The organism is Thalassospira permensis NBRC 106175 (assembly GCF_000714555.1).
Classification (GTDB): Bacteria; Pseudomonadota; Alphaproteobacteria; order Rhodospirillales; family Thalassospiraceae; genus Thalassospira; species Thalassospira xiamenensis.
In genome coordinates this window covers 1-93,601 of record NZ_AUNC01000009.1, presented here as the reverse complement: position 1 = coordinate 93,601, position 93,601 = coordinate 1, and the positions used below count along the sequence as shown (strand labels likewise).

Here is a 93,601-nt window from a genome sequence, read left to right as displayed (position 1 = left end):
CCCCCGCCAGAAGGCGGGGGTTTTTGTTTGCTGGTTGTCGCAGTCGGGCTTAGAGCCAATCGGGGCTTGGCAGACCTTTTTCCTTGAGGAAGGCCGGGTTCCACAGTTTGCTTTGATAGCGGGTGCCAAGGTCACACAGGATGGTGACGATGGTTTTGCCCGGGCCGAGTTCACGGGCCAGACGTACCGCACCGGCGATGTTGATCCCGGTCGAGCCGCCCATGCAAAGCCCTTCTTCCTTGAGCAGATCAAAGACAATCGGCAGCATTTCATCATCTGAAATCTGGAACGGGTGATCGATATCGATGCCTTCGAGGTTGGCGGTGATCCGGCCCTGACCGATCCCTTCGGAGATCGAGCTTCCTTCGGATTTCAGTTCGCCAAACTTGTAGTGGCTGTAAAGGGCAGCCCCCATCGGATCGGCAAGACCGATCTGAATGTCCTTGTTGCGATCTTTTAGCGCCATCGACACACCGGCAAGCGTCCCGCCGGTACCGACCGCACAGATAAAACCATCGATCTTGCCATCGGTCTGTTCCCAGATTTCGGGGCCGGTGGTGTCGATATGGCCCTGACGGTTGGCGACGTTATCGAACTGGTTGGCCCAGATGGCACCGTTCGGTTCGGTCTTTGCCAGTTCTTCGGCCAGACGGCGCGAAACGTGAACATAGTTGTTCTGATCGCGATAGGGGACGGCGGGGACTTCACGAAGGTCGGCCCCCAGCAAACGCAGCAGGTCTTTCTTTTCCTGGCTTTGCGTTTCGGGGATGACGATCACGGTGCGATAGCCAAGCGCGTTGCCGACCACGGCAAGACCAATGCCGGTATTGCCAGCCGTGCCTTCGACAATCACGCCGCCGGGCTTCAGAAGGCCGCGTTTTTCCGCGTCACGAATGATGGCAAGGGCAGCGCGGTCTTTGACCGATCCGCCCGGATTGGCATATTCCGCCTTGCCCAGAATGGTGCAGCCCGTAAGCTCGGAAACCTTTTTAAGTTTCACAAGCGGGGTGCGGCCAATGGCTTCAATAGTGCCATTGCGAATGTCCATGACAGACTCCAAGCGTGGTTAGAATGTGTTTTGTTAACTGTTGATTGGGTCTTTTATACACAAAAGTCAAGATTGATTAAAAATTACCACTAAATTTGTGTGTTAATTAACTCGCATCCGGCAAACAGGTTCACACGCCTGAAACCCCGGCTTCCCTGCGAATACGGTCGCGATTGAGCATCAGCCACTGAACGGCAATCGTCGCCGTTGCATTGCAGAGTTGTCCGTCACGCAACATGGCAAAGCATTCCTCGGACGATACCGTATAAACGCGGATGTCTTCGCCTTCTTCTTCCAAGCCATGCAGGCCGCCCGCTTTGGACGCATCAACCCGGCCATAATACATTGTCACCGTCTCGCTCGAACAGCCGGGGGTGACATAATAGCGTGAAATCAGTTCAAGGTCGCCGATGACCGAACAACCGGATTCTTCCATGGTTTCGCGGTGCGCCACATCTTCCATTTCCTCGCCATCCTCGACGATGCCAGCGACAATTTCCGTCAGCCAAAGCGGCATTTCAGGGAAACGCTGATGCACCGAAATGGCGCCGGGGCGGAATTGTTCGATCAAAACGACTTCATCGCGCACCGGGTCATAGGGCAGGACCGCAACCGCATGGCCGCGTTCAAGAACCTCGCGCTGCAGAACCGCACTTTGACCGCCGTCAAAAAGGTGATGGCGCAATTCATATACATCAAGTTTGAAATGGCCGTCCCAACCGCGTGTGCGGCGAATGATTTCGTAATTATTGTTGTGTTTCATAAATTCTGTCCGGTGGTGGTTCTGGAATTATCATTCTGGAGACAACATATATCTCATGGTTTCACATCAGATTTGTGAAGAGAAGAGGGCAGAGCCACTTTGCGGTTGATGCGCGCCTCCCGTGAGGGGGTGATTAGCCGAAACCGTTCAGGTTGCAATGCAACTATTCGCAAGGGTGTGAGGCCAAGTGCCGTATTTTAATAATTTTTAATGTAGTGTAAAATCTGATCAATTAGCGCGCGGAATGAACGCTGCCAAACCGGACAGGTAGCGCGTTAGATCGCATTGGCGGGGAAGGTGGGGCTTTGATGCGATTCGAACCGACTGAAATCGCGCGTCTTTACGGGCGGTCGCGGGTGGGAGTTGTCGTGCACAGGGATTTGAACGCTGTGTATGTCAATGACGCCTATGCGAAAATGCTTGGCCGAAAAGACGTGAAGGATTTCATGGCGGAGCCCGATCTGCGCCAGTATATCCCGCCCAGTTTCCATTACGAAGCCAGCAAGCTTGTTGCGAAGTTTCAGGATTCGACCGGTTTTCACGGTTGGAAAAAGGTCTATAACATCCGCACCGATGGAACCCCGGTCTGGATGGAGATCAGCGACGAAACCGTCGAATGGGGCGATGACAACGCGGTTCTAACCACTGCACAGCTGATTGATAACGGCACGACGGCCATGCAGGTCGATCACATGCTGGGACGGTCCTTTATTGGCGTGATGGTCCATCGCGACATGACGGCACTTTATGTCAATGATGCCTTTGCCCGCCTGATGGGGGCGGACAATGCCAGTGCCTTCATGGAAAAACCCGATATCTTGCGGTTTATTCCCGAAGCGGATCGGGATCGGGCGATAAAACATGTCGCTGATATTTTACACGGCGCGCGTGAAGGCGAGCGTCATCGTGTGCGCGATATTCTTGATGATGGCAGCACGGTCTGGCGCGATCTGACCGACGAGCGGATTTTGTGGCACGACGGACGCCCGGCAATCCTGACCACGGCACATGATGTGCGCGAAGAAGTCGAAATGAACGAAGCCCTGATGCGAACCAAGGCCGGGCTTGAAGAAGCCGTGACCGAGGTCATCCGCATGGTGCCATCGGCTGTTGCCATGCTTGATGTCTATCAGAATGTTACGAACTTCAATCGTGAATTTGCCCGCCTGTTTGGCGAAGAACAACAAAACAAAGATGACGATCCGGTCTTTGATATTTCGATTTTGTGCAATTTGTATGCATCAATGATCAAAGGTGGCCACGGGCACGCCAATGTCGATAGTGTTGAAACCCCGTCCGGTTCTCACGCTGATATTCGCATGAACCTGATGGAAGATGGCAGGGTAATGGTCTCGGCATTGGATATTTCCAGCCACAAGCGCAAGGAGCAGCATCTTGACGCGCTTGCTTCGACCGATCCGCTGACCGGGGCACTGAACCGGCGCGGATTTGAATCCGCTGTCAGCCGTCTTCGCGAAATTCGCCTGCTTAAAGGCAAGGTCTGGCAATTCGGGCTGGTGGTGCTGGATCTGGATTATTTCAAATACGTCAATGATACCTATGGCCATTCCGTTGGTGACAGGGTTCTTGAGAAAATTGCCATCACCTTGCGACAGGCGCTTCGTGATGATGACCTTGTCGTGCGTCTGGGCGGAGAGGAGTTTGCTGTCCTGCTGCCATCTGCAACCACGGCGGTTACGAAGCGTATTGCGGAACGGCTTGCCAATATGATCCGTGCCATCGAAATCCCGGTCGGTGCTTCAGGCAACGAGATGGTGACCATCACGGCCAGTTTCGGTGTAACTGTCGGCGGGGAACTGCGTGGGCAGTTTGTGGAACTGGAGCAGGCGTTACTGGTGGCGGACCGCGCGATGTATGACGCCAAGGAAGCCGGTCGCGACACGATCAGGTTCCTGACCTTCGATGATGATATCGACAACTGAATTTCCGTGAATTATCTTCGCGCTTTGCGCAATCGGACAGGCGAAAGATGACAATTCGTGAAATGCTGTCTTCGGACGGTGATGCTGTTGTCGATATCTATGACCGGGCACTGAAATCCGGCCATGCATCCTTTCAACAAAACGGCGGAAGCTGGGACGACTGGGATCACGGGCATTTGACGAAATGCCGGTATGTTGCCGTCGATGAGGCCGGTCAGGTGACGGGCTGGGCGGGATTGTCTGCTGTTTCGGGGCGCTGTGCCTTTGCCGGTGTTGCGGAGGTATCGGTTTATGTCGATCCGCAATGCCAAGGGCGGGGCATCGGAAGTGCGTTGATGAACGCATTGATCCGCGGTTCGGAACAGAACGGTTTCTGGTCGCTTGAGGCCGGAATATTCCCGGAAAATACTGGTAGTGTTGCCCTTCATCGAAAACACGGGTTCGAGATTCTTTGCCAGCGTAGCGGATTTGGCCGGATGGGATATGGCCCGATGCAGGGGCAGTGGCGCGATGTGCTGCTGCTTGAACGGCGCAGCAATGTTGTCGGGATCGACTAGATATCAATCCAATCATTTGTCACTGGGTTGCGTAAAAACCCGTAGACGATCTGGAAATTGCGGTGTCGATGCGCTAAGCAGCAGGGGCACCCGCGATAAATGCCGCGAATAAACGATACAGGAGAGCGCCACCGTGAATGAGATCAGCAAAATTGCCCCGGTCGCAATCTGGGAAAACTTCCAGAAGCTTTGCGATACCCCACGCCCGTCGACCAAGGAAGAAGCCGTTTTGCAGCTTCTGGAAAAGATGGCCGATGCCAAGGGTTTCGCCCATTTCCGCGACAGCGGCAGCAACCTTGTCATTTCCATTCCGGCCAAACCGGGGTTCGAGAATCGCAAGATGGTCATCCTTCAGGCCCATGTCGATATGGTGACCCAGGCCAATAGCGGATCGACCCACAATTTCGACACCGACCCGATCCGTATGATCATGGATGGTGAATGGATCACGGCCGACAATACCACTCTTGGTGCGGATAATGGCATCGGGGCGGCGGCCATGATGGGGTTCATGACCGAAGATAATCTGGAACATGGTCCGCTGGAACTGTTGTTCACGGTTGATGAGGAACGCGGCCTGACGGGTGCGATGAACCTTGAGCCGGGGCGGCTTAAGGGCGAAATCCTTCTGAACCTTGATACCGAAGACGAGTACGAGCTTTGTGTGGGGTGTGCCGGCGGTGGTGATCTGGTCGCGAGTTTTGCCTATACCCCCGAAGCGGTTGAAGGCGGGCAGGTCGCGCGTGAAATTGCCCTGACCGGGCTTAAGGGCGGCCATTCGGGCATTGATATCATTCTGGGCCTTGGCAATGCCAACAAGCTGATGGCGCGTTTCCTGCGCACCGCCATTCGTGATCTTGGTGCGCGGATTGTGACCATCAATGCCGGTACGGCGCGCAATGCGATCCCGCGGGAATCCTTTGCAACGGTTGTTTTGCCGTCCGACAAGGCATCGGCCTTTGATGGCGCGCTGAGCGCCTTTGCCGCCGAGGTCAAAGACGAGATCGGCGCGATTGAGCCGAATTTTGCCATCGCAGCCAAAGATGTCGCATTGCCAGCAAAAGCGATGAGTGCAGCGGATTCCAAACGTTTCAATAACGCGGTTGTCGGGGCACCGAACGGTGTTCACGCCATGAGCACCAGTGTTGAAGGTGTGGTTGAAACGTCGATCAATCTGGCGATTGTCAAACTGGCCGATGGGAAGGCGGATGTGACCCTTTCGGCACGCAGTTCGATCAATTCGGCGCGGGATGCCCTGCGCGAGGTTGCGACATCGGTGTTTGAAAATATCGGTGCGACGGTGAAGTGGGGCGATGCCTATCCCGGTTGGAAACCGAACGCGGATAGCGAAGTCGTCAATATGATGAAAGCGGTTCATCGCGACATGTTTGGCAAAGACCCTGAAATCCGGGTCATTCATGCCGGGCTTGAATGTGGTGTATTGGGCTCTAAATATCCGCATTGGGATATGGTTTCATTTGGCCCGACCATCAAACGCGCACATAGCCCGGACGAATGCGTCCATGTGCCAAGTGTCCTGCGTTTCTGGGATTATCTTCTGGCTGCACTGAAGGCGGTTCCGGTCAAGAACTGACCGGTTCCATCAGGCCATATCAAATGAGTTTCTTTTGCGACTGATCGTATCCGCGGTCAGTCGCAACTGTTTGTAGCGCACCATTCATCGCGGGCCTTGGCACCGCTTCCGGGAACCAGCGCATCCAGATTGACGAACCCTGTTTCGCCAAGGGCTGTTTCAATTTCAATCCAGAAATCCTCGCTTGGTCCGTCGACATAGACAGTTTCGAAGCGTGCCAGACGCCGCATGACCGGATATTCGATGCCGGGGCCTTCGCGCATGTTCAGAAGATCACGGTCGATATAATAGGGATCGCGATCTTCGCCGATCAGCTTTTCGACGGATCGCGTCAGTTCGCTGGTCTTGTCGGCAACAAGTTGCGGGATGTCGTGACTGACAAAGCCTTGCCCCGGTCCAAACGCCACCAGCAAACAGAAAATGGCAACAAATAGGGGGCTTAGATGCAAAAGGGCATCGAGCATCCCGGCCTGTTTCCATTCGCTACGGACCCGGCGAAGGGGTTTTCCGTCATCCAGACGCCGCAGATTGGCGCGGATCTGTTCGGCCAGTACCGACCGGTTGGTGCCGATGAAATCACTGGCTTGTAACAACACGGCCCGGGCAAGGGGTTTATTTCCGCTGCGTTCGAACGCGGTGGCCTGCGTGAACAGAAGTTTTGCATTGCCCTCTGCGGGCAGGGTGCCGCCGCGCATATTACCGATGATCGCGCGCCATGCCGGGATGAAGCTGCGCCAGCCCCAGAAACCGCGCAACCATGTTTTGAAACTGGCCTTAAGCGCCATGCGTTTTGCCCCTTTGGGAGCAAGGTTGGCGGTGATTTTTTCGATTTTCAGGGAATTGAGAAAACCGCGCACAATGGTGAATTCAACCATGCGGGGTTGGGCGGATACGACTTCTGTCACGGCACAGCGGACAAAACCGGCCTGATCGGGCTTGGCGCGTGCTTTTGCGTGGCGCTTGGCGCCTGGATGGATGTTTGATTTGCGTGCCGCGTTGCGTTCCTGCTGCTGGCGATATGCTTCGTTGGCGCGGGCAAAGCGTTCCTCTTCGCTTTCGCGGTTGGTTTCGGCCTTGCGCCCTGTACCGGCAAAACCCTGACGGGTGCGTTGTTGCGAATTGGCGTTTTGGGCACCGGCGGCCTGTGGGCCATAGGGGCCGTTTTGCTGTTTGCCGGCTGTGCCATCATTTGTGCCGGTACCGTTTTTACCGTTACGTGATGGGTTTGGCGGTGCCTTGCGCGCACCGGTCAGGATTTCATAGGCTTCGGTGATGTCCTTGAATTTTTCCTCGGCATCGATATCTGTATTGCGATCGGGATGAAATTCAAAGGCAAGCTTGCGGTAGGCAAGCTTGATTTCCTTTGCGCTGGCGCCCGGCGCAATTTTCAGCAGGCGATAATAGATCCCGAGGTGATCCTGGCTCATTCGTGAAAAGGCATCCCGCACATAAACATTGTCCCGAAGCCGGGCAGGTTAAATCACATTCACTTTATATTCGTATCGATGCTGGGATCATATGATTGAAATCTTAACACGTTGTCACTTTTGCGTATTTGCCATATTTTGCAAGAATTGATCCGCTTATCTGCGAACCGCTTAGCGAGTATCCGCCTTGAAACTTAAATTCTGGCAACGCAATGCCGACCATGACGGCGATGTCCTTGATCACAATGGTGGTCATGGTGGTGATATGGCGGAATTCGTGATGCCCGAAGGTCACAGTCTGAGCCTTGCAACAAAGCTTCGTGCGCGTTGGCAGGGGTATGACAACCCGGTCGAATATTATCTTCTGCAAAAAGAAATCGATGATTACCGGGCGTGGCTTCATAAAATGCGCCTGTTTCTTGCCCGGCCGATTGAGCCGGAACTGGGCGAGCTTGACCTTGATGATGAAATCGGTCGCTGGCCACCGGAACGAATCAAGCTTTATGCCAAGCTGTTTGATCGTGGCATCATGATCCCGGGTGGTCATGATTATGCGTTGGAACTGGCAAAGCCGCTTGCACTTGACGAGACGCTGAGCTGCCTTGAAATCGGGGCGAAGCTTGGCGGGGTTGCGCGTTTGCTTGCCGATAAGCTTGGTGTCTGGGTAACTGCCTACGAGCGGGATGGCGAACTGGCGTTGCTGGGGATGGAGCGGTCCGTGCAGGCCGGAGTTCAGAAAAAAGTCCCGGTGCAGGTCTTTGATCCGGCCAACCCCGATTTGCGCAAAGCCTATTTCAACGTGGTTTATTCGTTTGGCGATCTTTTCCACATCGAAAAAAAGGATGTCTTGCTGGTCTCGGTGGCGGAAACGCTGCGTGATCACGGCCAGATATTGTTGACCGACTATGTCCTGACGTCCGAGGGCCACGAAGATGAGGTGGCCAATTGGGCAAAGTACGAAGACTTCAAACCGTTTCCATGGACGGCTGACCAATACAAAAAGGTGTTGGGCAAGCTGAAATTCGATATCCGTATCGCCAAGGACGAGACGGATGTGCATGTCAGTCATATCAAAGCAGCCTGGATGGCGATGCTGGCAGATATCCAGAACAGCGGTTTGGACCCGGATGTGCTGACATATCTGGTGCCAGAGATGGAAATGTGGATGAATCGCGTAAAAATGCTTGAAAACGGAACGCTAGCCTTTTATCGGTTCTACGCAACGATCAGGTGATTGCCCTGTTTCATGTCTACGGCGGGCGACGAAGGAATGGACTTTGTCCGGAATTCTGTCGCTGCAACCTGTTTTAGGTGTTGACAGGGGCTGGGTGTACTTCTATTTTCCGGCTTCCTCGAAGGGGCCAAGTTTCTAAGGTTTACTATTATGAAGATCCGGAACTCATTGAAATCCGCGAAGCTGCGGGAAAAAGGCTGCCGTATCGTGCGCCGCCGTGGCCGCGTATACGTGATCAATAAAAAGAACCCGCGTTTCAAGGCGCGCCAGGGTTAATTCCCGGTACCTTGTTCTCTCAGGTTTTACAAAACGCCGCATCGGTTTATCCAATGCGGCGTTTTGTGTTTTGCGGCTTGCCAACCCTTTTCTTAATCAATGCCATCTATCGGAATGGTATAGACAGCGGTTGTTTCGCTGCGTCCGCGCAGCAGAATTTCATCGGCAAGACGGGCCTGTGACGGGTCTGAAAGCTGATCGAATGTGGTGCTTGCGATCAGGATGCGCGTGCCGAGTTCCTTGTTCTTGGCTTCCAGTCTGGCTGCACTGTTGACCGCATCGCCGTGTACGGTGAATGTCAGACGGTCCGGCGCCCCGACATTTCCCGCGACCAGCAGGCCGGTATTGATCCCGCAACGACAGCGCAGTTCTTCGCCGTCAAACAGATCATTGTGAACCAGCTTTTGCAGGGCGACAGCCACGCTGACTGCCGCATCGGCGTGACCGGGCACTTCGTCAAAGGCATTGAACACGGCAAGGATGGCATCGCCCTGAAACTGGGTAATGATGCCACCATTTTGTTCGATGATTGCCGTTGCCTTGGCAAAATAGGCATTCAGAATGGTGACGATCCGCTGCGGGGCAATCTTTTCGCTTAGGGTCGTAAAGCCGACCAGATCGACAAACAGGATGGATGCCTCGCACTGGCGGGATTGGATATTGCCGGTGTCATCGTCAGAGGCCAGCAATTGCTGGGCGATGGCCGTTGGCAGGAATTTGCCAAACAGCCGTCCGATGCGTTCGCGGTCACGCAGGGTGATGGCCATATTGTTGAATGATCGTGATGCATCGTTAAATTCGATGATATGGCTGCCGGGCAGGATCGGCAGATCGTCAAGCATGCCGGTTTCAAGTTGCCTTGTTGCGGCTGAGAACCGTTTCAGCGGGCGCGTGAAATAATGTGCGATCATGACGGCCAGTATGATCGCAAGAACCATGATTGCCGTTCCGATCAGTGTCGCGAGCTTCAGGCGTTCCCATTCGCGGATAAAAACGGTCGGATCAAAATGCATGCCCATTACAATTGGAAGACCTGCCGATTCTTCAAATTTCCGGGTGATGATAACGTGGTATCCGCCCGCGGTTTCGAGTGCAGAGGCCGTCGAACCATTGGTTCCATCAGGTGTTCGGCCGTCGTTGAAATCAAATGTCTGCCACTGGTCCATCTGTGCAAGAACCGGATCGGCAAGGTCGTCGATACGGGGCAGGACGCCAAGAACATCATCGGTTCCAATATTTGCGGGCGGGTGCAACTGGTGCCAGTCGGGCAAGGCGGGATGGGCAATGACATGATCATTGACGATGACAAATGGCGTGCGTCCGGCCTCTGTCGGATCCGTTTTCAGATCGCGTGAAAAATCGCCAAGTGATACAAGCTGCACAAGCGATCCGATATATTCCCCCCTTTGAAACAGCGGGATCATTTCGGTGATCACGACCTGATTGACCAGGCTGTTCCAGCGTGGAAACTGTGTGATGCTTTGGCCCGGGCCAAAGGCGATCAGGGATCGGGCGATGATGTCTTCCTGGGGATCGGCCTGGCGCGAGACAGTCTTGTCCGTCTTTGGGTCGTACCACCGGAAACGACCATCGGGCATCAGAAGCCCGATGGCGGTCACATCGCGTTCATTGGTCACAAGAGCCGCCAGGGTATTGTCCCAGATGGCAGTGTCATCGGGTGAAAGATCGCCATTTGCCACTTCGCGGGCGACCCAGATATTGCGGCGTTGCATCCGTTCGATCCGGTTGCGCATGGCATTTTGCGCGTCTTTCAGGTCGGCATGGGTCATCGCAATCCATAGATTGCGGGTGTTGTCATAAGCCGTATCAAGGCCAAGGCGAAGTGCAAGCCCCACACCGAGTACGCTGGTCATAAAAAACGCGCCCAGCAATACGCCAAGTATCGAAAAACGCCCCCTGCGTTTGGTCATCATATTCCCCGTATGCCCCCAATGGCCCGGTTTGTCTTTCCGGGTTATCGGCAAAGCTTACTGATGATTGAACGCAATGAAAAGAATATCGCGTGGGTCAATTCCGGCAGGTATAGATTAGGGTTTCGGTATGACGGCCACGCAACTGGATTTGTCCGGCTTTTACCACCCGCTCGGGATCGGAAAGGAGATCGCGGGTGCTGTCTGATAGAAGGATGCGGGTTCCCAGTTCCTTGTTTTCCCGTTCAAGCCGCGATGCGGTGTTAACGGCATCGCCGTGCACGGTAAAGGACAGGCGGGCACTTGCACCGACATTCCCGGCGATCATGCGCCCGGTATTCACCCCGCAGCGGCAATGAATGGAAAGTCCGTCAAACTGGCGGGTTTCGACGGCATGCTGAATGGCGATGGCCGAATCAAGGGCCGCATCGGCATGGTCATGCAATTCATCAAAGGCGTTAAATACCGCAAGAATTGCGTCACCCTGGAACTGGGTAATGATGCCACCATGTTCTTCGATAATGCCGGTCGCGCAATCAAAATAGGCATTGAGCATCGAGATGATCTGTTGCGGTTCAAGTTCTTCACATAATGTCGTGAAGCCTTCGATATCGACAAACAGGACAGTTGCCTCGCACTGCTGCGGCGGAAGAACCCCGGAATCGGTTCCCGATGCCAGAAGTTTGCGGGCAATGGAGGCCGGCAGGAATTTACCAAACAGGCTGCTGATCCGTTCGCGGTCATGGACGGCCTTGATCATGTGATTGAATGATCGTGCGGCATCATCATATTCGCGAATACGGCTGCCTTTAAGGTCGGGGAAATCGTGGTTTTCGATGCCATCTTCCTCAAATGCCCGGGCGGCAGCGGCAAAACGGCGTATCGGTTTGGTAAAGTGACGGGCAATGATCACGGCAACGATGATCGATAGCAGCAAAACAGTCCCACCCATCACCGATGCCAGAACCAGCCTGTTCCATTCGTCATCAAACAGTTCTTCTTCGAAATGGATCCCGATGATGATCGGCGAGAAGGGGGTATTCATCATCTGTTTGGTGACGATCATCGAATAGCGGCCATCAAGATCAAGGCCGGACAGGCGAAGGTTTTTGGCTTCGGGGCGTTTTTTGCTTTCATCGCCAATATCAATGGACTCGGACTTGCCGATATTGGCCAGAACCGGATCACCGATATCATTGATCGTCGGAAGGGGAATAGGGCTGCGTGCGATATCCGCGCCATTTACCAGTGCAGATGCAGCACTATCGCCCCATTCACGAAGACGGGGATGGGCCATGACACGGTTTCCGGCGATCAGGATAAACGGAACACCAGGCAAGTCCTCGCGCCCACGGATAAGGCTGTTGGACAGGTTTGACAGTGACAGATACTGGATGAATGTTCCGACGTAGCGGCCGTCCGCAAACAATGGAATCCAATCAGCAATCACTGTCTGCTTGAAATAGGGGTCCCATCGTGGAAAACCGGTGTGATTAACCGTTGGTCCGCGCAAATGCGCCAGTTCTGAAAAAATAACATCATCGCTGGGCAATGTACGGCGGATTTCGCTCATATTTTCGGGATTATAGCCGATAAACTGGCGGTCGCCGGTAATCAGACCATAGGCCATCACATCGATTTGCGACGCCGAAAGTGCGCGCATCGCATTGTTCCAGCCATACTGAAAGCTTGGATCCAGAGCGCCACTTGCCACCTGATCGGCGACCCAGACCGCACGTTTACCCACATTGTCCATCCGTTCATGCATGGTTCGCTGGACCGATGTCAGGTCCAGATCGCTAAGCATGACCCAAAGGTTGCGGGTGTTTTGATAGGCGGCCCCAAGTCCGACATAAAGGGCAATACCGACACCAAGAATGCTGGTGACAGAAAACCCGGCAAGCAGAACAGTCAGGACGGAATATCTGCGTTTTTCAGCCAATTTTTTGAAAATTCCCGAACAGAGGCTCCCCAACCCGGGGCCAGTTTATCGTCTATCAAATTTCGTGGAAAGGATGATTGAGCTTGCCGTGCGTTTAATTCCGGGCAAGGCCCCGATTTGATCAAGAACGGTATCAAGTTCTTCGGATGTGTCGGCGGCAATTTCGGCGATCAGGTCATATTCACCGGAAATCGCAAGGCACCGAATGCAGTGGGTTATTTTCTGAAGCGCGCCGACCACCCCGGCAGACTGTTTCTGTTCGACCTGTATCATGACTTCGGCAAGCAAAAGCGCCCGTGCTTGTTCGCCAAGCTGTATTGTGTATCCGGTTATGACCTTTGCCTTTTCAAGGCGTTCAAGGCGTTCCTGAACAGCACTTCGTGACAGATCGACATCACGCGCAAGGGCCGCAATCGGGGTGCGGGCATTTTGTTGCAGCCGGGCGATCAGGCGGCGATCAATGTCATCAATGTTACGTTTCATCGGTGTAGCCCGTGATTTTAACGGTTAAATCATGAGAAATGACAGTATCGCCGGGTTGTAACCGGCAGTCCAGCGGAAGACCATCAAGACAGCATAACAATAACGTTATCAGGGCCGTAATCAGGCGGGGCCACGCATCATATGCGGTCAAAGGCGTCAAAATGGGAGTTTGCTGAAATGAAAAAAGTTCTGATCCTTGGGGCAGGTAAAATCGGTCGTATTGCTGCTGTCATGCTGCGTGAAAGTGGCGAATATGCGGTGACGCTGGCGGATTCCAACGGGCATATGCTTGAAATTTGTGCCAAGGATGATGCGGCAACGCTGGTCAAGGTTGATGTCACCGACGAGGCGGCATTGACGGAAGTGGCCAAAGGCCATGATGCAATCCTGTCAACCTGTCCGTTTTACCTTAATGTCGCGATTGCGCGTGTGGCGCGCAGTGTTGGGGCATCTTATTTTGATGTCACCGAAGATGTTGAAACCACCCGTGCCATTCGTAATATTGCCAAGGATGCCGATGGGGCGTTTGTGCCGCAATGTGGTTTGGCACCGGGCTTTATTTCGATTGCGGCACATGATCTGTTCAAGCGGTTTGATAGCGTTCAGAACCTGCGCCTGCGCGTCGGTGCCCTGCCGCAAAACCCGACCAACCGGTTGAAATACAACCTGACATGGTCGACGGATGGTCTGATCAACGAATATCTGAACCCGTGCGAAGCCATCCACAAGGGCAAGCGGATCGAGGTTCTGCCGCTTGAAGGATATGAGCGTTTCACCATCGATGGCACCGAATACGAGGCATTCAATACATCGGGCGGGGTCGGTGCGCTTTGTGACATGCTGGAAGGCAAGGTCGAAAACCTTGACTACAAGACCGTGCGTTACCCCGGGCATCAGGAAATCCTGAAAATCCTGATCGAAGACCTTGGGCTTGGCAAGCGCCCCGATCTGATGAAGGAGATCTTTGAAAAGTCGCTGCCGATCACAAGTCAGGACGTGATCGTGATTTTTGCCGATGCAATTGGTACCCGCGATGGCGAGCTTTGCGAGGAAAACTTTATCCGCAAGGTTCATGGCACGGCAATCGGTGGCAAGAACTGGTCGGCGATCCAGATCACGACGTCGGCCGGGCTTTGTGCGGTGATGGATATGGTCCTGACCGGCAAACTGGCGGGCAAGGGATATATCCGGCAGGAACAGGTTTCGCTTGATGATTTCCTTGCCAACCGTTTCGGTCGCTACTTCAGCCTCGAGGACTGATGAATAACCCCCGCATCATGCTTTTTGGCATGATGACAAACTTTGCCATCCGGTCTTGTCAGGCCGGGTGGTTTTTTGTGTGTGCTTGCCATAGTCAGAGCCCATATTTTGTGGCAAAGACGTGGTTTGTTAACGCTTGGCGCCTATGGTGGCGGATTAAACAAACTCTCGGGTGGCGATACGATCCTTGTCTGATCTTGGCGAGATGTTCCGGTTTGCAATCGACCTGTTTGAAACGGGTCAACTGGCGGAGGCAGAAAGCGCCTGCCGCAAGATGACGCTTGCCTATCCGCAGGCGGCAGAAGCCATGCATCTGGCCGGCCTGGTGGCGATGAAACAGGGCAATGGTGATATTGCTGCCGAACGCATGGGCCGGGCTGCAATCGCGGATGCCAATAACGCCGAAATCCAGCACGACCATGCGCAGGCGTTAAAGGCAGTCGGAAAATTGCGCGAAGCCGTTGGTGCGTTCAAGCGCGCGATTCGCCTATGCCCCGATTCCCCCGCACTTTATTGCAATATCGCCAATACCTATCGCCAGCTTGATGAACTTGAACTGGCGCATGAAAACTACATGCTGGCCCTTCGACTGGCACCCGATGTTGCCGAAATTCATGCCAATCTTGGGGCATGCCAGTATGCCATGGGGGATATCACCGGGGCAGAGGCATCCTGCACAACCGCGCTCAGGCTGCGTGATGATATCGTCAATGCACTTGTGCTTATGGGGCAGATCCGGCTTGATCAGGGGCGAACGGTTTCGGCATCCGAACCCCTTTTGCGTGCCCTTGAATTGCAACCGGGACATCAGCGCGCCCTGACGGCTTATGGCGATGCGCTTTTCCGACTGGGACAGTTTGCCGGGGCGCTGCATTGCCTGCGTCAGGTTCTGGCACTTGATCCGCAGGATGCCGGGGCGCGGCGGACGCTTGCACTGTTGTATTTGCGAACCGGGCAGGGGACCGAGGCGGTTGGTGCGCTTGAAGCACTTTTGCATGCAAATCCCAACGATCCCGAACTTCTTTTGATGATGGGCGAGGCATTAAGCCTTGCCGGACGTCACAGCGAAGCCGTCGAGCGATTTGGGGCGTCGATTGGTGCGGGTGGTGGCGATGACGCCGTGTTCCGTCTTGCGGTCGAACTGGCGGAAGAAGGCGACGCGGCATCGGCCCAATCGGTTTTGCAGAACGCCATTGATCGCAAGATTGCGATTGGGGAAAATACGGCGTTGTTCCGAACGGCCCGCCGATTGCTGTTTGCGCCGGTCCCGGCCGATCTGGCGGCACAGAATGACGAAGTTGTTCGTGATCTTCTCGACGATACGCTTGATGACGATGATCTTGACCTTGATCTTGGCCAAAGTGACCTGATCGATCCGATTACCCTGACACGGTTCCCGCCAGTGTGGCGTGCGGCCCTTCGTCCCGAAGGCGATGCACAATTGCGTGCAGTTGGTCATTATTGGGAACGGCTGGTTTCAGGTTATGACGTGCCTCATGTTGCGGCGCGAACCCGGCCAAAGGGTGGCAAGGTCCGGCTTGGCGTTGTATCGGCCAATATGCGCGATAATGGTATCGGCCGATGGATTGCGGGGCTGGTCCGGGCGATTGACCGGGACCGTTTTGATATTACGGTTATCCGCCCGCCACTGGGCGAGGATGACATTACCGCCCGCATCGACGCCGAGGCCGATCTGGTGGTGCCATTGCCGCTTGATCCGTTGCATTCGGCGCGCGTGATTGCGGGCCTTGACCTTGATGTTTTGCATTATGCCGATCCACAGGCCGATGCTTATACGATGTTGCTGGCAAGCTGGCGTCTGGCACCGTTGCAAATTGCCGGTGGCGGGATTGCCGCGACGACCGGGCTTGCAAATATTGACTGCCACCTGATTGCCGAGGATTGGGAAACCGCGGGCGGTGAAACCCGCTTTAGCGAGGAATTGATCCGTCTGCCCGGATTGTTTGTCAATGCAACACGGCCTGATGAGATCACCTTGTCGCCGGGCGATTTGCAGCGCCGCTGGCGGATTGATCAGGATCGGAATACCTATCTTTGCCCGCAGCCGCTTGATGTTCTGACGGCTGATTTTGATCCGCTGATTGCCGAAATCCTTCGTCTTGATGAAACCGCCGAACTTTTGCTGATCGCACCGGAACGCGATAGCTGGGACGCGGCATGGGGGCGGCGGTTTGCTCTTAACTATGCCGATGTCGCCGGACGCATGCGGTTTGTTTCGGTGCATAGTCGTGCAGATCTTCATTCCCTGCTGTGTGCGGTGGATGTGGTTCTTGAAAGTCCGGCATGGAACGATGCGATGCTGGCGTTTGACTGCCTTGGTCTTGGTGTGCCGCTGGTGACCTTGCCGGGCAAGGGCGCACGCTCACGGCGTAGCCATACCTGCTATCGCCAGATTTCGGTTTTTGATTGCGTTGCCTATCATTCGGCGGATTACGTTGAAACCGCCCTGACACTGGCAACAGATAAAAGGCGACGTTCGGTGGTTTCACAGGCCATTCGCAATCGTGCCCATGTCCTGTTTGGGCAACGGTCATCGTTTGAAACCTATATGAACTTCCTTGAAGATCGCGCCGTTTGATAAGCCTGTTGATCAATACGCAAAAAGCCGGGCTATTGCGTTGTCTGGCGTGCGATCAGCTAAGCGCGTCGATATCGGCTTCTGACAGGGCTGCGGGCACAATGGTCAATGGCAGGCGTAATTGACCGACCACATCCCGGTTGGTCAATGCGGTGATCAGTGGGCCGGGGCCATCACTGTTGGTGCCAGCGGCCAGAACCAGAATGGAAATCTGTTCTTCTTCGTCGAGCAAATTCAGAAGTTCGTCTTTCAGGCGTCCTTCGCGAATGAACAGAAGTGGCATGGAGCCGGTCTGTTCATGGACATAGGCGGCCAGTTCGTTGACGCGTGTTTCTGCATTTTCGCGCGCTTCTTCCTGCATCAGATCGCCAACAGCCATCCAGTGCTGGAATTCAGCAGGTTGAATGACGCTTAGCAGTGCGACACGCCCCCCGGTATGCTGTGCACGGCGACAGGCATAGCGAAGCGCTTTGGTCATTTCGTCACTATCGTCGACCACAACAAGGAACGTGCGATCCGTGGTGGCAGCGCGCAGTTCGCGGTCGGCATCAAATGAATTCATGTCGTCCTGTCCTGAATAAAATGGGTTCCGGAGTGAATGGTCGCCAACGTGCGGGGCGGGGCGCAACCATACCGGACAGACAAAGTTTGCCGTAATTCAAGGCCGGTTTCCAAGCTATTTTTCAAGCATTCCGACAAAGAAAATATCTTTACGCAACTGCAAAACGCGATGGTGCATGTGCGAAAATCATCAAAGGAAGATGTAAGGTGTGCAATCGTTCAATTGGAGATTGGGGCCCGAATCAGCGTTTCCGGAAGGCGACGCTTGCGATCCAGCCGGCACCGATCGCAATGATGACAGCGATGATGCCATAAAGTGCCGAATAACGATGTGCGAAGTCATAAACTTCTGCGCTTACACCGGTTTTTGATACGACCAGCGGCGTTGTTTTAACGCTGGCAATGCGTCCGTCACGGATCAGATAGACATTTATGGTGTAGGTGCCGGTCGGGGTATTGGCCGGAAAATGGATATCGGTCCGGAAAAGCTGATTGGACAGGAAGCTGATTTTGGCCGGGCGCTGGTTGAAAAGGCCGGCCGCGCGCATGTTGCGCAGCAGGGCATCTCGATAATCGCTGCTGTTGCGATCCTTGTCGTCTATTTCAGTGACAAAGCGTTGATGTTCAAGCCCGATACGGTAATCGTTGTAAAGCTGGGAATTGGCGATGATTTCCATCGGCCGGTTCGACGCGCTGGCATAATAGGCGGGCACATTGCGGAATGTGGCGCTTTCGCTGTTGACCCAGATGCCGACTTTCCGTTCCTTGCGCCGCACGACCATATCCTGATCAGGACCCTTGACCGTCACGATCACATCGCCTTCGCTTTGCACGGCACCAAACAACAGAACATTGGTGCCGGTAAAGCCGGTGGTAATGGCGACCAGGTGGTTGGAAAGATCGACTACCAGTGCTTCGGCGCGCGCGCGTTCAGGCAGGGCCACGGCCAGCACCGCAGCAACGGCAAGCAGTGTGTGGATGATCGCGCCCGATTTGTGCATTACAAATTCTCCGGCGCGACGGAATACAGTTCGGTCGGCGTGATCACCAGATCGAACAGAAGTTTCAGGCAAACCGAAAGTACCAGAAGCCCCAGCATTGCGCGCAAATGCTCTGCCTTAAGCCGCGATCCGAATTGCGCGCCAAATTGCGCCCCGATGACCCCGCCAATCAAAAGAAGGATGGCAAGGGCGACATCGACGGTCTGTGTCTGGATTGATTGCAGGAAGGTGACGTTTGCCGTCACGAAAATGATCTGGAACAGCGACGTCCCGATAACGACACTGGTCGGCATGCCGAGGATATAGATCATGGCCGGAACCATGACAAACCCGCCACCAACCCCCATCAGAGCCGTCAACAATCCGACAAAGAGCCCGACAAGAAGCGGCAGTAATGCGCTGATATAAAGGCCCGAGCGATAAAACCGCATTTTAAATGGAAGACCATGCACGAAGCTGTGCTGGTGCTTTTTGGTGCGGCGGAGCTGCCCGCCGCGGCGTCGGGTACGGAAAATGGCGCGCGATGCTTCGATCAGCATCATACCGCCAATGATCCCCAAAAAGATCACATAGCAAAGCGAAATGACCAGATCGATCTGGCCCAGGGAACGCAACCATGCAAAGACCCAAACCCCGGCGGTCGATCCGGCAATACCACCCGCAAGCAGCACGAGGCCCATTTTAAGATCGACATTGCCGCGTCGCCAATGGGCAAAAACCCCGGAAACAGAGGATGCTACGATCTGGTTTGCCGCGGTGGCAACCGATACTGCGGGGGGGATTCCGTAAAAAATCAAAAGCGGCGTGATCAGAAATCCGCCGCCAACGCCGAACAATCCGGACAAAAATCCGACGCCGCCGCCAAGCCCCAATATCAGAAAAATGTTTACCGACATCTCGGCAATAGGCAGATAGATTTGCATTGCGGGCGGGCATCAGCGTTTGATTGATTCTGGAAAATCAGTCTAACATATTGTGCAAATGCAACAATCGCCAATTCACGGATTGGCGATGATTATCCCGATTTTTATAAGGTTTTTCATGTCGTTTACTCCAGAAGACCCTTTCGACCTTGTTCTTGATGCCCGTGGACTGATTTGTCCGATGCCAGTACTGAAGGCAAAGAAGGCGTTGCGCGATGTGCCGGTAGGCGGCGTTCTAAAGGTTTTGGCGACTGATCCGGGATCGGTTGCAGATATGAAATCCTTTTGCGATATGACAGGAAACCGCCTGTTGTCATCGACACAAGAGGATGATGTGTTTATCTATCATATCGAGAATCTGGCCGCGAAATAACCACAAGAACCGCGCCCGCCACGTCCGGAAATGAAAGTTGCCGCCATGTCCGTCTCATCATCACCCCTGCAATGGGTTCATTGTGCCTTTGACGATATGACGCCGCGTCTGGTCCATGACCTTTTTCAATTACGGCAACAGATTTTCATCATCGAACAGGAATGTCTTTTTCCTGATATCGATGGATTGGACCCGATTTGTCAGCATGTTCTGGGATTGCTTGATGGCAGGGTGGTGGCAGCCGCGCGCATTGTGGCACCGGGTATTGACCCCGATCATTCCGCACAGGGGCAACATCCTGCAATCGGGCGTGTCGTTGCCAGCCCGGATTTGCGCGGGCAGGGGATCGGCCGTAAACTGATGTTGCAGGCCATTGCATCCTGCGAAGACAGCTTTGCGGGTAAGGGCATTTTTCTGAATGCCCAACTGTATCTTAAAAACTTCTACGAGGGGCTTGGCTTCATCCAGTTCGGTGAGGCGTTCTATGAAGATGGCATCGCCCACATATCAATGCTGCGTGCTTCCTGATCGCGGGCGGCGGGTATGGCTGATACGGCCGGTACGGTTTAGCGTAGGCCGACCGTTGCCATACCGGTAAAGAATTCAAGCTGCCACTTCATGTCTTCTTCGCTCAAGGGATATGCCTCGCCACGGGGATTAAGCGTCTGACCGGGCGGAACATGACCGAGTTTGACCTGAATTTTAACGGCCAGTTCGGCCGAAAGGCCGGCCTTCCATGCCAACGACACAACCCCCTTGGCCGAATGGGTATTCAGGACCTTGCTTACCGCTTCTGGCGGAATTCCGGCAAGTACGGCCAAGGCGGCACGTGCCAGTTTGACATCATTGGCGGCCAATGCCTTGGCAACTTCCTTATCGGTGAGTTTGCCTTTGCTATGCAGGGACAAGGCCTTTTCGTAGGAGGATTCTTCTTCCTCTTCGCCTGCTGCGCCGTCTTTACCGTCTGCCTTGGCGGCGACTTTCTTTTCGGCCTCTTTTTGCTTGGCCTTGCGGGTTTCAACCGGGACTTCGTCGCGTTTGTCAAATTCGCCTGACGAAATGCGGCGATTGACCACTTCACGCACGGCTTCCAGCTGTTCCTTTTTCAGGTCTTTACGACGTTCAAGCACGCTGATGAGGCTTTCGGCCACAAATCGCGCCAGTTTCCCGGCCGCTGTTGGTGGCAGTTGCGGGCGTTCAACCAATGGCTTGTGCCATTCGGGATAATCCGGGGCACGATCAATCAGCTGATCAAGCGTCTCTTCGCGGATTTGCGCCGATTTATTGCCCAGAAGGTGCGAAATCGCGTCCTTATCGCTACTTGCCGCAATCGCATCAGCCAGTTTTTCGCCGACATTGCGTCTGCGCGAAATAAAGCTTAGCGATCCGCGCCCGGTGCTGCCTTCGATGATTTCAAGCAGGTCCGTTTCGGTCAGAACCGGCGAATATTGCAGGACTGGCCCGCACACGACACTTTCTGTATCGCGTGCTAATTGCTGAATGATCGGCTGCGGCGCGTTGGCGATATCCTTGAGCGTTTCGGAAATCACCTGACGGACATGGACGGCCTGATCACGGGCAAGCTTGTCCAGCGCCTCGTAGGTCATGCGGCGCAGCTTGTCCGACTCGTTGGGTGTCAGTCCGGCTGACAGATTGGCAATCTTTTCGGCCAGACTGCCACGAACGCTGTCATCCTTGTCGTCGGTCAGCAGGACGTCGGCTTGTACCGGGGTTGCCTGGTTTGCTGCAATATGACGCCGCACCTGGGAATCCGCATCACTTGCAAGATAGTACAGGATTTCGGGTTTGGTATCGTGACGCTGGGCCAGTACCCCGCGCACATTTGCATCCGGGCTGGCTGCCATATCCTTGGCTTCATCATACGTGATCGGGGTTTCCCGACGTTTGGTGAAGACCCTCTGCAAAAAGCCCTTCATAGGGGTGTCTCCTGGTTTTCTATTTTTGCCGGTTCATCCGATCCGGGAGGGGCGGCAATACCGAAACTGCCTTTGCCGTGTTTTTTCACCTGATACATGGTCTGATCGGCGCGAAGCACAAGTTGTTCAAGCGGTTCTTTGGATGCGGCATCGCGTACCGCAATACCGACCGAAATACCAAGCGGGCGATCTTTGGCACCGGAAAACGACGATAAGGCTGCGCTTTTTTCCAGAAGGATGCGTGCGCGCTTCGCCGCGGTTTCCATATCGGCCCCATCCAGCCAGACGACAAATTCATCGCCGCCAAGACGCGCGACCAAGTCAACCGGGCGGGTGTTGTCCAGAAGAATACGGGTTAGTGCCAGAATGGCCTCGTCGCCGGTCTGATGCCCGTGCACATCGTTGACCAGCTTGAAATTATCCATATCAACATACATCAGTGCCGCGGGCATGTTGTCATGCAGCAGTCGGGCATGGCGACGACCGAGTTCGTCGAAAAAGGCACGCCGGTTCAATAGCCCGGTCAGACCATCGGTCCGCGACAGGGTGACGATCCGGTCATGCTGTGCGGCCTGTTCGATTGCAATGCCGATCTGATCGGAAACCTCGGACATGATGGCGCGTTCGCCTTCATTCGGGACGGGGTGATCGGCATTGAAGATAAATATCACTGCACCATTCACCCGCTGATGATAGTGGGAGTGATGAGCAAGAACGCGATAGTTTTCGATTTCTGCTTCGAAAACGTCTTCGTTTTCGTCAAGCTGTTTCAAGGCCTGATTGGCAATCGGGTCAATGTCTTCGGGGCCGTGACACGCGACCATTTCGATCTCGTTGGTGTCTTCGTTGCGGCGAAAAATCGCGCATCCCGCACAGGCCAGCGCGCGCGCGCTGGCATCGGCCGCCCCTTTCAGGACAAGGGTCGGATCGATTTCATCGCGCATGGTCCGCACGATATAGGTCATCAGCCGGTCACGGTTTCGCGCGGTGGCGACTTCGCTTTCTCGGCGGCGCTGTTCGGTAATGTCATGGGCAAGCCCGCGCGTGCCGGTCCAACGGCCATCACGCGTGTAAACCGGGGTCGAGGAAACGGCCAGACAGGCGGCATTACCATTGGCCCGTTTAAGCCAGATCGGCACATCCCGAACGGCCTTTTGGCTGCGAAATACGATTTCGCTGTCCTGATCGGCGGTATCAAGAAGGAAATCAAGAGGTGACCGTCCGACAAGCTGTTCGGCCTTGTAGCCAAGTGCGCCGCGCGGCGAGACGAAAATGAATTTGCCGGTATCGTCGGTTTCCCATGCGAAGGCAGAGGATACTTCGACAATGTCACGGTAACGCTGGCGCGAATCAATCAAGGCCTCGCGCAGGTTACGATCCATACTGACATCACGTGGCAGCAGCAGAACACGGTCATCCGTCATTGGCAGGGCCGTCAGTTCAAGCGTTGCTGTGCCCTCTTGAACTTCGAAAGTCAGCAGTTCTAAAACCCCGCCGGGTGTTGTGATTGCGCGCAAGACCAGTTTGTTGATTTCGGGGAATAGGCCGTCACGAATACCTTCGGCAAAGCTTCGAGCATTTTTGTTGGCAAACAGGGGCGTTCCGTTCTTGTCCATGACCAGAACGGGGGCCTCTGCATCGGCCATGGTTTGTGGATCAAGGATGAAAACCTGTTCGGACGTCACATCGGTATGGTCAGACATTGCCTTCTCAGCATCCTTGTGGTGCCGGTTCATTTTCCGCCTCCGGTCGCATCGGCGGTTTGCGTGGTATTTGATGATCCGGTATTTACACTGGCAAGCGTTACGGGTGCGCCAAGATGATATCCTTGACCGTAATCAATGCCCAGATCGCGAACCAGTTCGAAGCTGGCCTGATCATAGATCATTTCTGCAATTGTATGGATGCCAAGATCCCGGCAAAGCAGGGCCGTTGCCTTGATAAAAGCGCGGCCTTTGGGTTTGGCCAGAGCCGTTCGCATGGCACCGCCATCAAATTTGATGATGTCGACGTCAAGCGCGCTCAGATATTCGAAATTGGCGGCCCCGGCCCCGAAATCGTCAAGGCAGACAAGGTGCCCGCGTGCGCGCAGGCGCTGCAGACCATCATTCACGTCGCGCAATCCGCGAATGCGCGACGTTTCTGTCACCTCGAACATGATTTTTGCCGGATCGATATCATAGCGATCCAGAATTTGTTCAAGTGCTGGCAGAAAATCCTGCTGTTCAAGCGAGTGGCCGGATAAATTAACTGCAACAGAATGAGTTACGCGTTCAGGTTCAAGCGTGACGTGATCCAGCACCTTCTGACACATTGCCAGATCGAATTCGGTAATCAATCCGGTGCCTTCGGCAAAATGAATGATCTGATCAACCGCAAGGGCGCTGCCGCCGTGATGGAACCGCGCCAATGCTTCGTAATGGTGCATCTCAAGGCTTTCGAGATGCACGATCGGTTGCAGCGCGACGGCAAAGGATCCGTTCTGCACAATTTCGCGAAATGCCCGAACCGATTTCAGGGTTTCCTGAATAAGATGCGGCAAGCTTGCTGAAAGGCGTTCGGCCGATACATCCGAATCACCGCGATGCTGCAGACGATTAAGCGCATATGCAACAGCACGCGTCAGATTGGTTTCTCTTTCACCATTTTCTATCGGTTGGCGGACATTCTGTGTGAGGCGGTGAAACCCGCTGGCAAGGTCATAGTCACGGCCAAACAGATCATTGTTGGTCAGTGTCGAAGCACCCGACGTGCCAGAACTGCCCGTGGCAAGGTTCAGATTTTTGAAAGGATCGGGGGCGTTTGCCGCATCGCTGCAATCCGGATCGTCAAGATCGGCGCGTAATGCACTGGCATAGGCGACAATTCGGCGTTCCAGTTCGATCATCGGCTCGTCAACCAGATAACCGCCGTCTGGCTCAAGGTTTTCGGGGCTTCGGCGGTTGCCGATGCCAATCCCGATCAGGCGCGCAAGCTCGTTGGTCGCATCGGTTTCTGCCTGGCTGCGAAGGGCGGCGAGGTTTTCAAGAACCACAAGGGCTTCGCTATGGCTTGAGGCCATGCGTGCGGCGGTTTCTGCTTGCTGGTCGTTCTTGCCTGTTTTTGAGCTTACCGCAGACAACGTGTTTTGCAGGATCAGGCGATCAATGCCCGATCGTGCGCGCGGACGTATCGCGCGATGGCGGGCCGCAATAAAATAACGACCGATCGGTTCGGAAATCATATAGCCGCTAAGTGACAGGGGAACCGGATTGCCAAGGGCAATTCCATCATCCTCGATCAACTGAAAATCAAGATCGAGTTCTTCAAGCCGTTTGATCCCGGAACTGGCATGAAGATAGGCCCGTAACAGCGGCCGTTCCGACTTTATGACCAGCTTATCAAGTGCCTCGCCGATCAATCGTTCCGGCAGGCAGCCCAAAAGACTTTCGGTCGCACCGGCCACAAACAGGATGTATCCGTTCTCGTCGACTTCAAGCAGCATGTCCGCCCAGCAGAACGCCATGGCAGCCAGTAGGTCCCTGTCGTTTGTTTCTGCTGAATAGCTCATATTGTCCGTCATACGAGAACCATCACAAGCCTGACCCCCAAAAGCTTCGGATGAATTCCGAAGTCGTTTTCCCTGTTCTTCTTAAATAGCGATCTTAAGGGGTAATATGAAGGAAAAGGACTTAATAAACAAAAAAAAGCCGGTGGATACCGGGCATTGTGATTACACAGGGCTGGTTTGTGTCACGTGACGCAGACGGGAACCGTATTTCAAACGACAATACTGACATCGCAGTCACTGTCAGGCGGCGTTGTGGCTGCTTTCGGAATGGGGGCGTTTTGCGTGTTTGTTGGCATACATTGCGTCATCTGCCTGCTGCAAAAGCTGTGTGATATCGCTTTTGCCATTATAGACGGTAAAGCCGAAGCTGGCTCGGATCGGAAGGGCTGCTCCCTGCCAAATTAGCGGGAAGCGCGATGTTGCTTTTTCAAGGTCACTTATCCGACGTTCTGCGACTTCGGGAATGCTGCCGACCAGCAGTATGGCAAATTCGTCACCACCAAAGCGGGCGACAAAATCATCAGCGCGTGTATGTGTGCGAAGGTTTTGGCCGAAATGGCGCAGGATGGCATCGCCAGCGGCATGGCCATGGTGATCATTGATCAATTTGAAGCCGTCAAGATCGGCAATGACCAGAATGCCGTTTTCCGGGTGACGGGCGGCACGTGCCATGGTTTCGCGAACACGACGCAGGAAACCGCGACGGTTATAGAGACCTGTCAACTCGTCGGTTTCGACCATTTGTTCAAGCTGTCGGATGCGGTTCTGCTGCTGGTCGAGACGGTTTTGCATGTCGCGTGCAAGATCAACAAGTGTCGCAAATGCATCCGTGCTTTCGGCTTCAACTGTGGCACGGGTGTTAACATCCGTTCGCGGTTGAAACTCGTCAGCCAGTTTTTTCAGAAGCTCTAGATGCGAGTTGTTCATCTTTGATCTTGTTATCAATGACAATGCAAACTGAAACGCGTAAAACGTTTGACAGTATCCTTTTTAAAGTCCAGTGCGTTACAACATCATTAACGAAGAAAGTAAGGTTTTGTGACGGCAGGAAACCGCACGAGCACAGGAGAACGATAATGAAAACCGGAATTGGCGCCGTGTCTGGCAAGTTTGCTGCGATTCTGGCTGCGGGAATGTTGATGTCGGCATGTTCGGCATTTCAGAAAGAAAACATGACCCTGACCGGGGAAATTACCGATAATGGCCGGGAATGCGTCACGTTTCGTGCGGATGACGGAACCCTTTATGCGCTGGCAAACAAGGCAAGCAATTTCCGTCCTGGTGACAAGGTTCGGGTGACCGGCCATGGTGCGTTGATGACGACCTGCACCGAGGCCGAAACCCTGATCGTTGACAAGATTGTATTGCTGGGCGGTGATGCCAAATAGGACGGTTTCCGGTCGCATTCACGCAACGTGAATGCGACTTTATTGATTATGCGTTGCAAAGCAATCCGTGCCGTCAGCCAAAAGCTGGCGGCATTGTTTTTCAGCGCTGGCAATATCCGCAAACCCACCAAGGCGCAGCCGATGAAACGTTCCCTTGGTTCCGATGTCTATGGTTGAAAGGTTGCGGGGGTGGGATTGTGCCAGATCGGGATACCGGATCATGAAACTTGCCCAATAGGTTTGGGCACTGATCGTATCGCGAAACGCACCAAGCTGGATCGCAAATGCGCCGTCAGTTCCGGCGGGGGAGAGACTTGTCGCTGTCAATGTTGACGCCTGTGACGCACCGGTTTCGGGGATTAAAGGCGATATTGTCATATGCTGTGTGTTCGCGGATGCAGATGCAGATGCAGATTTTGGCTGGGCGATGAGTGCTGGCGCAGGTTTTTCCATGATTGTGCGTTTTGCGCCTGCTGCTCGCGATGGCACGCGTTTGATACCCTGTTTTTCCATTCGATATTGCTCGGCAAGGCTTGGCCGATCTGTGTCTTCAAGTAAAACGGGGTCGGTTCGGATGGTGCCGGGCAGAAGGCTGAAAGGTTGACTGACCGGCGACGGGCTGCTGGTGTGAACGGGTAGATCGGTCGGTATGGCGTCCAGACCGGATTTCATTTCTTTGCTTGCGGGATGTGCTGTCTCGATATTTTGCGCCGCGACCTGACCCGGGCCCATGGTCAGAAAAAGACCGGCGGCAATGCATCCTGTCACGATACTGGCCAGTTTTGATCCGTATCGAACGCGAACAGGGGATATCGCCGCCGGTATCATTTATTGTTCCGACCATGCCGGGAAGGCGTGGCGTTCGCGCAGGATGCGGTCATTCTGGCGCAGCCGTTCCATTGCCTTGCCATAAACGCTGTCGGCGGTGTACTGGCCTTCGGGATGATCGCCACATGGCTTGCCGCTGAGCAATTCGATGGCGTCATTGATGTGTTCCACCGTCCAGATGTTGAACTTGCCCTGACGAATTGCCTGAACAACTTCCTCGCGCAGAACAACATTTTCCGCATTGGCCAGTGGGATGATCACACCCTGATCGCCGGTAAAGCCCTGATCGGCACAAATGCGATAAAATCCTTCGATCTTGTGCGAAATGCCCCCGACTGGCTGTGCCTGCCCGAACTGGTTCATTGATCCTGTTACACCGATATTCTGGCGCATCGGGATGTTGGAAATTGACGAAATGATCGCGCAAAGTTCGGCCATGGATGCCGAATCACCTTCTATCCCGCCATAGTTCTGTTCGAACGTCACGTTACAGGCAAAGGATAGGGGGAATTCCTGTGCAAAGCGGGATTTAAGGAACCCTTCGATTGTCATGACCGATTTCTGCTGCAATGGGCCAGACATATCGACCATGCGTTCGATGTTCAAAACGCCGAGGCTGCCGACATAGGAGCGTGCCGATACGCGTGCAGGCAAACCAAATGCGTGATCGCCATAATCGAGAACGGTCAGCGCGTTAACTTGCCCGACAACCGCACCATAGCTGTCGATCAGGATTTCGCGACGCTGAACCCGTTCATGGGACCGGTCTTCAAGTCGGCTGTTGCGATGACGGCGTTCTTCGATGGCGCGCCTGACGTCGGCGGCCCGGATGCTGCTGCGTTTGTCGGTCTTGGCCAGTGCGCCGGCTTCGATGGCTACATCCTCGACCCGCTCGATCTGTGCGGTCAGTTTGTCACGTTCCCCGGCCCAGCGGGCCGCCTGACCCAGCAATTGGCGGATGGCCCCGTTATCAAGCGGGATGCCGGTACGTGACAATGCAGAATCACGCAGTAATCCGGTATAGATCGAAATGTTACGACCTGCGGCGGGCATGTCGGCATCGATGTCGGCCTTCACCCGGAAATGGTTGCGAAAATCAACATCCAGCGAGAAGAATGTATAGTAATATTTCGGTGCGCCGACGATCACGACCTTGACGTCAAGCGGGATGGGGCGCGGCTCCGGTGCACCGGCAGTTGGCGGGCCGGATTTATGGGTTTCCTCGATCCGGATTTCGCCATCACGAAGGGCTGCTTTCAGGAACGCCCAGCTGTCTTCGTGTTCGACCAGCGATTCCGCGCGTAAAACCAGAACGCCGCCATTGGCGCGATGCAGGGCACCTGGCTTGATCAGGCTGAAATGCGGGTGCATGCCACCTGCTACCGGGCGGTACTGGATTTGGCCAAACAGGTTATCATAGCTTGGGCTTGGTTCCAGAACGACATCAGGATGCTTGTCGCGCGAATGGTCGATCAGAAGATTGACCGCATAACGGTCATCGACGGTTTCGGGCATTTTGCCATCGCCGCTGTCGATGGCGGGCTGGTCGCTGGCTTCTTCGAACGCGTCGATATTATCCAGAATGTCTTTTTCAAGTGCTTCGAACCACGCCTTCATTCCCGGTGCGGTGAATTTGTCGCGGATTTTGCGAATGCGCGGCTTCAGAACGACCTTTGCGGCCCCGCGGCGAAGCGCATCAAGCGTATCGGAAATCTGTTCTTCGAGATCGCGGGTCGAAAGCAGCGTCTTGCGGGCTTCTTCGGCGACTTCTTCAAATGCATCTTCGGCTTCGGCGCGGCGCTCTTTGGGGATTTCGTCAAGCGAAACGGGCTCGCCTTCCTCGTTCAGGGCGACGATCATCACGCCTTTTTCGTTTTCCTGAACATCCAGGCCGCGTTCGCGGGCATATTCGCGCAAGGCGTCGAATTTTTCGCGGAGCTGTGCGCGCGCTTCTTCCGTCTGGGTCTGGGTTTCGGTCAGGTGGGCTGGCGCGTTGAATGCGGATGCAAATGCCTCGCGCAGGTGCGATACCAGCGTTTCCATCGCATCGGCCAGTTTGCGGCCTTCACCGGCGGGAAGGGCATAAGGGCGCGGGCGATTGGTGCGGGAAAAGTTGTTCAGATATACCCAGTCCTGTGGTGCTGGGCGCTCTTCCATCGACTTTTTTAGATATTCGAGGGTTGCGGTCATACGACCAGCGCGATCAAGGCCCAGAACAAAGATGTTGAAGCCCGGCTCGGACATTGAAAGACCGAACTTCAATGCCTCTGCTGCTCGGTAATGCGATGAAAAAGCAAAAATTTCAGGAGACTGGTCTTTGTGTGGGCTGCGAATCCGGAAGTGGGGGAAGCCACAATCATCAGCGTCGAGGCGGGAAACTGGCATTTGCTGTCTTTCTGCTGCCCAAAAAGGATGTGATCAGGCAAGGACGCCGATCACGAAATCTTATCTTGGAAGCAACGCGATAGGACGGTCAAGAGCAGCTTGTCGATTTTGCGATATGGGCGTCCCGGGTATTGATGATGCGATGGTGTAATGCCTCGTGCAGCTATTATCAAACCGCAACCAAAAGGCGTTTCAGTCATGGACAAAAAACGGTTTACATCACGACCGTATTGCCAAACTCGCTGGTTTGCAGCAGGCGTTCGACAATCTGAACGCCGTGACGCAGACGTTCGGTCGATTTTTCGGCCCCGAAACAAAGCCTTAGCCCGCGTTGTGGATGCCCGACCGAAAACTGCTGTGCCGCGGTCAGAAGCACACCGTTATTGGCCGCATTCATGACCAGTTCACCCGGATCGATATGGTCGGGCAGATCAAGCCAGATATGATAGTTGGTCGGATGAAACCGGACATTGTAGCCCTTTAGCGTGCCCAGAATGATCGAAAGCCGTCTTGCGGCTTCTTCACGGTGCCAGGCTTCATATCGTTTGAGGCTGCCATCTTCGATCAGGCGTGAAACAAGTTCCAGATTGATGGCCGATACCATCCAGCAGGTTGATCGAATGGCGCTTGCGAGTTTGGCGATCATTTCGCTTGGGGCGTGGATATAACCGACGCGAAGACCGCCGCCGATGCTTTTTGAGACCCCGTCCAGATAGATGCTGCGTTCCGGCGCAAAGCATGAGAGCGGCGGTGGCGCATCGGGATTGAGGAAGTGATAGATGCCATCCTCGATCAAAAGCAGATCATATTTGCGCAGAATTTCAGCGATTTCCATGCGTCGCTGTTGGCTCATGGTGCAGCACAGCGGATTGTGCAGGGTTGGCATCAAATAAATGGCGCGCGGGCTTTGTGTTCGGCAAAGGGTTTCAAGAACATCCGGAATGATGCCTTCGTCGTCCATGGCAACACCACGCAGACGGAATTGCAGCAGATTTGCAAGGCTGCGCAGGTTCGGATAGGTCAGTTCCTCGCACAGGACCAGATCGCCTGGTCGTACGGTTGCCAGCAATGAAACCGTCATTCCGTGCTGAACGCCTGCGGTTGGCAGAACACGTTCCGGATTGTCATCCAGTCCGAGTGCACCGGCCATTGAGGCAAGGGCGCGCCGGTGGCCCGGCATGCCATATTCCGACTTGTAGGTGATCATGTCATCCAGAGGGGTACATTTGGCGACATCAATCAGGACATTGCGAATATGGTCTTCGCGCGGGGGGAGGGGGCAATTCATGCGGAAATTGACCGGCCCGATATCCTCGTCATCATCATTTGCCGTTTCGCGGGCCATTTTCCCGATATTGTTACTGAAGTGTCCCGGTGCGGGAACCGTCGCCGCCATATCCAGTTCGCTTTGCAAACTGCCCAGCACATATGTGCCGCGTCCGACTTCGCCAGCAACAAGCCCCAGTCTTTCCGCCTCGCGGTAGGACCGCGTAATCGTACCGACTGTAACGCCAAGGTGATAGGCAAGGTCGCGATGGGTGGGAAGACGGTCGCCGGGTTTGAGTGACCCGTCATCAACCGCGCTGCGGATGGCGTGTGCGATCCGTCGATAAACAGGGCCGCTGCCGCCTTCGATGTTTGGAAGCCATATTGTCATGGTGACAATGTTTAAATTGACACAATGTCAATGTCAATGACAAAACAAAATCGGTACAATTAGTCGACAGGAGGAAGTGATGGTAAATTGTAACGATACAATCCGGGTTTCCGAACTCAATATCAAAGGAAACGTACAGATGAACACCAAAGGCGCTGTCAAGGCGACTGACTGGCGTTCTGCTGTTGCCGGCATCGCTGTCTTCGTCGTCGAATATCTTCGCGTCTGGCAGGAACACGCACGCGACCGCAGAATGTTGGAAAAGCTTGATGATCACCTTCTGAAGGATATCGGAATGACGCGATCCGATCTGGATCACGAATTGTCAAAGCCGTTTTGGACAGGGTTCCCCCCGCGCAACTAGATTATGTTGCGCCGAACGGAGGTTCACGCTCCCTCGTGCCTCCGTTCGAACCCTGTCTGAAATTGTCCCGATGAATATCATTCGATTGTACTGATGAACTATCCGAAAGGGTGACAATGTCGCTGTTTACCGAAAAGGAGCTTCGCGAAGCTGCGTCTTATGTCCACCAATATGTGGCTTCGACGCCGACAATACGCTGGCCGTTGCTGGATCGGGCGACTGGATTGTCCCTGTATGTGAAGCATGAAAACCATACCCGCCTTGGTGCGTTCAAAATTCGTGGCGGGCTGACATTTTGTCGTTATCTGAAAAATTCCATCGGAGTGTCGCGGGGCATCATAAGTGCCACGCGTGGCAATCACGGCCAAAGTCTGGCACATGCCGCCAGTCAGTCGGGCCTTTCGGCAACCATTATTGTTCCGCGCGGCAACTCGGTTGAAAAGAACGCAGCGATGCGGGCTTGGGGTGCCGAGGTCATCGAGCATGGCGACGATTTTCAGGATGCTGCGGAATATGCAGGCCAATATGCCGCTGCCGAAGATTTGGTGATGGTGCCGCCCTTTCACCCGGAACTGGTGCGCGGCGTTGCATCATACGGGCTGGAATTGTTTGATGCGGTCAGAAAGCTTGACCGGATTTACGTGCCGATTGGCATGGGGTCAGGGATTTGTTCGTTGATTACAGTGCGCGATGCTCTGGGCCTTGATACCGACATTATCGGTGTTGTCGCGACGGGGGCAGATGCCGTGCTGCAATCCTTCCGGGCGGGCAAGGTGATTACAACACCAACCGCGAATACGTTTGCAGATGGCGTTGCCTGTCGCAGTCCTGATCCGGCAGCGTTCGCAATCATCAAAGACGGCGCGTCAGATATTGTTGCGGTAAGTGATGATCAAATCCGCGATGCCATGCGCCTTTATTTCAGTTCCTGCCACACCCTTGCCGAGGGTGCGGGGGCGGTATCACTTGCCGCGGCGATTGCAGATCACGAACGCAATATCGGCAAGAAGACAGCTGTCATTCTGAGTGGTTCCAATATCGACCGGACCGACTATGCCCGTATCCTGAACGGAGATACCCAATGAGCCGCCCGTTAAATCGTGCCGGCAGCAGCCCCACTGCGACGACGGCGCGTCATCTGATGTTTGATGATCTTGAACAGCTTGACCAGATACTGGCCGCAACCAGCGATATGGCACGCGACTTTGTTCAGGGTGCTGACGACATGGATGTGACCTGCCGCGACTTTTCTACCTTTGATCCCTCGCGCCCGATGCCGGGGAAGGGTCGCGGTACGCTTGATGCGCTGCGGGCAGCGAAGGAAGAAATTCTGCCGCTGCTCGCCGCATCAATCGGTCCCCGTTATCTTGGTTTTGTGACCGGCGGCACGACACCGGCCGCCCTTGCCGGTGATTGGTTGACAGGCGCAATCGATCAGAACGCAACCGGCCCGGAGGGCAGCGTTACGGCAGCAGTCGAAGAACAGGTGATCAACTGGATTTGCGAGATGGCCGGGCTACCCCGCAGGCGTTTTGATGGTGTACTGACAACGGGTGCGACGGTATCGAACCTTTTGGGGCTTGTTGCCGGGCGCCAATGGTGCGGTCAGCAGATCGGCGTTGATGTTGACGCCGACGGGGCGGGTGTGCTGCCAGGTTTTGAAATATTTGCCGCAAGCCCGCATGCCAGCATGATCAAGGATTTGTCGGTTACCGGGATTGGTCGCAATAGCTTTACCAAGGTTGCAACCCGACCGGGGACCGAGGAAACCGATATCACCGATCTTAAAAACCGCCTTGCGGCAAGTACGGCCAAGGCCAAGCTGGTTATCGCGTCTGCGGGCACGGTGAATGCGACGGATTTCGATGATCTGATCGCGATTGCCGATTTGTGTGCGGCTTATGGGGCGTGGCTGCATGTTGATGCAGCGTTTGGCATGTTTGCTGCCCTTGATGATCGGCGCGCCCATTTGCTAGCAGGACTTGACCGGGCAGACTCGATCACCTCAGATGGTCATAAATGGCTGAATGTTCCCTATGATTGCGGAATTTTCCTGACCCGGCATATCAGTGTGCTTGAAACCTGCTGCCGGGCGTTTGCGCCGTATTTGCAGACGGATGCGGTTGGAAATATGTACATCAATCGTGGGGTGGAAAATTCCCGCCGGTTCCGGGCTTTGCCGCTTTGGCTGGCGATGGTCGCCTATGGACGTGACGGTTTTGCCGGGATTGTTCGGGCGAACTGCGATCAGGCAGTTGATCTGGCGCAATGGGTGCGTGGTCATGACCGGCTTGAATTGCTGGCCGATCCCAAACTTAACGTGACCATGTTTACCGGCCCGGGCAGCGATGATGATAATCGTGCCTTGCTGGCGCGTATCAATGCGACCGGGAAACTGTTTATGACGCCGACGATGTATGGTGGACGGTTCGGGTTCCGTGCGGCGTTCAGCAACTGGCGCATGCGCGATCACGATCTGCAAATCGTCAAGGATGCGATTGACAGTGTGCTGTAAAGGCGCTGTTTTCCAAGTATCAAAGACCATTCAGGATAAAAGACGAATGAAAACGCTTCCGATTTATCAGATTGATGCTTTTACCAACCGGATGTTTGCCGGTAATCCGGCGGCAGTCGTGCCGCTTGATGGCTGGTTGCCCGAGGTGGTCATGCAAAATATTGCGATGGAAAACAATCTGTCGGAAACGGCTTTCGTGGTGAAGCTTGATCCGGCAAAGAATGACGGGGCTGATTTTCATATCCGATGGTTCACACCAACGGTCGAAGTGCCGCTTTGTGGTCACGCGACGCTGGCGAGTGCGTTTGTCATTTTCAATATGCTGGGTTTTGACGGTGATTTAATACGATTGCAAAGTGCCAGCGGCATTCTGACCGCGCGGCGCGATGGTGATGCGATTGTACTTAATTTCCCCAAGCAATCGATTGCTCCTGATGATGTTCCGGCGCATGTTCTTGCCTCCATATCCGACGCAGCCCCGCGGGGGACTTTCCGTGTTACCAGCCGGGATACCGATTTTGTCGTGGTTTATGACGATGCATCGGTGGTGCGGAACATGAAACCGGATATGTCGGCATTAGGGAAACTTGCCGAACGCGGCGTAATCGTTACCGCACCAGGTGATCAGCCGGGCATTGATATGGTATCGCGGTATTTCCTGCCCGCCCTTGGTATCGATGAAGACCCTGTAACCGGCTACATGCATTGTGTTGTTGCGCCATATTGGGCGGAACATAGCGGTAAATCCAATGTTGTCGGGTATCAGGCGTCCAAGCGTGGCGGGATCGTTGATTGTACGATTGATGGGGAACGCGTCCATCTGAAGGGCAATGCGCTTTTGTATCTTAAGGGTGAGATTTATCTGCCTGATTGACGTCGGACAGACTGTCGAAAAGCGATCGTTGCAATGGCGGGCAGGGCACAACACTGTCCGCCATTTTTATGGCAAAATACCGGGTTTTGGTGATCTGGCAGGGTTGCGCGGTCTACCCACTATCGCGCAAGGCCGTGATCCGACGTTTGATTTTTATTGACCTCTTGCGGGGGCTTTCGTCTAAGTAAGGGCAAAATACGACTTTCGGGGAATGGACGGGCGTTTTGAATGGCCTGCCACAACCCCGTATAAAAGCGCTGTTGCAGGGGAAGATAGATCGTGATCGATAGTGTTGTCGCCAGTTCTGCGACGCCATTGCAGATGTGGGTGGTTCTGGCGCTGGTCGCCGGATCGCTGGTCCTGTATGGGCTGGAGCGCATATCGCTTGAGCTGACCAGCATGGCGCTGATTGCCACTTTGCTGCTGTTCTTCAATTTCTTCCCGTTGCCCGATGCCGATGGCAACAACCTGCTTGATGCGGGCGCGCTGATGTCTGGGTTTGCCAACCCGGCCTTGCTGACTGTGCTTTCATTGTTGGTCGTCGGGCAGGGCATGGTGCTGACCGGCGGGGTCAGTTATATCGCTGGTCTGATTACCGAACATGGCGGCAAGAATGCCTCGATGGCGATTTTTGTCGGCTTGTTTGTCGTGATGCTGATGTCGGCATTCCTGAACAACACCCCGGTCGTTGTTATCTTCATACCAATCATTCAGGCGCTGTCGGAGCGTATTCAGCGTTCGCCCAGTGCATTGATGATCCCGTTGTCTTACGTCGCCATTCTGGGCGGCATGACGACCCTGATCGGGTCTTCGACCAACCTTCTGGTATCAAGCTCGTTGATCGAACTTGGCATGCCTGCACTCGAGTTTTTTGAATTCACGGTGATTGGCAGTGTGCTGGCGCTGGTGGGCTTTGTCTATGTGCTGTTCGTCGCGCCCCGCCTTTTGCCCGCGCTGGCATCGATGCGCAGCAAGCTTGCCAACCCCGATAGCAGTGGTAAACAATTCATCGCCCAGATCACCGTCGGCCCGGCGTCTCAGATGATCGGTACCCGTCCTGTGGCCGGGTTCTTTAAAGACCTGCCCAATATTACGATCCAGATGATTGTTCGGCGTGAACATGCCGATCTGCCGCCGTTTGACGAAGATATGGAAATTCAGGCAGGTGACGTTCTTGTCGTTGCAGCCACGCGCAAGGCCCTGACCGAGGCGCTGCAAAAAGACCCGGGCCTTCTGCATGCGGAAGCCGCGGCCGTCCATGAAGGCGGTGAAGAAATCCCACAAAAATCGACCCAGCTTCTGGCCGAGGTCATGCTGCCGCCAGGATCGCGTCTGATCGGTTTTAACCTTGAACAGATCGGTTTCCGCTATCAGTACAAATGCCTTGTCCTTGGCATTCAGCGCCGTTCGCGCATGATCCGCACGCAGATGACCGAAATCCGCCTTGAAGCCGGTGACGTTCTTCTGGTGCAGGGGCGGTCCGAGGATGTTGAAGCCCTGCGTACCATTCGTGATGTGGTTTTGCTGGAATGGTCGACCCGTACCTTGCCGCGCCCGTTCCATGCCCGTCGTGCCGCGGCCATTTTCCTTGGTGTGATTGCGGTGGCGGCGACCGGTCTGGTGCCGATCATGGTTTCAAGCTTTATCGGTGCGGCGCTTATGATTGCATCTGGTGCGCTTAACCTGCGTCAGGCAGCACGCGCGATTGACCGGAAGATCGTGCTGCTGGTGGCGGCTGCCCTTGCCCTTGGTAATGCCTTGCAATTGACCGGCGGGGCGGAATTCGTGGCCGATCAGTTGCTAGCGGCAACGCGCGGGGCACCGGCACCGGTGATTTTGTCGCTGTTCTTCCTGATTGTTGCGGTGTTTACCAATGTTCTGTCGAACAATGCCTGTGCTGTTCTGTTCACGCCAATCGGGATCGGCATGGCCCAGAATCTCGGGGTTGAGCCGCATATCTTTGCCATTGCGGTGGTGATGGCGGCCAACTGTTCATTTGCATCGCCGGTGGGGTATCAGACCAACCTTCTGGTGATGGGGCCGGGGCATTACCGATTTGTCGATTTCCTGCGCGCCGGGACGCCGTTGATCATCATTTTGTGGCTGGCGTTCAGTCTGTTCGCGCCTTGGTATTACGACATTCCGTTCTGATCTGAAATGCCTGTGCGCGATTGGCTGATCTGTCATGCAAATGCGTGCAGTTATAATGCGCCAAAGGCGTTTGACTTTTGGGCGTGCCGCAATAGGATCGGGCTCCGATTTTGACGCAGAATAGTGCGCCTGCACCGTTCGATTATCTCAGGAATATGCCGATGGCCCAGAATGCCAATGTAACCGCCAATTCCACTGATGCCTTTGCCAAACCAAACCAGCGCCCCGCAAGCCCGAATTTTTCGTCGGGCCCGTGCAAAAAACGTCCGGGCTGGTCGGCAGATGCGCTTGATACCCGTGTTCTTGGCCGGTCACATCGTTCCAAATTCGGCAAGGAACGCATGGAAGAGGTCATTGATCGTTCGCGTGCGATCCTGAATCTGCCTGATGATTATCTGCTTGGGGTTGTTCCGGCGTCCGATACCGGTGCGGTGGAAATGGCGTTGTGGTCACTTTTGGGGCCACGCGGCGTTGATATGCTGGCATGGGAAAGCTTCGGGTCGCTTTGGGTAACCGATGTTTTAAAACAGCTAAACCTGCCTGATGTTCGCGTCATGGAAGCCGGTTATGGCAAGTTGCCCGATCTTGGTGCGGTTGATTTTGACCGGGACGTTGTCTTTACCTGGAACGGCACGACAGCCGGTGTGCGGGTGCCAAATGGCGACTGGATCGCATCGGACCGCAAGGGCCTTACGATTTGCGATGCCACTTCGGCGATTTTTGCCATGGAACTGCCTTGGGACAAGCTCGACGTTGTGACCTATAGCTGGCAGAAAGTTCTGGGCGGCGAGGGTGGTCATGGCATCATTATTCTGAGCCCGCGTGCCGTTGAACGCCTTGAAAGCCATAATCCGGCTTGGCCGATGCCGAAAATATTCCGCATGACCAAGGGCGGTAAACTGATTGACGGCATTTTCCGTGGGGAAACGATCAATACCCCATCGATGCTGGTGGTTGAGGATGCCATTGACGCCCTGAAATGGGCCGAAGATATCGGCGGTCTTGACGGTTTGCTGAAACGCACCCGTCAGAATCGCGCCTATCTTGATGAATGGCTTGCCAAAAGTGACTGGGCGGCTGATTTGTCGGAAAAGCCGGAAACGGCGTCCAATACATCAATGTGCATCAAGATTGTCGACCCTTGGGCCCTGTCATTGCCGGCGGAAAAGCAGGCCGCATTGCCAAAACGCATTTCGCAGATTCTTGAAGCCGAAGAAATCGCAATGGACATCAATGGCTATCGCGATGCGCCTCCGGGCTTGCGGATTTGGGGTGGTGCGACTGTGGAACCAAGTGATGTCAAAGCGTTGCTGCCATGGCTTGATTGGGCATATGCGACGGTCAAAGCTGAAATTCAGGCTGGATGATCGGTAATTCGTAAGTATTATTTGCGTCTTCGGGGGTTTTCCCGTTGCCCTGTCCGGAACAAAGCGTTAGTAACCGCTACCGGATATATAGATCAGGCACGACCTGAACCGATTTTGCGCGCCTTGTCCGGAAAGCACATATAATGACCGAACTTGCCAGGAAAGCTCTTTTGCCCGCCGGCCTTCAGGATGTTCTGCCTGGAATCGCTGCACGGGAAGCTGACATCCGTGAAAAGCTGATGAGCAGTTTCGCACATGCGGGCTACGACCGGGTCAAGACGCCGCTGGTCGAATTCGAAGAGAGCCTTCTGGAGGGTGCAGCGCCGGAACTAGCCACCCAGACTTTCCGCCTGATGGACCCGGTGTCGCACCGGATGATGGGTGTTCGTTCCGACATGACCCCGCAGGTCGGTCGTATCGCGGCAACCCGCCTTGGCGATGCGCCGCGTCCGTTGCGTCTTTCCTATTCCGGCGATGTATTGCGGATCAAGGGCACACAGTTGCGCCCGGAACGCCAGTTTGCCCAGGTCGGGGCGGAGTTGATTGGTGTATCCAGCGCCGCAGCAGATACCGAGATCGTGCTGCTTGCGCTTGAGGCGTTGGAACATGTCGGTTTGCCGGATGTTTCCGTTGATCTGAATTTGCCGACCCTGCCGGTCCGTTTGTTTGATGCCTTTGGTGTTGCAGCCGATGATCGCGAAACGCTGATCGGGGCCCTTGAACATCGCGACGTCGCGGCGGTCAAAGCTGTTAGTGGCAATGTGACCGATGTGCTGGTGGCCCTGCTTGAAGCCGCCGGTCCGGCGCAGGCAGCATTGCCGAAGCTTAAAAAGCTTGAACTGCCGTTGGGCGCGTCCGAAGAATTGCACCGTCTGATCGAGGTTGCCGAACGTATTCTGGCATCTGATCTTGATGCGGCCTTGACCATTGATCCGGTTGAAATGGCCGGTTTCCGGTATCAGACCGGTGTCAGCTTTACCCTGTTTGCCAAGCATGTTCGCGGTGAATTGGGGCGTGGCGGTCGTTACCGTGCGGGTGGTTCGGGCGGCGAGGCCGCAACCGGCATGTCGCTTTTCATGGATACGATTTTGCGCGGCCTTGCCGATGTAAAGCCGGTTGAACGGGTTTATTTGCCGTTAGGCACGCCGCAGCGCGAAGCGCGCCAATTGCGCAAAGACGGCCATTATACTGTGGCGGCACTTGAAGGTGCGGCCGAAGCCAAAACAGAAGTTGCGGCGCGCAAGGAAGCACGCCGCATGGGATGCAGTTTCATTTATCTTGGCGGCCAGATCGTGCCGCTGGGTGCGTAACCCAGAACCATTTCTTATCGCGCAAGGAGTTTTGCGATGACCAATGTTGCCGTGATCGGTTCCCAATGGGGGGACGAGGGGAAAGGCAAGATCGTCGACTGGCTGTCCGAACGGGCAGACGTCGTTGTGCGTTTCCAGGGCGGTCATAACGCCGGTCATACTTTGGTGATCGACGGAACGACCTATAAGCTTAGCCTTCTGCCGTCGGGTATTGTTCGCAAGAACAAGCTGTCGGTTATCGGTAACGGCGTTGTCGTTGATCCGTGGGCGCTTCTGACCGAGATTGACCGCCTTAAAGGGCAGGGCGTTGAAATCACGCCGGAAAACCTGCGCGTTGCAGAAAATGCCTGTCTTATTCTGCCGTTGCACGGCAATCTGGACAAGGCACGCGAAGCTGCGGCAACCGGCAACAACAAGATCGGTACCACCGGTCGCGGGATCGGCCCGGCATATGAAGACCGCGTTGGTCGCCGTGCGATCCGCGTTGGCGATCTGGCCGATGTCGAACTTCTTGAAGCCAAGGTCGAAAACCTTCTGACCCATCATAATGCGCTTTTGCGCGGTCTGGGTCAGCCGGAAGTCGACGGTGCGGAACTGCTTGCGCAGCTTAAGGAAATCGCACCGAAAATCCTGCCGTTCTCGGACACAGTCTGGAAATCGCTTAACCAGTTCAAGGAAGCCGGTCAGCGTATCCTGTTTGAAGGCGCGCAGGGCACGATGCTTGATATCGATCATGGCACGTATCCGTTTGTGACCTCGTCCAATACGGTCTCGGGACAGGCTGCTGCCGGTTCTGGCATGGGCCCGTCGGGGGTCGGTTATGTTCTGGGGATTACCAAGGCATACACCACACGTGTCGGCGAAGGCCCGTTTCCGTCCGAACTGTTTGACGCGGACGGCGAACGTCTTGGCGAACGCGGTCATGAATTCGGTGTTGTCACCGGGCGTAAACGTCGTTGTGGCTGGTTTGATGCGGCCCTTGTCCGTCAGTCGGTCAAGGTTAACGGCATCACTGGTATCGCATTGACCAAGCTGGATGTTCTTGACGGGTTCAAGGAAATCAAGATCTGCACCGGCTATGACATTGATGGCAAAATCTATGACCATCTTCCCGCCAACCAGCGTCTTCAGGCCAAAGCCAAACCGGTTTATGAAACCATTGAAGGCTGGTCTGAAACCACGATGGGCGCGCGCAGCTGGGCCGATCTTCCGGCTTCGGCGATCAAATATGTTCGCCGTATCGAAGAGCTGATCGAGGCACCGGTTGCGTTGCTGTCGACCAGTCCGGAACGCGATGACACCATTCTGGTTCATGACCCGTTCAGTGCGTGATCCCGTGCATGAATGAAAATGCAAAAAGCCACCGGTTTTTCCGGTGGCTTTTTCCGTTTAAGACTAATGATTTGGCAGATCATACCCTTATGCCCCGCTTGGATAACGGCTTGCTCCGTTTTGCTATCGGCAGTATCGTTTCGGCAGATCAGAGGACGGGCTGAAACTGCTTTCCAGGTAGGGAAGGGCAGGGCACGGATCCTCCAACAAAGAAAAACCGGGGCTCATGGCACAAGAAGCGGAAATGCAGAAACAGGATGTTTCCGACGGCGCTGACGAACAGGCTGCCGCAGCGGATAATAAAGATACCATGCCTTCCCCTGCAGGTTTGGGCGGCGAGGACCCAACTGCGTTGGGTAGTGGTGGACGGAGTATCGAGGTTGGTAATTTCCGGGTGTTTTCAGATCTGCGGCTTCCGGAATACGATATGGGAAATTGCAAGGCCTATGCTGCAGATAACCTGCGCCGTGAAGAAGGTGGCGCCTTTGCTCTTGTAACTGATCCAGCAATACCGACGCGCTACGATCTAATGCGCTTTTTAACCGGTGTCCATATCGGCGGGCAGATTGATCTTCTTGATCACGAAATTGCGCCTTGGCCACCGTTTGACCAAAAAACCATGATGCTTTTCTATGAAAAGCCTGCAGGCGGACGTGTGCTTGTACCGGGTGAAAAACAAAAAAAGATAGATGAGCATGATTTCTCAAAGATTGTAATTGAGCCCCTGCTGAATGTGCTGCAGGCGGTAGCCGAAAAGGGGCTAACCCATCGTAATATTCGCGCGGACAATCTGTTCTTTGAAGACCCAATGGCAGAGAAAGTCGTTGTTGGGGATTGTTGCTCTGCTCCTGGAGGGTTCAACCAGCCTTTAGTCTACGAAACCATATCACGTATGACCGCTGATCCAGCGGGACGTGGTTTGGGGTCGGTATTGGATGACTTGTATGCGCTGGGTATGACAATTGCGGCTCTTGGTATCGGGCACACACCGCTCGAAAAGCTGCGTGAGCAGGACATTATTGATGTCAAACTGTCCAAAGGTTCTTTCCAAGCTATTGTAATGAATGAAAAACTGCCTCTGGTGTTGATTGAACCCGTGCGCGGTCTTTTGTGTGATGATCCCGAAGAGCGTTGGGGGTTTTCCGAATTGCATGCTTGGCTTGATGGCAGGCGGGCCAAGCCAGTTCAATCCAACACCGAACGTCGGGCTGCACGCTCCCAAAATATTTCGGGAAAAGATTATTATACTGCGCGGTCGTTGGCGCAGGGGATTGCAAAAAACTGGATTAATGCACTCGCCCCACTAAAAGATGGAGCCGTTGAAACTTGGTTGCGACGTGGGCTGTCAGATAACGACAGGGCCAAGCATATGGCTGAGGCTGCCCGGCAATTGCAATGGGCGGGAGCAGACAAGAGGGCTGCCGAAGATATCCTAGTCGCTAAATCCATCATTATTCTTGATCCGACCGGAGCTATTCGTTTCAAGGGGTTCTCTGCGATGGTTGACGGGTTGGGGACTATGTTGTCTTACGACGTACAGCACGGGCGCGGGCCTCAACGGTTTGCTGATGTGGTAACGCGTGATATCCCTGCTTTCTGGTTCGGGCGACAAGTCGGATATAACCCGGAAGTCCAAAAATTGCAGCAGGCATATAAGAACCTTAGATACTATGTGCAGCAGCAAAGTGCGGGATATGGCTATGAGCGCTGCCTTTATGCGATGGTTCGTAACCAGCATTGCCTTAGCCCGATGATAGAAAAGAGTTATGTCGTTAACATAGAGCAGCTTTTACCCGCACTGGAAAAAGCTTCGGAATCGTTACCTGATGATGCATGGCCAATTGATCGGCATATTGCAGCTTTTATTGCAACCCGCCTTGATGACGATGTTGAACCCCAACTTCTGGCGTTGCAAAATCCGTCAGATGAAGTCGAATACAGTCGCGCAATCATTAGCATGCTGGCACTTGTGCAATGGCGGCATGGGCCTGATAATCTGCAAAATCTGTCGCACTGGGTGGCCCGTTTGATGGAACCCGCAGTCAAGGTGTTTCACAGCAAGGCACGTCGGGAACGTGTTGAACACGAAATTCCGAAACTGGCCAAGCGCGGCAATCTTGTCGAACTTTACAATCTGATCAATGACGAACAGGAACGCCGGAAGGATCAGACCGAATTCATCACCGCGGTCGAGGAATATTCCGAAGCAGAAAGCGAGGTTTTTGACCTTGAATCATCAGGCCCCGCACGACTTGAACTGGCAGAAAAAGTTGGCCAGCAGGCAGCAGCCTTTGCGTCGACCATGATTGCGCTACTGACGGTTTCGGCGCTATTTCTGATGCATATGTGGTAGGGGACAGGAATGGCGAGACAATCAGGCGGCCGTAAAAAGAAAAGCGCATTTTCCGGTTTGTCGGTGGTGGCTTCTGCCGTGCTTTTGTTCATGGTTGCGCTACCGACATTCATTACCCTGGCGGTTGGGCTGTTACCATCAATGGTGGCGTTCATGTTTGACCGCAGTCAGGGGCGCACCATGTCGCGCTGCATTTTTGGTCTGAATTTTTCAGGGGTTGCGCCCTATATCATGGAAATCTGGCAGCAGGGCGGGCAGACGGCCAGTGTGGCAACTCAGGAAATTTTCCAACCCGTTGCCCTGTCGATCATGTATGGCTCGGCCGGTCTTGGATGGCTTTTGTATCTGGCGATGCCACCGATTGTCGCCAATGTGCTTAATCTTTCGGCCCAGCGCCGTGTTTCTGAATTGCGTAAAAGGCAGCGTGGTTTGATCAAAACCTGGGGCGACAGCCTGATCAAGGAAATCGACCGTTCAGGCAGTTAATCCGCAACCTAATCTCAAACCATCGACCAATAAAAAAAGCGGCGGACAATTTGTCCGCCGCAGTCATGTTGGTTGGTTAACGAGGGTAAGCAAGGCACTCACATCGGCAGATCGGTGTGGATCGATTTGCGTACTTTTTCAAAGGCCCGAACTTCAATCTGACGAATGCGTTCGCGCGATATTCCGTATGCAACGCTGAGATTTTCAAGCGTTACAGGTGAATCGAGCAGGCGGCGCTGGGTCAGGATGTCACGTTCACGTGCATTCAGGTGTGACATCGCACTTTTCAGCAGATTCATGCGCTGGACAAATTCCTCGCGCTTGCCATACAGGGTTTCCTGATCTTCATCTTCGCTTTCGATCCAGTCGACCCATTCACCGTCACCATCAATACGCACTGGCGCATTCAATGAGTGATCCGGCCCAGCGAGACGACGGTTCATCATGATCACGTCATCTTCGGTGACGTTAAGTTTTGTGGCGATGAATTCGACCTGTTCCGGTCGCAGATCGCCTTCGTCAATCGCCTGCATCTGGCTTTTGAGTTTCCGAAGATTGAAGAAAAGTTTTTTCTGGGCGGCAGTGGTACCCATTTTCACCAGCGACCAGGAATGCAGGATATATTCCTGAATTGCGGCGCGGATCCACCACATCGCATAAGTCGCAAGGCGGAAACCTTTGTCCGGGTCAAAGCGCTTGACCGATTGAAGCAGGCCTACATTACCTTCGGAGATCAGTTCGTTTATCGGAAGTCCATAACCGCGATAGCTCATGGCTATCTTGGCAACCAGCCGCAAATGACTTGTAATCAGCTTTTCTGCGGCAGTTGCATCATCATTGTCACGGAATTCACATGCAAACGTCGTTTCCTGTTCAGGTGTAAGCATGGGGTAACGGCGGATGCGCTGCAAATAGACTGTCAGACCATCTTGGGAGATGATTGGAAGTGCATTTCCCTGTTTCATTGAAGCCTCCCGTTGCGCTTCGTATAAAGTGCGGTTTATCCCCTAGCACTTATTGAAAGGTATACGGGAGTATTAGGTGTCGTCAATAAAAATTAGACCAAAAAGGTTAGGTCAAACTATCCCAATGGGTAGGTCTAGGCAGGTGATGAGTTCCTGTAGGTCTTCCGGGAGGGGGGCTTTGGTGAGGACGTAATTCCCTGTTTTTGGGTGTAAAAATCCCAGTGTTCTGGCATGTAGCGCCTGTTTTTCAAAGCCCGTCAGGACCTCGTGCACATGCTTGCTGAACTTCTGGGTAAGTTTGCTTCTACCGTAAACTGGATCACATATAAGTGAGTGACCAAGATGGGTCATGTGAACGCGAATTTGATGTGTTCTGCCAGTCAAAAGCCTGCATTCAACAAGAGATGCCAACGAGTCGTCGCGTTTTGCCAAAACCTTGTAACGCGTAAGGGCCGGTTTTCCCCCATTTCGAAGTACCGCCATCTTCTTTCTATTGCGCGGGCTTCGGCCGATATTTCCCTCTATGACGCCTTCGATTTGGCGCGGGACACCCCAAACAACGGCGATATAAGCGCGTTCGATATTTTCCTTATCCTCGGAAAACAGGGTCGAAAGTGCCCGATGGGTTGCATCGTTCTTCGCGACCACCATTGCCCCACTGGTGTCTTTGTCGAGCCGGTGCACGATACCCGGGCGCTTCACGCCGCCGATCCCCGACAGGCTGTCACCACAATGGGCCAGCAAAGCATTGACCAATGTACCGCTTTCATTGCCCGCAGCAGGATGAACAACCATCCCGGCGGGTTTATTGATCACCAGCAGATCGTCGTCTTCATAAAGGATATCGAGCGCGATTTTTTCGGCGATTGGGTCGGCCGCCACTGCGGGTGGGATTTCAAGCGCAAAGCGGTCGCCACTTTTTACCTTGTATGACATCTTGGCGATCGGCGTGTCATTCAGCAGCAGATGTCCGTTCTCAATCAGGCTTTTGATGCGCGAACGGGATTGCTCGGGCCATGCGGTTGCCAGAACCTTGTCGAGCCGCGCTCCCTCGTCAGCGGGAGAGGCAATATATTCAAGATGTTCGGTGTTCAAGCCGCTTTCCATATTCATATCTGCTGCTATTCTGGCCTGCTATGACCGTCACTGTCCGTTAAAGGGCGGTTTTAATCGCTTACTGATGAAATGCAATCCCGCTTTGCAAACTTGCAATTGGCTTCTCTTGTCGCTATGGCCTTCAATATCGTCCTGTCAGGCCTGTTGTGATCTTAGCGTGACGCAAGACAGGGGCATTCTATCAACTTATCAATCGGAAATGTGATGCGCGTTATCAAGATTCTGGTCGCTTTTATGGGAGTGCTGATCGTTGCGGGCGTCGCACTTGTGGTTTATGGCCTGTCGCGTCAGGAAGATGGCAGCGTTGCATCCGATGGGCCTGAGCTATCCGCGCCGATTGCGGGGCAGTTTGAGACGCCAACAGATACAGGCCCACGATCCGCAACACAGATCGCACCGTTCGGAACGATCAATGTTGATTTGGCACCGGGGGAGACCTTGGTTGATTTTTCCCGTCAGGGAACAGAGGCAACTCTTCGTCTTGAGGGACGCCAAGGAAGCCGTCTGGTGATTGTTTCTTTGCGTGACGGCGCTATTCTTGGGCAGATTTTACTGGTGGAGCCGCAATAAGCACCGCTTGAACTGATGGTGGTTTGATGATCGACGCGGGTAAAATCATAAAACTGCGGACAGGTTTGCTGGCAGAGATTTCAGATATCGCAGCTGCGGCATGGCCGGAGGAATGCTGTGGTCTATTGATTGCCGACGCGGAAAGTCCCGAAGTTATTCTGCGTTTTGTTGCAGCACGCAATGCCGCCATCGATCGCCAAAAAACATTCGAAATTGATCCGCACGTTCTGATTGCGACGCATCGATCGGTTCGGCAACGCGGAGAGGCGATTATCGGATGCTATCATTCACATCCGAATGGCGATTGCCAGCCATCGAAAACCGATTTGTCCCGCGCCGAAGAAGCCGGTTTTCTGTGGCTGATTTTCGCCACCGGCAAAAACGGCGTTGATGAATGGAAGCTATATCGCCGGATGCCGGAACGTGCCGATGACACAGCACCGCGTTATTTCAAAACTTGTGAGATCGTCGAGCCCTGATCATTGCTTTGCCATGCGTTCGATCAGGCCTGTCTGCTTTTCAAGTGATTGCTGAAGCGCGAAGTTTTGCGTGATTGTCCGACGCGCCAGCTGGCGTATTTCGCGAAGGCGGTCAGGATTGGCCAATGCTTCGGCCATTGTGCTGGCAAGCTGGTCTTCATTCCAGAAGCCACACATTAATCCATTCCTGCCATGACGAATGATATCGCGGCAGGGGCCTGTGTCCGATGCGATCACCGGCGTTCCGCATGCCATGGCTTCAAGTACCGACCATGACAAAACAAACGGATATGTCAGATAGACATGGGCCGAACTGATCTGGAACAGACGGATCAGCTGATCGTGGGGAATTTGCCCCAGAAAGACGATGCGAGAGGGATCCATACCGGTTTCAGCCATCATCGCATCACGCCATTTCTGGCCGTCGGCGCGCGGCGTTCCATAACTGACGCCATCCCCCCCGGCGATGACAAAGGTTACATCGGTGTTGCGCCGGGCCAACTTAGCTGCAGCACGCATGAATTGTGGAAAGCCGCGATAGGGTTCGAGATCGCGTGCAACATAGGTCACTATCTGATCGCCATGTCGCAGCACACGACCGTCGGGCAGGCGCAGCAGTGCCTTGTCGTCCGGACGGCAACGATGGATATCGATGCCATCGTGGCAAATACCGATCTTGTTATGGAAGCTTTGCGGAAAGGCGGCTTTCTGCCATGCCGTGGGGCTGATCCCGGTGTCTATTGCTTCCAGACTTGAAAGCTGTGCGCTGTTGCGCAGCCGAAGTTGTGTGCGTTTGGCCAAGGTCACCGTTTCTGTCGGGTCAAAGCCGACATCGCGACCTTCGGCGTGGTAAAAATGTTCGCAATAGCCAACCAGTGGTGTTTTGCGCAGGACATCGCGCGCAAACATCATGCTGCCCCAGCCGATATGCCCGTAAACGATGTCGGGTGGGCCTTCCTGTGCGACGAGTGAATCAAGTGTTGTCGCCGCATGCATGCCGATCTGCTGGTGATATTGTGGAAATGGGGTCGCAGGCGGTGGCGGAGTTGCCCGCTGACGCAGGACGCGAATGCCGGGAAGCTGTACGTTCATTGCTTCGCAAAGGAAGGAAACCTGCCATCCGGCATTTGCCAGATGACAGGCCAGGTGAACAAATTGTCCCGGTCCATGGCGGTGGACAAAGACAATTTTCATCGGCGACTGCGAAGCTCGTGTGTCATAACGCCACTTGTGACGGGGACACCGCCATACCGAAGGGTCTGTGTCCAGAATTCCTCCAGGCGACGCAAAGTTCGAAGTGCCGTTTCCATTTCCTGCTGGTCCTGCAGGTCATTGGTCAGTGCGTTGTGATATTCTTCGTGAAATTCATGCAGGGATTCACAAAGTTCGTGCCCCTTGCGCGTCAGTTTTATTCTGGCAGACCGTCGGTCACGGGCCATGACATGTCGTTCGACATAGCCCGATTCAGCCAGCTGTTTCAGATTATAGGATGCATTCGATCCCATATAGTGGCCGCGATCCAATAGATCACGTACCGACAGTTCATCGTCGCCGATGGTAAACAGCAACGCGACTTGTGCGGGGCTGATGTCATCTTTGCCGAGTCGAATAAGATCTACACGAAGCAGATCAGCAAAACGCCGATAAATACGCTCGACGGTATTTGCAAGTTCAAGATGAGTGACGGTCATGTTGTTTGATCCGTTATCTGGTCCCAAGCGAGAGTTGATGCCATGGCCTTTCGACCAAGGCAGGCCTTTCGTGTGGGGAAGATAACAGGACGTTGCTCTTGAACGATTTTTCCGCACGCCCAATTCTTCCCTCAGTTTGCTCGTAATTTCGAAGTAATTTCAAAGTATTTTTATTTTAAAATTACTTCGTATTCTTCTGTTTTTACATTGTCAGATCATGAACATGAGATCGACATATTTGATTTTATTGTAGATCATCATGACATCGCAACTATGTGATTAGATTGCGGAAAAACTATGACTTTTGGCTGATTGGATGAAAATCAATGCATTTTGGTCGTAAAAACACGCCAAAAACCGCAGAAAGCAAAGCTGTCAGACCATCTCTGGATGCAAAATCGGTTATCCGCGAGGCGAGATTCACTTTTGTACGCGGTCTTGGATGGGCCGGGGTCTTGAGTGGCTTTATCAATGTTCTGCAACTGACCGTGCCGCTTTTCATGCTTCAGGTGCATGATCGCGTGATTAACAGTCAAAGTACCGATACGCTTAAATTGCTGCTGGCAATTGCGGTCGGCGCTATCATTCTATACGGCATCCTTGATTTCATTCGGGCCCTTATCTTTCAGGAAATGGCCAAATCATTGTTGCGTCGCCTGAACTTGCCGGCCATTTCGGCGGCAATGAGCGTGGCGCTTGAAAAAGGATCGATACAGGGCACGCAGGTTCTGCGCGATTTGTCGGATTTGCGCAATTTTATCAATGGCAATACCATCAGTGCGCCACTCGAAGCGATCTGGTCGCCGATTTTCCTTGGTGTGATGTTTGCCCTTCATCCGTTTTACGGTATTGCGGGGCTTGTGGCGGTGCTGGTCCTGATCGGGCTTAGTCTGTTGGGTGATTTGCTTGTGCGACAGATCACCAAGGAAGGCACCGATGCCAATCTGCGTAATATCGGCGATATCGGGTCAACCGTATCAAATGCCGAGGCGATTGAGGCAATGGGCATGTTACCCGCACTTGCCATGCGCTGGCGCCAATCGCAGGTCCATGCCAGTGAGTTGCTTGATATCGGGAATGTCCGAAGTAAAGGCATGTATTCCGTCACGCGCTCGGCCCGTTTCGGCATGCAGATTTGCGTGCTGGCGATGGGGGCGTATCTGGTTATTCTGGGGGAAACAACACCTGGGGCGATGATTGGCGGTACGATTATCATGGGCCGTCTTCTGTTGCCGTTTGATAATGTTACGCGCGACTGGCGGGCTTGGGTTTCTGCACTTTCGTCCTGGAAACGCATCCGGAATATCCTTGAAGAGCGTCAGTCCGAGCGCGAAATCGAACCGACACCGCGTTCCGAAGGGCCGCTTGTTGTCGATAATCTTGTATATGCGGTGCCCGGCTCGAACGTGCCGGTTCTTCGCGGGGTGAGCTTCGATCTTAACCCGGGCGAAATTCTGGGCGTGGTCGGGCCGTCGGCTGCTGGTAAATCGACCCTGTCGCGTCTGCTGGTCGGATCGGCGAAACCGACTGCTGGCGGCGTATTTCTTGACGGGCATAGCACCTATCTTTGGGAGCGCGGTTCGTTTGGCAACATGGTCGGTTATCTGCCGCAATCCGTGTCGCTGCTGAATGGCACCATCCGCGAAAATATTGGTCGCATGCGTGAAGCCAATCCCCGCAAGGTGATTGATGCGGCCCGCGCAGCAGGGGTGCATGAAATGATCGGCCGACTGCCACTTGGTTACGATACGCCGATCGGGGCGGGGCGACATACCCTGTCTGGCGGACAGCAGCAACGCATTGCACTTGCCCGTGCTCTTTATGGCTGGCCACGTCTTCTGGTGCTTGATGAACCCAACGCCAACCTTGATGCTGAAGGTGAAGCATCACTGATCCGGGCTGTCCGTCAGGCAGCAGAAGGTGGGGCAATGGTTGTTCTGATCGCACACCGGCAAAGCATCATGCAATACGCCCACAAGCTGCTTGTCATGCAGGAAGGGCGGGTCAAACAGTTTGGTGAACGCACCAATGTGATCCGGGCGATGACGCAGGATGATAACGACATCAAAAACCTGCCCCCGGTTAAGCGCAATCAGCAAAACGGGGGTGCAGCATGAACCGAGTGATCAATGTCGACAACCGTGGTGAGGTCATGATTCCCGAAGACCCGCAACCGGCATGGTATCAGGTCCTTGACGAAGAGCGCACCGCGTCGCGTCAAAGCCTGCGAAAGCCGATCATGGCGGGGATCATCGTTATTGCCGTCGGGTTTGGCGGCTTCTTTTCCTGGGCTTTTACGGCCGAACTCGACAGTGCTGCGGTGGCATCGGGATCTGTCATTGTGGATTCCCGCAAAAAGGTTGTGAACCATTTCGAAGGCGGCATTTTGAAGAAGCTGCTGGTTGAAGAAGGTGATCGCGTCAAGGCGGGGCAAACATTGATGTTGCTGGATGGAACACGCAGTGAGTCCGAGTTGGGCCAGCTGCGCGGTGAACGATATGGGCTTATCGCCAAGCTTGCCCGACTGCGTGCCGAGCAAAGTGGCCGTGGTGAAATCGATTTTCCCCAGCAAATACTGAATGCGGAGCAGGATTATGTGGCCGATATCTTGCTGGATGAAAAGCGATTGTTCGGCAAGCGCAATGAGGTTTACGATGCCAAGCGAAATGCCCAAGCCAAGCAAATAGAACAATTTGATGCCGAGGCGCGCGCACTGGAATCCCAGATAAATGCCCGCACCCGTCAGGAAAAGCTTGTTGCCGAGCAGCTCAAGGGCATCCGGCAGCTTGCGGAAAAGGGCTTCGCGACGCGCACCCAGTTGGTCGAGATAGAAAACAACTGGTCTGATCTTGTCGGGGATATGGGCGAGTTCAAGGCCCAAAAAGCCGCCGCCGAACAGCAAAAGGCTGAGGCCGAAATCAATCTTGCCTCGATTGAAATGGAATGGCAAAGCGATATCGCGACAGAAATCCAGGAAGCGCAACTGGCACTGAATGATGTGACCCAGCGTATCCGCGCCAGCGAGGATGTTCTGAACCGGCGCGAAGTCAAGGCACCGCAGGACGGTATTGTTGCTAATATTCAGATCCGCACGCCGGGTGGCGTGATCAGTCCGGCGGAACCCATCATGGATATCATCCCGGAAAACGAGCCGCTTCTGATCGAAGCCATGATCAACCGTCAGGACATTGATTCGGTTCATGTCGGATCAAAAGCCCAAATCAAGCTTACGGCATATAGTCAGCGCCGGTTGGCACCGCTTGACGGTGAAGTCCGCTATGTTGCCGCCGACCAGACGGTCGATGAGAAACGCGACTCTTCCTATTACATCGTTCGGGCCGCAATTAACCCCGATGCATTGGCAAAACGCGATGATATCGAAATTCGACCTGGTATGCCGGCCGACATTCTGATCCTGAAATCCCCCAGAAGGGCGATCGACTATCTGATTGATCCGATCACTGAAAGCATGAGCAGGGCCTTCCGCGAGGACTGATTTTTGCTGATGCTGTGGGTGCGAAGGCCGCGGGCTGAAAGGTCTGCGGCCTTTTTATTTGAATTATTGTTCAAAAATAAAACTAAATAAAAATCAAACAAACAACAAACACTTATTAAATAAACCTAGAAATATAATGTGATTATTGCCTTAATCCATAATATTGACACAATAAAAACACGAGAATATCTTCCTAAGATAAAAGAAAAGAATATAGGGTTGCTGTGTGGCCGATCTCAGGGTGGCCTCTAGCTGCCTTGAGGGAACGGCCAACCTCTCGTGAGGGGATAACCCCCGCGATGTCAATAATGTTGGGACACGAAGGAGGATACCATGGCAACTCTCGAAGGCGGCGCCTTTGATGATGCGCTTCTAGGGTCTCGTTTCAGCGACGTGATTTTCGGACGTGGCGGTGACGATACAATCTTCGGACAAGGTGATGACGATGTTCTGTTCGGTGAAGAGGGCGATGACGTTCTGTTCGGCGGCGCAGGAAACGATGTCGCGATTGGTGGCGAAGGTGACGATATCCTGTTCGGTGGATCGGGTGACGATGTGCTGATGGGGGATTCCGGCAGCGACCTGTTGATAGGTGGCTCTGGCGAAGACGTACTGTCAGGTGGTGCCGGTGACGACATCCTGCTTGGCGGTTCGGACAATGATGTCCTTGATGGTGGCGCAGGCGATGATCTTATGGTCGGCGGTGGCGGCGATGACATCATGCTGGGCGGTGCAGGCGACGATCAGTTGCTGGGCGGTTCTGGGGACGATGTTCTCCAGGGTGGCGATGGCAATGACGTCCTGCTTGGCGGCTCCGGGGACGATGTCCTTGACGGTGGTGCCGGGGACGACCTGCTGGTCGGTGGCTCGGGTAGCGATACCTTTGTCTTCACCGGTGGCGGCGGCAACGACGTCGTGCTCGACTTCACGGTTGGTGAAGACATGCTTTCCATTAGCAGCAACATCAATGATACCGGCATTGAAAGTGCCGATGATATTGCTGCGCGTGCATCGCAGGTTGGCGCCAACACTGTTATCGACCTTGGCAATGGGGATTCCATCACCCTCAACAATGTCGATGCAGAAGACGTCCAGGACAATCCGGACAGCTTCTTCAGCGTCCAGTAATCCGAATGTTGGCGTCCGCAACTTATGTTGCGGGCGTCACCCCGTTCTTCTTGTGAAGTGAAAATCGCCATGCTTGAATTTGCCTCGTCCGATGCTGTGCGGACGACCGGTGACGCGCCGGACGTTTGCCTGCTTAACCCGGAAACATTGCTTCTGATCTGGGATATGCCGACCCGCTTGTGGGCGGTTCCCAAACTTGAAACTACCGAAGGCAAGGCAATCTCGCCGCAAGCCACACTGCGTTTGCCGCTTAATGGTGGCGGCACGCGACTTCTGCGCCTGATCCGTCGGCCCAAGGACGAACCGGTTTCGTTCCTGGCAGAAGCAGGGACTCTTGGCCGCAAAGATGAAATCACCATTGATCCGGAAGGTGATTTTGAATTTGCCAATGCGAGCATGCTGCTTGAAGACGTGACGCCATCGGGACGCTTGTCTCTTATGTCTGCGCTGCTTGGTGCGTGGGCAAGCATGTTTCGTACCCGCCGAAGCAAAAGTTACACCGCATTTCTCAATAAACTGGTTTCCGAAATTGTCGATACGCCACAGCGCGCCAAAGCGGTCGCAAAACTCTCAGATCAGCAGATACTGATCTCGGCTGGGCTGCCGGTGGCGTTTGGTGACATCGAAGCTGTTTATATCGTGTCCTCGTTCGGATTCCGCCGTCTGGCTGTTCCGCCACATGAAAGCAGCGAGGGGCCCCAAGGCAAAAAACAGACCTACATGATCGCTGATCGCGACGGCACCGAGAACGGTGCCTATCTCGTCGTGACCGGCGGACGCGCGCTGGCCATTCGCCATCTGGCGGCGACGCCAGTTTTGCCCTCGTTGTCGCGATGGTGGCTGGCGCGCGGCAAATCTGATGCCGATCTGCGCGAATATATCATTGGCGCAATGGCGCGTGGCGATACCAAGGCCAGAAAGGCCGCGCTTGAATTCCAGCTACGCTGTCCGCTTTCAAGCCAGCGGGTTACGGGTGGCGGTGGCTTGCCCAGTGGTGAGGTCGACCTTGCCGTAACCACTGCGCGTGGCACCCTGATTGGCGGCTGGTATCGTGATCCGGCTGAAATGATCGCCAGCATTGATATTCTTGACAGCAAGGGCACAGCCCATCCATTCGGCGATGGTTTTTATCGCTATGCCGGGAATGTCATGGATGACGACCGAACGGTTTCGGCCACCGGGTTTGTCGGGTTTTATCGTGACATTCAAAGCCAAGTACCGATCCTTCAACCACGCAGTTTGATGCGACTGACCTCGGGCAGTCGTCACCTGATGGTGCCAACCGCCCAGCCGATTGACCCGGCAGAGGCGCGGGCACGTATCCTGCGTGCGGTCCCACCGCAGCACCTGACTGACGAGATCATTGAAAACTGTCTGGCTCCGGTCATTGGTGATTTGCAGCAGAAATTGCTTGCTGCTGCCAAAGCGGATCGAACCATCGAGTTTGGTGAGCAGCTTAAAGAGCCCGCTGTTTCGATTGTTGTGCCGCTGTATCGGGTGCTCGATTTCCTGCGTGCCCAGGTTGGTGCCTTTGCCTGTGACCCTTGGATTTCACGGTATTGCGAAGTGATTTACGTTCTGGATTCTCCGGAACAGGCAGAAGAGTGCGAACATCTGCTGCGTGGGTTGCATCTGCTTTATGACATGCCGATGCGTCTGGTGGTCATGACCCGAAATGGGGGATATGCACGGGCCTGCAATTCAGGTGCCGAACAGGCTCGGTCAGACCTGATCGCTATGCTGAATTCGGATGTCATTCCCTATCAGATTGGCTGGCTGGAATTGATGGCCTCAAAAATGGGCGGTCCGCAGGATGTCGCCGCGGTCGGGCCAAAGCTTTTGTTTGAAGATGGCTCGTTGCAGCATGCCGGAATGTATTTTGCCCGCAATGAACGCGGACAATGGCTGAACCATCATTTCTATAAAGGGCTGCCCGATCAGTTCCGTGACGCCAATGTTGAACGATCCGTTCCCGGGATCACCGGGGCCTGCATGCTGTTGCATCGTGGCACGTTCAATGATGTCGGTGGCTTTACCGAAGATTACGTGATCGGCGATTACGAGGACAGCGACCTTTGCCTCAAAATCCGCAAGGCCGATTTCGATATCAAATACGTACCTGACGCCAGCCTTTATCATTTCGAGCGCAAGTCGATCTCGACCCACACCGATTACGTGCTTGGTGTGGCGACACAATATAACGCCTGGCTTCATGCCTCGCGCTGGTCAGACATGCTCGAAGATTTCCACAAAAACGATGTTCCACAGAACCGGCCGCAAAACCGTGTTTCAGATAAAGATGATCAAGGAGAAGCGGCATGAGCCAGGTTCTGGCATTTTCCAACCATAATGAACCGGTGCTCGACGCCAAAAGCGAACAGCATCTGGTCTGGCTTTGCGAGCAGATCATCGCCAATCGTTTTCTGCCGGTACCGCCCGAAGAAGCCGTTTTTGTCGGCGATGGCGACTATCGTGCCATCGGTGCCGAATTTCTGGGGCATTTTGTCCGTCGGGCGGGCCTTATGCCTGATCATGATGTGCTTGATATCGGGTGCGGCATCGGGCGGATGGCGGTGCCACTGACCCAGTATCTTGATGCGTCCAATGCGATCTACGAAGGCATTGACCCGGTTGCAAACGGGATTGAATGGTGCAAGCGCACGATTTCACCCGCTTATCCAAATTTTGGTTTCCAGACGCAGGACGTCAAAAACGCGCTGTATAATCCCGAAGGATCCATCGGCGGGCGTGGCATGCGGTTGCCTTTTCAGGATGGTGCATTCGATTTCACCGCAATGATCTCGGTGGCAACCCACTTGCCGCCTGAAGAAATCGAAACCTATTGCGCCGAGGTGTTCCGCGTGCTGCGCCCGGGCGGGAAGCTGTTTCTTACGGCCTTTATCATTCGTGATCCTCAGGAACTTTCATATCCCGGCTGCGACCCGCGTTTAACCAGTCTTGAGAGACTTGAAAACCAGCCGTGCTGGCATCTTAAGGGTGAAAACCCGATGGCGGCTGTTGGCTTTGATGATGGTTTCATCGACGGCGCGATGAGTGCCGCCGGATTTACCCTGAAATCCAAAAGTTTCGGAACCTGGCACGGTGATCAGGCCGATCATTACCAGGACTTCCTGATTGCAGAAAAACCGCGGAGGAACGCATGAACCCACGCATCATGGTTCTGGCTCATAATCATCCCGATTTGCATCCTGGCGGCACCGAGATTTTCGCCCACGATCTGTTTAATGCCTATAAGCGGGCAGGGTGCGAAGCCATTTTCATTGGCGCGACCAACGATATCCATCGTGAACGTCGCCCGGGCACCAGCTTTCAGGCGATCAATGATGCCGGTGATGAAATGCTGTTCTGGGCCGGGCATTTTGACCGGTTCAACATGTCGCAGACAGATCTGTATGCCGTCGCGCCGAATTTTACCGAGCTACTGAAAACCTGGGATCCGGATGTGGTGCATATCCATCATCTGGTTCTTTGGGGGATCGAGTTGCCGATGCTGATCCGCCGTGTTCTGCCGCATTGCCAGATAGTGATGACCTTGCATGACTACTATGCGATTTGCCCGAATGACGGGTTGATGATCCATCGAGGCACCCGTCAGCGTTATCTGGAAGCGGACCGGATTGGCAAACGTTGCGGTCTTGATGGCATTGCGCCGGAACGGTTTTCAATGCGGACGGTCAATCTGCGCAATCATCTTCGCGTTGTTGATCGCTTTCTGTCTCCAAGCGCGTTCCTGCGTGATCGCTATGTCGATTGGGGAATTGACCCGGCAAAGATAGAGGTCATGCACAATGGTCGCCCGTCCGTACCGGCCGCACCCAAACGCGATATGGGGGCCGGGATGCCAAATGTGTTTGGTTATTTCGGCAATCTGAACCCATGGAAGGGGGCGGATGTTCTGCTTGAAGCCAGTCAGAAACTGGCAGCCGATGATGTCGATTTTGAATTGCGTATTCACGGCGGGGCACCGTTCCAGACGGTTGCCTTTAATGAAAAGATTGATGGTCTTTTTGATGCAACCGGTTCGAAAGTTCACCGTATGGGGGCCTATGAACGGGCCGATATTCCCGAACTTATGGCACGTGTCGACTGGATCGTTGTGCCATCAATCTGGTGGGAAAATGCTCCGCTGGTCATTCAGGAAGCGTTCCAGCATGGCCGCCCCGTCATCACAAGCGGCATCGGCGGCATGGCTGAAATGGTCCGCGATGGTCATGACGGCATTCACGTGCGCGCCGATGATCCGGCCGATCTTGCCCGTGTGATGAAGGACTGTGCCACCAATCCGAAACTCTGGAAGAAGCTGTCGGGGCATGTGCGTCCGCCAGCCGGTATCGATGATGTCGCGCAAAAGCACCTTGTGCTGTTTCGCAAGATGATCCGTCCCGATTTCGTCGCGGCCTGACACAGATAAAAGGAGGCATTCATGGCGATTGCCCAGAAAGACCTATCAGAGACATCTGCAAAGCCCGTTGCCAATGATGCGGCAAAAAACGATGCCGAGCAGGCGATCCCGACAATCGAGGGACGCGTTGATGCGATTGACCGTCAACGGTTGTTTGGCTGGGTCTGGTGCCCGGAACGCCCGGATGCGCGCATCGAAGTTATCGTTCGTCTGAACGGGCATACCTTGTTGCGTATGAAGGCCGAAAACGAGCGTGTCGACCTGCGCCGTAATGGCATAGGCGACGGTGCCCACGCATTCGAGGTGGAGCTCCCCGAAGCCGCCTTGGCAAGTGTTGAAAATGTTAGCGTTTTCGCGATTGCGCCTGAAACCGGCGATCAGATCGAGTTGCGCATTCCGTCGCAAAGCGAACAGCAGGCGCAATCGGCCGTCAACGCGCCGCTTTCGAAAATTCTGGACCGGCTTGATCGTTTGCTGGCGGCTCAGCACATTTTGCAAAATGGTCAGCGTGAAGCCGCCAAGCGCCTTGTTGATGCATCCAAGCGCATGGATGAACTGGCGTCCGCCGATGACGGGATCGAGGCCGGTGTGAAGCTTGTTCGTACCGGGCAGGACGAACTGACCCGTCGTGTTGAGGAACTGGAAGTTTTCCTGGTTCGCTTCGACAAGTCACTTGGCGGATTTGACGAACGTCTTTCCGTATTGACCGAGCGGCATCGCAACGATCTGAAAACGCCGCTTTTGGTGCTGTCCTGCCTGATTGGTGTGACGGTCGGACTTTCCATCGGCGCAATGGTTTGGTGAGGCAGGGCGTCATGACAAAGGCCACCAATCATAGCGAATTGCTCGAAAGTAGCGGCAGCGCGGATTTTTCGGCGCCGTCATTTGTAATGACGGTGCCGTTCGGTCTGGCTGAACTGTTTTTCAATTCACAATCACAAGAAATGACAAGGAGGGCAGGGCATGACTGAACCGTCTGGAATGCCGCTGGACGGCAGGACCGTTGTGGCCGCTTTGGTCGATGACGGGCTTGCGCTTATGGCGGGTGTCGGTGCTGCGATGCCCGCGACAATCGATGTATTCCTGAACGGTCAAGCTGATGCCAAGGTTCAGGCATCAATCATCAGCTGGCGTCGTGCCGATGGCCCACCCGAGGCTGCTTTTGGTTTTGTCGCACTTCTGCCGATGCAGAATGTATCGCAACGCCGATTGAAAACGGCCCTGTTCAAGGCACCGGGACAGCCCGGAGAATATCGGATTGAAAGCCGCTCGCAGGGACTTGAATCCATTCTATCTGCCGTGGCCGAGCAATCCGGGTCGGCATTCGCGACCGTGATTGACGGCGTTATCGAAGCGCTTCTGGCTGGCAACCCGAACAAGAAGCGTCTGCGCACTGTGGCTGCCCTTGTCCGGATTGCTGCACGAAGCAACGGCTTTATCGAAGTTCTGGGTGGTCTGGAAGAAGGCGATATTTACATTCAGGGCTGGTCGAGCAATTTCCCGACCGGCCGCACCCGCGTGATCGCGATAGACGAAGGCCCGGTTCTTGCCGAACTGACCAGTGCTGAATTTCAACGCGATGATCTTGGTGAACATGCATCGGGCGTTACCGGGCTTATGGCTGGCGACACCAGGATCAATCCGAGCAAGTTGCAGCGCGTTTATTTCCGTGGTCGTGATGGCTGGTTCTCGATCGAGGTTTATCAGCAGCGCGTGCTGGTTGCCTTGCAAGACGTGCCTGCACATATCCGTTCTGTTCTGGATCGGGTAAAGGCGCCCGATAACATCCTTGCGCAAATCCGGATGGCAGCCCATCGCTTCGATGGTCGCGATACTGTTTCCGAACTGGATCGTCCGGTGCGGATCGGGATCGACTTTTCGCTGGTGATAGAAGGCAGTGGCATTCTGGTATCGGGCTGGATGCTTGACCCGGATCGCGCGGTTGAAACCGTCATGTTGCGCGTTGGCGGTGAAGCGGTTCGGATTGATGATCGCTGGACCCGGCAGTCACGGCCCGACGTTACCAATGCATTTCTGAACGATCCGATGTTTTCGGGGCTTAACCCGGCACGCAACAGCCATGGTTTTCTGGTGTTCTGTCCGCTGGAAGATACACCGTCATCCGATCAGCCGGTTTATCTGGAACTGGCCATATCCGACGCGTTCCCGGCCTATTGCCCGCTAAATCCTACCCGTGCGTCGGCGCGACAGGCCTTGTCGCGGGTTCTGCCGTCCCTTGATCCGCGTTCGGTTACGGCATCAAACAGCATCGAACGACAGTTTGGGCCGATGTTGCAGAACATGACGGCGCAAAACCCGTTTGCCATCGATACCCATGATATCGGCAATTTCGATGAAGACGCGCCAGTTGCCCTGATCGTTGGTGTTGACGACACGATTAGCGATATCGGTGTGACTATTGCCTTGCTTGGCCTTGATGAGGTCACGCGCCATCTGCCGATTGTGATTGCTGGCCCCGCCGAAAGTTTTGATCAGGTCGGCAGCGACATGATGAGGCTGGCGGCCTTTTACAAACTTAATGTCCGCATCGTTTTTGCCGAGGGCGTCGAGGATTTCTGCGATGCGCTTGAGGTTGGCGTTGCTGCAACGAATTCCGAAACAATCGCGTTGGTGTCAGCACACATCCTGCCGCATGACACAGGCTGGTTCGAGCCATTGCTGGCGGCTTATCGCAAACGCGGCAGCAAATGCGTCGTCTGTCCGACGATCCTGTTTGAAGATGATTCCGTCCGTTGGGCAGGCACCTGGATCGAGGGCGATGTTGACGGGCAGTATTTGTCGGATCGTTATGTCGGTTATCCGCGTGCCGTTCTGGCCGATGCCGAACCGACCGAAGTCAGTGCCGGAACCCCGGAATGCTGCGTCATGCCGCGCAAGGCATTCGAAGACATAAACGGTTTTACCCGTGGCTATATTGGCCCGTCGGAAAAGGGGCTCGACCTTGCGCTGAAACTGCGCATGGGCGGAACGGCGTCATGGTGGATTCCGGAAATCGAAGTCCTGGGGAGCGAACAATCGATAACAAGCGCCCCCGCCTGGGAGGAACTTTCGCATCGTCTTGACCGCTGGGCGTTTGATCGCCGCTGGTCATTGGTCGTCTCAAATTTGCGGAGCCACAATCATGCCGTCGACTGACCTGCGTGTCCTCATCATTTCTCACGGACATCCCAGCATGTCGCTGGGCGGGGCCGAAGTGGCCTCCTACAACCTGCATAAAGGCTTGAACGAACTGGACGGGGTGGAAAGCTTCTATCTGGCCCGTGTCGGTCATCCGGTGCCGCGTCACGGTGCGTCTGCACTGATGAGCTTGCGCCAGAAAGATAACGAAATCCTGTATCATGCAGAAAACTATGATCATTTTCTGCTGTCGAACGGGAATACTGACGAAATTGATCGCGATCTGTTGCGCTTTGTGCGCGATTATGAGCCGGATGTTGTGCATTTTCACCACTATCTCGGCCTCGGTTTGGAAACGATCTATGCGATCCGCGAAGCCCTGCCGGATGCGGCGATCTTCTTTACCTTCCACGAATTCCTGACGATCTGTCACAACCATGGACAGATGGTAAAAAGCGGCGGGACGAAGCTTTGCAACCGGGCAAGCCCCATCGAATGTAACGGCTGTTTCCAGAACATCTCGCCGGCATCCTTCCTGCGTCGTGAACGGTTCATCAAGGCGATGCTTAATCTGGCCGATCATTATGTGTCGCCCAGCGATTTTTTGGCGGACCGGTTTGTCGACTGGGGATTGGATCGTGACAAGATGTCGGTGATCGAAAACGGTCTGGACGTCAAGGAGGCGGCAAATACCCGGGCACTTTCCAAGGCGCAACCACGCCGGTCGCGTTTCGCGTTCTTTGGTCAACTGACCATGTTCAAGGGTGCTGATATCCTGCTTGATGCGGTGGGCCGTGTGCCTGATGACATCTGGGGGGATGATGCCCGGATGATGATCTTTGGTGGCAACCTTGAACGACAACCCATTGAATATCAGGAAAAAGTTCACGACCTGATCGAAAAGGCCGGTGAACGTGTCCGGTTCTATGGCGCTTATCAGAACAGCGAAATGCCTAAACTGATGGAGCTTGCCGACTGGACGATCATTCCGTCGATCTGGTGGGAAAATTCACCGATCGTCATTCAGGAAGCCTTCTTCCATGGGCGTCCGATGATCTGTTCTAACATCGGTGGCATGGCCGAAAAAATTACTGATGGCGTCAATGGTCTGCATTTCCGTGTCGGCAGTGCCGAAGACCTTGCCGACCGTCTTGTTGATGCCCTTACCGACAATAAAATCTGGGATCGGATGCGTGAGGGGATTCCTCGCCCGCCGACCTATATCGATTGCGCCGAGCAACATCTCGCGCAGTACCGGGAGGTTCTCGAGACCCGCCCGATGTCTGTGACTCCTGTGTCGCAGCACTCCGTCGCCAGCACGGCATAACGATAATCAGAAGTCACCTAGCCAAGGAGAAATACTATGGCGCGCGTTCTCGTAATGATTCCATCGGGCGAAGTCTACGACCATGATTGTGTCCGCTGGTACAATTATCAGGATATTCAACGTAGTATCGACCACTATCACAATATTGGCGATGCGTTCGTATACGATTCATCACTGAAATTGATGAATTATGACAAGCTTGGCGTTCTGCCGATTGCAGAGCCCAAAATGGAAGATATTGATCGTCTGCGTGAAGAATACGATTACGTCTTCCTGCGTGGGTCGAACTATATCCATTCTGACATGGATTGGCGCAATACCATCGAAGTCCTCGAACGGCTGCGCTTGCCTGTTCTGGGTTTTGGTATCGGTGCGCAGGCTCCGGTCAAGGGCAAGCTGGAATTGTCCGACCAGACCAAACGCGTCTTGCGGATGATGGCCGATTCCACGACTTCAATCGGTGTGCGCGGGGCTTACACTGCCCAGGTTCTTTGGGATCTGGGTATTACCAATGTTCGCATTGTCGGGTGTCCGACGGCCTTCCGGTCCAATAATCCGGACATGCGCATCAAGCTCCCGTCGCTTGACGCTGTACGCAATGTCGGTATCACCCTGCGGCGCGAAGTTTCCCCAGCCTACGCACAGAACATTGAACGGTATCTGACTTTCCATCGCGATCTGGTCAAGGAACTGGCACATCGGTTCGATGACATCACCCTGATGGCCCAGGGCGAACCCGAAGAAAAGAAACTGGTTTTCGGGACCAATGCCCAGAAAGAAGAGGCAATGCAGGCCCTTAAAAACAACGATTGGGTCAAGAACTGGTATCTCGATCCGACGATGGAAAAGCTGTATCGCGAAAAGCTGTTCTATTCCGATGTCGTGGCCGATTACGAACATCTGGTCCGTACCAAGGATTGTGTTCTGGGCTATCGCTTGCACGGCAATCTGATGGCGTTGTCGAACGGTGTTCCATCGATCTATTTCACCTATGACAGCCGCACTGTGGAATTTGCCGAAACCTATCAGATTCCTTCCTATGACGTGTTCTCGAAAAAGGAATTCGTGCTTGAGGATTACTGGAATCAGGATCTGTTCGACAAATTCAATCGCGCCTGGTTCCAAACCTATCGCGAGATGGCAACGTTCCTGACGGAAAACAATATCGATCACAAGATGGTCGATGTGATGGCCCGAGACGCTCAGCCCGAGCGCAAGGTCGCCTGATTAAACCCGGTGCAGCCATTTCGCACCGTACTATCGGGCGGAATGGCTGTGCCACCACAAGCATGTCCGCAAACGGGCAGCGATAGCAAGGAGACACGGCAATGACTGTACTTGTAACGGGTGGCGCAGGTTATATCGGTAGCCACGCAGCGCTTGCACTTCTGGATGCCGGGCGACATGTCGTCGTCCTCGATAACCTTAGTCAGGGGCACCGCTGGGCTGTTCCGGCCGGGGCTGCCTTTGTCGAAGGTGACTGCGGCGATTATGAGCTGGTTCGCAAACTCATCACCGATCACGATGTGACGGCAATCATGCATTTTGCGGGCTCGATCATCGTGCCGGAATCGGTCGTTTATCCGCTTGATTATTACTACAACAACACGGTGAATTCGCGTGCTTTGGCACAGGCCGCTGTTGATGCCGGTATCCGGCATTTCATCTTTTCCTCGACCGCAGGTGTTTATGGTGAACCGGCCAAAACCCCGATACTTGAAGATTTCCCGTCAAAACCGATTTCGCCTTATGGCACGTCGAAAATGATGACGGAAAAGATGCTGGCCGATGCCTCGGTTGCCCATGACATGAATTATGTCGCATTGCGCTATTTCAATGTTGCCGGTGCGGATCCCAAAGGTCGGGCAGGGCAGACGTCACGCAAGGCGACCCATCTGATCAAGATTGCAAGCCAGGCGGCGACCGGTGTCCGCTCGCATCTGGAAATCTATGGCGAAGATTACGAAACCCCCGATGGCACCTGTATTCGCGATTACATCCATGTTTCCGACCTTGCCAATGCGCATGTTCTTGCATTGGAATATCTGGAAAATGGTGGCGAAAGCGACGTGATGAATTGTGGTTACGGTCGCGGTTTCTCCGTCAAGGAAGTGATTTCGGCGGTCAAGGAAGTATCAGGCGTTGATTTCCCGGTCAAACTGGCCGAACGCCGGCCGGGTGATCCCGCGGCGCTGATTGCCGGAGCAGACCGTGTTCGTGAAAAACTCGGTTGGGTGCCGAAACATGATGATCTTGAAATGATCGTGCTTCATGCCCTTGACTGGGAGGAAAGCCTGAAAAACCGTCAGGTGGTCGACGCCGCATAACACCCGAGCGCCAGAAAGGGAGGAAACGTCCATTACGAGCAAGCGGTTCAGAAGGATCAAAATGGCCCGAACCGCCATAGCAGGAGTACCAGAAATGAGCCAGATAACCCCCTCAACTGGCCAGAGGCCCCGTATCGGCGTTCTCATGCCGGCAGGCAGAGTTGTCGAAAATGTCGGAGTGGTAACGCATACTTTTGGATCCCCGGAAAAAGCCACTCGGCTATTTACCAATATCGGTGACTGCTTCGTCTATGACTCATCCCTGAGAATTCTTGATTACGCTGAACTCTATCCTATTTATGCTTCGGCCAATGGCGATATTTCAGAAGCCCAGATCGAAAAAATCAACCAGCTTGATTATCTGTTTCTGCGCGGATCGAATTACATCCATACCAACGGTCAATGGGACCCGATCATTCGAGTGCTGGAGCGAACCAAAGTTCCGGTAATTGCATTTGGTATTGGTGTGCAAACACCTGACAATTCCGAAGACTACGTCAATGAGTCGACCAAGCGTTTCCTTCAAATCGTATCTCATCGGTCGGCAACGCTGGGGGTGCGCGGGAATCTTTCGAAAAAGGCGCTGAACTCGATCGGGATCAAGAATGTCCGCGTTTTTGGGTGTCCGACGGCGTTCCGCCACTGCAAACCGAAACTCAGTCTCCCCCGCATCAAGGCCAACGAAATTAAAAGGCTTGGTTTTACCCTAAGGCGCAAAACACATGGTTTTGGGACGCTGCAACGCTATTTGATGCGCACACTTGCGGAGAGATATCAGACCGAATTCCTGTGTGCGGGTGAACTGGAAGAAAAGGCCATTTTCTATGCCCGCTGCAACCAGATTGCCAACGCGGACGAAGTGATGGCAAAGGCCGTCAACCAGCTTATCAAGGAACGCTGGCTTTACGGCGAAAACGACCCGATCCTGCAACTGTATAAATCGTCACTGGCGGTTTTCGAAACGGTGGCAGATTTCGAGGAAGCAGAACAGCATCTTGATGCCGTAACCGGCTTCCGTCTGCATGGTAATCTTCTGGCGCTCGCCAACGAAGTGCCTGCGCTTTACATCACCTACGATACGCGAACCCGCGAATTTGTCAAAACGCTGGGCATTCCGCATGTCGACGGTCGCTATATCGACAAGTTTTCCTTCGAAGAAGCCTGGGATCAGGCAGATTTCGGCCATTTCGAGGAAACCTACCAGATGCGGTTTGGCGAACTTAAAACCTTCCTTGAAGAGAACTGCATGGCGCACCGCCTTGGTGCAACTCCGACCCCATACGTGGTCGAGGCGGCGTGATCAATGCTGCGCGGGCGTGGCTGGTTTTCCTAGTGCCGGTCATGCCTGTGTTTCTTTTCGTTTCAAACGGTAATGGATGGCGACGTGTTAACCAGATCGCATTTCCGCTACGCGGCAGTATTTATTGCGACCGTCTTTTCCGGTGGCGGCATACTTGCTTTCTCATCTCCGAATTCCTCGGCGCTTGAATTGACCGTCACGGGACCGGAAAAAGTCATTTTTGACAGTGACGTTGCGGGTTGTGATTCACATCATTTGCCCGATGCGCCAGCACGTGCCTTTCGCGATGACAAGGGGCGCATGATCCTGTTTGCGCCGAATTTTCAGAACCGGGCATTTGTCGGGTATGGTTTCGATAGCCTGAAACCCGATTGCGACAGCCGGTTTATGGCGGCAGGCAAGGCGCAGCCCGATCTTCTCGATGACCGCACCTGGATCCACGCCATTTACACCAATGATGGCAGAAACGTTTATGCACTGGGCAGTGCCAGCTTCATGCCGTATCGGCACGAAATGCCCTGCAAGGGACGGACAAAGCGGATTGATTGCTGGATCAACGGATTGGTAACGCTGAAATCGACCGATGGTGGCAAGACATTTGATTATCTGGGAAAACCGCCTCATCACGCACCCTTTCCGCCACCCGAACCTTATCGCGATGACCGCAAACGTGCGCCAAGCTACGTAACCGTGACCAACATCATCAATTGGCAGAATTATCTTTATGCCATTGTCTGGCGACGGGAAGAGGAATGGAAGAATTCGCGCAATTGTCTGGTCCGCGCCCCCGCCAATGACCCGTCAAGCTGGCAGGTTTGGGATGGCGAGGATTTCATCGACGCTGCCCGCCTGACTGAAAACGGATGGCATGTCAAACAGACTGATTGCGCCCGCGTTGGGCCAAGAGGCATTACCTCGATCCGGGGGCTGGTGCGACACGAAGGCACCAATAACTTTATTGCGATCTATCAGCACCGGCAACGCAACAAGGACGGTACAGATCGTCACGGAATCTTTTATTCGACGTCGGCAGATATGAAAAACTGGTCGGATCCGCAGTTCCTTCTGGATGAGGATCTGGACCCCGATGCCGGACCGGGGGATCCGTTTGCGGCATATGCCACCATGATTGATGAAGACAGTCAGGATCGGCTTTTTAGCACTGTGGATGACGAGGCCAGCCTCGTGTTCGTGCGTTTGATCCCAAAGCCTCATAACGGGAAGTGGCGGGTGCCGCGACAGTTGGTAAGTTTTCCCGTTTCCATCAGGAAGTAAAAGGATAAGGCCATGGAATTTGATCGTTTTGACATTGACGGGCCGGTGCTTTTTGTCCCCAACCGTCATCGTGACCCGCGTGGTACATTTGCCGAAACCTTCCGCGAGGATGAATTTCGTGCGGCAATTGGCGATGTAACACTCGTGCAGGAAAACCAGTCCATCAGTAAACCGATCAACACCATTCGTGGTTTGCATTACCAATCTGAACCCCATGTTCAGGGTAAGCTGGTCCGGGTGACAACAGGGGAGATCATGGATATCGCCGTTGATATCCGACCGCATTCACCGACTTTCGGGCAGCATATCAAGATCAAACTGTCGGCGGAAAACTGGTATCAGCTATGGATACCGCCGGGATTTGCCCATGGTTTCCGTACCATGCGGCCCGACACCACCGTGATTTACAAGGTGTCGGATTATTACAGCCCTGAAAATGACCGTGGGATCGCGTGGAATGACCCTGATCTTCAGATCGATTGGGAATTATTTGGTCAGCAGCCCGTACTATCGGAAAAAGACAGAGCGCAGCCCGCATTGATCGAACTGTTTTCAGTTGATGTTGCGCGTGCGGCGGCGGCGCATCATGCTCTTGCCGGGGATATCGGGCGTTATCACGCGTCGACGGGTGATTGATATAGCGGGGCCAGCGCAATCAGGCTTTCGTCCGGGATTTTATCGTTGATTGCGTTGATGTTCTTTTCAAGCGTCCTGCCCAGGGCGTGCACGAGGACCTTTTCCACTTTGCCGTCGTTGGCCATTTGCAAAAGGATGGATAAAGATTCTGTGACGCTGAAGGGTTCTTTGTAGGATCGCCGTTCAAGCAGCGCACCCATGATATCGCAAACGGTCAGAATACGGGTCAGATCGCGAATTTGGTCACCTGACAGGCCATCAGGGTAGCCAGTGCCGTTCAGGAATTCATGATGATGCAGGATGGCATCCAGAACGTCTTCGTCAATGCCGCCTTGCCGGGAAAGGAACCGGTAACCCGCCAAGGGATGGGTACGGATGACGTCAAACTCTTCGGGGGTTAATTTTCCCGGCTTATCAAGGATTGCAGCCGGGATATCGACCTTGCCGATATCATGCAGCAATCCGGCGATGGTCAGCTTTTCGATATCGCCGCGCCGCATTCCCATTGCAGTAGCAAACGAGCAGGCAAGACCGGTTACGATCAGGATGTGCTGGAAGGTTGTCTGGTGATAGGCCCGCACCGTCGATAGCCATTCATTTACACCGACATCGCCAATGGTTTTTGCAACTTCCTCGCCGGTTGCCGCAACTTCGTCAAGGTCGACGGGCCTGTTTGCTCCGAACTGGGTGAAGGTTTTTTCAAGTGTCTTTGCTGCTGCGTTTATCGCTTTGGTCGCTGTCGGGGTAAATATGCCCTCCGCCTCGCGAATGTCTTCGATAATCTTTGCCAGCCCGACATCGTTTAACGGTTTGTGCGTTGTCTTGCGCGCGCCAAGAGTGGTCGCCTGCAATTCTTCCTGCAGGTTGCCTTTGGTGATCGCGAAAATCTGTTTGCAGCGGGCAGGAGCCGTTTTGCGAAACGCTGTCAGCTTGGTGATATTATCGGCCTTCGCAAGATCGATATCCAGAACGATGGTTTGCGCATCCAGCGGAATTTTATCAGCAATGGACGAGACCCGAATGTCAAAACCAAGCAGGGATACCGGTATCAAAGCCGTGCGGTCGCTTTCGCACACGACATGCAATATGTTTTGGGTTCCGGTGGTCAACGAAGTGCCATGAGACTGAATTCCTGCCCGATATTATCGCTTGTATTCGTATGAATATAAGGATTTTATCAAGCAATTAGAAGCCTCTAATCAAAAAATTATGCGGCCAGTGCTGCAATCACCTGTTGTTTGCTTAAGATGCCGACCGTTTCTTGCCTGTCGTTAATCACGGCCATTGATCCCTCGGTCGCCAGTGCGACGGGCAGGATATCTTCAAGGCGCATGTCCCCGGCAATCCTGGGCCAACCCGCATTGACGTCGCTGCCATTTGCAACGGGCTGCATCAAGGTACGGGCACGCAGTACCCGTGATCTGTTCACATCGCGGGTGAAGGCACGTACATACGCATCAGCGGGCTGCATGATGATTTCTTCGGGTCGACCGACCTGAATGAGTTTGCCATCCTTCAGGATCGCAATCCGATCGCCCAGCTTAAGTGCCTCGTCCAGATCATGGGTAATGAACACGATGGTTTTATGAAGCTCGCCCTGAAGTTTCATCAACTCATCCTGCATGTCATTGCGGATGAGTGGATCAAGGGCTGAAAATGCCTCGTCCATCAGAAGGACTTCGGGATCGGTTGTTAAAGCACGGGCAAGGCCCACGCGCTGCTGCATGCCGCCTGAAAGCTGATCGGGGAATTTATCTTCGTATCCGGCAAGGCCGACCCGTTCGATCCAGTTGCGAGCCGCATCTTCGCGTGGTTTGCGATCATTCCCCTGAATTTCCAAACCATAGCCGACATTGTCGATCACACTGCGGTGGGGCAAAAGCCCGAAGCGCTGAAACACCATGCCAAGCCTTTTGCGCCGAAATGCATTCAATTCACTGATGCTCATGGCAAGGATATCGGTGCCGTCAAAAAGGACTTCGCCTGACGTCGGATCAATCAGGCGGTTCAGATGCCGGATCAGGGTTGATTTTCCTGACCCCGAAAGCCCCATAACCACAAATGTTTCACCCCGTTCGACAGAGAGTGATACATCATGCAGGCCGACCGTATGGCCGGTCTTGGCAAGGATTTCATCCTTATCGGCACCGTCTTGCACCAGTTTAAGTGCTGTTTGCGGATCCGGGCCGAAGATTTTGAAAATATTGCGGATTTCAATATAACTCATGGCTTTTCCTCCGCCTTGTGACTGCGTTGGGACCGTCTGCCATAAGCCTGACCGATCCGGTCAAACACAACCGCCAGAAGCACAATCGCAATACCGGCCTCCATACCCGCACCAACATCAAGGCGCTGGATGCCCATCAATACCTGTTCACCAAGGCCGCGCGCACCGATCATGGATGCAATCACCACCATCGAGATCGACATCATTGTCGTCTGATTGATCCCGGCCATGATGTTGGGCAGGGCGAGGGGGAGTTGCACTTTCCAGAGGATTTGCTTGCGGCTGGCTCCGAATGACCGGGATGCTTCAAGAACTTCGGCATCGACCAGCCTGATGCCCAGATCGGTCAGACGGATTACCGGCGGGGCCGCGTAAATCACAGTTGCAAGGATAGCTGGTACCTTGCCCAGCCCAAACAGCATCAGGGCAGGGATCAGATACACAAAGCTTGGCATGGTCTGCATGGTGTCAAGGATCGGCAGCATTACGGCGCGTAGCCGGTTTGACATCGCCATCGCAATACCGACCGGAACGCCGATGATCACCGAAAGTGACGTTGCCACGATCATCAGGGCAAGGGTCTGCATAGCCTTGTCCCAAAGCCCCAGCGATCCGATGGCAATCATTGCGATTGCCAGTCCGGCGGCAATTTTCCAGTTGCGGCTGGCATGAAATCCGATGACCGCAACCGCGATCACCACGATCCACCAAGGCGTTCCGCGCAGGATTTGTTCAAGCCAGACCAGAATTGTCAGCAGGCTGTCGGCAAACGCTTCAAACGCATCGCCATAGTTCACCACCAGCCAGTCGACAAAGCGATTGACCCATTTGCCCAAGGGCACATTCAATTGTTCTGGAAACATCGTGTGCGTCCGGCCGGTTGTGTTCAGAAAACCAATGAACGTAGGAGCCTAGCAATATGATCCCGCCTGCGCACGATTAATTGCTTGAGGGACTGACATCTCCTGACAGTTTTTTGCGTCAGGAACTGATAATAAAACAGCCCGCCCCATTCAGGCGGGCTGTTTTCACGTCAAAGACGTTAAAGCTTCAAAGCCTTAACGCGATTACATCGCAGCTTTACGTGCTTCTTCAAGCCAGCCATCGAATTTCGCCTGGTTGGCTTTGATCCAGGCATCGGCATGACGGTTGATGTCTTCGGCCGACTTTTCACCATCGCGCATGCGAAGGTTCTGGGCCGAGATATCGTTGGCTGACAGTTCCATGATCGCAAACAGTTTCGCTGCAGCCGGGTTTTCTTCGGCCCATGCCTTGTTGGCGATGATCTGCTGGTTGTTCACCTGGAAGCCATAGTTCGAACCGTCCGGAAGGGCGGTATCGGCTTCCTTGTTTTCACCCGGAAGCGACGAGAACGGAACCTGAAGCCAGGTAACGTCTTTGCCCGGTACGAGAACGCCCGAAACCCAATAAGGGGTCCAAGTGTAATACAGGATCGGCTCGCCAGCCTTATAACGGGTGATGGTATCGGCGATGATCGCCGAATAGGAACCCTGATTGTGGGCCACCGTGTCGCGCAGGCCATAGGCATCAAGGTGATGTTCGATCACACCTTCACAGCCCCAACCCGGGTTGCAGCCCGCAAGATCAGCTTTGCCGTCGCCGTTATTGTCAAAAATCTTGGCGATTTCCGGATCGGACAACTGGCTGATATTGGTGATGTTGTATTCATCAGCGGTTTTCTTGTCGATCAGGTAACCCTGCAACGCGCCCGGTGAATATACACCTTCGCGATAGATTTTCTCGTCACCGCCAGCAGCCTTGTAGAAATCGGCATGCAGCGGGTTCCAGTGATCGGCTAGGAAGGTCGCATCGCCATTGCCGATGGCAACGTGGCCCGCAGCATATTCGATTTCCTGGATGTCATTGACGTCATAGCCCAGCTCTTCAAGCGCCTTCATTACCAGAACGGTCTGGAATGTTTCTTCGGCGATCGAGCTTTTAAGCGGCTGAACTTCAACGCCTTCGCCAGGTTTCATGTTGTCGGCAAAAGCAGTGCCGCTGATCAGAAACGAGCTGGTCACAGCAATGGCTGCACCGGTGGAAAGTTTCTTCAGGATCGTCATTAGCTTCTCCTTGTTGATTGATTGGAGCAGTTTTCTGCCCTTGTTTTCAAACCGGCGTGCCGGCTATTTCTTGCCCATAAGGGAACGGATAAGTGCGGCCGGGCCGCTTTCGTACCAGTGACGGGTGCCCTTGCTGCGGCTATCCTGACCAAGCGCCTGCGTCATGCGGTCAAGGACGATGGCCAGAAGGACAATCCCGACACCGCCAACTGTGGCTAGACCCATGTCAAGGCGACCAATGCCGCGCAAAACCATCTGACCAAGGCCGCCAACAGCGATCATCGAGGCGATCACCACCATCGAAAGGGCGAGCATCAAGGTCTGGTTCACACCTGCCATGATTGTCGGCATGGCAAGTGGAAGCTGAACACGGAACAGAAGCTGTTTCGGGCTGGCGCCAAAGGAACGAGCCGCTTCGACCAGATCGCCGGGCACCTGACGGATACCCAGAATAGTCAGGCGGATCAGTGGCGGCAGGGCAAAGATGATGGTCACCACCACGCCCGGAACGTTGCCAATACCAAACAGCATCACGATAGGCACAAGGTAAACAAACGCAGGTGTTGTCTGCATTGCGTCAAGGACGGGGCGTGCCGTATTTGCTGCCCGTTCATTGCGTGCCAGCCAGATACCGGTCGGCAGGCCCAGGACCACGCAGAACAGAACCGATGTTATAACCAATGATAATGTCACCATGGCTTCTGACCAGGCACCGATCAGACCAACGGCAATCATCGAAATCAAAGTACCAATCGCAAGGCGACGACCGGCCAACTGCCACGCAATCAATGACAGGATCAGAATGACAACGATGGCTGGTGTTGCCTGCAACCCAGTTTCGACACCCGATAGGACCGCATCAATCGGCCAGCGGATCGCCTGAAAGACGCTGCGAAAGTTATCGACGACCCATTCCAGCCCATGATTGACCCAGATATCAAGTGGAATGACCGCATCCTGAAACGGATGAAGGATATCAAAATGATGTTCCGGGGCAGGGGCGGCATTCGAAAGCCAGTCTCCTGCCGTGTCAGAAGCGTCACCGCCACCCCATGGATTGGACGCGCCGTTCCGGGCTGCATCAGCGGCACCTGATGTGGTTGCGTCTTTTGCTGCATCTGCCGCGCCGGTATCGGTGGCAGCACCCCACGGATTGCTGTTATCAGCCATTTGCGCCATCTCCTTCGCGGTCGAGAGTCGCCAAAAGATTGGCTCTGTTGATTACGCCAAGATATTTGCCGTTTTCATTGACGACCGGCACGCCGCACGGTGTATGTGCCACGGTTCCGATCAGGTCAGAAAGCTGGGTGTCATGGGAAACGGCTTCGATATCAGGCAGGAAAGCTGCTGAAAGTTTGTCGGCACCTGATTTGATCGCCTGATCGACGCTGTCGACGGAAATGATCCCGTGGAAATCAAGCTTGTCACCAACGATATAGCCATATTCGCGGTCTTCGTTACGCAGGCGGTTAAGGGCTGTTTTAAGGCCAACGCCTTCGCGTTCGATCACAGTAACCTGGCGTTTTACGACGATATCCTTGGCCGTAAGAATTGTTGAGACATCAACACCGCGGAAGAACGATTTGACATAGTCATTGGCCGGATTGTTGAGGATTTCCTCAGGCGTTCCGACCTGAACGACAATGCCGCCCTCCATGATCGCGATACGGTCACCGATGCGCATCGCTTCATCCAGATCGTGCGAGATGAAGATGATGGTGCGCTTGTGTTCACGTTGCAGGGTTAGAAGTTCGTCCTGCATTTCTGTACGGATCAGCGGATCAAGGGCGGAAAATGCTTCGTCCATCAACATAACGGATGGGTCGTTGGCAAGGGCACGGGCAAGGCCGACGCGCTGCTGCATGCCACCCGAAAGTTCATCGGGGTATGAATTGGCCTGTGCTTTCAGTCCGACCTGATCAAGCGCATTCAGGGCGCGCTCATGGCGTTCGTTTTCGGCAACACCCGCCAATTCTAGGCCAAATGCTGCATTTTCGACGACGCTCATATGGGGCATCAGTGCAAAGGACTGGAATACCATGGACATGTCCCTGCGGCGTAATTCGCGCAATTCCTCGTCATTCATGGCGGCAATGTCGGTGCCGTCATAAAGAACCTGGCCCGACGTCGGCTCGATCAAACGGTTCAGCAGGCGAACAAGTGTCGATTTTCCGGATCCCGAAAGCCCCATCACAACGAAAATCTCGCCCTGACGGACGGTGAAGCTGGCGCCGCAAACCCCGACGGTTTGTCCGGTTTTGTCAAAAATTTCGGCTTTGTCGATCCCGTCATTGATCATCTGCATTGCCTGATCAGGACGGTCGCCAAAGACTTTATAAAGGTCCTTTACAACGATTTTATCGGTCATTGGCCCTTGTCATTTGTTGTTGTCGGACAACAAGCGTCGTCGATCCCGGGGTGCGGAAACCGCGCGATGTCATCCATTGAAAATGTCATGTCGAGACAGGTGTGATCTTTGCGCCGGATCGCGCCTGCTCCCCCAATTTCGTCACATTCTGTGTTTTGATAGTTACAGATCAAAACATTTGATGTCAAATTATAATGGCGCTAAGTTGGCCCGATAACATGACAGGGAGAACGGCGCGTATGATCACGGATCAGCAGAAAAGAAGAGAGTTTCTCGATGTTCTGGTCGCGCTGAGGCAGATCATTCGTGCAACCGATCTGCATTCAAAACATGTAATGAAGGTTTGTGGTCTTACTGTTCCGCAGCTTGTCGTGCTTCTGGCAATCGAAGAATTGGGGGCGGTGACGGTCAAGGAAATCTCGCGGCACGTCTCGCTTAGTCAGGCAACCGTTACGACGATCCTGAACCGGCTTGAAGATCGCGGTTTTATCGAGCGGGCCCGCAACGCGGATGACAAGAGGGTGGTCAATAGTCGCCTTACCGACAAGGGGCTTGCCGTACTGAGCGATACGCCACCGCTGATGGATGGTGAATTCATGCAGCGCTATGAAATGCTTGATATGAACGAACGCAGCCGTATCCTGACCTCATTGCAGCATGTTGCCCGCCTGATGGATACCGAAGAAGTCGACCCTAGGCCGCCGACCGGATACGACCGGTTTTCCGTGGACTAGAATGGGGCAATCCGGATTGCCTCGATTGTTTCCACCCCTAACCAATTTTGCAGGCGCAGCAAAAAGGGGCAGATCGAAATCTGCCCCGTGATCAATATTTGCAAGACCGCATTGCGATCAGGTTGCTACCTGTTTTTAAAGCGCGGCCTCAACCCGCTCTGCCACTTTCTCCGGCACCCAGGCTTTCCAAACGTCCGGCTTTTCTTTCAGGAAATAAAGTGCTGCATCTTCGGGCTTTTCTTCGTTTTCCTGCATATAGGCCAGCATTTCCGAAACCATGGCGTTGCTGGTTTCATAATGCGTCAGGAATTCGATCAGTCTGGGCGCTGATTTCATGAATTCCGTATTAACCCCGACCGTAACCGTGCTTTCGGGATAGGCCGTGGCTTTTTTCGGGTTTGGATCTGTTTTCAGCTTGTCGAAGATCGACTGATCATAGGCCGGTTCTTCAAGGCGATAGCTGTCATAAAGACCCATCACCCATGTCGGCCCCCAATAGTAATAAAGTGCTGGCTCGCCACGCTTGTGCGCAGAGGCGATTGCCGCAGAAAGCGCCGCACCGGTGCCCGGGCGGAAGTTGGTGAAGCTGTCATCAAGGCCATAGGCCACGAGTTTCGCCGAATTGACCTTTTCGCAAACCCAGCCCGCCGGGCAATTGTAAAAGCGGCCTTTGTCCGGTTCTTCGGCATCTTCGAACAGTTTGGCGTATTTGGGCAGATCATCGACCGACTTCAGATCGGGCGCCATCGGCTCGATCCCGCGTTCCTTATCGCCTTCGATCACATAACGCGGCACGAACCAGCCTTCGACCGCATCATCGAAATTCACCCCGATTTGGGTAACATTTCCGGCGGCCTCTGCCTTTTTCCATGCGTCTGCCACGTTATCGCGCCAGATTTCCATGACAACGTCGATGTCGCCTTTACCCGCACCGGTCAAAAGCGGAATCACATCACCGGGCAGGGCGTCGGTCTGGCAGCCATAACCCTTTTCAATGATAAAGCGCGCGACAGCATTGTGGAAAAGCGCGCTGTCATAATTCAGCCCGGCGAACATCACCGGGCGATCAATCTCGCAACTGGCATCTTGTGCCTGTGCGCTTGTGTGCGTGGAAAATGCAAGGCCAGCGGCCATAAGCATTGCGGCTCCGGTAGGCAGGATGTTCATCATTTTTCCCTTTGATTATCTTCTACGGTCCGGAAGCGCATCAAATGCAATGTCCGACGGTTGGATGCCGTCATGTCACCAGTGGTTGTTCATTTGGTCCCCTGACTGGACTTTGCCCCTGATACAGGTAGGTCAAAGTTTAACCTCGGGCCCAAAGATGACGCAACCCTGCTTGCCGACATTTGCCGGACTTGTGATGTGCCATGATGGGTTGCAGTCTAAAACGCTCCTCCTGACAACGATGTCAGGAGATGTCAGTGTATTTACGATTGCGGGGGTGGAATTTTGACCGGAAGTTCGTGAAACTTTCCTGTGGCATGTTTATGCTGCGCCAAACGCATTTTCGCCGGGGGTCACCATGACGCATGACAGTCTGTTTGTTTTTGATATCGAAACCGTTCCCGATATCGATGTTCTGCCACAATTGACCGGCGAAACCGCACCTGATCCGGCAACAGGCCGCGAGATGCTGGAAAAATATCATCTTGATATCACCGATGGTCGAAACGGTTTCCCGCGCCAGCCGTTTCACAAGGTTGTCGCGATCAGTTTCCTGCGCGCCACGATCCAACGCGACGGAAATCTTGAGACATATGAAATAGAAGAGCTTCGGTCAGGCGGGAAATTGACAAGCGAGGAAAAAGATTTAGTGAGGGGGTTCTTTGATTATTGTGGAAAGATTTACCCCAGACTGGTTAGTTTCAATGGGCGCGGGTTTGATCTGCCAGTTTTAAAATATCGCGCGATGAAGCATGGGGTGAGTGCGCGGTGGTTACACCAATCCGCCAACAAGTGGGAAAATTATACGTCGCGTTATGCGCCAAACTGGCATTGCGACCTTGCCGAAGTTCTTTCCGACTATGGTGCGTCCGCAAGAACCAAAATGAACGAGGTCTGTGCCGCCCTTGATCTTCCGGGCAAGACCGGCGTTGATGGTAGCAAAGTTTCGGACATGTATGACAATGGCGAGATTGAAGGCATTCGTCGTTACTGCGAAACGGATGTTCTCAACACCTATCTTCTTTATCTGCGCTATGTTCTTCACACCGGATTAAGCGACCATGACGGTTATAATCACGCCATCAATCTGACCGTCGCATGGCTTGAGGAACGGGCAGGGGATATCCCGGCTTATCAGGAATTCCTCGACGCCTGGCAGGCTTCAAGCGCCGGATCATTCAATCTGCTTTAAGATATCCCGGTTTCGGTAAAGTGAAACGTTTCACACCGACGGGATCGTTTTGTGTGATCTGTATTGAATTGCGAATCATTTGCGATTAGTGCTTGTGTTGGTTGCAAGTGACTTGCAAACGCATGTCGTGGTGAAAAGAATTCAAGGGAAACGTTTCGATGGATATCAGGAGAATCATCTGTGGCACGGTGTTGGGTGCTGCCGCCGTTACGGCTTCGGCCGCCTCTGCGCAGGAAGTGAATGTCTACTCCCTGCGCCAGCCTTTCCTTGTTGAGCCCTTGTTCGAGAGCTTCACCAAGGAAACCGGAGTTAAGGTCAATGTGATCTTCGCGGAAAAAGGTCTGGTTGAGCGGATCAAGCAGGAAGGTGCAAACAGCCCGGCGGATGTCCTGATGACCGTCGATATCAGCCGCATCAAGGAAGCCGTCGATGCCGGTGTCACCGACGCCGTCAATAGTGATGTTCTGGAAGCAAATATTCCGGCCCACTTGCGCGATGAAAATGATCAGTGGTTCGCGCTGACCCAGCGTGGTCGCGCTCTTTATGCATCGAAAGACCGTGTGACTGAGGGCGAAATTGCCACATACGAAGATCTTGCCGATCCGAAATGGAAGGGCCGCGTTTGTACCCGTTCTGGTACGCATGATTACAATATCGCGCTGGTTTCTTCGATGATTGCGCATCACGGCACAGAAGAAGCCAAAACATGGCTCGAAGGGCTGAAAGCAAACCTTGCACGCAAGCCACAGGGCAATGACCGTGGTCAGGTCAAGGCGATCAAGGAGGGCGAATGCGATGTCGCGATTGCCAATACCTATTACTACGGCAAGATGCTTGATGACCCGGAACAGCGCGCATGGGCGGAATCGGTAAATATTATCTTCCCCAATCAGAATGACCGCGGCATGTCGATGAACATTTCCGGCATGACCCTGATCAAAGGTGCCCCGAACAAGGAAAACGCTGTCAAGCTGATGGAATTCCTTTCGGGTGACGAGGCACAGAAAATCTATGCCGAAGTGAATTACGAATATCCGGTCAAGCCGGGTGTTGAATGGTCCGACTATGTGAAGTCGTGGGGCACGTTCAAGGCTGATGAGCTGCCGTTGTCTGAAATTGCGCGTCTGCGTGCGGATGCCGTACGCATGATCGATGAAGTGGGATACAACGAATAAACGAATTTTCGGTTTTCGAATCATTCCGGAAAGGGGCGGTAACCATTACCGTCCCTTTTTTTATGTCTGTAAACCCGGCAATTCTGCGGCGCAAACCGACATGGACAAGGCGGTTATGTTCTATTGGCTCTTGCAAAACAGGGTAGCAGCCCTTTAATTTCCCCGACAGCGAGTACAAATCATTCTTACTTGCCCCAGCGCTTTGCGACCATTTCAGGAGATTCAAGATGACTTCACTGCGCAACAAGGTCTTTGGCATTATGGGCGCGGTGGTCGGATTGACGGCATTTCAAGCGAATGCTGCCGAGGAGGTGAATGTATATTCGCTTCGCCAGCCTTTCCTGATTGAACCGATGTTCAAACAATTCACTCAGGAAACCGGCATCCGGGTCAATACGCTGTTTTCGCAAAGCGGTCTGGTCGAACGTATCAAACATGAAGGCCGCAACAGTCCGGCCGATCTTTTGCTGACGGTTGATATCGGGCGCATCCAGGATGCTGTTGATGCCGATATCGCAACACCGCTTCAAAGCGATGTGATCGATGCCAATATCCCCGAACAATTCCGTGATCAGGACCATCTGTGGGTTGGTCTGACCACTCGTGCACGTGTTCTTTATACGTCGCTTGATCGTGTGAAGCCCGACGCCATTTCGACATACGAAGAACTTGCCGATCCGGAATGGAAGGGGCGCATTTGTGTCCGTTCTGGAATGCATGTTTACAATATCGCACTGGTGGCCTCGATGATTGCCCATCATGGCGAGGAATACACAAAAACCTGGCTTCAGGGACTGAAAGACAATCTTGCGCGCAAACCGCAAGGGGCCGATATCGACCAGATTGAGGCCGTATCGCAGGGTGTTTGTGATCTGGCAATCGGCAATTCCTATTATTACGGCAAGATGCTTGATGATCCGAACAAAGCCGATGCCGCCAAGGATGTCCGGATTGTTTTCCCCAATCAGGGTGACCGCGGTACGCATGTGAATATTTCGGGCGTTGCGCTGATCAAGAATGCACCCAACAAGGAAAATGCGATCAAGCTGGTCGAATTCCTATCGGGGGACGAAGCGCAGCATATGTATGCTGACGTCAATTTTGAATACCCGGTCAAGCCGGGGGTGGCATGGTCGGAAATGGTCCGTTCCTGGGGAACTTTCAAATCCGACACGCTGCCGCTTAACGAAGTTGCCAACAATCGTGGCGCCGCCATTCGTCTGATCGACGAAGTCGGCTTTAACGAATAGGGCATTCTTCGCGTGAACAATTCCTGTCAGACCAAAGATGATCGCGATATCCGGCCGTCGGCCGTGACCGAAACGCTTGATCCGTTGCGCGAACGGTCGCTTGGAACCTCGATGCGGTGGTTGCCGCGCGGCCAATCAGGTCTTTGGTTGGCCGGGGCGTTCATTATAGCGCTTCTTGTGGCGACGCCGTTGATTGCGGTTGTCTATCTGGCACTGTTCCCCACCGAAAATATCTGGCCCCATCTGGCATCAACCATGTTGCCCCGATACCTTAAAAATACCGGCATTCTGATGCTGGGCGTCGGTGTTGGTGTAACATTGATCGGTGTGTCGGCGGCATGGGTCGTAACGATGTGCCGCCTGCCGGGCAAACGGTTCTTTGAATGGGCAATGCTGCTGCCGATGGCGGTTCCGGCCTACATCGTTGCTTATGTTTATACCGATCTGCTGGAATATGCCGGGCCGTTTCAGCGTCTGTTGCGCGAAATTTTTGGCTGGCAATCGGCGCGCGATTACTGGTTCCCCGATATCCGGACCAAGGGCGGGGCAATTCTGGTGCTCAGCCTGACGCTGTATCCTTATGTTTACATGCTGGCCCGGGCTGCCTTTTTGGCGCAATCGGTCTGTGTCCTTGAAGCTGCGCGCGTTCTTGGGCGTTCGGCGTGGAATTCGTTTGTGACCGTTGCCTTGCCATTGGCGCGGCCTGCCATCGTGGTTGGGGTGGTCATTGCGTTGATGGAAACGCTAAATGATTTCGGCACCATCGATTTCTTTGCGGTTCATACCCTGACCGCCGGTATTTTCAACGTCTGGCTTGGTATGGGAAATGCCGGTGGGGCGGCGCAGATTGCGCTGACCATGCTTGCGGTTGTGATTGTCCTGATCGTGGCCGAACGCTATTCGCGTCGTCGCCAGCGCTTCCACGACACAACCAATCGTTTTCAGGAATTACCGGGCTACGAGCTTGGCCCGGTCGCCAAGTTCTTTGCACTGGCGGTTTGTGTTCTGCCGATTGTGCTGGGTTTCGTGATCCCGTCGCTGGTGCTGATCTATTACTCCGTTGGCTATTTTGACCAAAGCTGGACATCGGACTTCTTTGAATATGCGGGCAACAGCCTTCTGGTTGCTGGTCTTGCGACCTTTGTTGCGGTCGGATGTGCTGTGTTTCTGGGATATGCCCTGCGGCTTTTCCCGCAGCCGCTTTTGCGGTTATGCATCCGCATGGCGTCGGTTGGCTATGCCGTGCCGGGGGCAGTTCTTGCAATCGGGGTTCTGATTCCATTCGCAAGGTTTGATAATGCTGTTGACGCCGTGATGCGCGAAACATTCGGGATTTCAACCGGTCTGCTTCTTAGCGGTACGGTCTTTGCCATCGTGTTTGCCTATGCCGTGCGGTTTATGGCTGTTTCTTATGGATCGATCGAGGCCGCCCTTGGCAAGGTCCGGCCAAGTATGGATGACGCCGCCCGGACATTGGGGGAAAGCCCGTGGGGTACGTTGAAACGTATTCATTTCCCGATGGTACGTGGCGGTATTCTTGCCGCTGCGGTTCTGGTTTTTGTTGATGCGATGAAAGAACTTCCGGCGACACTGATCCTGCGGCCGTTCAATTTTGAAACGCTGGCAACGCATGTCTATCAGTTTGCCAAGGACGAAATGATCGAGCAGGCCGCACTAGGTGCCTTGACCATCGTCATTGTCGGCGTCGTGCCGGTGGTTATGCTCAGCCGTGCAATTTCTCGGTCCCGCCCCGGGCATGGCAGTGCATCTTCGCCCCATTGACGTTCCTGTTCCGGCGGACCACTATCGCTGCTATATGATCCCGATAAATTCGACAGGCTGCCGATGACCACGTCGCAAAAAAATCCTGCCAAGACCGACCTTTGCCATCAACCGGGCCTGACCCGGTTGGAAGATGCACTGCGTATTGCGTTTAACGACGTGGCTGTTCGCGCCCCGGTGATTGAGGCACCACTTTCTGATTGTTATGGCGCAATCCTGCGCAAGGATATCGTTGCCAGGGTCGATGTTCCGTCTGCTGATAATTCGGCGATGGACGGATATGCATTTTGTCATGCCGATTTGCAGGAATTTGTCGGGGCGTCGGATGCACAAATCATTGTGGGCGGCGTATCACTGGCAGGTCATCATTTTGCCGGAGAAATCCCGCGCGGGCAGGCAATCCGCATTGCGACCGGGGCCTCCATTCCTGATGGTGCGGATTGCATCATCATTCAGGAAAATATCACGGCCAATGCCGATGAAACGCTTTTGACCATCCCGCAGGACGTGATCGCCAAAACCCGTCTGCATCAACATATCCGTCGGCGCGGTGAAGATGTTGCAACCGGTATGGTTGTCCTGCCAGCCGGTAAACGTCTGCGCCCACAAGATATCGCAGTCGCGGCCGGGCAGGGGTATCAGTCCCTGCCGGTTTCCAGACCATTATCAGTTGCCGTTTTCTCGACCGGGGATGAACTGGCAAGGCCGGGCGATCCACTTCCAGCCGGTGGCGTCTACGATTCCAACCGGTTTGCCATGATCGGTATGCTGCGCGCTTGCGGGTGCAGGGTCACCGATCTCGGTCTTCTGGCTGATGATTTCGACGTTCTGAAAACGGCCTTGAAGGATGCGGCTCAAACCCATGATGTCATCATGACGTCGGGTGGGGTTTCGGTTGGCAAGGCCGATCTGCTTAAACCCGTCGTGGATAGCCTTGGCGAAATTCAGGCGTGGAAACTGGCAATCAAACCCGGAAAGCCCTTGATGCGAGGCCGTATCGGGGATTGTGTGGTTATTGGTTTGCCTGGCAATCCTGTTTCGGTGATGGTGTCAGGCCTGCTTTATGCCGTGCCATTGCTTTTGCATATGATGGGGGCTGCTGATCAGGTTTGTGCCCCCGTGCGATTGCCCGCAACTGCCGGATTTGATTTCAGTCGTGGTACCGGGCGCCGTGAATGGTTGCGTGCCCGTCTTGTGCAGGATGATGATGGTCAATGGGTTGCCATACCTTATCATTCGGCAAGTTCCGGTATGTTATCCTCGATGGTGTGGGCAGAAGGCCTGATTGAAATCGCCGAGGATTGCGGACAGGTTAAAAAGGGTGATCGCGTGCTTTATTTGCCCTTCGGTGGTTTGCAGGCGTTTTAAAAACTGATCCAGATCATGGATTTGCTGCCTTTTTTCGCAGATGTATAACAAAACAACGGATTAAGGGTGGAAAGCAGATGACTGTATCAGTTACTTTTTGCGGGGCTGCGGGTGGCGTTACCGGTTCGTGTTATCTGCTGCGTACCGACGGTGGTGATATCATTGTCGATTGCGGCATGTTTCAGGGCAGCAAGACGGTTCGCGAACTGAACTATGGAGCTTTTCCGTTCAAGGCTGCGGATATTCGAGGCGTGCTTCTGACCCATGCGCATATTGATCATTCCGGGTTGCTTCCCAAACTGGTGAAGGCCGGTTTTAACGGGCCGATCTACGCGACCGAACCCACCTGCGATCTTCTGACCTACATGCTGCCTGATTCCGGCTATATTCAGGAAACTGAGGTCGAACGTCTTAATCGCCGCAATGTCCGGCGTGGCCGCCCGGAAGTCACCCCGATCTATACCCGCGAAGACGCGGAAAAGACCCTCAAACGTTTGCAGCCTGTCGACTATCATGAATGGCGCGAAGTTTTACCGGGTTTGCGGGCACGCTACTGGGATGCAGGGCATCTTTTGGGATCGGCCTCGATCGAGGTCGAAGTGGATGACGAGGCACCGGACGGCGAACCGCGCACCTTGCGGTTGCTGTTTTCAGGTGATATCGGCACGGGAGAGGCGGTGTTTAACGATGCCCCCGAAGGCCCGAAAAACATCGATTATCTGTTTGTTGAATCGACCTATGGTGATCGTAACCGTCCTGAAGTCAGCGACGCCGAACGTCGTGAAATGCTTGCCGTGGAAGTTCGCGCTGCCATTCAGGCTGGCGGCAACCTTGTCATACCAAGCTTTGCTGTTGCCCGAACGCAGGAATTGCTGGTTGATCTGGCAACCCTGTTTAACCGTGGAAAGCTGCCCAAGGCGGATGTTTTCGTCGATAGCCCGCTGGCTCAGCGCGCAACCGAGGTTTTTGCCAAACATCTGTCTCATGACGATGCTCGTGGCTTGGCGCATCCCAATTTCCATATGGTGCCCGATGCCGAAGCCAGCATGCAACTGGCACGGGTTAAAAGCGGGGCGATCATTTTATCGGCAAGCGGCATGTGCGATGCCGGTCGTATTCGGTATCATCTGAAAAACAATCTGTGGCGCCCTGAATCTACGGTGTTGATGGTTGGTTTCCAGGCTGCCGGCTCGCTTGGTCGTGTGTTGCAGGGCGGGGCAAAACATGTCCGCATTCACGGTGACGAGATTGATGTCCGTGCCCGGATCAGAACGCTTGATATCTATTCCGGTCATGCCGATCAGGACATGCTTCTGCGCTGGACAAAAGAACGTATGCCGGTATCGCGGCGTATTTTCCTGACCCATGGTGAAGATGGCGCACGTGCCGGTTTGCAGCAGGCGATGATTAATGCCGGTATCGAAGAAAGCAAAATCGCCCTTCCGATGCTTGATGACACCGTTATGCTCAAACGCGGGCAGGCAAAACAGGCCGAATTCAAACCGCGCCTGCCGGCTGGCGAAATGTCCCGGGACGACTGGCATAACCGCTATGCCCATAGTGTTACAGAGCTTTCGGAAAAACTTCGCGCACTCGACAGCAACGAAAAACGCGAGGCCCTGCTCGAAAAAGTCTTGCAAGATATCGCATCGGCATGAGAGCAATAGCCCGATGGCAGGTTTTAAGTACCGTAAAATACGGAAATACTTGCCAACGGGCGATATCGTGTCACCCTATATCGGGTTGAGAAGGTATCGAAGGACACTACGAGAGCGGGCGGATATATGTCGATCGTGGGGAATACCGGCTATCGTGTTCTGATCTATAGCCACGATACATTCGGCTTGGGCCATCTGCGCCGCTGCCGAACCATTGCGCATGCGCTTGTTTCGCGTCGGGACGATGTATCTGTGCTGATCCTTTCTGGATCGCCGATCATTGGCAGTTTCGAATTTCGTTCACGAGTCGACTTTGTGCGAATTCCGGGCGTGATCAAGCTCTCGAATGGTGAATACACGTCACTTAACCTGAATATTGATGTCGATCAGACCCTGGCGATGCGTGAATCCATCATTCAGCATACCGCTGACGTGTTTAACCCTGATCTGTTCATCGTCGACAAGGAGCCGCTTGGTTTGCGCGGGGAAGTTGAATCGACACTTCAAATGCTTCGCCATCGCCGCACGCGCCTTGTCATGGGCTTGCGCGATGTGATGGATGACCCGGTTAATCTGCGCGAAGAATGGGACCGCAAAAAATGCGTTCCGGCCCTTGCCGATCTTTACGATGAAATCTGGGTCTATGGCCTCAAGGATATCTGCAATCCGCTTGAAGGTATTGATTTGCCTCCGGGTGTCGAAGAAAAAATGACCTATACCGGCTATCTGCCGCGTACAGCCACCCGCAAACCAACCCCGGAACACGGCGCGCTTGGTCTTGAGGAACCCTATTACCTTGTCACCACCGGTGGCGGTGGAGATGGGGTTAATCTGGTCGATTGGGTTATCAGTGCCTATGAAGCCGATCCTGACATTCCGGTTCCGTCGCTTGTTGTGCTGGGCCCGTTCATGGCACCAAATGATCAGCAGGCGTTCATGGAACGCGCCGAAAAGATCGATAAGCTCTCGGTCATCACCTTTGATGCCAATGTTGAAATGTTGATGGATCGGTCCGCTGGCGTGATTGCGATGGGCGGATACAATACCTTCTGCGAAATTCTGTCTTTTGACAAACCCGCAATCATTGTGCCCCGAACCGTTCCGCGGCTTGAACAATATGTTCGTGCGTCGGCTGCCGAAAAGCTTGGTCTGGTCAAGATGCTGACCGAGGACGGTGGTCGTCCCCCGATGCAAATGGCCGAGGCCCTTCGCAGTCTGATTGATCAGCCAAAGCCGTCGCATGTGACCGTGCCAAACCTGATGGGCGGTCTTGATAGTGTTGGCGATCAGGTTGAACGCTGGCTGCCGCCGCAGCTTGCTGCCGAGTAAGATTTTCCGGGATAACAACAGATGTCATGCGACAAGCTTGCAATCGTGGTGAAAGGTTATCCACGATTGTCGGAAACCTTTATTGCCCAGGAAATACTTGGTATTCAGCAGGCAGGTATTCCTTATCGCATTGTATCCCTGCGTCATCCGACCGATAAAAAACGCCATCCGATCCACGAACGGATCATGGCTGAAATCGATTACCTGCCAGAATATGTTTATCAGGAACCGATGCGCGTGTTTCGCGGCTGGTTAAAGGCGCGCAAAATGCCGGGATATCGTCGGGCCAGAAACATCTGGTGGCAGGACTATCGCCGGGATCGCACGCCGAACCGTGCCCGTCGTTTCGCCCAGGCATTGGTAATGGCGGCGGAGCTGCCGAACGATATCACACGCATCTATGCGCATTTCCTGCACACCCCGGCATCGGTTGCGCGATATGCCGCGATCATTCGCGGTCTTCCATGGTGTTGTTCGGCGCATGCCAAGGATATCTACACCAGCGAAGATTGGGACATGCGTGAAAAGCTGGCTGATATGGATTGGCTGGTGACCTGCACGAAGGCAAATGTCGATCATATGCAAAAGCTTGCCGATGATCCGGCCAAAGTGAATTTGCTTTATCATGGATTGGATTTTTCACGGTTCCCCGAAGAACTGCCCGATCGGTCCCCCCGTGACGGGCGTGATGACAATAACCGGGTGACAATCCTGTCGGTTGGTCGGCTGGTTGGCAAAAAGGGTTATGATGACCTTTTACGCGCCCTTGCTGACTTGCCAAAAGATCTGCATTGGCGGTTTGTCCATATTGGTGGCGGGAATGGCGATAAATATAAATCGCTCGCAGAGGACCTTGGAATTGCCGATAATTGCGATTGGCAAGGGCCGCGTGACCAGAAGGAAGTGATTGCAGCCTGTCAGTCTGCTGATCTGTTCGTGCTGGCAAGCCGGGTGGAAAAGGATGGTGATCGTGACGGATTGCCCAATGTCCTGATGGAAGCCCAGCTTTGCGGGCTTGCCGCGGTTTCGACCGCAATTTCAGCAATACCGGAACTGATCACGGATGGCCTGAATGGCAAACTTGTTCCCGAACGTGATCCAAAGTTACTGTCCCTGGCAATGGCGGAACTGATAAGTAATCCGACTTTGCGCGACCAGATGGGGCGCAAGGGCAATGAAATCGTCCGACGCGATTTTTCGTTCTATACCGGGATGAAAGAACTGGCGCGTCGATTTGGCGCTGATCGGGCTTTCGATAAAAGCACATTAGGCCAACCGGCGGCGGAGTAGGGGGACGGCAAACGTGCAGATCGCCTTTTATGCACCGTTAAAGCCGATTGATCATCCGACACCATCGGGGGATCGCCTGATGGCGCGCCTTCTGTGTGACGCGCTTTCGCAAGCCGGACATAAAGTTGATATCGCATCTCGTCTGCGCAGCAGGGTTGGCGATGGCAATATCCTGCGTCAGGCGCAAATTGCCGAACTGGCGTCAAAGCTGACCGCGCGGCTGTTGCGGCAGTATCAGAACGGCAAACGCAAACGCCCCGATATCTGGTTTACCTATCATCTCTATTACAAGGCCCCGGACTGGATTGGCCCGGTGATCGCGAATGTCCTTGGCATTCCCTATGTCGTGGCCGAGGCATCCTTTGCCCCCAAACGCGCAACCGGTCCCTGGGCGCAAAGCCATATAGCCGTTGAACATGCCTTGCGATGTGCCGGTGCGGTGTTTTCACTTAATCATGCGGATATGGAATGTCTTGCGCCAATATGCGGTCAGGATCGGCTGCATTATCTGCCACCCTTTACCCATACCGAAAACTGGCATGCTGCTGATCGCGGCCAAATTGATCCGGATAAACCGGTTCAGTTGGTAACAACCGCCATGATGCGACCGGGCGACAAGCTGAAATCTTACGAATTGCTGGCAAACGCACTCGGCAGGCTCAATGCGCGGAATGTGACGAACTGGCATCTGACGGTGATCGGCGATGGTCCCGCACGCGCGGATGTCGAGACAGCCTTTGAACTCCACGCAATCAAATACGATCAACTTGATTTCGCCGGTCTTTGCGATGCCGATCATACGCGCATTCTTTTGGCGCGATCTGACATGTTTGTATGGCCGGCGATCAACGAGGCCTATGGTATGGCAATACTTGAAGCACAGGCGGCAGCATTACCTGTTCTGGCAGGCGACTGTGGCGGTGTGTCGGGCATTGTAGCGGATGGCAAAACCGGATGGCTGGTGCCGGTTGGGGATGTTGATGCCTTTGCCGACAAACTAGCCGAATGCTTGGCATCGGATCGGTACAGCATATTGCGCGATATCGGGCAGTCGGCCGCGCAAAAAGCCGAACAGATGCACACCGTCACCGCCGCCGCCCAAAAGCTTGATGCTGTCCTGAGTGGCGTGATGGGAAGTCACATGAAACGGAAACAGGGATGAGAAACTTTCGTTTTGCCCTGTTGCGACATGGAATTACTGCGTGGAACACGGAAAAACGTATCCAGGGCCAAAGCGATATATCGTTGCTTCCCGAAACCATTGATGAGTATGGCCGCCTGCAATTACCGGAAAAATGGCGCAAAGTTCCTTGGCGTGTCAGTCCGCTGATCCGGACCATTCAAACAGCCGATAGCCTTTCGATTGAGGGTGTTTCACCTGACGAACATTGGATTGAAATGAACTGGGGGGATTGGGAAGGTAAAAAACTTTCCGACTTGCGCCGCCAACTCGGCCCCAGAATGCAGGAAAATGAAGACCGTGGTTGGGACTTCCGCCCGGAAGGCGGCGAAAGTCCTCGTGAAGTTCTTTCCCGGGTCGAAGCCGCCTTGGCCGGGCATCGTGACGGTGATTTTGGCGTCGTAACCCACAAGGGTGTTATTCGTGCGGTCTATGCTGCGGCAAGTGGCTGGGACATGATGGGAAAAATCCCTGACAGGCTTGATTGGAAAAGCATTCATGTCTTTTCATGGTCTTCCGATGACGGGCTTGGCGTCGTTGATCTTAATTGCCGTCTGCTTGAACGGGGCGGAACAACCTCATGACTGACATCCTGATATATGTTCAGCATTTGCTTGGTATCGGACATGTGCGCCGTATCGCCCTGATCAATGCGGAACTGAAAAATCTCGGCATCAAGACAACCGTTGTCACCGGTGGCATCCCCGATGCCGCACTCGATTTCGGAAGCGATAATGTGATCCAGCTGCCGCCTTGCCGAACCGCCGATAGCGGTTTTTCCGGATTGGTCGACGCGGCGGGAAATCCGGTCAATGAGGCATGGAGGCAGGCGCGAAAACAGGCATTGCTTGATGCGTTCAAATCCGCGGCACCCAAGCTTTTGATGATCGAAATGTTCCCGTTTGGCCGCCGGGCCTTCCGGTTCGAATTACTGCCGCTGCTGGAACGGGCTGGGCAGGCGGGGATTCCCCGTATCTGTTCCGTTCGTGACCTTCTGGTTCGCAAATCTGACCCGTCAAAAGAAGTCTGGATGCGCGATATTGCGCGCAGTCATTTTGACCACGTGCTGGTTCACGGTGATCCGATGCTTTTTGGTTTCGGGCGTAGCTTTCCGTTTGCCAGCGATATTGCTGATATGATCGAATATACTGGTTATGTTGCGCCCAAAGCTGAGTTCGTGGGCGGCGAACGACAAGGTGTTCTTGTTTCTGCTGGCGGTGGTGCGGTCGGGGCTGCGCTGATTGAAGCTGCAATTACTGCGCGTCCGCTTTCAAGCCGGTTTGCCGATCAGCCATGGGATATTGTCACGGGGCCGCATTTCCCGACCAACACATTCCATCGCCTTGCGCAAAACCTGCCGACCGGGGTCACGTTGCATCGCTTTTTGCCTGATTTCCGCGCACGGATGGCACATGCCTGTGTTTCCGTCTCGCAGGCAGGTTATAATACCTTGATGGATGTTCTGGCGACGGGGACCGCGTCGGTAATGGTTCCATTCGCCGATGGCGGTGAAAGCGAACAAAGTGAGCGCGCTGCTATTTTAGCAGGAAAGAAAGTGCTGTCGTTGCTTGATCCCGATGATTTAAGTCCACAATCCTTGGCAAATCAAATAGATCGGGCGAAAAATCCTGTTAAATTAGATATATCTCTGGACGGGGCAGGGATAACTGCGGCTAAACTCGCAGAAAGAATAAGAGGGAAGGCATGAGTAGCTGGGATCAACTTCGCGCAGAGCTGGATCTGTGGCAGTCCGAAGAATGGATTGCCACGATGTGGTGGCGCGACGATGACGCAGTTGCCGTTACATCGGCACTTGAAACGTTGCTTGCCTTCGAACAGGATTATCGCGTTCCCTTGGCCCTTGCGGTGATTCCGGCTGATCTTGAACATGATCTGGTGCTGCGTCTGGCAGAAACACTTGATACCCGTGTTTTCCAGCATGGCTGGTCCCATACCAATCATATGCCTGCTGGCCGAAAAAAGCAGGAACTCGACGATGTTCGCGATATTGGTACGGTCGTTGCCGATATCCGCCGCGGCTTTGATATCCTGTCATCCCAGTTTGGCAATCGTTTCCTGCCGGTGATGGTGCCGCCATGGAACCGCATTGCCGATGACGTCATGCGGGCTTTGCCATCGCTTGGCCTGCGCGGCATCAGCACGTTTAATGCGAGACCGGATGCATATCCCGTTTCCGGCCTTCTGATGGTCAATACCCATGTTGATGTTATTGACTGGCGCGGTACCCGTGGGTTTGCGGGCGAAGACCAATGCATTACGGCGATGATTGCGCATTTGTCGGCCCGCCGAACCGGGCTGGTTGACGCCGCCGAGCCCACAGGGCTTCTGACGCATCATCTGGTTCATGACGACGCCACAACACGATTTCTTGAAAACCTGTTTTCGTTTGAGCACGCAGCGCTCAAATGGTTGCGAATTCCCGGAGTTTTCCCATGGCAATAAGCCCTATCGAAGAAACCGGCGGTGTCGAAACAGTCGATCCGGTCAAGCCTGCCGGTGTGCGTGATCGTGATGTTCAGATCATGGGATATCCGCCGCGGCTTATGGCACCTGATATGGCGAAATCGGTTGCCGGATTGCTGATTTGCGGTGTCATTGCCCTGATTCCCGAAATGCTGCCGATTATTCAGTGGACGGCAGCCGGGCTGGCGCTTTTGTTCATTCTTTATTTTGCCCGCACATTAATGCGGTTTCAGTCAAAGATTTATGTTTCGGAATATGGTATCCGGATCAGCAACTTGCGCGGCGGAACCGCATTTGCGTGGTCGGAACTTTCCAAATTCCGTTTGCGTTATTTCTCTACCCGTCGCGATGGCAGGAAAGGCTGGTTTGAACTGACCCTCCAGGCCGGGGATGCGAAAATCGTCACAGAATCAACATTGGACGGTTTTGATGATCTGCTTGAAATTGCGCGGGATTGGGCCAAAGATAACCAGTTACTGGTCGACGATATAACAAGAACCAATCTGATGCGTATGGACGAGGCCGAAACAATGGTCCAGGCAGCCGCATCAAGTCGGGCAGGCGGCATTGGCGAGGGAAGATGACCGATATTCTGCGTATCCGCGATTTGAAAGTCGAATTCGTTTTGCCGCATATGCGGGTCAAGGCGGTCGAAAATGTCAGTTTTCGCATTGGTGCGCAGGAAACCGTCGCCCTTGTCGGAGAATCCGGTTCTGGCAAAACCACCATTTCACAGGCGATCATGGGGTTGTTGCCCAAATCGGCACAGATCACCAACGGATCAATTGTTTTTGCCGATCCGAAAAAGCCGGGAACCCGCGTTGATATCGCGATGCTGGATCGCTCGGGTGCTGAAATGCGTTCCATTCGCGGTGGCCGTATTTCCATGATTTTTCAGGAGCCGATGAGCTCCCTATCACCTCTTCATACCATCGGTGATCAGATTTGCGAGGCCGTGCGCCTCCATCGCAAGGTCGGCTCCAGCGAGGCCAAAGAGCTTGCCAGTGACATGCTGGGACTTGTCGGTTTTCCCAATCCAAAAAGATCCTTAAAGACATATCCGTTCGAGCTTTCAGGTGGTTTGCGCCAACGTGCGATGATTGCCATGGCAATGGTTTGCCGGCCGGCACTGCTGGTTGCGGACGAACCGACAACGGCACTTGATGTGACGATACAGGCCCAGACACTTCGTTTGATCAAGGATATGCAGGCCGAATTGCAAATGTCCGTACTGCTGATCACCCATGATCTTGGGGTGGTGGCCAACATGGCGGACCGCATGGTCGTGGTTTATGATGGCCGTGTTGTCGAAAGCGGTCTGACCCATGATGTGTTCGTCAATCCCGGTCACCTCTATACACAGTCGTTGCTGGCTGCGGTTCCGCATTTCGATATGGGACCTGACGAACGTTTGCGTCCCCTGCGTGAAATCAAGCCGAAGGTCGATAGTCTGCTGACTTTTTGCGGCGACAAAGACACATCTGAGCAAGGCGGGGATGTTCCACCGTCGCTGGCATTGCATCCGACAATGGCAAGCGAGCCGGTTCTGGCTGTGCGCCACCTTTACAAAAGTTTTGCGGTGCGCAAAGGCAACTGGCTAAAGACCGAGGAACAAGAAATTGCCGCTGTGGCGGATGTGTCTCTGACGGTTAATCGCGGCGAATGTGTCGGTCTGGTTGGCGAAAGTGGATGTGGCAAAACCACGCTTTCCAAACTGATCATGCGGGCGATGGCACCCGATAGCGGATCGATCCTGTTCCGGGGGGAAAGTGGTCAGATGACCGAATTGACCGGCTTGAACGAAGATCAGCTCAACCCGTATCGCAAACGTATCCAGTTCGTTTTCCAGGACCCGTTCGGGTCCCTTAATCCACGGATGACCGTGCAGGACATAATTACCGAACCGTTGATTATTCATGGTATCGGTGATGCATCCTACCGTAAGAAAATGGTGCTGGAACTGATGGAACTGGTCGGGCTTGATCCCCGGTTCCTGAACCGGTATCCGCACAGCTTTTCGGGCGGCCAGC

General features: G+C 54.1%; 79 protein-coding genes. 52 read left to right on the top strand and 27 right to left on the bottom strand.

What is annotated here, in order from left to right; translation table 11 throughout:
• Positions 1-49 precede the first annotated feature (49 nt).
• Together SMB34_RS06305 and SMB34_RS06300 are read right to left on the bottom strand one after the other, a co-directional pair.
• Entirely contained in the window at positions 50-1,048 is a 999-nt protein-coding gene (locus tag SMB34_RS06305) for a cysteine synthase A (protein ID WP_037988538.1), read from the bottom strand.
• A 130-nt stretch (positions 1,049-1,178) separates the two neighbouring features.
• A complete protein-coding gene (locus tag SMB34_RS06300) occupies positions 1,179-1,811 on the bottom strand; it encodes an NUDIX domain-containing protein (RefSeq protein ID WP_037988537.1) in 633 nt (210 codons plus the stop codon).
• 308 nt (positions 1,812-2,119) lie between these two features.
• Here SMB34_RS06300 and SMB34_RS06295 point away from each other — a divergent pair, with 308 nt between their 5' ends.
• The 3 genes from SMB34_RS06295 to SMB34_RS06285 all read left to right on the top strand — a co-directional run bounded on the left by SMB34_RS06295 (position 2,120) and on the right by SMB34_RS06285 (position 5,905).
• Positions 2,120-3,754: a sensor domain-containing diguanylate cyclase gene (locus SMB34_RS06295; protein WP_037988536.1), complete on the top strand. Its 1,635-nt coding sequence runs from the start codon at positions 2,120-2,122 to the stop codon at positions 3,752-3,754.
• 47 nt (positions 3,755-3,801) lie between these two features.
• A complete protein-coding gene (locus tag SMB34_RS06290) occupies positions 3,802-4,311 on the top strand; it encodes a GNAT family N-acetyltransferase (RefSeq protein WP_037988534.1) in 510 nt (169 codons plus the stop codon).
• 133 nt (positions 4,312-4,444) lie between these two features.
• Complete coding sequence (locus SMB34_RS06285; RefSeq protein ID WP_037988532.1) at positions 4,445-5,905, top strand: aminoacyl-histidine dipeptidase; 1,461 nt, start codon at positions 4,445-4,447, stop codon at positions 5,903-5,905.
• Between the two features lie 56 nt (positions 5,906-5,961).
• On the opposite strand, the gene SMB34_RS06280 is transcribed toward SMB34_RS06285, so the two are convergent.
• A complete protein-coding gene (locus SMB34_RS06280; protein WP_007090006.1) occupies positions 5,962-7,332 on the bottom strand; it encodes a DnaJ domain-containing protein in 1,371 nt (456 codons plus the stop codon).
• A gap of 187 nt (positions 7,333-7,519) precedes the next feature.
• Between SMB34_RS06280 and SMB34_RS06275 the strand changes: the two genes are divergently transcribed.
• A complete protein-coding gene (locus SMB34_RS06275) occupies positions 7,520-8,566 on the top strand; it encodes a methyltransferase domain-containing protein (protein ID WP_037988530.1) in 1,047 nt (348 codons plus the stop codon).
• A gap of 150 nt (positions 8,567-8,716) precedes the next feature.
• Entirely contained in the window at positions 8,717-8,842 is a 126-nt protein-coding gene (gene ykgO / locus SMB34_RS06270) for a type B 50S ribosomal protein L36 (protein ID WP_007090004.1), read from the top strand.
• 92 nt (positions 8,843-8,934) lie between these two features.
• On the opposite strand, the gene SMB34_RS06265 is transcribed toward ykgO, so the two are convergent.
• From SMB34_RS06265 to SMB34_RS06255, 3 genes are all read right to left on the bottom strand, one after another.
• The gene (locus SMB34_RS06265) at positions 8,935-10,716 is read right to left on the bottom strand and encodes an adenylate/guanylate cyclase domain-containing protein (protein WP_167332740.1); all 1,782 of its coding nucleotides are present in this window, start codon (positions 10,714-10,716) and stop codon (positions 8,935-8,937) included.
• 154 nt (positions 10,717-10,870) lie between these two features.
• Complete coding sequence (locus tag SMB34_RS06260; RefSeq protein WP_037988528.1) at positions 10,871-12,715, bottom strand: adenylate/guanylate cyclase domain-containing protein; 1,845 nt, start codon at positions 12,713-12,715, stop codon at positions 10,871-10,873.
• A gap of 45 nt (positions 12,716-12,760) precedes the next feature.
• Positions 12,761-13,198 carry an Lrp/AsnC family transcriptional regulator gene (locus SMB34_RS06255; protein ID WP_037988527.1) on the bottom strand — a complete coding sequence of 146 codons (438 nt, stop codon included), beginning with the start codon at positions 13,196-13,198 and terminating at the stop codon, positions 12,761-12,763.
• Positions 13,199-13,375: 177 nt separating this feature from the next.
• Between SMB34_RS06255 and SMB34_RS06250 the strand changes: the two genes are divergently transcribed.
• Positions 13,376-14,458, top strand: a complete 1,083-nt coding sequence (locus SMB34_RS06250) for a saccharopine dehydrogenase family protein (RefSeq protein WP_037988559.1) — start codon at positions 13,376-13,378, stop codon at positions 14,456-14,458.
• Between the two features lie 187 nt (positions 14,459-14,645).
• On the top strand, positions 14,646-17,057 hold the full coding sequence (locus tag SMB34_RS06245; protein WP_037988525.1) for a tetratricopeptide repeat protein: 2,412 nt from the start codon (positions 14,646-14,648) through the stop codon (positions 17,055-17,057).
• A 55-nt stretch (positions 17,058-17,112) separates the two neighbouring features.
• Here the strand turns inward: SMB34_RS06245 and SMB34_RS06240 are convergent, their stop codons facing one another.
• From SMB34_RS06240 to SMB34_RS06230, 3 genes are all read right to left on the bottom strand, one after another.
• Positions 17,113-17,619: a universal stress protein gene (locus tag SMB34_RS06240; protein ID WP_037988523.1), complete on the bottom strand. Its 507-nt coding sequence runs from the start codon at positions 17,617-17,619 to the stop codon at positions 17,113-17,115.
• A 241-nt stretch (positions 17,620-17,860) separates the two neighbouring features.
• On the bottom strand, positions 17,861-18,619 hold the full coding sequence (locus SMB34_RS06235) for a TIGR02186 family protein (protein WP_037988521.1): 759 nt from the start codon (positions 18,617-18,619) through the stop codon (positions 17,861-17,863).
• Complete coding sequence (locus SMB34_RS06230) at positions 18,619-19,542, bottom strand: sulfite exporter TauE/SafE family protein (protein ID WP_007089996.1); 924 nt, start codon at positions 19,540-19,542, stop codon at positions 18,619-18,621. The genes SMB34_RS06235 and SMB34_RS06230 overlap by 1 nt, the downstream gene beginning before the upstream one ends.
• Positions 19,543-19,630: 88 nt before the next feature.
• On the opposite strand from SMB34_RS06230, the gene SMB34_RS06225 reads away from it, so the two are divergent.
• Together SMB34_RS06225 and SMB34_RS06220 are read left to right on the top strand one after the other, a co-directional pair.
• Positions 19,631-19,915, top strand: coding sequence for a sulfurtransferase TusA family protein (locus SMB34_RS06225; RefSeq protein WP_083379468.1), 285 nt, complete (start codon positions 19,631-19,633; stop codon positions 19,913-19,915).
• 45 nt (positions 19,916-19,960) lie between these two features.
• Positions 19,961-20,443 (top strand): GNAT family N-acetyltransferase, encoded by a 483-nt coding sequence (locus SMB34_RS06220; protein WP_240478761.1) that lies wholly within the window; start codon positions 19,961-19,963, stop codon positions 20,441-20,443.
• A gap of 38 nt (positions 20,444-20,481) precedes the next feature.
• On the opposite strand, the gene SMB34_RS06215 is transcribed toward SMB34_RS06220, so the two are convergent.
• The 4 genes from SMB34_RS06215 to SMB34_RS06200 form a co-directional block, all read right to left on the bottom strand.
• Positions 20,482-21,852 carry a DUF2336 domain-containing protein gene (locus tag SMB34_RS06215; protein WP_037988518.1) on the bottom strand — a complete coding sequence of 457 codons (1,371 nt, stop codon included), beginning with the start codon at positions 21,850-21,852 and terminating at the stop codon, positions 20,482-20,484.
• Positions 21,849-23,555 (bottom strand): sensor domain-containing diguanylate cyclase, encoded by a 1,707-nt coding sequence (locus SMB34_RS06210; protein ID WP_240478760.1) that lies wholly within the window; start codon positions 23,553-23,555, stop codon positions 21,849-21,851. The genes SMB34_RS06215 and SMB34_RS06210 overlap by 4 nt, the downstream gene beginning before the upstream one ends.
• 29 nt (positions 23,556-23,584) lie before the next feature.
• Positions 23,585-25,402, bottom strand: a complete 1,818-nt coding sequence (locus SMB34_RS06205; protein ID WP_240478759.1) for a sensor domain-containing phosphodiesterase — start codon at positions 25,400-25,402, stop codon at positions 23,585-23,587.
• 240 nt (positions 25,403-25,642) lie between these two features.
• On the bottom strand, positions 25,643-26,329 hold the full coding sequence (locus tag SMB34_RS06200; protein WP_007089990.1) for a GGDEF domain-containing protein: 687 nt from the start codon (positions 26,327-26,329) through the stop codon (positions 25,643-25,645).
• A gap of 149 nt (positions 26,330-26,478) precedes the next feature.
• Between SMB34_RS06200 and SMB34_RS06195 the strand changes: the two genes are divergently transcribed.
• Positions 26,479-26,790 carry a DUF5818 domain-containing protein gene (locus SMB34_RS06195; protein WP_007089989.1) on the top strand — a complete coding sequence of 104 codons (312 nt, stop codon included), beginning with the start codon at positions 26,479-26,481 and terminating at the stop codon, positions 26,788-26,790.
• Between the two features lie 39 nt (positions 26,791-26,829).
• On the opposite strand, the gene SMB34_RS06190 is transcribed toward SMB34_RS06195, so the two are convergent.
• The 3 genes from SMB34_RS06190 to SMB34_RS06180 all read right to left on the bottom strand — a co-directional run bounded on the left by SMB34_RS06190 (position 26,830) and on the right by SMB34_RS06180 (position 31,660).
• Positions 26,830-27,462, bottom strand: coding sequence for an SPOR domain-containing protein (locus SMB34_RS06190; protein WP_167332739.1), 633 nt, complete (start codon positions 27,460-27,462; stop codon positions 26,830-26,832).
• 156 nt (positions 27,463-27,618) lie between these two features.
• Complete coding sequence (locus tag SMB34_RS06185) at positions 27,619-29,880, bottom strand: Lon protease family protein (RefSeq protein ID WP_007089987.1); 2,262 nt, start codon at positions 29,878-29,880, stop codon at positions 27,619-27,621.
• Between the two features lie 337 nt (positions 29,881-30,217).
• A complete protein-coding gene (locus SMB34_RS06180; RefSeq protein WP_037988511.1) occupies positions 30,218-31,660 on the bottom strand; it encodes an aminotransferase-like domain-containing protein in 1,443 nt (480 codons plus the stop codon).
• Positions 31,661-31,799: 139 nt separating this feature from the next.
• Between SMB34_RS06180 and SMB34_RS06175 the strand changes: the two genes are divergently transcribed.
• The 10 genes from SMB34_RS06175 to SMB34_RS06130 all read left to right on the top strand — a co-directional run bounded on the left by SMB34_RS06175 (position 31,800) and on the right by SMB34_RS06130 (position 44,412).
• Positions 31,800-32,024 (top strand): DUF1127 domain-containing protein, encoded by a 225-nt coding sequence (locus SMB34_RS06175; protein ID WP_231858556.1) that lies wholly within the window; start codon positions 31,800-31,802, stop codon positions 32,022-32,024.
• Between the two features lie 116 nt (positions 32,025-32,140).
• On the top strand, positions 32,141-33,109 hold the full coding sequence (locus SMB34_RS06170) for a threonine dehydratase (protein WP_037988508.1): 969 nt from the start codon (positions 32,141-32,143) through the stop codon (positions 33,107-33,109).
• Positions 33,106-34,539 carry a pyridoxal phosphate-dependent decarboxylase family protein gene (locus tag SMB34_RS06165; protein ID WP_037988506.1) on the top strand — a complete coding sequence of 478 codons (1,434 nt, stop codon included), beginning with the start codon at positions 33,106-33,108 and terminating at the stop codon, positions 34,537-34,539. Before SMB34_RS06170 ends, SMB34_RS06165 begins: the two co-directional genes overlap by 4 nt.
• Positions 34,540-34,585: 46 nt before the next feature.
• Positions 34,586-35,413 (top strand): PhzF family phenazine biosynthesis protein, encoded by an 828-nt coding sequence (locus SMB34_RS06160; protein WP_007089982.1) that lies wholly within the window; start codon positions 34,586-34,588, stop codon positions 35,411-35,413.
• 279 nt (positions 35,414-35,692) lie between these two features.
• The gene (locus SMB34_RS06155) at positions 35,693-37,564 is read left to right on the top strand and encodes an SLC13 family permease (protein ID WP_037988504.1); all 1,872 of its coding nucleotides are present in this window, start codon (positions 35,693-35,695) and stop codon (positions 37,562-37,564) included.
• A 161-nt stretch (positions 37,565-37,725) separates the two neighbouring features.
• Complete coding sequence (locus SMB34_RS06150) at positions 37,726-38,931, top strand: phosphoserine transaminase (protein WP_037988553.1); 1,206 nt, start codon at positions 37,726-37,728, stop codon at positions 38,929-38,931.
• Positions 38,932-39,074: 143 nt separating this feature from the next.
• Positions 39,075-40,241 (top strand): ATP phosphoribosyltransferase regulatory subunit, encoded by a 1,167-nt coding sequence (locus SMB34_RS06145; RefSeq protein WP_037988502.1) that lies wholly within the window; start codon positions 39,075-39,077, stop codon positions 40,239-40,241.
• Positions 40,242-40,277: 36 nt separating this feature from the next.
• Positions 40,278-41,573 (top strand): adenylosuccinate synthase, encoded by a 1,296-nt coding sequence (locus SMB34_RS06140; RefSeq protein WP_037988499.1) that lies wholly within the window; start codon positions 40,278-40,280, stop codon positions 41,571-41,573.
• A gap of 226 nt (positions 41,574-41,799) precedes the next feature.
• Positions 41,800-43,926 (top strand): protein kinase family protein, encoded by a 2,127-nt coding sequence (locus tag SMB34_RS06135; RefSeq protein ID WP_037988497.1) that lies wholly within the window; start codon positions 41,800-41,802, stop codon positions 43,924-43,926.
• 9 nt (positions 43,927-43,935) lie between these two features.
• The gene (locus SMB34_RS06130; protein ID WP_007089976.1) at positions 43,936-44,412 is read left to right on the top strand and encodes a hypothetical protein; all 477 of its coding nucleotides are present in this window, start codon (positions 43,936-43,938) and stop codon (positions 44,410-44,412) included.
• 98 nt (positions 44,413-44,510) lie between these two features.
• On the opposite strand, the gene rpoH is transcribed toward SMB34_RS06130, so the two are convergent.
• Together rpoH and SMB34_RS06120 are read right to left on the bottom strand one after the other, a co-directional pair.
• Complete coding sequence (gene rpoH / locus SMB34_RS06125; RefSeq protein ID WP_007089975.1) at positions 44,511-45,377, bottom strand: RNA polymerase sigma factor RpoH; 867 nt, start codon at positions 45,375-45,377, stop codon at positions 44,511-44,513.
• A 111-nt stretch (positions 45,378-45,488) separates the two neighbouring features.
• Positions 45,489-46,490, bottom strand: coding sequence for an RluA family pseudouridine synthase (locus SMB34_RS06120; RefSeq protein WP_007089974.1), 1,002 nt, complete (start codon positions 46,488-46,490; stop codon positions 45,489-45,491).
• 207 nt (positions 46,491-46,697) lie between these two features.
• Here SMB34_RS06120 and SMB34_RS06115 point away from each other — a divergent pair, with 207 nt between their 5' ends.
• Complete coding sequence (locus tag SMB34_RS06115; protein WP_007089973.1) at positions 46,698-47,063, top strand: hypothetical protein; 366 nt, start codon at positions 46,698-46,700, stop codon at positions 47,061-47,063.
• A 26-nt stretch (positions 47,064-47,089) separates the two neighbouring features.
• Positions 47,090-47,542: a M67 family metallopeptidase gene (locus tag SMB34_RS06110; protein ID WP_007089972.1), complete on the top strand. Its 453-nt coding sequence runs from the start codon at positions 47,090-47,092 to the stop codon at positions 47,540-47,542.
• On the opposite strand, the gene SMB34_RS06105 is transcribed toward SMB34_RS06110, so the two are convergent.
• Together SMB34_RS06105 and SMB34_RS06100 are read right to left on the bottom strand one after the other, a co-directional pair.
• On the bottom strand, positions 47,543-48,736 hold the full coding sequence (locus SMB34_RS06105) for a glycosyltransferase (RefSeq protein WP_037988494.1): 1,194 nt from the start codon (positions 48,734-48,736) through the stop codon (positions 47,543-47,545).
• Positions 48,733-49,233, bottom strand: a complete 501-nt coding sequence (locus SMB34_RS06100) for a MarR family winged helix-turn-helix transcriptional regulator (protein ID WP_007089970.1) — start codon at positions 49,231-49,233, stop codon at positions 48,733-48,735. The genes SMB34_RS06105 and SMB34_RS06100 overlap by 4 nt, the downstream gene beginning before the upstream one ends.
• A 455-nt stretch (positions 49,234-49,688) precedes the next feature.
• Between SMB34_RS06100 and SMB34_RS06095 the strand changes: the two genes are divergently transcribed.
• From SMB34_RS06095 to rfbC, 15 genes are all read left to right on the top strand, one after another.
• The gene (locus tag SMB34_RS06095; protein WP_240478758.1) at positions 49,689-51,350 is read left to right on the top strand and encodes a type I secretion system permease/ATPase; all 1,662 of its coding nucleotides are present in this window, start codon (positions 49,689-49,691) and stop codon (positions 51,348-51,350) included.
• Positions 51,347-52,729, top strand: coding sequence for an HlyD family type I secretion periplasmic adaptor subunit (locus SMB34_RS06090; protein WP_037988490.1), 1,383 nt, complete (start codon positions 51,347-51,349; stop codon positions 52,727-52,729). Before SMB34_RS06095 ends, SMB34_RS06090 begins: the two co-directional genes overlap by 4 nt.
• A 333-nt stretch (positions 52,730-53,062) precedes the next feature.
• Entirely contained in the window at positions 53,063-53,857 is a 795-nt protein-coding gene (locus SMB34_RS06085) for a calcium-binding protein (RefSeq protein WP_037988488.1), read from the top strand.
• Positions 53,858-53,926: 69 nt separating this feature from the next.
• Entirely contained in the window at positions 53,927-56,179 is a 2,253-nt protein-coding gene (locus tag SMB34_RS06080; protein ID WP_037988486.1) for a glycosyltransferase, read from the top strand.
• Entirely contained in the window at positions 56,176-57,021 is an 846-nt protein-coding gene (locus tag SMB34_RS06075) for a class I SAM-dependent methyltransferase (RefSeq protein WP_037988484.1), read from the top strand. The genes SMB34_RS06080 and SMB34_RS06075 overlap by 4 nt, the downstream gene beginning before the upstream one ends.
• On the top strand, positions 57,018-58,280 hold the full coding sequence (locus tag SMB34_RS06070; protein ID WP_007089964.1) for a glycosyltransferase family 4 protein: 1,263 nt from the start codon (positions 57,018-57,020) through the stop codon (positions 58,278-58,280). Before SMB34_RS06075 ends, SMB34_RS06070 begins: the two co-directional genes overlap by 4 nt.
• Positions 58,281-58,301: 21 nt before the next feature.
• Positions 58,302-59,084 carry a hypothetical protein gene (locus tag SMB34_RS06065; RefSeq protein WP_007089963.1) on the top strand — a complete coding sequence of 261 codons (783 nt, stop codon included), beginning with the start codon at positions 58,302-58,304 and terminating at the stop codon, positions 59,082-59,084.
• 11 nt (positions 59,085-59,095) lie between these two features.
• Positions 59,096-59,251, top strand: coding sequence for a hypothetical protein (locus SMB34_RS21020; RefSeq protein ID WP_156962649.1), 156 nt, complete (start codon positions 59,096-59,098; stop codon positions 59,249-59,251).
• Positions 59,244-61,436 carry a glycosyltransferase family 2 protein gene (locus SMB34_RS06060; RefSeq protein WP_007089962.1) on the top strand — a complete coding sequence of 731 codons (2,193 nt, stop codon included), beginning with the start codon at positions 59,244-59,246 and terminating at the stop codon, positions 61,434-61,436. Before SMB34_RS21020 ends, SMB34_RS06060 begins: the two co-directional genes overlap by 8 nt.
• Complete coding sequence (locus SMB34_RS06055) at positions 61,423-62,745, top strand: glycosyltransferase family 4 protein (protein WP_007089961.1); 1,323 nt, start codon at positions 61,423-61,425, stop codon at positions 62,743-62,745. Before SMB34_RS06060 ends, SMB34_RS06055 begins: the two co-directional genes overlap by 14 nt.
• A gap of 36 nt (positions 62,746-62,781) precedes the next feature.
• Positions 62,782-63,972, top strand: a complete 1,191-nt coding sequence (locus SMB34_RS06050) for a polysaccharide pyruvyl transferase family protein (protein ID WP_007089960.1) — start codon at positions 62,782-62,784, stop codon at positions 63,970-63,972.
• Positions 63,973-64,073: 101 nt separating this feature from the next.
• On the top strand, positions 64,074-65,072 hold the full coding sequence (gene galE, locus SMB34_RS06045) for a UDP-glucose 4-epimerase GalE (RefSeq protein ID WP_037988482.1): 999 nt from the start codon (positions 64,074-64,076) through the stop codon (positions 65,070-65,072).
• A 145-nt stretch (positions 65,073-65,217) separates the two neighbouring features.
• Positions 65,218-66,372 carry a polysaccharide pyruvyl transferase family protein gene (locus SMB34_RS06040; RefSeq protein WP_037988478.1) on the top strand — a complete coding sequence of 385 codons (1,155 nt, stop codon included), beginning with the start codon at positions 65,218-65,220 and terminating at the stop codon, positions 66,370-66,372.
• 84 nt (positions 66,373-66,456) lie between these two features.
• On the top strand, positions 66,457-67,647 hold the full coding sequence (locus tag SMB34_RS06035) for a hypothetical protein (protein WP_037988549.1): 1,191 nt from the start codon (positions 66,457-66,459) through the stop codon (positions 67,645-67,647).
• Positions 67,648-67,659: 12 nt separating this feature from the next.
• Positions 67,660-68,283 carry a dTDP-4-dehydrorhamnose 3,5-epimerase gene (gene rfbC / locus SMB34_RS06030; protein WP_007089956.1) on the top strand — a complete coding sequence of 208 codons (624 nt, stop codon included), beginning with the start codon at positions 67,660-67,662 and terminating at the stop codon, positions 68,281-68,283.
• Here the strand turns inward: rfbC and SMB34_RS20605 are convergent.
• The 6 genes from SMB34_RS20605 to proV form a co-directional block, all read right to left on the bottom strand.
• Complete coding sequence (locus SMB34_RS20605; protein ID WP_167332738.1) at positions 68,262-69,392, bottom strand: HD-GYP domain-containing protein; 1,131 nt, start codon at positions 69,390-69,392, stop codon at positions 68,262-68,264. The genes rfbC and SMB34_RS20605 overlap by 22 nt on opposite strands.
• A gap of 98 nt (positions 69,393-69,490) precedes the next feature.
• Positions 69,491-70,510 (bottom strand): quaternary amine ABC transporter ATP-binding protein, encoded by a 1,020-nt coding sequence (locus SMB34_RS06020; protein WP_037988476.1) that lies wholly within the window; start codon positions 70,508-70,510, stop codon positions 69,491-69,493.
• Positions 70,507-71,373: an ABC transporter permease gene (locus SMB34_RS06015; protein WP_007089953.1), complete on the bottom strand. Its 867-nt coding sequence runs from the start codon at positions 71,371-71,373 to the stop codon at positions 70,507-70,509. Before SMB34_RS06015 ends, SMB34_RS06020 begins: the two co-directional genes overlap by 4 nt.
• A gap of 204 nt (positions 71,374-71,577) precedes the next feature.
• On the bottom strand, positions 71,578-72,594 hold the full coding sequence (gene proX, locus SMB34_RS06010) for a glycine betaine/L-proline ABC transporter substrate-binding protein ProX (protein WP_037988474.1): 1,017 nt from the start codon (positions 72,592-72,594) through the stop codon (positions 71,578-71,580).
• Between the two features lie 63 nt (positions 72,595-72,657).
• The gene (gene proW, locus SMB34_RS06005; protein WP_037988472.1) at positions 72,658-73,764 is read right to left on the bottom strand and encodes a glycine betaine/L-proline ABC transporter permease ProW; all 1,107 of its coding nucleotides are present in this window, start codon (positions 73,762-73,764) and stop codon (positions 72,658-72,660) included.
• Positions 73,757-74,962, bottom strand: a complete 1,206-nt coding sequence (proV, locus tag SMB34_RS06000; RefSeq protein ID WP_007089950.1) for a glycine betaine/L-proline ABC transporter ATP-binding protein ProV — start codon at positions 74,960-74,962, stop codon at positions 73,757-73,759. Before proV ends, proW begins: the two co-directional genes overlap by 8 nt.
• A 239-nt stretch (positions 74,963-75,201) precedes the next feature.
• Between proV and SMB34_RS05995 the strand changes: the two genes are divergently transcribed.
• A complete protein-coding gene (locus SMB34_RS05995; protein WP_037988469.1) occupies positions 75,202-75,696 on the top strand; it encodes a MarR family winged helix-turn-helix transcriptional regulator in 495 nt (164 codons plus the stop codon).
• Positions 75,697-75,831: 135 nt separating this feature from the next.
• On the opposite strand, the gene SMB34_RS05990 is transcribed toward SMB34_RS05995, so the two are convergent.
• Positions 75,832-76,836 carry an ABC transporter substrate-binding protein gene (locus tag SMB34_RS05990; RefSeq protein ID WP_240478757.1) on the bottom strand — a complete coding sequence of 335 codons (1,005 nt, stop codon included), beginning with the start codon at positions 76,834-76,836 and terminating at the stop codon, positions 75,832-75,834.
• A gap of 385 nt (positions 76,837-77,221) precedes the next feature.
• On the opposite strand from SMB34_RS05990, the gene SMB34_RS05985 reads away from it, so the two are divergent.
• The 14 genes from SMB34_RS05985 to SMB34_RS05920 form a co-directional block, all read left to right on the top strand.
• Complete coding sequence (locus SMB34_RS05985) at positions 77,222-78,055, top strand: 3'-5' exonuclease (protein WP_037988463.1); 834 nt, start codon at positions 77,222-77,224, stop codon at positions 78,053-78,055.
• 158 nt (positions 78,056-78,213) lie between these two features.
• Complete coding sequence (locus SMB34_RS05980) at positions 78,214-79,230, top strand: Fe(3+) ABC transporter substrate-binding protein (protein WP_110252310.1); 1,017 nt, start codon at positions 78,214-78,216, stop codon at positions 79,228-79,230.
• A 227-nt stretch (positions 79,231-79,457) separates the two neighbouring features.
• A complete protein-coding gene (locus SMB34_RS05975) occupies positions 79,458-80,480 on the top strand; it encodes a Fe(3+) ABC transporter substrate-binding protein (protein WP_156962648.1) in 1,023 nt (340 codons plus the stop codon).
• A 12-nt stretch (positions 80,481-80,492) separates the two neighbouring features.
• Positions 80,493-82,262, top strand: a complete 1,770-nt coding sequence (locus tag SMB34_RS05970) for an ABC transporter permease (protein WP_037988461.1) — start codon at positions 80,493-80,495, stop codon at positions 82,260-82,262.
• A gap of 63 nt (positions 82,263-82,325) precedes the next feature.
• Positions 82,326-83,630: a molybdopterin molybdotransferase MoeA gene (locus tag SMB34_RS05965; protein WP_037988459.1), complete on the top strand. Its 1,305-nt coding sequence runs from the start codon at positions 82,326-82,328 to the stop codon at positions 83,628-83,630.
• Between the two features lie 77 nt (positions 83,631-83,707).
• Entirely contained in the window at positions 83,708-85,288 is a 1,581-nt protein-coding gene (locus tag SMB34_RS05960) for an MBL fold metallo-hydrolase (protein ID WP_037988457.1), read from the top strand.
• A gap of 126 nt (positions 85,289-85,414) precedes the next feature.
• Positions 85,415-86,617: a glycosyltransferase family protein gene (locus SMB34_RS05955; protein ID WP_007089940.1), complete on the top strand. Its 1,203-nt coding sequence runs from the start codon at positions 85,415-85,417 to the stop codon at positions 86,615-86,617.
• A gap of 21 nt (positions 86,618-86,638) precedes the next feature.
• Positions 86,639-87,907 (top strand): glycosyltransferase family 4 protein, encoded by a 1,269-nt coding sequence (locus SMB34_RS05950; RefSeq protein ID WP_037988456.1) that lies wholly within the window; start codon positions 86,639-86,641, stop codon positions 87,905-87,907.
• 13 nt (positions 87,908-87,920) lie between these two features.
• The gene (locus tag SMB34_RS05945) at positions 87,921-89,069 is read left to right on the top strand and encodes a glycosyltransferase family 4 protein (RefSeq protein WP_007089938.1); all 1,149 of its coding nucleotides are present in this window, start codon (positions 87,921-87,923) and stop codon (positions 89,067-89,069) included.
• Entirely contained in the window at positions 89,066-89,671 is a 606-nt protein-coding gene (locus tag SMB34_RS05940) for a histidine phosphatase family protein (protein ID WP_007089937.1), read from the top strand. The genes SMB34_RS05945 and SMB34_RS05940 overlap by 4 nt, the downstream gene beginning before the upstream one ends.
• Positions 89,668-90,795 (top strand): glycosyltransferase family protein, encoded by a 1,128-nt coding sequence (locus tag SMB34_RS05935; protein WP_007089936.1) that lies wholly within the window; start codon positions 89,668-89,670, stop codon positions 90,793-90,795. The genes SMB34_RS05940 and SMB34_RS05935 overlap by 4 nt, the downstream gene beginning before the upstream one ends.
• A complete protein-coding gene (locus SMB34_RS05930; protein ID WP_007089935.1) occupies positions 90,792-91,550 on the top strand; it encodes a polysaccharide deacetylase family protein in 759 nt (252 codons plus the stop codon). The genes SMB34_RS05935 and SMB34_RS05930 overlap by 4 nt, the downstream gene beginning before the upstream one ends.
• On the top strand, positions 91,541-92,155 hold the full coding sequence (locus SMB34_RS05925) for a hypothetical protein (RefSeq protein WP_007089934.1): 615 nt from the start codon (positions 91,541-91,543) through the stop codon (positions 92,153-92,155). The genes SMB34_RS05930 and SMB34_RS05925 overlap by 10 nt, the downstream gene beginning before the upstream one ends.
• On the top strand, positions 92,152-93,601 hold a 1,450-nt coding region (locus SMB34_RS05920), incomplete at its 3' end, for an ATP-binding cassette domain-containing protein (protein ID WP_037988454.1). The genes SMB34_RS05925 and SMB34_RS05920, both read left to right, overlap by 4 nt.

What these genes read in the sequence shown, in the direction of transcription:
- SMB34_RS05960 (WP_037988457.1), top strand. Translation starts at nt 83,708, where the DNA reads ATGACTGTATCAGTTACTTTTTGCGGGGCTGCGGGTGGCGTTACCGGT.
- SMB34_RS06120 (WP_007089974.1), bottom strand. Translation starts at nt 46,490, where the DNA reads ATGAATATGGAAAGCGGCTTGAACACCGAACATCTTGAATATATTGCC.
- SMB34_RS05940 (WP_007089937.1), top strand. Translation starts at nt 89,066, where the DNA reads ATGAGAAACTTTCGTTTTGCCCTGTTGCGACATGGAATTACTGCGTGG.
- proV (WP_007089950.1), bottom strand. Translation starts at nt 74,962, where the DNA reads ATGACCGATAAAATCGTTGTAAAGGACCTTTATAAAGTCTTTGGCGAC.
- SMB34_RS06130 (WP_007089976.1), top strand. Translation starts at nt 43,936, where the DNA reads ATGGCGAGACAATCAGGCGGCCGTAAAAAGAAAAGCGCATTTTCCGGT.
- SMB34_RS06060 (WP_007089962.1), top strand. Translation starts at nt 59,244, where the DNA reads ATGACTGAACCGTCTGGAATGCCGCTGGACGGCAGGACCGTTGTGGCC.
- SMB34_RS06050 (WP_007089960.1), top strand. Translation starts at nt 62,782, where the DNA reads ATGGCGCGCGTTCTCGTAATGATTCCATCGGGCGAAGTCTACGACCAT.
- SMB34_RS06160 (WP_007089982.1), top strand. Translation starts at nt 34,586, where the DNA reads ATGAAAACGCTTCCGATTTATCAGATTGATGCTTTTACCAACCGGATG.
- SMB34_RS06190 (WP_167332739.1), bottom strand. Translation starts at nt 27,462, where the DNA reads ATGAAATCCGGTCTGGACGCCATACCGACCGATCTACCCGTTCACACC.
- SMB34_RS06100 (WP_007089970.1), bottom strand. Translation starts at nt 49,233, where the DNA reads ATGACCGTCACTCATCTTGAACTTGCAAATACCGTCGAGCGTATTTAT.
- SMB34_RS06065 (WP_007089963.1), top strand. Translation starts at nt 58,302, where the DNA reads ATGGCGATTGCCCAGAAAGACCTATCAGAGACATCTGCAAAGCCCGTT.
- rpoH (WP_007089975.1), bottom strand. Translation starts at nt 45,377, where the DNA reads ATGAAACAGGGAAATGCACTTCCAATCATCTCCCAAGATGGTCTGACA.
- SMB34_RS06215 (WP_037988518.1), bottom strand. Translation starts at nt 21,852, where the DNA reads ATGAAGGGCTTTTTGCAGAGGGTCTTCACCAAACGTCGGGAAACCCCG.
- ykgO (WP_007090004.1), top strand. Translation starts at nt 8,717, where the DNA reads ATGAAGATCCGGAACTCATTGAAATCCGCGAAGCTGCGGGAAAAAGGC.
- SMB34_RS06280 (WP_007090006.1), bottom strand. Translation starts at nt 7,332, where the DNA reads ATGAGCCAGGATCACCTCGGGATCTATTATCGCCTGCTGAAAATTGCG.
- SMB34_RS21020 (WP_156962649.1), top strand. Translation starts at nt 59,096, where the DNA reads ATGACAAAGGCCACCAATCATAGCGAATTGCTCGAAAGTAGCGGCAGC.
- SMB34_RS05975 (WP_156962648.1), top strand. Translation starts at nt 79,458, where the DNA reads ATGACTTCACTGCGCAACAAGGTCTTTGGCATTATGGGCGCGGTGGTC.
- SMB34_RS06235 (WP_037988521.1), bottom strand. Translation starts at nt 18,619, where the DNA reads ATGCACAAATCGGGCGCGATCATCCACACACTGCTTGCCGTTGCTGCG.
- SMB34_RS05925 (WP_007089934.1), top strand. Translation starts at nt 91,541, where the DNA reads ATGGCAATAAGCCCTATCGAAGAAACCGGCGGTGTCGAAACAGTCGAT.
- SMB34_RS06205 (WP_240478759.1), bottom strand. Translation starts at nt 25,402, where the DNA reads ATGAGCTATTCAGCAGAAACAAACGACAGGGACCTACTGGCTGCCATG.
- SMB34_RS05935 (WP_007089936.1), top strand. Translation starts at nt 89,668, where the DNA reads ATGACTGACATCCTGATATATGTTCAGCATTTGCTTGGTATCGGACAT.
- SMB34_RS06140 (WP_037988499.1), top strand. Translation starts at nt 40,278, where the DNA reads ATGACCAATGTTGCCGTGATCGGTTCCCAATGGGGGGACGAGGGGAAA.
- SMB34_RS05995 (WP_037988469.1), top strand. Translation starts at nt 75,202, where the DNA reads ATGATCACGGATCAGCAGAAAAGAAGAGAGTTTCTCGATGTTCTGGTC.
- SMB34_RS06290 (WP_037988534.1), top strand. Translation starts at nt 3,802, where the DNA reads ATGACAATTCGTGAAATGCTGTCTTCGGACGGTGATGCTGTTGTCGAT.
- SMB34_RS06040 (WP_037988478.1), top strand. Translation starts at nt 65,218, where the DNA reads ATGCCGGCAGGCAGAGTTGTCGAAAATGTCGGAGTGGTAACGCATACT.
- SMB34_RS06225 (WP_083379468.1), top strand. Translation starts at nt 19,631, where the DNA reads ATGATTATCCCGATTTTTATAAGGTTTTTCATGTCGTTTACTCCAGAA.
- SMB34_RS06165 (WP_037988506.1), top strand. Translation starts at nt 33,106, where the DNA reads ATGAGCCGCCCGTTAAATCGTGCCGGCAGCAGCCCCACTGCGACGACG.
- SMB34_RS06170 (WP_037988508.1), top strand. Translation starts at nt 32,141, where the DNA reads ATGTCGCTGTTTACCGAAAAGGAGCTTCGCGAAGCTGCGTCTTATGTC.
- SMB34_RS05930 (WP_007089935.1), top strand. Translation starts at nt 90,792, where the DNA reads ATGAGTAGCTGGGATCAACTTCGCGCAGAGCTGGATCTGTGGCAGTCC.
- SMB34_RS06055 (WP_007089961.1), top strand. Translation starts at nt 61,423, where the DNA reads ATGCCGTCGACTGACCTGCGTGTCCTCATCATTTCTCACGGACATCCC.
- SMB34_RS06110 (WP_007089972.1), top strand. Translation starts at nt 47,090, where the DNA reads ATGATCGACGCGGGTAAAATCATAAAACTGCGGACAGGTTTGCTGGCA.
- SMB34_RS06135 (WP_037988497.1), top strand. Translation starts at nt 41,800, where the DNA reads ATGGCACAAGAAGCGGAAATGCAGAAACAGGATGTTTCCGACGGCGCT.
- SMB34_RS06230 (WP_007089996.1), bottom strand. Translation starts at nt 19,542, where the DNA reads ATGCAAATCTATCTGCCTATTGCCGAGATGTCGGTAAACATTTTTCTG.
- SMB34_RS06090 (WP_037988490.1), top strand. Translation starts at nt 51,347, where the DNA reads ATGAACCGAGTGATCAATGTCGACAACCGTGGTGAGGTCATGATTCCC.
- SMB34_RS06200 (WP_007089990.1), bottom strand. Translation starts at nt 26,329, where the DNA reads ATGAACAACTCGCATCTAGAGCTTCTGAAAAAACTGGCTGACGAGTTT.
- galE (WP_037988482.1), top strand. Translation starts at nt 64,074, where the DNA reads ATGACTGTACTTGTAACGGGTGGCGCAGGTTATATCGGTAGCCACGCA.
- SMB34_RS06250 (WP_037988559.1), top strand. Translation starts at nt 13,376, where the DNA reads ATGAAAAAAGTTCTGATCCTTGGGGCAGGTAAAATCGGTCGTATTGCT.
- SMB34_RS06085 (WP_037988488.1), top strand. Translation starts at nt 53,063, where the DNA reads ATGGCAACTCTCGAAGGCGGCGCCTTTGATGATGCGCTTCTAGGGTCT.
- SMB34_RS06020 (WP_037988476.1), bottom strand. Translation starts at nt 70,510, where the DNA reads ATGAGTTATATTGAAATCCGCAATATTTTCAAAATCTTCGGCCCGGAT.
- SMB34_RS05965 (WP_037988459.1), top strand. Translation starts at nt 82,326, where the DNA reads ATGACCACGTCGCAAAAAAATCCTGCCAAGACCGACCTTTGCCATCAA.
- SMB34_RS06080 (WP_037988486.1), top strand. Translation starts at nt 53,927, where the DNA reads ATGCTTGAATTTGCCTCGTCCGATGCTGTGCGGACGACCGGTGACGCG.
- SMB34_RS06295 (WP_037988536.1), top strand. Translation starts at nt 2,120, where the DNA reads ATGCGATTCGAACCGACTGAAATCGCGCGTCTTTACGGGCGGTCGCGG.
- SMB34_RS06180 (WP_037988511.1), bottom strand. Translation starts at nt 31,660, where the DNA reads ATGACAATATGGCTTCCAAACATCGAAGGCGGCAGCGGCCCTGTTTAT.
- SMB34_RS05950 (WP_037988456.1), top strand. Translation starts at nt 86,639, where the DNA reads ATGTCATGCGACAAGCTTGCAATCGTGGTGAAAGGTTATCCACGATTG.
- SMB34_RS06175 (WP_231858556.1), top strand. Translation starts at nt 31,800, where the DNA reads ATGAACACCAAAGGCGCTGTCAAGGCGACTGACTGGCGTTCTGCTGTT.
- SMB34_RS06015 (WP_007089953.1), bottom strand. Translation starts at nt 71,373, where the DNA reads ATGTTTCCAGAACAATTGAATGTGCCCTTGGGCAAATGGGTCAATCGC.
- SMB34_RS05990 (WP_240478757.1), bottom strand. Translation starts at nt 76,836, where the DNA reads ATGCTTATGGCCGCTGGCCTTGCATTTTCCACGCACACAAGCGCACAG.
- SMB34_RS06210 (WP_240478760.1), bottom strand. Translation starts at nt 23,555, where the DNA reads ATGTCTGACCATACCGATGTGACGTCCGAACAGGTTTTCATCCTTGAT.
- SMB34_RS05985 (WP_037988463.1), top strand. Translation starts at nt 77,222, where the DNA reads ATGACGCATGACAGTCTGTTTGTTTTTGATATCGAAACCGTTCCCGAT.
- SMB34_RS06240 (WP_037988523.1), bottom strand. Translation starts at nt 17,619, where the DNA reads ATGAATTCATTTGATGCCGACCGCGAACTGCGCGCTGCCACCACGGAT.
- SMB34_RS06075 (WP_037988484.1), top strand. Translation starts at nt 56,176, where the DNA reads ATGAGCCAGGTTCTGGCATTTTCCAACCATAATGAACCGGTGCTCGAC.
- SMB34_RS06150 (WP_037988553.1), top strand. Translation starts at nt 37,726, where the DNA reads ATGGCCCAGAATGCCAATGTAACCGCCAATTCCACTGATGCCTTTGCC.
- SMB34_RS06220 (WP_240478761.1), top strand. Translation starts at nt 19,961, where the DNA reads ATGTCCGTCTCATCATCACCCCTGCAATGGGTTCATTGTGCCTTTGAC.
- SMB34_RS06145 (WP_037988502.1), top strand. Translation starts at nt 39,075, where the DNA reads ATGACCGAACTTGCCAGGAAAGCTCTTTTGCCCGCCGGCCTTCAGGAT.
- SMB34_RS06115 (WP_007089973.1), top strand. Translation starts at nt 46,698, where the DNA reads ATGCGCGTTATCAAGATTCTGGTCGCTTTTATGGGAGTGCTGATCGTT.
- SMB34_RS05980 (WP_110252310.1), top strand. Translation starts at nt 78,214, where the DNA reads ATGGATATCAGGAGAATCATCTGTGGCACGGTGTTGGGTGCTGCCGCC.
- SMB34_RS06070 (WP_007089964.1), top strand. Translation starts at nt 57,018, where the DNA reads ATGAACCCACGCATCATGGTTCTGGCTCATAATCATCCCGATTTGCAT.
- SMB34_RS05955 (WP_007089940.1), top strand. Translation starts at nt 85,415, where the DNA reads ATGTCGATCGTGGGGAATACCGGCTATCGTGTTCTGATCTATAGCCAC.
- SMB34_RS06300 (WP_037988537.1), bottom strand. Translation starts at nt 1,811, where the DNA reads ATGAAACACAACAATAATTACGAAATCATTCGCCGCACACGCGGTTGG.
- proW (WP_037988472.1), bottom strand. Translation starts at nt 73,764, where the DNA reads ATGGCTGATAACAGCAATCCGTGGGGTGCTGCCACCGATACCGGCGCG.
- SMB34_RS06105 (WP_037988494.1), bottom strand. Translation starts at nt 48,736, where the DNA reads ATGAAAATTGTCTTTGTCCACCGCCATGGACCGGGACAATTTGTTCAC.
- SMB34_RS06265 (WP_167332740.1), bottom strand. Translation starts at nt 10,716, where the DNA reads ATGACCAGCGTACTCGGTGTGGGGCTTGCACTTCGCCTTGGCCTTGAT.
- SMB34_RS06195 (WP_007089989.1), top strand. Translation starts at nt 26,479, where the DNA reads ATGAAAACCGGAATTGGCGCCGTGTCTGGCAAGTTTGCTGCGATTCTG.
- SMB34_RS06255 (WP_037988527.1), bottom strand. Translation starts at nt 13,198, where the DNA reads ATGAAACGTAACATTGATGACATTGATCGCCGCCTGATCGCCCGGCTG.
- proX (WP_037988474.1), bottom strand. Translation starts at nt 72,594, where the DNA reads ATGACGATCCTGAAGAAACTTTCCACCGGTGCAGCCATTGCTGTGACC.
- SMB34_RS06305 (WP_037988538.1), bottom strand. Translation starts at nt 1,048, where the DNA reads ATGGACATTCGCAATGGCACTATTGAAGCCATTGGCCGCACCCCGCTT.
- rfbC (WP_007089956.1), top strand. Translation starts at nt 67,660, where the DNA reads ATGGAATTTGATCGTTTTGACATTGACGGGCCGGTGCTTTTTGTCCCC.